An 82,978-nucleotide genomic window follows, 5' to 3' on the forward strand; every position below is an offset into this window, starting at 1 on the left:
ATGATCACCGGCCCTGTAGCCGCCCGGCTCGGCGAAAGGCGGGCACTCATGCTCGGAATGATTGCCGACGGCACAGGCTACATCCTGCTTGCCTTCGCGACACGGGGATGGATGGCGTTCCCGATCATGGTCCTGCTTGCTTCGGGTGGCATCGGAATGCCGGCGCTGCAAGCAATGTTGTCCAGGCAGGTGGATGAGGAACGTCAGGGGCAGCTGCAAGGCTCACTGGCGGCGCTCACCAGCCTGACCTCGATCGTCGGACCCCTCCTCTTCACGGCGATCTATGCGGCTTCTATAACAACGTGGAACGGGTGGGCATGGATTGCAGGCGCTGCCCTCTACTTGCTCTGCCTGCCGGCGCTGCGTCGCGGGCTTTGGAGCGGCGCAGGGCAACGAGCCGATCGCTGATCGTGGAAACGATAGGCCTATGCCATGCGGGTCAAGGCGACTTCCGGCAAGCTATACGCGCCCTAGGAGTGCGGTTGGAACGTTGGCCCAGCCAGATACTCCCGATCACGAGCAGGACGCCGATGATTTGAAGCGCACTCAGCGTCTGATCCAAGAACAACCATCCTAGCAACACGGCGGTCCCCGGGCTGAGAAAGCCCAGTAAGGAAACAACTGTAGGTTCGAGTCGCGAGATCCCCCGGAACCAAAGGAAGTAGGTTAAACCCGCTCCGATCAGGCCGAGCCACGCCAGGCCGAGAACATTGGTTCCTGTAGGCATCGGGATTGGCGGATCAAACACTAAAGCTACTGGAACGAGCAGAAGTCCTCCGGCCGCCAGTTGCCAGGCGGTAAAGGTGAGCAGAGGCACGGGAGGTTGCCACTTGCGGGTCAGCACGGTTCCGAACGCCATGGAAACCGCCCCCGCCAGGCCCGCTGCGACGCCGACAGGATCTAGCGCTGCGTTTGGTGTCAACACCAACAGCGCCACGCCCGCAGTTCCGCAAATAGCCCCCAGGACCGCCATCAATCGTATCGGGCTACCTAGCAGAGCGGCAGAGATGAACACGACCATCAGCGGCTGCACAGCGCCTACCGTCGCCGCGACCCCGCCCGGCAGGCGGTAGACCGAAATAAACAACAAGCTCCAGAATAGCGAAATATTAAGTGCGCCGAGGATGAAGATGCGCATCCACCAGATTCCCGTTGGAATCTGTCGGACGATCATCACGAGCAATAAACCCGCCGGCAACGCCCGCAGCATCGCGACCGTCATCGGTGAGAAGTTCGGCAGGTATTGGGTGGTGACAATGTAGGTGCTGCCCCAAATGGCAGGTGCTATCGCTGTGAACAATAAATCGGGCGTGCGTAATGACATGCGATTACAAGACCTCCGCTACGGCGATGGGTTTTTGAGAGTTGCAGGCGCCGCGATGACCGCACCCTGACTTGGACTGGCCCTGCCTCGCACCAATCCACCTGCGGCTATGGCCGCGATCATGCGAGGCCCGAAAATTACACGACCTGTACACGTCCGCCGAACCCGGAACGCAACAGAGCTTCGTGGGCATCCCGATCCGGGTCGTAGCAGCAGTCCTGGACCAAACGCACGTCGTAGTCCGCATCACTAGCCCAGGCGACGCTTGAAAGAACAACGCCGGTGGTGCTTATCCCGGCCATGACAAGCGTGCTTACGCCGCGCGTCCGAAGGTCGGCGTCGAGCGCCGTGCCATAAAAGACGCTGGCTCGCGGACATGCATAGAAAAGGTCGCCCCGTTCGATCGCAAGCCCTTCGACGGGCAGACCGGTGCGAAATCGTCCGCTCGGGAGATACGGTGAGATTTGGCGATTCGTCGCCGGCGGCGCATGTTCATACTCTTCGCCGAGCGAAAAGTTGGGGAACAGCACGGGCCGGCCGCGCAAGGCGTGCTGGCAGCCGTGCAGACCCTGCGTGAGATGAACGCCGACAACCTGCGCAAGGTGCCGGCCGATGCACCCACGGCCTTCATCAAGCCGCGCTGGAAGCCGCTGGTGATCACCCCGGAAGGCCTCGACCGGAAATTCTACGAAATCTGCGCCCTGTCCGAGCTGAAGAACGCCCTGCGCTCCGGCGACATCTGGGTCAAGGGCTCGCGGCAGTTCCGCGACTTCGACGACTACCTGCTGCCGGCCGAGAAGTTCGCCGCACTCAAGCGCGAGCAGGCCCTGCCCCTGGCGATCAACCCGAACAGCGACCAGTACCTGGAAGAGCGTTTGCAGCTGCTGGACGAGCAGTTGGCCACCGTCACCCGCCTGGCCAAGGACAACGAGCTGCCCGATGCCATCCTCACCGAGTCAGGGCTGAAAATCACCCCGCTGGATGCGGCGGTGCCGGATCGGGCGCAGGCGCTGATCGACCAAACCAGCCAGTTACTGCCGCGCATCAAGATCACCGAACTGCTGATGGACGTGGACGACTGGACGGGCTTCAGCCGCCACTTCACCCACTTGAAGGACGGGGCCGAGGCCAAAGACAGGACGTTGCTGCTGTCCGCAATCCTCGGTGATGCGATCAACCTCGGGCTGACCAAGATGGCCGAGTCGAGCCCCGGCCTGACCTACGCCAAGCTGTCCTGGCTGCAAGCCTGGCACATCCGCGACGAAACCTATTCGGCGGCCTTGGCCGAGCTGGTCAACCACCAGTATCGCCACGCCTTTGCCGCCCACTGGGGCGACGGCACGACCTCATCCTCCGATGGCCAGCGCTTCCGCGCGGGTGGCCGGGGCGAGAGCACCGGGCACGTCAACCCGAAGTACGGTAGCGAGCCGGGACGGCTGTTCTATACCCATATCTCCGACCAGTACGCGCCGTTCAGCACCCGCGTGGTGAATGTCGGCGTCCGCGATTCCACCTATGTGCTCGACGGCCTGCTGTACCACGAGTCCGACCTGCGGATCGAGGAGCACTACACCGACACGGCCGGCTTCACCGATCACGTCTTTGCCCTGATGCACCTGCTAGGCTTCCGCTTCGCGCCGCGCATCCGCGACCTCGGCGAAACCAAGCTGTACGTGCCGCAGGGCGTGCAAGCCTACCCGACGTTGCGCCCGCTGATCGGCGGCACCCTGAACATCAAGCACGTGCGTGCCCACTGGGACGACATCCTGCGCCTGGCCAGCTCGATCAAGCAGGGCACCGTCACCGCCTCGCTGATGCTGCGCAAGCTCGGCAGCTACCCGCGCCAGAACGGACTGGCCGTGGCCCTGCGCGAGCTGGGCCGGATCGAGCGCACGCTGTTCATCCTGGACTGGCTGCAAAGTGTTGAACTGCGCCGCCGCGTGCATGCCGGCCTGAACAAAGGTGAGGCGCGCAACTCGCTGGCCAGGGCGGTGTTCTTCAACCGCCTTGGGGAAATCAGGGATCGGAGCTTCGAGCAGCAGCGCTACCGGGCCAGCGGCCTCAACCTGGTGACGGCGGCTATCGTGCTGTGGAACACGGTGTACCTGGAACGCGCCACCCAGGGGTTGGTCGAGGCCGGCAAGCCGGTGGACGGCGAGCTGCTGCAATTCCTGTCGCCGCTGGGCTGGGAGCACATCAACCTAACCGGCGATTACGTCTGGCGGCAGAGCCGCAGACTGGAAGACGGGAAGTTTCGGCCCTTACGGATGCCCGGAAAACCTTAGCGTACGATTTTTTCCGAATTCTGCGGGCTCCCCGAATTACGGCTCGACCGGATGCTGTTTGCTGAATATCCGTGGGCAGAGCGGAGACTCTACTGGCTGAACGACGGTGGCTCACACCATTTTGGCGCTGCCCGTTATCAGGCATGCCGCCTGGGCATTGCGGTTCCGCTTACCGGCAGACTCTGTCGCTACGGTGTAAACGTGCCGATGATCTCCGCTATACGTCAGCAATGGCATCTGTTTGCTATTCCGGCAGATGAACTCTTCGGCAGCTTTTTCGACGCCATGAATGCCTTTGAATGCCCGTTTGGTAATTCCGGTTTGCCGCGTCACATGCATGATACGGATAAGTCAGGAGTTGCTCTCAAACTGGTCTGGCTTGAACGTGGCCATCCCAGAGCCAGTGCTGTAGCTGATGTACTTTCAGCTGCAGGCTTTCCAGATTTCGGTAAGCAGCTCCAGCAGCTGGCCAAAGAACCTTCACCACGTTGAATAAGCCTGATTTATTTTCACTGACTTATGTGATTAATGCTAATGTATGCGTACATTAGCATTAATGATGCATTTAATCCCCTGCGCCTTTCTGCCTGTTCTGATTTTTCCGGTAGTCCTGCTTCACTCTCCCGATATTCTTCAGGACTGTCTGCCAGTGGTCGTCTGCCTGCTGCCGGTAGCGTTCGGCAACGTCAGCAATAATGTCAGGATCACTGTCATGGCTGCGGTGCATGCGTCCCTTCTGGCCAAAGATATCAACAATAATATTCTGGCTGCCCTGCCTGTCGAAAAGATGAGCGCACAGGCGCTTTACAACCAGCGGAGTATAGTCCAGCCCGGCTTCATCAGCGATCCGGAAGAAGAAGTACAGCATCTCATACGTTTTGTAGCGCTTGACGGCCGCACTGAGTCTGGCGGCCCGTTGTGGTGCTTCCCAGGTGTCATCCCTGTAGTTACGCAGTTCTGCCTGGTAGTCGGATTCCAGGTCTTCCTCTGTATACCGGTGGTGCCGAAAAAAGTATTCCCTGGCCCGTTCGACGACTGATTCATCCTGCGGCATGTCTGTCTCCGGTTAATGCTAACGTATGCGTACATTAGCATTAACATCAGTACCCGGCAAGGGGAGTGGCGTGCATCGTACCTGTGGTGCATCCCGCCCTGGCTCCGGACATGCTACCGGCAATTCTACCGGCGGTGCGCTGTCCTGGTGTCCTTTTCGCTACCCTGTCACGTCTTTAATTTGTTTGTTAGTTAGTTTATTTGTTAGTTTGTTTGTGTATAATGTGAGCATACCCCTTTATGCGGAGACTGACAGATGCGTCCGGCGACATACGAACCAGAACAGATTATTGAAGCAGGGCTGGCCCTGCAGGCTGAAGGACGGAATATCACCGGGTTCGCACTGCGTAACCAGGTGGGTGGCGGCAATCCGACACGTCTCCGCCAGATATGGGACGAATACCAGGCATCACAGAGCACGGTCGTCACTGAACCCGTTGCCGAGCTGCCTGTGGAAGTGGCTGAAGAAGTGAAGGCCGTCTCCGCAGCGCTGTCCGAACGCATCACCCAGCTGGCGACCGAACTGAATGACAAGGCTGTCCGGGCTGCAGAACGCCGGGTTGCGGAAGTCACGCGTGCTGCCGGTGAACAGACCGCACAGGCAGAGCGGGAACTGGCCGACGCCGCGCAGACGGTCGACGACCTGGAAGAAAAACTGGATGAACTGCAGGACGGATATGACCGGCTGACGCGGGCGCTGGAATCAGAACGTTCACAGCGTCAGCAGCAGGATGTGGAGATGGCCCAGCTGAAAGAGCGTCTTGCGGCCGCTGAAGAGAATGCCCGACAGCGGGAGGAGCGGTATCAGGAGCAGAAGACAGTGCTGCAGGATGCGCTTAATGCGGAGCAGGCCCAGCACAAAAACACGCGGGAAGACCTGCAGAAACGACTGGAGCAAATTTCTGCCGAAGCGAATGCGCGTACAGAAGAACTGAAGTCTGAACGCGATAAAGTGAATACTCTCCTTACCCGCCTGGAATCGCAGGAAAACGCGCTGGCCTCAGAACGTCAGCAGCATCAGGCCACCCGCGATACGCTGCAGCAGCGCCTCGAGCAGGCCGTCGCTGATGCACAGGCGCGCGCCGGTGAGCTTGCGCTTGAACGTGACAGAGTCAGCAGCCTCACCGCAAGGCTGGAATCGCAGGAAAAGGCCTCCTCGGAGCAACTGGTCCGTATGGGCAGCGAAATAGCCAGTCTGACAGATCGCTGCACGCAGCTGGAAAACCAGCGTGATGATGCCCGTCTGGAGACGATGGGGGAGAAAGAAACGGTCGCGGCACTGCGTGGTGAGGCTGAAGCCCTGAAGCGTCAGAACCAGTCACTGATGGCGGCGCTTTCAGGCAATAAACAGACAGGTGGCCAGAATGCGTGATGATGACAATTCAGACGCCTGTGATGAAGCGCCCCGGGCGGAGGATAAATGCTACACCAAAGGGCGACTTCGGGATGAGTTCAGGATGAAGCCAGCCCCCGGTGTGGAACCGGTCAGAATGTACAAAAGTCCTTACGGCGGGAAATACGGCGTATGGCGGCTGGCTGACTGCGTCCCGATGCGGGCGAAACGCCCACAGACAGAAAAACAGCGGCAGGCCAGCGCACGTCTGGGCCTGCAGGCCCGGATGAAGAGTGAGCGTGGCAGGTTCGCCATGCTGGCACATACCTGGTTAACGCTGGACCCCGTCTTCCTCGATACCGAAACGACCGGACTTGATGCCGGCGCGCAGGCGCTGGAAATCGGTCTGGTGAATGCCCGCGGTGAGAGGATATTTGAGACCCGCCTGAAACCCACTGTCGGCATCGATCCGGCAGCAGCTGCAGTACACGGTATCAATGACGATGATCTGGTCAGTGCGCCATCGTGGCCCGATATTGCGCAGCAGCTGCAGCACCATATCGGCCGGCGCCCGCTGGTTATTTTCAATGCTGAGTTTGATACGCGCATTCTGAAGCAGACAGCGGCAGCGCATAACGACCCTGCCAGCTGGCTGGACTCTCTGACGGTGTACTGCGCCATGCGGCTCGCTGCGGGTTATTACGGACCCTCCAATCGTTACGGTACCATATCGCTTTCCGGTGCTGTCAGTCAGGCTGGCCTGAGCTGGATCGGGGAGGCTCATTCCGCTGTCACTGACGCGGTTATGACGGCACAGGTGGTAAACAATATTGCCGGATACTGGCATGAGCTCCAGTGTGAAATGAATGATGACGCAGAGAGTGAGCCAGCATAACGCTGCTCTCTGGCTGGCCAGACAGCTGCAGGTATTAATTCAGGAGTCTGGAATGGAAAATATGATGAAAAGTATGCGTGAGCATTTCCCCACGCGAACAGTGGTGATTGAACAGTCTCTGGATATGTTCGGCATCAAACGAAATGAGGACGGGACGTTACTCTTCCCCCGTCACTCCGATAAACGTTTTCCCGTTGCACGTATCCGTAAGCGACTGGCGGCTTATGGCTGGCGAGGCGAACGCCTGAATAAGGAGGTGGCGCGAATCGTCGCGGGCCCTGATATCCTCCCTGAGAGAAGTGAATACAGCATTATTTTCCCTTACGGATGGGAGAAGAAGCAGCTGACGCGTGAGATGCGGAGGATGTTTCCCCGTAAGACTGGCCGACGTGTGCTGATTATGCTCGATGAATTACATCAGTTTATTGACTCACGGGAGAAGCAGTGACGCTGACAGAAAAATCAGGCCATCTGGCATGGTGCGCCCTGGTGGCGCTTGCGCTGGCCAGGCAGGATGGTGGCGTTCTCTCGCCAGCACAGGAAAACCTCTTTCTCACCCGCTGGCTGGCGACCGCGCTGAAACAGCGGCGTTTCCCCCGGGAGATAAATCCGGACATCGAGTGGCTGCTGAAACAGGGGCGCCAGCTGGGCGTCAGCGCGAAGCTGGCCAGCAAGCTGGATTATCTCTGGCGTTCCTGCACCGGCGAACTGTCTGAGCAGAATGACCTGTTCCGGCTGACCTATGCCCTGGAAACAGCGAAAGATATGCACTGGAACTACCGTCTGCTGAGCGATCGGGAATGGTCCGGCCGGTATGCTGTGGCACTCAGTGCAGGCGTGAACGGTATTTATCTCTCACGGGGCAACCTCGATGTCGCTTTTGACGATAAAGGCCGGCAGATAAATCCGCTGACAGCGCGTCTGACGGGGAACGTGGCCGGTGTGGTAAAGCTGTTTAACCGCTGTGGGTGGCAGGCAGAGCCTGAAGGGGATGCCTCCCTGCCCCACCAGTATTCGCTGATGGCCGGACAGGGAGTGCCAGGAAAGGGGGATTAGTGGCGGATCTGCGCCAGGTCGTCTTCAGTCAGACCGGTCATTTTCATGACGGTATTGCGGTCAATGCCGTTCTGGAGCATGGTACGGGCTATTTTCAGAGTCGCTTCGCGCTCCCCTTCTGAACGGCCTTTTTCAATACCACGTTGTTCACCGAGCTGAATCCCCTTCTCGATGCCCTTCTGTTCTAGCTGCTGTGCGATGGTCATAAGTGCGTCTCCGTGTTGCGGCACACGCTGTGCCAGTTCGCGTACAAAGGCTTCGGCGTCGGATGTTTCGCCTGCCTGTACTATATAGTGTACCAGCGATATCACCTGCGATGAAGACAAGTATCCCGCCAGCAAGATGGGCGCCAGCCGGTCAACCAGTTCTGCCAGGTCCCGCCGGTGAATATGCTTTTGCAGTAAAGTCAGGGCGGCCATGCTGCGATGGCCAGCGATTTCATCATCCGGAATAACCGTAACGTCTACCAGCGGGAAAGCGCCGCTGTAGAGTTTGCCTGCCAGCCCGGGATCGTCAAATTCATCCAGCCAGCGGGTAGAGTACGGATACGGGCTGCGCTTACCCGTATAGAACAGCACCGGTATCACCAGTGGCAGTTTTTTATGCCCAGCCTCCAGATGGCGCTGCATGGCGGCTACCGCATAGCGTATGAGGCGGAAAGCCATATGTTTGTCCGGCGTTGACTGGTGTTCGACCAGAACATGAATATATCCGTCGCCGGCTGTAGTTTTCAGGCTGTAGAGGACGTCGCTGAAATACTGGCGGAGATCATCCTCAACAAACGAGCCTGATTCCAGTTTCAGCGTGCTGAGATCGCAGACTGCCCGCAGATCTGCGGGCAGGTGGATTTCCATGAAATCCCGGGCAATATCCGGTTGCGTCAGGAACTGCCTGAACGTGGCATCGTGAGGAGTGGGTGTGCTGTTTTTCTTCTTCATCTGCCCTGGCTCTGAAAAATGGCCCGGATATGTTATCACAGCCCGGAAAAAGCTAAGCGAGGTGTTACACGCAAACTGTAAAGCAAAATATATTGCCTGAGATCATAAATGTGTATTGCCCTATACAATAAAGGTGTTGCGTCGTCTGAGGGCGCGGAGGCATAATTCCGCCTGAGCAAAGCCTTACCCGTTCGGGTCTACTTCAGGTCTGAACACAAAAAAACCACCCTGGCAGGTGGTTTTTTTGTTTGTGGTCTTTAGTAAAACTGTACCGTCAGACTGATATGATTCAGGTAAACCATCCAGCTTTCCTGCCCGGTGATCAGATGGCTGATCATGGTCAGTATGAACAGGCACATACAGTTACGTCGGTCCATACCGTGTCTCCGTATGAGGGTGGCTCTCCGTCGCTATCATCACTTCACGCGGAAACGGTTTTGTTGAGCAAAGCCTTACCACCATATTTATCGCCCGGATTAAGTGATGAGTGCTCCTGGCAAAAGCACAGTTCCGGGGCCTGCCCCTATCTGTTGGGGCTGGAAGCATTTTAGGTGCTACATATAGTGATTTGCATCAAACATGTTTGCGATTTCTTTGATTCAGAACAAAGTAAAAAGAAGAGAGCACAGACGGAGGGTCGTGCAGCAAATGTAAATTCTGAAAAAAAATTCAATTAGAAAACAAGGACTTCATTTTTTTATTATTTTTTAAACAGTACTCTGCACCTTGTCTTAATCAGTCATCATGGATGGATGGCCGACGCGTCGTAGAACACAGTCTTTCTACCCTATGGTCTCCCTGTCCCACCAGTATTCGCTGATGACCGGACAGGGAGAACCAGGAAAAGATGGGGAGCGGGAGAACATATGTTTTGATAGTAGCCGCTGACATGCTAACCCCTTCGTCATCCCCTCGCTTCCGCTAAAGCTATTTACCTTCACCTCAACTTATAGAAAACACAGGCCTCATTTTGCAGCATCATAGGTACAGTTTCTTTTCCACCATTTGTCTGAAGCAATAACTGGCCAAGCAGCCCTGGCGTAGCTATGTTTGGTACCTGGTAGTTAAGATTCGTATAAATGGATAGTTCTGCAGTGGAGCAGATCCGCCGCGCATTTTCATACATACCCCACGCAGTCAAAGCGCGGTTAGTTACGGGACTGATCGCGGTTATGATCTTCTCGATTAGATTTATTTTTTCACGGATTGATTCAATTGCAGTCTGTTTATCTACAGTTTTGATTTTTATCCAGATGCAGTCATGATGAAAAAGTCTGTTGCGGTAGTCTCTGATTTCTTTTAGAAGGTTCAGCAGTTTACGACGGGCCTCAATGGGTTTGTTGTCAATTTCGCTTAGTCTTCTCAGAGCTTTCGGAAGGGAGTTAGGCCAGAGAAAATTATTTTTTTTTGAGTTATCGTCTGTATGAAGCGCTTCAAGAAAAACGTTCTCCCATGTGGAAAATGTTGTCGCTGCAATAATATCATCATGGGAAAAAACTGGTGGCGTCGTTGTTACTTGTGATGGATGGGTTAAGCCAAGGCGAGCGACTTCTTTGGCTTTCCAATTGGTAAGTAAGCTTCGTTCAGCATCTCTGATGCATTTGATGAACTTGCCGTGATTGTCTTTCGTCGTATCATACGAGATGGTATCCCACCACCGTTCACCAAATCTTGTACGAGCTGTTTTATCAACTGAATTCCTGAGAACAAGTTCAAGTTGCTGTACCAGTGGATAAAGTGCGGCAGCTGCATTCTGGATCCAGAGGCTAAATCCATACATTTCCAAATCGGTGTGTACGTTAAAGATAGCAGGAACGCTTGCAAGTCTTGCTGTTGAAAGTAGTGAAAGTACAGGTTTGTAATCATTAATTCTTTGAGGCATTTAATCTCCTGTCCAGGGAGTACCCTGTCTCGCCTTCTATGCGCATTGACGTACCAACTATATTACGCTATTGTAATCACATAACGTAAGCCAGTGTTGAATCATCCCCCATGTTTCATGGGTTCTAGTGAAGGCACATCAGGCAAAAGAATTGAAAGACCCCGGCTCTGCTGGGGTTTTTCGCATCTAAATAACACTAATTCTTGATTCCTCCGTGCAGCTTGCTTGGATACGTGCGAAGTATCATCTCTAAGCATCAGCTGGTTTACACACCCGAATAACGGTCATTCTGGATACTCCTGCCAGTCGAGCTGTCTCATTTATTGATTCCGTTTTGCAGGCGTAATGTTCGTATCAATTCATGTTTGGCTTTATTCGCCTGTCGACCGGCATACTTACCTTCTAATCTGGCTTTTTCAACCCCCTCTTTCTGTCGCCGGCGACGATCCTCATAGTCTTTGCGAGCGATAGCGGCCAGCATGTCTAGCATCATGCCATTCACAGCCCGGAGCATACTTCTCGTGAAGTCATCAGAAGCTGCATGAGTAAGAGCAATATGACTAGTAGGAAGGTCAAGGCTAATGACCGATAGTTCTTTTTCAAACATCCGCCGTTTAAGAGTGTCCCAATCGGCATCGCTGAGGCGAGAAAGTCGATCTACCTGCTCAATCAGAATCACATCACCTGATTCCATATCAGACAGCATCCGATTGAGTTCCGGACGGTCGAGTGATGCTCCTGATGCATTTTCAACATACCATCCAGCTATGCGTTGCCCATGATGAGCTGCAAACTCCTTCAGCCTGTTTTTAGCTCGAAGTGCATCCTGCTCAATTGTTGACGCACGAAGATACGCATAAATGTACATTTTATCGCCTGTGGTTACTTTTAAGTGGTATCAAAAATATAGGTAACATTTAAATGGTATCTTAGCAGGGTTTTAGATTCGAAGTCGCTAGTATCTTTTGGGGACACCTAAGTGTGACTGGCTGACGCGCCCGCCGGGCTTGTCCAACCCCTCGCCTGCTCAGAAGCAAGTTCTGAACAGACTCACGGTTTGCGCAGCGGGTCAACAAAATTAAATACGATCACCAGAAATATTTTCTGGACACTTTTTCCGATAGTGCCGAAATGTCCAAGTTAGAAAACATTTTTTGTACATTCTTGGTGCATGATTGAAGGTGATAGAGCGAGGCATGGATTGAACTGGACAGAATTACCTGAGTGTCCAATGTGGCGAGGGATTAATGAGAATAGGTAGTTGGTATATTGAGCTTGAGTCCAATCTCCTTTATGAGAACGTAGGTATTTTCCTTGCTGTTGCCAGCAAGTATTGAGGTGATTTCATTCAGGTTTTGCGCTGCCCCAAGGACTTCAGATTTTGATGGTACAAACTTTATAACCACATAGTCTCTTTTGAGGCTGCTAGGCAAGGCTGAATACTTCGCCATTAACTGAGACGCAGCGTCTTTCAAATCGTGGATGGTTTCATGATTGGCTCTAAAATTTGTTATCGTTGCTTGTTCACGTAATAAAAGCGCTGTAATCCTCCCTAATTGTTCCCGGAATGATATATAAGGCTCAATGAATCTTTTTGCGATGAGCTGACCAACAACAAAAACGGTTACACCGGTGAGAACGGTTACGGCAGCAGACGAACTCATAATTGTACCTAGAGACTTAATCATGGTGGTATATCCTATCTGGAGGGTAACTGCCTGTCTACTGGACAGAATGACCTGTATGTCCAAGTGCATGGGGATTTATACTAGCGACCATGATCACCACAGGAAGAACGGGGTAGAAAATGGCGACTGAGTGGGTAAATGTAGCTGATAACGCCGTTAAAATTGGGCTTGGATCGGCGCTAACAATATTAGGCGGGTATCTGACGCTCAAATTATCACAGCGGCACGAGTTAAGGAAAGAAGCCTTAATTCAGCGACGTAAAGATTTCGACGTTAAAACTGAGCGCTACGTAGATTTTTTATCCAGTTCACGAATGATGATGCAGAAATATATGCTCACCGATTTCAGGCCAGATGGAGATGATTACATGGAGCTTACAAGGCGCCACGAAACGTTATCCCTTACGTGCACGACTAATACTATGAGAGAGCTAGCTTTTGATGCTTACTATGCTGTTTCTCTTGCATGCTCGATGGGCACTGCTGAACGTGAAGAAAAAGCCCCAGTCCGGAAAAAGGCTAAAGAAGCCTTAGATCAGTTCCAGGGATTTGCCAGCGAAGAACTACGTCGTGAGAAAGCTGCAATTGAGGTAATGAACAAAAAGCGGTCATTCTGGTTCTTTGGACGGCGGTAACTGCTAAAACTGGACTGAATTATCGGAGTGTCCAGATGGCGAGGGTATTAAACCAGCGACGTAAAAAAGCCGCTGGTTCGGCTTTTACTAACGGACATAAAATGTGATTTCGCATGCGAAATCTATTGCGTATCATTATTGATATCTTATATTTTCTCTGTATACTGTTTGTGTTGTCATGAAAGCGCGACAACAAACGCAGTGGCAGATAGCTGCTTCTGCACCTGGCGAAACGCCTGACTCACAGGAGTGTGTATGAAATCCCGCAATGAATTCATTTCATTATTGAAATACTCTTTCAAGCCGTGCCGCCCCTTCTCAAACATTTCGCATGCGAAATCTTAAGGACTGTTACATGACACTGAAAATTGGACCTATCGGAAAACTGATCGTTGTATGTAGTCAGAAGGGCGGAATCGTTAAATCGCAGTCATCCAGTGAAATCGCACATGACCTTCGTGAAGCTGGTTTCCGTGTGCTTGAAATTGATATGGACTGGACAACTGGTCTGACGGAGAGGGCATTCCCTGACGGCTTACCTTATGAGATAGAACGCGAACCATTAAGTAACAGTTTTACACCCGGTGAAGCGAATACATATCAGCTTTTCTTTTCTGAAACAGAGATTCGACCGATTGAGCTTCCTGGCGGGCGCTTTTTTATCGGTGCTACCAGTGAACTTAATGAAATTAACTACCGAAACAGCGACTGCATGTTCGACTTCAGGGACCGTATTGAAGAACTGAAGAAACAGTTTGATTTTATTATTGCTGATTCAGCGCCATCTTATTCAAATGTCATGATCGCAGCGCATATGTCAGCTGATTACCTTCTGATCCCTACCCTGCTGGAGAAGCAGGCCCGTAATGCAGTTGGTAAACAGCTTACTTATATGCAGAAAATTAAGCGGAACTACAATCCTTCGCTGCAGTTCATGGGGACTTATGTGACGCAGACGCAGGTCAAAAATTATAAAAAGCCACTTAAAGAAGGATATCTGGGGCCTATTGATACACTGAACCTGAATCTCCTCATCGAGATCCTTCAGGGAAAAGGCTACTCTGAAGAATACATTCTCGCCTATATATCATTTGTACCTGCTGCTGCAAAAGAAGCGATCGAACTAGGTCTCTCCTTTGATGAATACGACCCCAAGTGTCTTCCTGCAATTCAATATAAAGAACTTACCCGGAAAATTATTCTGCTCGCAGGAGGTAAGTAATGGCCAAGAAACCGTTTATGAGACGACTCCAGGCGCAGCAGGAAATGAAAAAAAAAGCATCTGTTGTTTCTGATATTGAACAGGTCATTGCAAATAAACAACCAGATGAGCAGAGCCATGATATAGCTGCGCACCAGATTATGGCGGATATTGCCCGCCCGGATATCGAACCTGATGGTCAGATAATACGCGTCGATATAAATCTGGTTTATGCTGAAGAACAAGTGCGACCTGAAGAAGACTTCGAGGAAGACATCATCGATGGTATGTCTGATACCTTCGAAACTATAGGGATGCTTACCCCGCCTCGTTGTTATCCTCGTGACAGACGTGGCTACCAGATATGGTTAGGCGAAACGCGTGTTCGCACAGCCCGTAAGCGTGGTGATACCCACATTGATATTTATGTGGGTAAACCACCACGGGAAAGAAAAGAACGCATCATCGGTCAGCTTATTGAAAACCTGCAGCAGTCTGGTTTGAAACCATTAGCGACTGCAAAATCGTTCTATGAGCTCAAGCATGAGTTCAATATGACGGGTGAGCAAATCGCAAAAACAATGGGTAAGCCTACCTCATTTGTCAGTAAACACCTTCGTCTCATTGATGCACCAGAAAATGTTACCGCCCTTCTCCGGGATAAAGTCACATCCGATGTCGATCTGGCATACACACTGATACAGGTAAATGAAAAGTCTCCTGAAGAGGCCGAGAAGCTTATCGCGGCTGCGCGAGAGTCTGGTATTTCACGTTCGCAGGTTAAAGCTGTTCTTGATGCAGTTAAGAACAAAAGCAAAGGTGAGATTTCGCATGCGAAATCTAAGGCTCAGAACAAAAAACCAACCAAGCCTTTGGGCAGTAATTCAGATGTAAAAACCTGGCAGGTTGTTGTCGAGATAGACGGTCAGCAAGGGGTAATAATGACTGACCGTGCGCCAGACAAAGCTGGGTATGTGTGGGTGAAAATGGACATTGGTGAGATTTCAGTTGAGGCTTCTGAACTACGCGTCAAAGGGATGCGCTCTCAGTGATGAAATCAACCCCGTTCACCGAAATGGCCACGGCATTCCGTGGCCAAATTGTCCGCCACTGGGCGCTTCGTTATCCCGGAACGCAATCCGAAGCAGCTGCCGCATTAACAGAAGCGGCTATCAATCTGGGATACGTTACAAGAAGCAGGCCCGTACCCGGCGCGGCGTTACTTTCATGGGCCTCTAACCCGGCTGAAACTCCGTTGTGGGCTGCTCAGACGGCGTTAACATTGATGCTCAGCATCGGCTGGAAGCCCGAAAGTAACCAGGACTGGTGTGGTATGTCGGCGCTGATATTCAGAGCTAATCGTAAACTTCCACTTGAGCAGTTAGTCGCTTCCTTGCCTGATAGCATAGACAGGCAAACTGCTACCGGATGGTTCGTGGCAGCAATTGAAGAGGATGCCAGCTACCGTTACAACAGGAAATCCACATGACCTTTCAAGAGCTTGATGCTTGTATCGCAGGCTCTGGCAGACGTTCTATCGCTTCTGCATTAATCGCTTTTATTCTTGATGCGCTTGATGACGGACAGGATGGAGTTGATCTTGATACCTTCCAGAGCCACACGCGCTTCGTTCGTAATAATGTAACCACGGTAGCCAGTTACCTGCAGCTTCATGGAATTATCCATATACTGTATTACCGTGATGGTGCTGCAGAACGTCAGTATGAGTCCGTTAATAATTACGGGCGGTGGGCAAAGCAGCACTATCGTCCTTCTGAGGCTCTTATACAGCTGCATCGACGTGATTAAATCAAAAGATTTCGCATGCGAAATCTGTCTAACCTAAGGAATAAACAGAGTGCCGGGTTCAAAGAGAATTTGCAGGCAGTGTCTGAACGATGACCGTTATCTGAACAACATCATCGCAAGCGATCCTGATGCCTCAGAATCATGCGATTATTGTGACTCCGAAGAGATGACGATGTCGATGGAAACACTGGCTGAAAAGGTCGACTGGTTGATTGAAAATTATTATCGGGGCGGAGAATATAACCATTATCTGGAAGAGTATGAAGGTGAACCTCTCTTCTCTGTTCTGGAGCAAGAGGTTACAGACAATGATAATATCATCAATGACTTATCGGAACTGCTCGACGAGTTATGGTTTGACTGGAGCTCACATGAAAGAAAATATGGTGATGAGCCGCATTTTGTTGAAGCTGTAACCATCTCAGGAAACCTTTCCAGAAAATGGAATTCAATGGAAAGGAAACTTCGGGAGAGTAATCGATTTTTTAATATGGACGCGATGGCAACTTTCGAAGAGGTTTTTACTTACCTTCACGAAAATCATCCCTCAGCATTCATCGATTTTGAGCCTAACAAACCAATTTTCCGTGGTCGTATTTTTCAGTCAGAGGATGCACTTGAAATCGCATTACGTATGCCCGAGTCGAGTTTCGGTCCTCCTCCTCCTGAACTGACACCTTCCGGCAGAATGAATGCTAGAGGTATCTCAGTCTTCTATGGCGCTACGTCCAGAAAAAATGCCATATCCGAAGTGCGGCCACCTGTAGGTAGTTATGTTGCTGTTGCTGAGTTCACTTTGTTGCGGACAGTCAGATTACTCGACCTCTCCAGTCTGAAAGGGCTGGCTGTTAACGGATTTAGCCGCTTTGATCCGGAGTATCTACTTCGATATGAGCGCAGTAGTTTTATTCAGAATCTCTCCAGAAAACTTGTTATGCCGGTTGTTCCTGAGCTTGAAGAAACAAATTACTTGTTGACGCAAGCTATCGCTGATTATCTCTCAACATTTGAGCGTTGCGAACTCGATGGGATACTGTTTACTTCCGCGCAAAAGCCAAAGGAAAGTACAGACCCTTCTGTCATGAATATTATCCTGTTTCATAAATCGTCTGGGGTACTGAATGCGGACCGAAGGTTCCGGGAAGCTGAAGTAAATATGTATCAGCATGATGAGGATATTTCATACTTTGACCCAGAGATAAGGACGACTCCCGATGATTTCCGTCGTGAATTTAAGGTGCTATCACGTAAGAAAAATAGGGAAGATATACTTGAGCTAAAACTCGATGGCATAGAAGTTCATAAAATAGAGGGTGTTGATTACTCCACATCAGAAACAACAGTCACGCACTATTTAACGGAAGGCCGCACAAAAGAAGTGATTTCGCATGCGAAATCTGGCTATTCGGATGACGAATTCTGACGGGTAGATGTAACCCAGATTTCGCATGCGAAATCTTTCGGTGGCAGATCATCTTATCATTGCCACCGGAAGATCATTCCAGCGCGTTGTGTACGCAGGGGAAAGCATTTCTCGTTTCATCTGCCAGTCAGGCGCAATCCCACGTCCCGCAAACCACACTTTCCCCAGACCGGAATGGTTAATACCATCCAGGACTTGCATCAGCTGCTCGCTCCGTTCCCGCGGCTGTACTTCATCAAACAAATTCAGCTGCGATACCCCGGTTGGCGTGAAATCGTTCAGCATACAGCCTGCCTTTGCGTAACGGTGACCATCCAGCCAGACCCTGTCCAGAGCTCTGACGGCAGCGGCAATGATGTCCCGTGTGTCCTGCGTGGGGATGAGTAGTTTTTCACTGGCCAGATTACCGTAGTAGGGCTCATTTACGGCGAACGGCGATGTTTTCACAAACACGGCAATATGCCTGCAGAACTGACGCTCTCCGCGCAGCTTTTCAGCTGCACGCTCAGCGTACTGACAGACTGCCTGTCGCATGGCTTCATACGTCGTGACACGCTCCCCAAAGCTCCTGCTGCAGACTATCTGCTGTTTGGGGGGAGGTGCTTCCTCCAGGGAAATACAGCTTTCTCCATTGAGTTCCCGGACCGTTCTCTCCAGAACTACATTGAAGTTTTTCCTGATAAATACAGGGTTCGCGCGCGCCAGCTGCAGTGCAGTTGTTATCCCCATTGTGCTCAGCTTCTTTGAGATCCTGCGGCCAACCCCCCAGATTTCCTCCACCGGCTGCAGTGACAGCAGTTTTTCCGTACGGCGGATATTGTCTGGCGTTAACGCCAGCACGCCACCAAACTGTGGCCACTCTTTCGACGCCCATTGTGCGCTTTTAGCCAGCGTTTTGGTCGGTCCCATTCCGACGCCGATGGTTAGCCCTGTGCCGGAACGAACGTGCTCACGCAGCTGCCGGCCGAAACCCTCGAAATCGATGCAGCTGTCTATACCGCGAATGTCCAGAAACATCTCGTCGATGCTGTACTGCTCCACGCGCGGCGCCAGCTCTTCCAGGTGAACCATGACCCTGTTCGACATTGATGCGTAGAGGGCGTAATTACTGGAGAACGCGATAACCGGCTCCGGAAATTTCATCGACTTCAGCTGAAACCACGGTACCCCCATTTTGATACCCAGCCGCTTCGCTTCAGGACTTCTCGCAATGACGCAGCCATCGTTATTTGAGAGAACGACGACGGGTTTGTTTCGCAGGTCAGGGCGAAAAACCTTTTCGCAGCTGGCATAGAACGAATTCACGTCAGCAAGCGCGTACATCAGTCCATGCCCCGTGTTTTGTGTATGAAGGCTGTCACCACCCCAAAAATCTGCAGGTCTTCCGGATAGAGAGTGGGATAGGCCGGGTTCATCGGCAGCAGGGCGATACGGGGTGTCAGCTGCAGGCGTTTAACCGTGAATTCGCCATCAGTCTCCGCGATGACAATGTCACCCTGCACCGGCTTTTCGGCTTTGTCGACCACCATCAGGTCGCCGGAATGCAGGCCCATCTCTTTCATCGAATCCCCGATAGCCCTGACGAAGAACGTTGCAGCCGGACGCCGGATGCAATAGGCATTCAGGTCCAGTTCCTCCTCCGTGTAATCGGCGGCCGGCGACGGAAAACCCGCCGGGCAACGTTCGGTGAACAGCGGGGCAGTGGACGGCACCGGCTCCTGTTCGGGGGCGACAAAAAGTAACATGGCATACCTCTTAAAATACCTGTTTTTATATACAGTATTATTTAAGATATTTCCCGTCCTGCAAGAAGAATTTTACCTGCTCCTGCCAGGTCATTGTTCTGGCGGATAAAACAGGCTCAGGGTTATCCTCAGAAACGGTGCATAACCCTGTGAGTGGATACCGGGTATCTCACCGTCTGCTAAGCCTGTGGCTCTATCAGTTCCCGGCCCTGGTTCCGGGGATTGCCAACAGCCCGGCTGACGGGGTGCCATGTGAAATCTTCGGCGCAAAGACTGCCCTCACGGGCAATGTCTTCCGCCTCTTTACTGGTTGTGTTTTCGCTGAGCCATTTACGTGCGGCAGCCGGTGAGTACACGAGCGGTCGCCGATCGTGAATGTCCAGCAGTCCCTCATCCGCAGCGGCCGTGACGATCAGGAACCCTTCCAGGTCATTGCCGTTCTCAAAAGGTGGTTTCCCGATGGCAGCGAGCAGGAGTGGATTTCCGTCCTTACGGTAAATGAAAAACGGCTGTTTCACGCCGTTTTGCTGTTTCCACTCGAACCAGCCGTCAGCAAAAACAATGGCCCGTCCGTGCTCCCAGAGTGGCCTGAACATCCGGCTGCCGGCCGCAGTTTCACTCCGGGCGTTGATGAGAGCGGGCTTGTTCCACCACTCCGGGGCATAACCCCAGTGAACAGGATCAAGATGCAGCTGCGAGCGACGTTCACTCAGCAGCAATACCCGGGTTCCGGGCGCAACGTTGTAGCGGCCGACGGGCTCCGGATCATATGGAATGTCCCGTTCAGCTTCTTCTCCGAGAAAGGCCAGGTACTCCTCGCGGGAGTTGTATTGCGTAAACCGACCGCACATTGTGTTTCTCCGCTGTGGATCTGTAATCAGTGTTCACCTCAGTTCTGAACATAGGCCGTATTTGAGGTTCCTGCCATCGTGCGGCCGCCGTGCCGCTACTTTAGCCGGGCCGCTTCGAATGCAAGGGTTCGCTCTGCCGGTGTCCTCACCCGGTCGCAGTTAATTTCAAAGGCATTACCCGCTGTCTTCCCGTCGTTTTCCGTCTCAATTTTCGCCGTCAAACCGTCCAGCCAGCGTGGGCTTTTTCACTGCGCTGCGGCTTGCGGCACCGCCCATGCATTCTCCGCTTTTCGCCCGGCTGTCGTATCGGCACGGCGTAACTGGCGCCGCATTTGAGAAAGGAGAACTACCATGTCCCGATTTATCCAGGGTAATTGCGTCCATATCATGTCCGGCTTTCCGGATAATGCTGTCGATTTCATTCTGACCGACCCGCCATATCTCGTCGGTTTTCGTGACCGTCAGGGGCGTACCATCGCCGGCGATAAAACAGATGAATGGCTGCAACCCGCCTGCCATGAGATGTATCGCGTCCTCAAAAAAGACGCGCTGATGGTGAGCTTCTACGGCTGGAACCGCGTCGATCGCTTTATGGCCGCATGGAAAAATGCGGGATTCAGCGTTGTCGGCCACCTGGTATTTACCAAAACCTACACATCGAAGGCCGCATATGTGGGCTATCGCCACGAATGCGCCTACATCCTTGCAAAAGGCCGTCCGCCCCTGCCGCAAAACCCGTTGAATGACGTGATTGCGTGGAAATATTCAGGCAACCGGCACCACCCGACAGAAAAACCCGTAACCAGCCTGCAACCGCTGATTGAGTCCTTCACACATCCCGGCGCGATTGTGCTCGACCCCTTTGCCGGCAGTGGCTCCACCTGCGTGGCCGCCCTCCAGGCTGGCCGTCGCTACATCGGTATTGAACTGCTGGAACAGTATCACCGGGCCGGACAGCAACGTCTGGCCGCCGTCCGGCGTGCCATGCAGTACCCGGCCGCTAACGACGAGTTCCCGGAGGCCGCGTAATGAACTATGCAGGACACGAAAAACTCCGCGCAGAAGTGGCGGAAGTCGCCAACAGCATGTGTGACCTGCGGGCGACGCTGAACGGGATGGAGCACCGCTATCGCTTTGATTCCGATGTGCTGGCCGAACGCCTGACCCGTCAGACCCTTTTTCGCATCAATGCCCTGTTTATGGCGGCATACAACGAAATTCTTGAGCTGGATGCCTGCTTTAAGGACTAAGGAGAAAAACATGTACGGAACCTGTGAAACCCTCTGCCGGTTGTTGCGTGAGCAGTATCCCGCAGAAACCCCTTTGAACCTCATTGTCTGGTCCCCGGCGGATATCGAAGCGCTGGCCGACGGAATGGAATATGCCGTTTCGGAGCAGGACACAAGGGCGGTACTGGCGCGTATGGACGCCATTCCGGAGGAACAACGGCTTGAGTCGGGCGTGTCTGCCGGTGCGGTGATGGATCTGATTGAACAGGTGAAAGAGGCCGTTCCGGCGGTGATGGTGCCGGCGGATCTGCTTGAAACCCTGCTGACCACTGCCGAACAGGCGTTATGGCACAGGGAATGGACCGCCCGTGACAGCAATCATCCGGTCCCGGAAAGCGTTACCCGCCGCCTGGCTGATGCGGCGAAAGTTCGCGCCTTACTGAAAAACTGAAATCAACACGCCGCCCGGGCGGCGTGTACTGACCCCGTTCAGAGGAACCCATTATGCAGGAAATCACCACGTTAACCGCCCTTGTTATGCGCCGTGCGCGCGATTTGATTGCTGATTATGGATGGCCTGACCATACCGATGTTGATCAGCGTGATCCGGTCAATAAACCGGGATGGATAAGCATTTATGTCCGTCTGGATGCGGCAAATATTGTTCATCTGCTGCCTTTGCTTTGTACCGGTGACGTACCCGCAGAGCTGCAAAGTGCCATGACAAAAATAGCCGGGACGCCAGCGCAGATTATTTTATCCGGCAGCCGCTATGCCGACGCGCCGCAGCTTCCGGAGGACGGAACACAGATAGCGTTCCCCTGGGCCGGGGAATGGCTGACGGAGCCGGAGATTCAGGCTGTAACGGATTGCCTGTCCCGCGCCGTGCGGGATGTCTCCCGGCAGGTATGGGAGGATGCGCGCCGGATAAAGGCGGCGCTGACCACGCGCGGGGAAACGCTGTTTTATCGCCAGACCCGAAACTTCCGTCTGGTTGTGAAGGAAAATGATATGCCCTGCTGGCTGGACGATGATGACAATTTGCCGGTGGTGCTCGATGCCATCCTGAACAAAGGGGCACGCTACAGCAGCGTCGAGTTCTTTGTTATCAGCGACAAAGTTGATCAAATCCTGGCATGTGGCCAGATGTGCGATGTGCTGCGTATTCCTGGCGAGCCTCCGCGCCGGTGGATGGATTTAACCCTGTTACATGAGGTCATGGCAGAAGCGCGTGCAGAAATCAGTCTTGTCCGCAATGCCCTGTCAGCAATCCGGCCAGTGTAGCGAACAGCAGGGGGCGGCGGCCCCCTGAATCTACCACGAAGGATAAGGATGTCGCCGGCTCCGCTTTTACGGCTCTTCCTCCACGTTGTTCCGGCTTCGCGGTGAGTAACGTCCCGTGCGGCCTGCGGCAAACGCCGTGCCTCTACTATAGCCGGGCCGCGGCTGATGCAAGGGAAGCGTAAACGCCGTCACCTTCACCCGGTCGCAGTTTATTTCATACGTTATCCGCCGTCTTCCCGTCGTTTTCCGGCTCATTTTTCGCCGTCAAACCGTCCAGCCTGCTCCTGCTTTTTTACTGCGCTGCGGCTTCGGTGACGCCCTTGCATCCTCCGCTTTTCGCCCGGCTGTCGTGTCGGCACGGCGTAAGCCGTAACTCAGACGACATCGACTATGGAGGATTTTCTATGAGCACTACGACCACCACACCGGCTGTTTACGTGGGTACGTATCACAAATACAACTGCGGCAGCATTTTCGGCAAATGGTTTGATCTGACGGAGTTTGACGGCAGGGAGGATTTTTACGAGGCCTGTCAGGCACTGCATGCCGATGAATGGGATGCCGAGTTTATGTTCCAGGACTGGGAAGGCATTCCGTCGCAGTTCGTCTCTGAATGCTCCATTGACTGGGATTTTATCGCCGCTTACAAACGCGCCGAAGAAGAGGGCAGGGAAGCCGCTTTTATCGCCTGGGCGGAGTATACCGGCGAATGTGACTATGACGCGTTTGATGATGCGTACCGCGGCGAGGCGGAAAGCGAGGAAGACTATGCGCGGGAGATGGTGGAGGACAACGGCCTGTTAAATGAGGTGCCGGAGCCGTTGCGCAGCTATTTCGATTTTGAAGCCTGGGCGCGTGACCTGTTCAGCAGCGGCTATGTGTTCCATGACGGCTATGTCTTCAGCAACTGATTAATGTCCGGCGGGGAAACCCGCCGGTTAAGGAGAAAACGTATGAAACTTGCACCACAAAGCCGTGAGATCCTGCGACAGTACAAAGCCCTGATTAATGCCCGCCGACGTGATGCCGGTCAGCGGGAACTGACCACCGCGCAGGTGATGGATGAAATCTGCGAATACATGACCTGTCAGTGTGCCGTGTACATCGGCGGTCATTTCATCTTACAGGGTGGAAAAGGCAAGTAAGTATGATGGCAGGCGTCCGGGGCGGAGTGCGCCTGTCAGCCCGCGCGAAAACCCGGGCAGGCTGCGCCTGCCGGAGAGAAACTTCGAGGCGCCTCCGGCGCCGCGCACTCTCCTCTCCATTGTCAGTCGCTGAAGCCCTGGAATGCGCGTATTATCAGGGATATCTTCCTGTAAAGCAGACCGGTGATGCATATGTCAAAGTGGAATATCGCCTCATTCTCAAAAGAAGAGCAGGACAAAGTCTCCGTCGATAAAGCGGCCGCCGCTGTTGCCTGGCAGGAACGGATGAACAAGCCTGTTGTCCACGAACTCGTTGAGCGGGAACAGCCTGAACATCTGCGCGAATATTTCCGTGAACGGCTCCGGGTGCATCGGCTGAACAGTCAGCAGCTGCCGCGCGCAAATGCGCCCGAATATAATAAACCCGGAGATGAGCAGCAGAAGTGATTCTTATAGTCAGTGTGTCCAGGGAGGAAATTTTATGCGTATGTCTCTGATGTTTGCAGCCGTGACTCTTTTAACCGGTATTAATCTGTTGTTTATTCCGTTTCAGCCTGTACCGGCTCTGTGGGGGGGAATCCTGGCCGTTGCTTTTATCCTGATTAATGTCGCGGCGGATAAACTGCGTCTCTGGAGTGGCGTTGCATGGATTATCGTTGCCGGCATCATCATAACGTTGATGCTGAAGGGGAGGGAGCCGGGGGACGAATTAAGAGTGCTGATCACCGTTTTTGCTTTCCTGGCTTCGGCCTGGTACAGCGTTGTGCAGTACAGAAAAGAAAAGCATTTTCGCTCCTGATGTTCCCGGCTGGCATCAAGCTGGATGATCGTCAGCCATCATTTTAGCCGCATGTAATCCATTCTTATCCTCCCGTTTTCTGTTTTCTGCCCGTTCCCGTTTTCACTGCGGGCGTCCGGGCGGGCTGTCGTGAACGGAGCCGGTAAACCGTCTCCGCCCTTCGGGCTTCCATCCCATGACGCAACACCAGGGCTTGCAGCATCCTTATCAGGATGCGCCGCCTCTGTCGCGCCGTGGCCTGCGCTCCCTGCACCCCGGCAAACTGACGCCGGGCTGTAAGGGGCAACGCCGTTTCGCGCCCGCGCTTTCCGTCGTTGCGGCGGGTTCCTGCTCATTCCTTGCCTGGTTTTTTCACCCTTTTGAGTCCTTTCGCCGGGGCTGAGACAAGCACAGTCGCTGTCAGCTGTCCAGGGTAAATGACACGCGGTAAACCGCGCCCTGGACATCCGCCATCGCCCGCGCTGGTTTACGCCCTTGCGGCGAACGGCTCTCAAACGGGTGAAGGTAACAACCAGCGGGCGCGTTCAGCAGGTCCCCGCAAAACGTCAAAACCGCGGCCCCGGCAACTCAACGGGTGATGGTTTTTAAAAGCAAAACAACCGGAAGGAGATTCATCATGACAGTACGCGGCATCAACAAAGTCATCATCGTGGGTAATCTGGGCCAGGACCCGGAAGTCCGTTATATGCCCAATGGCGGCGCGGTCGCTAATCTCAGCCTCGCTACCTCTGAGTCCTGGCGCGATAAACAGACCGGAGAGATGCGCGAAAACACCGAATGGCATCGCGTGGTGTTGTTTGGCAAGCTCGCGGAAGTGGCCAGCGAGTATCTGCGCAAGGGCGCTCAGGTGTACGTCGAAGGGCAGTTACGTACCCGCAACTGGCAGGACGACAGCGGCGTAACGCGCTATGTCACTGAAATCGTTGTCGGACAGAACGGCACCATGCAGATGCTGGGCGGTCGTCGTGACGGCGGTCAGCCACAGAACACTGCTCCGCAGCAACCCGCACAACCGCAGAGTCCTGCCGCTCCGGCACAACCTGCTGGCTCCCCTGAAAAATCCCCGAAAAAAGGCGGCAGAAAAGGCCGTCAGAGCGCCGCACCGTCTCAGCAGGTGCCGCAGCCGTTACCGGACGATTATCCGCCGATGGATGATGATGCCCCGTTTTGACCAGCATGATGAACCCGCCCCGCAACCAGCGGGGCAGTAAAAGGAGAAAGACATGACCAGCAACGTTATACCGCCCCTTCAGTCACTGCCAGATGGCACATTCACCCGCGAACAGGCTAAAGCGGTCGTAGCGCAGTATCAGAATGTCGCGATTGAAGACGATCAGGGAACGCACTTTCGCCTGGTGGTTCGTCAGAACGGCGAAATGGTGTGGCGGGTATGGAATTTTGAGCCGGGTGGTGAGTACCTGATGAACCGTTATATCCGGGACTACGGCATCCGTAAACAGCAGTAAAAAGGTGCCCTGCCGGAGCAGCCACTCCGCAGGGCCGGACAATCATCAATATCCAGTGAGGTATCAACTATGTCAGTAACCGAGTCTAAAGCAAAAACCCCCGCGAAAACCAGCAAAAAAGCCGTTAAACCTGCCGAAGCCGCAGCCCTTAAGGCGGCGCTTGAGGCCGCTCAGATTGAAATGGTGCCGCTGTCGGCGCTCGTCAAATCTCCGCTGAACGTCCGTATTATTCCGTACCCGGTTGAGAGTGTCAGGGAAATGGCAGACTCCATTCTCGCGGTCGGCCTGATCCAGAATCTGGTGGTTCACTCGCTGCCTGATGGCCTGTCAGGCGTTGCAGCGGGCGGTCGTCGTCTTGCTGCCCTGCAACTGTTGCTCAGTGAACAGCGCATCGATGCCGGGTATCTCGTTGTCGTCAAGCGCGTCAGCGACGACCTGGCGGTGGTCGCCTCAATGGTGGAGAACAACCAGAGGGCGGCGATGCATCCGGCAGAACAAATCAGTGGGTTCCGCACGTTGTCTGAGCAGGGTAAGACCCCGGCGCAGATTGGTGACCAGCTGGGGTACAGCTCCCGTCACGTCCAGCGCATGCTGAAGCTGGCGAATCTCGCCCCGGAACTTCTCGCCCTGCTGGCTGAGAACAAGCTCGACGTGGAGCAGTGTCAGGCGCTGAGTCTGGAGAACGATCCGGTGCGTCAGGTGGAGATTTACGAGCGTGTGAAGGCGCAGCACAGCTATGCCCCCGCGCACATGCTTAAACGCGCTATCACTGATACCGAAATCGGTGTGAACCACTCCCGCTTCGTGTTTATCGGGCGTGAGATGTATGAGTCTGCAGGTGGCGTGGTGCGTGAGGATTTGTTCAGCGCCCAGGAGGGTGATGGTACGGCAGACGGTGTGCTGGTCGAACAACTGGTGCAGGAGAAGCTGGAGTCCGCCGCACTGGCAATCGAACTGCAGGAGGGGTGGTCATGGTCACTGGCCCGGGAGGGAGCGGTCAGAAACTACGGTGACGACCGCGAGCATTATCTGCTTTTACCAGAGCCGGAGGCACAGTACACCGCTGACGAGCAGCAGCGTCTCGATGAACTTTACGCCACTCAGGAGGCCACGGAAACGTTTGAAGATGAAGCCGCGATTCAGGTGCTGATTGACGAAATTGAAAATGCAGCATCGATCCGGGCGTGGACACCGGAGCAGAAATCAACCTGTGGCGTGGTGGTCAGCCTGTATGACGGTGAGCTTTGTGTCCAGCGAGGGGTGCAGAAGAAGCCTCAAAACGAGGCGAAAGAAGGGCAGGGAAAGAATGGCAGTAGCGGCTCCCTCCATGTGGTCAGCAGCAAGCCGGATGTGACGGAGGGTATCAGCGCCCCGCTGCTCAAAAAGATGTCTTCAGAAAGAACGCTGGCAGTACAGGCCGCTCTGGTACAGCAGCCCGAAAAAGCGGTGGCCCTGATGGTATGGCGGCTGTGCAGTTGTGTTTTCGATTACTGCAATACCACCCGTCATCCGTTCGTGATGCGTCTTGAGGTGCACCACAGTGGGCTGACCAGCGAAGCGCCGACCGGAAAGAGTGGTCAGGCATGGCTGAGTCTGATGCAGGAGAAAGCCCGTCTCGAAGCGCTGTTGCCGGATGGCTGGAAGAAGGATTTCAACACCTTCTTTACGCTCGACGGACAGACTTTGATGAGTCTGATGGTGTTCTGTACGGCCTGTTCGGTGGACGGGGTGCAGACCCGGACAATGGGGCATACCACACAGAGCGACCTCGATGGCGTGGAAACGGCGCTCGGGTTCCACCTTCGCGACTGGTGGCAGCCAACGGCAGAAAACTTCCTCGGTCTGCTCAGTAAGAACCAGATTGTGGCGGCGCTGGAAGATGCCGGACTGTCAGGCGCTGCGTCAGATGCCGGAAACATGAAGAAGGGAGATGCCGCCAGCCATGCTGAACAATGGCTCTCCGGTACGCGCTGGGTTCCTGCCTGGATGCGGTCACCTGATGCGCAACCTGACGTCGCTGAGGGTGAGGCGACAGACTCTGATGACAATACGGCACACGCAGCCTGATAACGGAAACGCCGCCCCTCGGGGCGGCGATAAGGAGACCATTATGCGAAACATTATTACTCCCGACGTACTGAAAACCATGATCCCCCAGGAATTCGAAGACTGGCGCGAAGCGGGTGAAGATTTGCGCCGCGAACTGACCCATGCGGTGATGCGCGATTTGACCTGCCCGGATAACTGGGACATGAACGGAGAGTACCGCAGCGAGTTCGGGGGATTTTTCCCTGTACAGGTTCGCTTCACGCCGTCACACGGCAACTTCCATATCGCTGTATGCAGCCCCGGCGACATCACCCCGTCATGGATGGTGGTGTTCATTCCTGCCAGCGGTCGCCCGTTTTCTGTTATCAGCACTCTGCCTGCATATTCGCCGGAGGTTGTTTCTCACACACTCAGTCTGACAGCGCGCCTCGATGCCGATGGCTACAGTCAGGCCAGCATTATCAGTGTCCTGGCGATGGAGGGCGCACAATGATCCCGGCGAATTTGTCACTGGTCCCCCTGAGTCATGAACGTCGTGCTGCAATGGAGGCCATCGCAGAGGTGGAGAAGAAATATGAGCGTGGCGTTCATATCGCTGAGTTTGCCTACGCCCATGCCTTCTTCCGCATCCTGAACGGCAGCAAACGTGTCACCGTTAAAGATATCGGCTGGTTTTCTCCGGGGCTGACAGCACAGGACCTGCGGGGGAAAAAGCAGGACTGGCTGGCGGCGATTGATCGGCTGATTGAGAGCCGTGGCGCATGTTGCTGGTTACCTCTGTCGCTGTCCGATGGCTGGCGACTGTTCCCTGAAACGAAGTTTCAGATGCAGGAGCGTACCCGCAGGCACAGTGAACTGGGGGCCGAAAAATACACCCGCCAGCGCCGGAAAGAGGCGTGCCAGCGCGAAACCGCGTATCAGGCGCTGGCGGGACAGGCGGAAATAGAGCTGGCTTTTCATACCCCGCAAACAGTCAGCAGCTGGAGCGCTCGCTGGTCGGGTACTGAACTGCGTCAGTATGACCTGGAGGATATGTTCTGGCGCTGGAGCGAGCGTTTCCCGTCACTTGAGCCAATGGAGCGCTGGATGATGGCGAACCAGCCTTTCTGGAGTGTGATGGTCGAATCTGATGCCCTCGCAAAAGAAAGCCCGGAATCTGTCCGGCAACTGGAGCGCTGGATGGTACCCAACAAGCTGATGCATCAGGAGGCAAGCTGATGAGAAACAATCCCTGCAAAACGGAGCTTAAGGTTGCCCGAAGCCAGCGTAACCGGCTGCGTACCATTGAGAAAAAACTGACTGATATGTCCAGTGAGTGGGACGGACTCAGCGGCTGGCTGGAGACAGAAAGCGACCGTCTGGCCAGAGAAGTCGGTCAGCATCTGCATGCACTGGAAGAACAACTTCAGGAATGGGCTGACGGGAGTGGCTACCGGGAGGATGACGAATGATTATTGACGAAAAAAGACTATTTTTCATGGCATTGCTTAAGGGAAGTGTTCGTCTGGTTGCCATATTAGCCTTGCTGATAGTGATAATCACGCCAATAGGTATGGTTTATGAATATTTTGATTTTTATCCACAAATTTTGAATGAATTTGAATATCATGATTATCCGGAAAACTATTTCATACGATGCTTCCTGACTGGATTCATGAGCCTGCCTTTATTAATGGGCATCTGTATTGCAACGTTTGTGTTATTTCATCTCCTCGGTTTTATAGTTTTACTGCTCGGAGGTTACTATGACTAAAAAAAATGAGGTGGTTGAACTACTGGAGCATGAGCTTCGCTGGTATTACCGGGCACCGGTAATGATTGCTGTTGCAGGCATCATTTTAGCCATTATTGCACTGATTAAAGGTGACCATTTTTACCTTATCACGGGCGGAATTATCTTCCTGGTTGGTCTGGGAGTGCAGTGGATTCTGGGATTCAACCATTTCATATGGATGCGGAAAAAATAATGAGATACTGGATACTGGTTGTTCTGCTAAACGGTTTGTTTGCGCTGGTCATGCACTTTGCTGCGCCGGAAATGTTCGGAAGTACTGAGTATTATGTCGGCGTAGGGATCTGTGCTCTGATAGCGATGGTTATCACCTGGCGTGATCCCCCTGGTATGCTGGACAACGTGCTCTTGTTTCTCCTTAAGTGGGGAATTGTGGCTTCTGGACTGGCGTTTTTTATCTGGGGTATCGGATACAAGCTGGAATTCTGGGGGGAGCATAACCCCGATGTAGTCTTCAGCAGCGCGTTCGACACCATCTTGCCGAATCTGGCGGTGCTGAGCGGTGTTCTGATTCTGGTCAGTGGCTGGGTGTACTGGAGGCGAAGGTAGCAAAGAATACGCCAGCGTGAGGGCAGGAAAGTAAAAAGAGCGGTTATGCCTGCGGTATAGCGGCTCTTTTTTATGCCCCTTATGCTTTGTAATACCCTGCTGTGGATTTTCTCTGAAGAACGGACGCTGCAAATTGTTGTGGCTGTTTTCTGTATCCTTTTCAAACTTACCAGCTGTCAGGCGACTTCCCTGACGGGAACCGGGGCTGTCGTAAACGGAGCCGGTAAACCGTCTCCGCCCTGACGGGCTTCCATCCCTCTGTCGCAACGTCAACACCGGCTCGCAGTGACCGTTCCGGTCACGCCGCTTTCACCATGCCGGCGATAAAGCTGCCGGCACTCAGGTGACGCCACGTCGTTCCGCCGTGTCGGGTGTGTTCATCCTCTTCTCATACCTCTGGTGAGCCATCTCGCGTCCGTTCCCGGGCGGAGGGCTGGTCGTAGCACCGTCGCGTTGTCATCCAAGGGGTGAAATGAACTCCGCCAAAAACTTTTTGCGAAGGGATGCAAAAACTTTTTGTCTCCGCCCCTTTCCTTCCTCCTTGCGACGTTGCTCCTTTGCCCTTTGCCGCCAGGGAACTCACCGAGAGATGGATTAACCACCAGACAAGAGGAAAAGCAGGATGAACACACAGAACGTCAACGTCAAAACCGCCACCAAAGAATCTTCCGAAAGATGGGTGAAAAATACGGCCCTGCGGACTGATGGCTTTGTACGCAATATCCACGCCCGTAATCGGTTCGATGTTATCCGCGCGGACGTGGTGCTGGCGCGTATTGAGAAAGAGGCGGGGCGGTGCTGCGGGATGCATTACGAACTGTATCAGGCGCGAGTGCTGGGCGATGCGCTGGATTATCTGGACGCCCTTCCACTGAAAGATCGCCCGGCATTGATGGGCGCGGCAGCAAAACGCGGCTACATCCTGACACTTGCAGAAGAAGAGCACGCGCTGGAAGCGAAAGATGCGCTGATGAGTGAACTGGCAGCAAACGAATAAATACGTGTGGCGGCGCGTTGCTGCCACTTCCCAATCAGAAGGAGAAACACATGCACTTACACCTCAAAGAATCCTCGGCCCTTCCGGGAATGCAGGCCACCGCTGAAGCCGAGCGGGTGTACTGGCTGAGCCGTGAGAAAGCAGCGGTGAGAGTCCCCACTGAAATCGACGTACACGCATTCCATGATGCGCTGGGGCTGATGTACCCGATGAACTGGCGAAGCAGCGAAAATGGTGAGTGTGAAACCTTCATGCTGGCAGAAATGATCTGCGGCAACGTGACCGAAATTTATGCACGGATCGGTATCCGTTATTACCGGATGCGTGACTACAGCAACCTTGACCACGCGGAAATTCTGGCCCGCGTTAAGGAGGTATCAGACAAGAGCCAGAAATGAAAAAAGCAGGCATAAGCCTGCTCATTCCACGCCGGATGACACACCCGCAAAAGTTTGCATCCGGCATTCGCAAAACCAACATGGAGATTAAACCATGCAATTTGACCCGCAAATCGTCGCACAGGCGAACGCGTTTGTAAATGCCCTGCGCAGTGGTAAACGCGCCCGTGTTCCGGCCTTAAAGCTGAAATACTGGCAGCAGTTTATGACCGTTGTCTACGCTGGCCTCGGCCTCGCGTGATGTGAAACCTGCCGCCCCCTGTGGGGGCGGCATTACCGGAGATACTTTCATGTCACAACTGAGCTTTGCCGATGTCTTCAATATGGCCAGAGAGAGCGCTGGCAGTAAAATTAATACCCAGGACACGCAGCCGGGTAGCGAATCATATCCCTCTGTTCAGCGGCTGATGAGTGCGCAGTACAGCCGCAGCCGCTTTATCAGCGTGTTTAGGTCCACAGGCCGCCAGCTGGGGCGCTGGGAAGTGTTCAGTGATTTTCTGTCACTCGCCGCCAGTGAACTGGATATGGTGCGGATAAGAACGCCGGAGAGCATGGCGCACTGTCGGAAAATCTGTGCGCGATATGAGGCTTCAGACATTGCGAACATGCAGGAGATGTTCTGCCTGATGGTGTGCGCACTGGAAGCTAAATTCCATGACTTCCTCGGCGCGATCTTCATGGAGCTTGAACTCGGCGATAACTTTCGCGGGCAGTATTTTACGCCGTATTCGGTACAGTGCCTGATGGCCCGGATGCTGATGCCGGGTGTCAGGGACACTATCCGCCGGGAAGGCATTGCCACCGTCAGCGATCCGGCCTGCGGGGCTGCCGGGATGCTGATTGCTTATGCGGAGTGTCTGCTTGATGCGGATATCAACCCTTCCATGCACATGTTCGGCAGCTGCATCGATATCGATCCTGTGGCGGCAGATATGGCTTTCATCCAGTTGTCACTGCTGGGGATTGCCGCCGAAGTCGTAACGGGGAATACGCTCACAATGCAGTTTAACCGGGTACGGTATACGCCAGTGTATTACCTCAACGACTTTGAAAAACGTCTGGCAGACCTGAACCGATACCGTGCGATGCGGGACTTTATGCGCGGAATAGCGGAGGCCGCGTAAATAACCAGAAGGGCAGGGGATAACCTGCCCGACTGCGGAAAAAAGGCCGCGCACCTGCGGTGCTGACTAATACCGGCTGCGCTACGCGCCGCCCGTATTAGTCCGTCGCGGGTTTCTCTCTTCAGTATTATTTATTTGTCACTGTTATATTTCATCCGGCATCCTGCTGTTTATCTTCATCAGTATTTATCTTTTGTAAAGAATAAAATATATAACGGTCCGGGCGTCGTCCCTGGCGGGACACGGCTGTCGTGAACAGAGCCAGCTTCGCTGTCTCTGCCCTGTCGGGCTTCCATCCTGACGCAATTCAAATTCACGCTTGCTGCATCCTGAAAGGATGCGCCGCTTTAACCGTGGCGGTAATAAATTTCCGCCACTTTAATGGCCGGAACGGTAATTCGTCTTGCGCCGATTTTCCGTTCCGGGTTGTGTGCATTCTCCCTGTGTATATCGCCCGATTTCATCAATTCGCGGAGGGCTGCTTTTAGCATCAGTCAGGAAGGAAATAAAGGGGTATATAAACGCTGCGCGCCCCTTTATTTCCTTCCTGCCAGCTGCTCATTGCCCTTCGCCGCTCAGTGATGAAGTCGAACGATGTAATAACCAATAAGGAGAAAACCAGAATGCACACAATTAACGTCAAAACCGCCACTCGTGAATCAGCCGAACAATTTAAAACAGATAAGTTTCAGCGCTATTGTGTAACAGATGGTGATGAACGACTTGATTTTATTCCTGCACTATTTTTTACACCGTCAGCTGACAACATGATCGCCAGCTGGTTACGCCAGCATTCAGATTACGATGGTGGTTTCTGGAGTTACTGGATTATTCCGCAGGGTGTCGGCGGTAATGTGGCTCCAAACAGGATTATCTTCACTACCACACAAACGGGATATATTGCCCCTGAAGGTGAACAACGCTATAACATGTGCATTCCTGGTAATTATTTTGAATCAGAGATCAGTGCCGATGCTGCCGGAATTATTGCGACACTAATGATAATGAACTGGTTATCATGGCAGGTAGCTGATATGGGGCCTGAATACGCCAGAGTCTGCAAACATCTTGTCGCTCGTCAGGATGCCCTGAAAGATTATGTCAGCCTTATTCAACATCCTGAGAGGGAATTAATATTTCGCGCGATTGATTGATAGTAAATGCGTCACTCTGGTGGCGCATTTTTCTTGATGCCAACATAAATTGCCTGAATTTCTTGCGCGTACTTCTGGCGTTTCCTTTCCTGTACCTCCGTTTCACGAAAGCCAGCGTTATAAGCGCCGACTGCCCGCCAGGAGTATCCCCAACGCTTAAATGCAATTGCGAGATAGTAGGCTCCAGTATAGATATTCATGCAGGGATCTCTGTAAAGATTACCAGGCGTGATACCATACTGAGCCAGATGTGAAAAATTCTGCGAGTGAATTTGCATCATTCCGACGGCGTAACTTTCATTGCTGACAACATTCATTGCATCAGGCCGCCATGATGACTCTCTGAAAGAGATTGCCCGTAATAAATCAGGTTCAATATGGTAATCCCTTCCCGCCATTTCAAAACAGTCCTGAGCAATGACTGAAGAGGTCAGCGCTAGTAATCCAACAAGCAGAACGTTCTTCATCTGCAAAATTCCATTGTTATCTTTGCCTGTGCCAGAGTGCCATTTTTTAATAAAAACGGCAATGCCCGTTAATACTGAATCCTGCCCGGCCCGCTAATTTTTATATACCTGCTCCTTAACATCAAAGTCCCACACACCTCGCAAGATTTCATCTTGCATGATAAGTCTTTAAAAACATGCGGTTGCAGTTATTTTTATGCCGTATTTTAGAAAAAAGGTTGTGATATAGAGTATATCTATACTCTTATGACACTCTAATAAGAGTGTTGGGTACACTCTTATTAGAGTATTTCAATAAATTCAGATTGTTAGGTGGAGTATACTCGCGAGTGTACTCTTGTTTAACAACCTTCCATACTCGCATCTATACTCTGCTTTTTTTAATGGTATACTCGCCTTATACTATGGATAAAAGTATTCAGGTAATATTTCTAATTAATCATGATTATTGGTTTCAGAAGGATCAACGATGCCACGTATACAAACTTTTGTCAGCAATCAGGTTCGTGAAGAAATTGAATCTCTGGTTACAGAAAGGAGGCAGGAAGGTGCAACGGAACATGATGCCACTGTATCGTCAGTTACTTCAATGCTCGTCGAACTCGGTCTCAGAGTATACCGGATTCAGAGAGAAAAAAAGGAGGGTGGCTTTAACCAGATGGAGTATAACAAGATCATGCTGGATAACATGGCCAGAGTCCGGGCAATGTGTTCAGAGATAATGAAGATGGGCGCGCTAAGTCATGAAGTTATAAGCAACGGTAACTTTGATAATGAAGTCATCAAAAGATCCATAGCAAAATTTGCAGAAGACCAGGTAAGTATTTTCTTTCCTGAAGAGGAAGACACGGACTAAGCCTACAGTTTATTTATCTGGCCTCCTGCCCATATCCTGGTACAGGAGGCTTTGCGGAGTACTGTATTTCTTAGTTTGTCAGGTTGAAATGTTGCACGCTGAAATAATTGTCTGAGTATTATCATTTATGGGGTTGAGTCCGAATGGATAGCAGTTTTGATCAGAGAAGCCCGGTGTATCTGAAAATATCTTTTCTCATGTTGCTAGTTTAGATAACTAGGTATCTTCAAGTAATGATCGTTTTCTGGTGATCATATTCAATTTTCAGCATGAAAAGAGCTATCAGACTATTAGCCTTTATCTGACGCAGCTTGCTGTCAGTTTTCTTTCGTGGGAAAGTTCTTATAACTTGCCAGGAAGTATCTCATCTTGCTTTCTATTCCTTCCAGAACAACTTACGCTATTTCTTTATCTGATTTTTCTTTGCATTCTAATTTTACGCTATTTTTTGTGAGCTTAATCATAAATTAATGCGTAACTTTGGTATTTATTGAGCGCTGATCTGTGATGTTGTATATTCGATTTAAGGTAAATCAATTATTCCCAGGGAGAAGAATGCGTTTATTTAATTGATTTGCTTTTGGCGCGATGGCAGGGGTTGGCCCCCCCTGTCACCGCTGGCCACCAATAACCCAAGCACTTTTAACAGGAGGTTACGATGGTTATCATCGATCCTATCCGTATGGAAATTTTACGCAAGATCTTTCCTGAAATTAATGATGTTAAAATTGAAGTATTTACTCTTTTCGCATTTGGAATGGCTATTAGAGAAATATCTGATTACAGAAATACTACTACACAGGCAGTCTATAAGACCCTGAAGGAATTATGTGAACAATATAGTTCCCCCTCCAATGAGGCCCTTAAGACTTTGTACATCACGCGACTTGCTCTGCACTCCTTTCTTGAACTCAGAATAGAGCTTCAGCCAGAGGAGTAATTCGCCTCTTTTCAGGAAAAACGTGATGTGATTTATATCACGTTTTTCCTGTTGATTTAGATCAAAATGCGGTTGTCAGACTTTTCGCTTTTTCGTCTTTTTTATATTTAGATCAATATGTTGAATGCCTTGAAAATAGTTTTATTTCCAATTGGACAGCCCCTATTTTTTCACGTCATCATATACATAGTTTTTATGACTTAGCGGAGCATTGGAAATGATTCAAGACACCCCTATGAAACCACGTCCAGCAGGGAAGTTTATCCGACTTTATCTGGATGGTGTCGTATATGAGGAGCTAAGAAAGAAAGCCAAAAAAAATGCCAAGCCAGTACAAAAGACAGCAATTCTTATTATTGAGGAGGCGTTAGGGTTGAAGGAGTAACTCCGGTACAGAATCATTTTTTGGTGGTTAATGGTTCTGTGCCGGATTGACTTAACCCGTCAATACCGCTCTGGGTTGTTTTGTAAATAATATAAATGGAGTTTTTTTATGAATTTATCCTTATCAAAAGGCGGCCTCCCCGCGTCTGTAAAAAACCGTGCATGGCAGTACTGCCAGATGGCATGGCGTGGTGTGACCAGTAAAAAAGCGCTGTCCCGTCTGGCTGCGCTGTCTCCGCTGCTGTTACTCGGTGTGGGACAGATGGCTAATGCAACTGACCTGCTGGCCGGGGGCAAGGATGATGTGAAAGCCACCTTCGGTGCCGACTCATTCGTCATGATGTGTATCATCATCGCCGAACTGATTGTCGGTGTGGCGATGTATATCCGCACCAAGAACCTGCTGATCCTGCTGGGCCTGGTTGTGGTTATCGTCTTCACTACCGTCGGTCTTACCTTCATCAACTGATATGGAGGGAAACGATTTAGACAAATACCGTTTCCCGAAAACCCTGTCAGAGCAGAACCGCATTATTGGACTGCCCCTTGATGAAGCTATCCCCGCAGCGGTTGTTTTGCTGTGGGGATTTTTCACCAAGAAATATTTATTCAGTCTGATTATTGCGGCAGTTATCTGGCAACTGATCAGGGCGGCGAAACGCGGAAAAAGCTCCCGCTGGTTATACAACTGGTGTTACTGGTATCTGCCTATTGAATTATTCCGGGTTGTCTACCGCGTTATTCCCGATTCCAGTTTCAGGAAATGGATAAAATAAATTACCGCAGGGCCATATTATGGAAATCAGCGCTCGTAATTCATCCACCAAAATTATTGCCGTTATTATTCTGTCGCTCACGACACTGGTCTTTATTCTGGGCTTTGCCGTGGCATGGCTGGCTGTGACCAACAGAGCACTCATCCACGAGCAACGTACAGTCGTCACACCGATGACCTACAACGCCCCTTTTGTGGTATCCGAAACAAAAGCCGATACCGAGTATTTCCGGATGATGACGCTGTCCTTCCTGGCCCTGCGTCTCAATGTCTCGCCTGAAACGGTCGATTCCAACCACGCTTTTCTGATGTCTTTTGTCGAACCAGAGGCCCGGGAGGAATTTAAAAAAGTACTCCAGGAAGAGGCAGCACAGATTAAAGCCAATGATGTGAATTCCACGTTCTACACCACAGAAATCAATGTCTATCCCGTTGACGGCCGAATCGATGTTCGTGGCGTGCTGAAAATGTGGATTGGTAACTCTAAGCCTTCCACGGAAATAAAAACCTACCGGCTTCGTCTGAAGTACACCGGAGGCTTTACCCGTATCGGCCGGTTCTATGAGGTGACCAATGAAAAATAACCTTCCGGCGTTATTGTTTGGTACAGCCATGATGGTCGTTGTGCCCCCAGCTGCGCAGGCACAGTCACCTGCCACGATCAGCCTCCCACAGGGCGGGCAGTTCCGGCTGAGTATCAGCAATACCGATCCCAACATGATTTTTATCCCGGGTGACAAAATCACCGCCATCACGGCGCCCGGGGGAATGCTGGCAGACAAGCGCCTGACAACGGCCGGAGGTGTGCTGTTCACCTCGGTGGCCACCCGTACTTTCACGATTTTTGTAGAAACTGCGCTGGGCCAGACCTTCTCTGTCGTGGCCACTCCCGTAAAAGGTGAAGGCCGCGTCTATCGACTGATGAGCGCAGAACCGCCCTCACGGCCTGAAACCCGTAAATGGGAAACCGCGCAGGCTTACGAAAAGCTGCTTATCAGCCTTAACCGTGCCGTGCTGACGGGCGACATACCTGATGGATACGGCGAAGTAAAACCTCTTTCTGACGGTATTCGTTTCCCCGGTGGTTTTTCTGTTACCCCCCTGAAAGCCTGGGCAGGCGACCAGCTGCGTGCCGATCGTTATGAACTGCGCAATGCCAATTCCTGGGGAGTGGCGCTGCGAGAGCAGGACTTCTGGAAGCCCGGCGTTCGTGCCGTGATGTTCGATAACAATGCACAGACTCTGATGGGCGGAGGAAGAATGACCGTCACCGTTATCCGTGAAAACGGGGAGGGTGAAGATGGCCAACGTTAATAAAGTCGTCCGCCGTCGTCAGGTTGCCCTGCTTATCGCTCTTGTTCTGGGGATTGGCGCTGGCGGTGCCGGGACCTGGATGGTCTCAGAGATGAACCTGAAGAAAGCGCCGCCCGCCAAAGTGCCAAAAGGAGAACCCGCGCCGGATATGACGGGAGTGGTCAATCAGTCCTTCGATAACAAAGTCCAGCGTTCCGCCATTGCGGAAGCACAGAGGCTTAACAAGGAAACGCAGACAGAGATTAAAAAGCTGCGTACTGAAATGGGGCTTGTCAGTCGTGACCTTAAAGGCAGTCAGGATCGCATTCGTGAACTGGAAGACCAGAATCAGTTGCTGCAGACACAGCTTGAGGCCGGGAAGAATTTTGACTCCCTCAGTGCCGAACCCCTGCCGGGTGCGCTGGCCTCTCAGGGGAAACCTGTACCCGCGGGTAATGTTCCTCCCCCGACCAGTTTCTGGCCAGCAGGTGGCGGACAGGCTCCGGTCGCACCGGTGATGACCCCCGTTCCGCGTCCGGGAATGATGGACAGTCAGGAATTCAGCCTGCCGGATACCGGGCCGAAAAAGCCCCGTTTCCCGTGGATTTCTTCCGGCAGTTTTGCTGAAGCGATCGTCGTGGAAGGGGCGGATGCCAATGCGTCCGTTACCGGCGATAAAAATACCGCCCCGATGCAGCTGCGTCTCACCGGCAAAGTTCAGATGCCTAACGATGAAGAGTTCGATCTGACCGGTTGCTTTGTGACCCTGGAGGCATGGGGGGATGTTTCCAGTGAACGAGCCATCGTTCGTAGTCGCTCAATCAGCTGCAAGCTGGGCGATGACGACATCGACCAGAAGATTGCCGGTCATGTGTCCTTTATGGGCAAGAACGGTATTAAGGGCGAAGTGGTTATGCGTAATGGCCAGATCCTGCTGTATGCCGGGGGGGCGGGCTTCCTGGACGGGATCGGGAAGGGTATTGAGAAAGCCTCTTCCACTACCGTGGGTGTCGGCGCAACCGCCAGCATGAGCGCCGGCGATATCGGCCAGGCAGGGCTCGGCGGTGGTGTCAGTTCTGCGGCCAAAACACTCTCCGATTACTACATCAAACGCGCCGAACAGTACCACCCTGTCATTCCAATCGGTGCGGGCAATGAAGTCACGCTTGTTTTCCAGGACGGCTTCCAGCTCGAAACACTGGAAGAAGCGCGTGCGAAAGCGGCTGCACGTAAGAAACAAAATCAACCTTCTGCCTCATCCACGCCTGCTGCCATGCCGGGTAACACGCCGGACATGCTGAAGCAGCTGCAGGACTTCAGGGTAGGGGACACCGTCGATCCGACGACTGGACAGGTCGTCACACAGTAAACGGGGCCGGGAAACCGGCCACAACAACACAATTCGGAATAGTCAGTGCCCTGGAAGACGAAAAAGGGATGGGCGGTAGCGTGTCCGGGCACATACACAGGAAAGAGTGATGGCAGACGTACTGGACCAGTTGCAGGAGCAGGAAGACCTGATTCACAGGCTGCACATTCAGGCGGTCAGACAACAGTTAAGTGTTAAAGGTGAAAGCCTTACCCGGTGTGAATGCTGTGGAAACCGTATTCAGGAACGGCGTCAAAAAGCGATACCTGGCGTGCGTACCTGCACTGAGTGTCAGCGGGTACTGGAAATTCGGGAAAAAAATTATCAGAGGTGAACTATGGGAAGCAGAAAAGTCAATGTGATGGTCGTGGGGGAAACCGGTAGAGGTAAAACCACGGCACTCAGTCAGGTCACTCGAATTTTCCTGGCAAAGTCAGACGTAAGCCAGCTCAAAGAACGGTATTCCGGTGATGACGAGGAGAGGCTGGCGGAGGCTATCCGTGAGAACTGCAACATCTGGTATCCACTGAAGCCAGGGGACGGGCATCATGATAAATAAAACTCTGACCCTCATTTTATATTGCCTTCGCTGGCTGGCATGGGCTGTTCATTATTTGGTTATCTGGCCTGCCGGAACGCTGGTACTGATTGTAGCTCTGGTGTTCTGTCTTGATAAAACTACGCCGGGAATGGTTGTGGTGGATTATCTGCAGGAGGCCGGGAATATCACCGATGGTCAGCGCTGGACGTGGCGAGAGTGTACGAAACAGATACCTGCTGGACTCCCTGCCTCATCTGAACTTCCAAAAAGTACCGACCGTTTTCAGCCGGACGCGTGCCCGGAGGTGGTCTCCGATGCCAGAGGTTATGCAGCATATGTTGACCGTACTTTGATGAGAACGCTGAATTGGCTGTGGGTTCTGATGGGGTTGACTTATGCCGGACTGGCCTGGCTTCTGGGCATCAGACCGTATTTTCCCCGCTATGTATTTGTCAAAGTCGCAGATGACAAGGGGTATATCCGCTGTGCTTCATCCCGCTCTTGTCCGGAGCGGGGGATGGGAGTTCCGGCAATTTTCCCGGTGAAAAAGAAATCCGAAAAACACCAGGGGTGCGATGTGTATGCATCTTCTCTGTCCTCCCAGACTGTCAACAAAAACGCTAAATGGCCCGAAAACGAAAGCGAGAAATGATGATGGATATTTCTTCATTACTTCTACGAGATTTTAGCGATCTGACCAGGCCGGAGTTAATTGCACGGTTGAGGCGCCTGAAGATCCTTCAGGCACGAGTGGAGTACACCCGTGACAACTTTTCTCCCCGGCAGCTAAAGGCATTCGCCCTGGCCATCCTCCTTCTGGTCATGGCTTATGCATTAACCGATTCCTTAATCTTCAGCGGCATAACCTGCCTGGTCACATTCATTGGGGTACTGCGTTATTCCCGGTTACCCATGACATGGCACACACAGCTAAAAGACGGTATCTCCCGGTTCGAGAGTCTTCGAAGTTCTCCGCTTCGTCAGATGGATGAAGCGGATGCCCATTATGACTGGCATTACGCCTCTTATTGTCTGGCTGCTGAAGTCCAGCTTATTTACTCCGCGCTTACGCAGCCAGCCAGACCCTTCAGCGCATAATTTTTCAGGAAATATCAATGAAAAAAATCACACTTTTGCTGGCAGGCAGCGCCCTGCTGTTATCCGGTTGTGCCGGTGTCAAAAGCAGTTTCGACTGTGATGCCACAACGTCTGATACCTGTATGACTATGACGAAGGCTAATCAACTGGCCCGGGACAAGGCGGCAAAACAGGCGGGAAAGCCGGCTGCGGGCGGACTGCCTTCCCTGGTTAATCTTCCGGCCACCTCTGCGGCGGCGGTTCCGTCTGCATCCCGTTCCGTCGTCAGTGTCCCTTCCGGCGCGCGGGTAACCAGCAACAGACCCGCTGTATCAGCTGGCACCGCAACAGGTATAAGCACGAACGCCGCAGCGTCAACACTGACACCCCGTCCGGTTGCCGTAACGCCAATAACACCTGTTTCACGCACAAATGTGTCCGCAGTCACTCCGGCACCCTCATGCCAGAGCGTGCGTTGTGACAATCCAGGCTCCGTGCACCCACAACGCAGCCAGGACCAGATAGCCACGGTCTGGATTGCGCCCTGGGTGGACAGCGATAACGCCTTCCATCAGCCCGGTCGTGTGTCCTTTGTGGTCAGTCCTGCCGATTGGGTTCTTCCGGCCCGGATAAATTAAGGAGTCTCGGGTGAAAAAATTTCTGAACGTACTGGAAAATCTGCAGAACGCCTTCCGGATGCCGGATGGCGCGTCGGAGATGACGCGCAACCTGGCCAGCCTGGACTTTCCGCAGCTTACCAGCGTCCTGCCATACCGTGATTATGACCGTGACAGTGGGCTGTTTGTGAACCGCAGTACGGTGGGTTTTCTGCTACGTGCAGAGCCCCTTATCGGCGCTAACGAACAAATTGTGTATGTGCTGGAAGATCTCATCAAAAGCAAGCTGCCGCGTAAGACGCCGATATCATTCCACCTGGTGTCCAGCAAGCTGATCGGTGATCAGCTTGACCGGGGCCTGTCTGAGTTCCGCTGGCAGGGGAAGCATGCTGACAAATTTAACCGTATCACCCGGGCATATTATCAGCGCGCTGCGCAGCAGCAGTTCAACAGCCCGACCGGCCTGCCGCTGACCCTGCGTGACTATCGTCTGTATATTTCTTACTGCGTGAAGGCGAAGAAGCGGACGGCGGCCGTGATGACGGAAGTCGCTCATACCCTGAAAGTGCTGCGTTCCTCTCTGGACGCGGCAAAAATTTACACGCAGGCGGCCGATGACCAGGAGCTGGCTACGCTGGTTCACGGGATGCTGAATGCCCGTCATGATCAGTTGTACCCGGATGAGGTTCGTGTTGGCAAATTTGATGAGCTGCATCAGCGCTGTGTTGACCAGCGTATCGGTATCGATGTGCGTCCGGATGATGTTCTTATTAGTCTTGCCGACCGTCAGGGCAGCGTAACCTCCACGCGGGCTATGAACTTCATGCTGGAGAACAACCCGGATATGTTCATGCTGTGGATGGGGGGAGATAACCTGTCCAACCTGCTCAGCCCGGACCTGACCATCGCCAGCCCGTTCGTCATCACGATGGTGATGGAGGCCGAAGACCAGGTGGCGACGCAGGGGGAAGCCACGCGCAAATATCTCGACCGGGATAAAAAAGCAAACTCTCCCTATGCCACCCTGTTTCCTGGTGTGGCAAAACAGGCTAAAGAATGGAAGGAAATCCGCGAGCATCTTAACAGCAACCAGACCTGTATTGTCCGCTATTACTATAACGTCACCACGTTCTGTCCGGATACGGATGAGGATGCGCTGGTCTGCGAACAGCAGGTCATTAATACCTTCAAGAAGAATGGCATAGATCTGTTTTCCCCGACCTATATGCAGTTCCGTAACTGGATAGCGATGATCCCCTTCATTCATGCGGAAGGGCTCTGGGAAGACATCAAAATGGGCGGGGCCACGTGCCGGGCCGAAAGTATCCAGGCCGTGAATCTGCTGCCGGTGGTAGCCGACAACCGGCTGTGTCAGGGAGGATTGTTGACGCCGTCCTACCGCAACCAGCTGGCGTTCCTCGATATCTACGGGGACGGGATGGGTAACACCAACTACAACATGGCGGTCACTGGCACCTCGGGGGCAGGCAAGACCGGTCTGGTACAGCCTATTCTGCGCAGCGTGCTGGACTCCGGCGGTATTGCCTGGGTGTTTGACATGGGGGACGGCTACAAGTCGTTCTGTGAGAACGTGGGCGGCACATACCTTGACGGTAAGTCACTCAAATTCAATCCATTTGCCAACATTTCCAATATCAATGAGTCAGGGGAACGTATCCGTGACCAGCTGGCTGTGCTGGCAAGCCCTAACGGTACGCTGGATGAAGTCCATCACAGTCTGCTGCTGCGCGGGGTACAGGAAGCCTGGGAAGCTCACAAGGAAAAAGCCCGAATTGACCACGTCGTCCAGAAGCTGACGGCCATCCGTGAGGATGATAAATACCAGAACTCGCCGGGTATCACCAACCGACTGGATGAAATTATCGAGCTGCTCGGTAAGTACTGCTCCTGGGGAATTTACGGCGAATACTTTAACAGCGACGAGCCGTCACTGACCGATGATGCCCGCTTTATCGTCCTGGAGCTGGGGGGCCTGCAGGACAAGCCTGATCTGCTGGTTGCGGTGATGTTTTCCCTCATCATCTACATCGAAGACAAAATGTACCGCACGCCGCGCAGCCTGAAGAAATGTTGCACCATCGACGAAGGCTGGAAGCTGCTCAACTTTAAAAATGAGAAGGTCGGTCAGTTCATTGAAACCGGCTACCGTACTGTACGCCGCCACCGTGGCGCGTTCATCACCATCAGCCAGAACATCAAAGACTTTGACGCCGATGATGCTTCCGGAGCTGCAAAAGCGGCCTGGGGTAACTCTGCCTTCAAGGTGATCCTCAAACAGGATGCCTCTGAGTTTAAGCAGTATAACCAGAACCGTCCCAACCAGTTCAGCGAACTGGAGCGCAGTGTTATCGGCAAGTTCGGTGATGCCAAAGACCAGTGGTTCTCCTCCTTTATGCTGCGCATCAACGATACCTGCAGTTTCCACCGTCTCTTTGTCGATCCGCTCAGTCGAGCGATGTTCAGTTCAAAGGGTGATGACTTCGAATTTATCCGCCAGTGCCGGGAACAGAACATGGATATCCATGACGCTGTATACCAGCTGGCACAACGTAACTTCCCTGATGAGATGCGCGAACTGGAAGCGCTTGCGGAGGCCGCATGAAAACGGAACAACAGGTTAACGACACTCAGTCAAAACCCACAACTGCCAGAAAGACCCTGACTCAACGCGAACGCCAGAGGCGTCGCTGTCTGCGTAGCCTGCTGCTGGTTGCCGCCACCATCCTGTGTATTAACGCTGCTGTCACGTCGTTGCTGATTAGCTGGCGTACGCCAGTGGTGGTGTCATTTGATATGAAAAAAACGCTGGATCAGTTCACTGAACAGGCCGGCGCTCAGTCACTGGATGAGCCTCAGACTAAGGCACTTACCGAACGATTTATGAACAGCCTCAATGCTGAGTTGCAGGAATGGCAGCGCCGCCATGATGCACTCATCCTGGTGACGCCCGCAGTGGTCAGCGGGGCGGGCGACATCACTGATGAGATTCAGACAGGGGTGGCACACCGAATGGCGGCGGGAGGCGGCAACTGATGAAAAAAGGGCTGCTGGCACTGTTGTTGATTTCCGGCGTAGCACAGGCAAAAAATCTGGGGACATGGGGGGAAATGTACCCCATTGCTGAGCAGGACATGCTCACTACCATCCAGACCCGCCTGAAGGCAATGGAGGCCAGCGGTGAGATGGCCCGGGAGCAGGAAGCATTCAAACAGCGTGTCATTGAAAACACTCTACGTCCCAGGCCTGTTGAAGGGCTGACGCTGGCGCAGGAGAACACCACGCACTATATCGATCCATCGCTGACGGTCAGTGAAGATCTGAAAGACCATCAGGGGCGGGTGTTCGCTCGTAAAGGGCAGGTGATTAACCCGCTGGATACCGTACCGTTCACCGACACGCTCTATTTTATTGATGCAGATAATCCGCAACAGCTGTCCTGGATGAAAGCGCAGAAACCCGGAACGTTGACTTACCGCGTCATTCTGGTCAACGGCGATATCCGTGAGGCGACCAAAGCCCTGGACACGCGTATTTATTTTGACCAGGACGGCACGCTAAGCAGGAAGTTTGAACTGAAATCTATCCCTGCGCGGGTGACTCTCTCGGAAGACCGACGTCGCCTTCGGGTAGATACTTTTGCGCTCCCTGGACCCGGAGAAGCCCATGAATAGGTTACTTATTCTGTTACTCATGGCTTTTGCCTTCAGCTGGTCGTCAGTGAGCAATGCTGCCACTACCAGCGCTTCCGTGGAGTGCGAGGGACGTTTTGTAAACCCGATCACCGATGTCTGCTGGGAGTGCATTTTCCCGGTCACCATTGGCAATGTGCCTGTGGCAAAGGGACGTCAGCCGGATACGCCGAATCCTGGCATGCCCATCCAGTTTTGTCCTATGGGGATTTTCTACCGTGTGGGACTGGCCATTGGCTACTGGGAGCCGATGGCGCTGACCGATGTTACCCGTTCCCCTTACTGCATGGTGAATCTGGGCGGGTTCAATATCAATGTGGGTAATGTCGGTACCGGGACAGGCGGGCAGGAGAACAGGGCCAACCCCGGCGCGTTCTACCATGTCCACTGGTACAAATATCCGCTGACGTACTGGCTCAACATAATCACATCAATGGGCTGTCTGCAGGGAGGAGACATGGACATTGGGTATCTGTCTGAACTTGATCCGATGTGGGACAGCAGCTCGCTCAGCATGATTATCCAGCCTGAAGCCATTCTGTTCGGCAACGTGATTGCGCAGGCAGCCTGTGCGGCTGATGCCGCCGCAAGTCTGGTGCATATGCCGCTGGACCCCCTGTTCTGGTGTGCTGGTAGCCAGGGAAGTATGTACCCCTTTAACGGCTGGGTATCGAATGAATTCAGCCCGATGCAGACCTCGCTGCTTCTCAGTGAACGTATGGCATTCAAGCTGCACCGACAGGGCATGATCATGAACTCCGTTGGGGCTGATACGGCGGTTTGCTTTGAATATCCATCTCCCATCATTCCGAAAAGTCGCTGGCGTTATCACCTGGTCAATAAATATCCCGATGCAGGGCAGTGTCATCCGCTGGGCCGCAGCGTGACCCGCTGGGAAACCGGCAAGAACATGCCCAATGACCGTCGAAATTTCGGGTATCTCTTCTGGCGTAAACGCAACTGCGTTTTCCTTTAAGGAGCACAGTATGTTTGTGAACAAAAAAAAGTATGAACTTGTCCTCGCCCGATATGAACTGGCCGCCTCTCGCGCCGACCAGGCTGAACAGGTACTCGCGCAACTTTACGATATGGCGCTGAAATATGGTGGGCTTTACAAGTGCATCCTCGAATGCCGTGAAGCGGCAATGGCCGTGAATCAGCCCGGTCGGGAAAGCACAAAGCTGATCACGGAGCGACTGGCCTTTATCGACAGAAGATTAAGCGATTTTCTTCCATTCCTGACGCAACAGATGCAGGACGGAGAAAGGCTGATGTGGAACGACATGCTGGAAAGCCGCTCTGCCGCAATGGCTTATGGCCTCGAACTCCAACAGCCAGAGGAGGAAACCCTGTGAGCAAAACATTGATTTTCCTTCTCGCTCTGTTGAGCTCAGGGCTGGCTCAGGCTACTGAACACACGGAAAACCGCCAGTTTATCAAGGAGCAGCTCAGACTGGACCGTCAGCGATTTCAGTCTCTGCAAACCCCGGATTTCCTGAAGCAGGACCGTCCGGTAGCGCCGCAGGATCAGTCGTTTCTCGACGCCCAGGCACAGCAATTCCGGCAATCCATGCAGCCCGGAGAGCGCCCCGTTGATGCTGCGCTGGTTTTTGTTTCATTCTCGATGCCGTCTGATGAACTGAAGCAACGAGTTCAGGATGCGGCAGCGCTGAATATTCCGGTGGTTATCCGGGGGATGGTGAACGGCGACATGCGGGCTACGGCGAATGCTGTCGCCGGTCTGGTGAAAGAGAGCAATACCGGTGGCGTGCAGATAGACCCAACCACCTTCCGTAAGTACAACATCACTGCCGTACCGGTACTGATCGTCGCCTGCGGTAATCAGGGCGATAAGGTAGACCGCCTACAGGGTGATCTCACGTTGCATCAGGCGCTGAAGCGCGTTGCTGAAGAGGGGGACTGCGCACAGACCGCGAAAAGCCTGCTGGGCGAGGGGGTGCAATGAAAAGGATACTCCCTTTATTTGTGTTTACGGCATCGGTCTTTATGGTGCAACCGCTCATCGCTAACGAGCAGTTTAATCAGGGCATGCAGCAGGGGAAATCGAACAAAGGGCAGGGGGCTGATGCCATTCAGGGATTTAAGCCAGCTGAAGTCATCCCGGGCTACACGACATCTCCCTCTGAAAGCGGATACTACGGTGGGGTGACCTCATCGGGTGTGGATATGACATCCCCGGGTTCTGCTGCGTTGAACAGTTCTGAGGCCGGTAAAACTATTACGGAATCCATTCTTAATACTCCCGCAAACAACAAACCGTCGCTGGATGCACCATTTATTTCCGAGGGGCTGGATATGCAAGCGAAAGCGGAAACCATTACCGGCGGCGGTTTTGACGGATGTGTGGATCAGCCTGCGAGTTTTACCGAAATCACCACACATCAGTGTCTGCGGGACACGAAAATTGAGCAGTACTGCACCCGCACCGCGACCATTGTCGGCGACTGGAAGGAAACCACAGAGGTTAAAACCTACACTCTTACCGCCTTTAATTTCAGCCGTTCCGGAAAGCAGATTGTGTTCAGTGTGCCTGCCCCTGAAGCCGGTATCATCCACAGTGCAAGCCTGAACGTGACCACCCAAAATTATCTCTGGAATTCCCGGGCCAGCTTTATGAATACCACATTCAATCTGACCTGGAATGACACCATTGCACTGGGAGGCGCGACAGGGATGGTGCTGACCAAAGGACAGACTCTCAGCGGCACAAGCTGCAGCGGGAACGGCAGTTGTACCGGTTCGCTGGATGACCTCATCTTTAACCAGTTCGTCGGGGGTAGCTCTCGTTTCACACTGACGCTGGTAATGCAGGTGAAAAGCCGGGAATGGGTGCCGCGGGTAGAGTGGTCGGAAAGCTGCCCGTTCAGCAAGTCTGAAGGCGCAATGACCGGTTCTCAGTGTGTGGAGCCGGGAGGCACCCGGACCGTCGTTGTTGAGGGAAAAACCTACAGCATTCATCAGGACTGCTGGAAATGGCAGGACACATACCTGACACAGACCGAGACAGAAGGAACCTGCGGGGAGTACATGAAGGACTCCGCCTGTACGGTGACGCGCAGCCAGTGTGCGGATACCGTGGATGGTTTCTGTGTGAGCCAGCAAGTGACGTACTCCTGTGAACGGAAAAAAACGGGTAGCGGGCAGATTTGCGGTGGTGAGTTCTTCTGTACGGACGGCAGCTGCGCGCAGGGCCAGACCGGAACCAGCAATATGTTTGGTCAGGCCGTCTCCGCGCTGGCCGCCGTCGCAGCAGCAGGCGAAGACGTGGCTGAACTGAACGGTGAGAACGTCAGGGCATTCACTGGCGAGGCCAAATCCTGCAAAAAGATGGCTGCGGGCTTCAATAACTGCTGCAAGGATTCCGGATGGGGCCAGGATGTGGGGCTGTCGAGCTGCAGCAGCGATGAAAAAGCACTGGGCAAGGCCAAAGAGAAAAAACTGACGGTCTATGTCGGGGAATACTGCAGTAAAAAAGTCCTCGGCGTGTGTCTCGAGAAAAAGCGCGGCTACTGCCAGTTTGATTCAAAACTGGCCCGTATTGTCCAGGAACAGGGGCGTCGTGACCAACTGGGCGTTGGCTTCGGTAGCGGAAAATCTCCGGACTGCCGTGGCATAACTGTGGATGAACTGCAGCGCCTCGATTTTGGGGTGATGAACTTCAGTGATTTTTACAGCGACCTCGATGCCGGCAGTGACATTCCGGAAGACCAGGCGTTACTGAAAAAAGCGCAGGACATCATCGCGGAAAAAATGAAGGAGAACGCGCCATGAGATGTATTGCCGGTGCGCTTGCCCTGATGATGGCAGCATCGTTGCATGCTGCTCCTGAGGATGTGCTGGCACCTGACTATGCCCGGGAAGAGGGATGGCAGTGGTACAACCCCAATGCTGAAGAGGCAGAGCCCGAACCAGCGTCGCCGCCGACACTACGGGAACGTCTGGCCAGCATGACGCCATCAGAGCAGAAAAAGGTGCTCCAGCAGGCTACCCGTGAAGCGCTGGACACCGCCATTCTGTATCCATCTGCGGAGAACTTTCGCCGCTTTATGACACTCCAGAACTTCTGGACTGACCGGGCAACGGACTTTACCCAGACGGCGAAACTGGCCCGGCTGAAGTATCCGGAGCTGGATTACAACGTGAAGCGCAGCCATTACAACGGCACGGTGGAAGCTCGCCTGACTGAAGAGAAGAAGGTCCAGAATGCGGTTATCAGCCAGGTGGCGCAGCGTTATGGCCTGTTCTTTTTCTACCGGGGCAATAATGCCGTCGACAACCTGATGGCCGGGGTGATACGTGCTTTCTGTGAAGATCGGGGGATCAGCCTGATGGCCGTCAGTGTGGACGGTAAACTCAGCGACCAGCTTCCGCAAAGTCGCCCTGACAGCGGACAGGCCGAAAAAATGCGTGTCACCCACTTCCCGGCCACGTTTCTGGTCGACCCGAAAACTCACCAGTGGCAACCCCTTGCGTGGGGGTTTATGAGCCACGACGACCTGGATCGCCAGATGGTCAGCGTCCTTACCCACTTTGCACCTGACTACTGATAACACCTGTCTTTGAGGTAACCCATGCTTATTACTGCATTGCGGACCGCCATCCTGATGGCGGCGATGCTGGCCGGCTGTCTGCAGGCCGGAACACTGGATGATATTCGTGCTCTTGAAGCCGGAAAAACGGGCCGCAGCGCCCCTGCTATGGACGCTCTCAGCCTGCCGGGGAACAGGGCGACACCGACAACAGACCGTGCCGCTCAGGATACGTCACCTGTCTGGTATACGCTGAGTGACGGGCGGAAAGTTAACCTGCAGGACTGGAAGGTGGTGCTGTTCATGCAGTCGACCTGCCAGTACTGCCGCCAGTTTGCTCCGGTTCTAAAAGCCTTTTCTCAGAAAACCGGTCTTGACGTTTTCCCTATTAGCCTTGACGGGAAGGGAGATGCCGAATTCCCCGATGTTCTGCCAGCAACGCCGGATGTGATGGTGGAATATTTCCAGAGTGGCCTGCCGGTGGCCACGCCAACCACCTTTCTGACCAACGTCAATACGATGGAAACCTGGCCGCTGCTGCAGGGTGCCGCAGGGGCTGGAGAATTCCGCGCCCGCCTCGATGAAGTACTCCGGATGGCGCTGGATCGTCAGGCCGGGAAAAGCATTCCACTCAACGCTCAGGGACAACAATAATGCGACTGAAACCGCTCTGCCTGGCCTTTGCGCTGGGCCTGTACAGCGCAGGAACGGCGCATGCCGCGCTGCAGGATGACATGAATTCATTCTTTAATGACATGAGTTATGCCAGCAACACCACCTCGGCAAAAGCCTGGCAGGGGCAGGCCGCACGTTATGTCTCCGGAGGCTCGTTCTACGCGCGCACCGGCAACAAGAACATTCAGCTGGTTTCCATAAGTCTGCCATCCATCAACGCCGGGTGCGGCGGGATTGACGTGTATCTGGGGGCGTTTTCCTTTATTAACTCCGACCAGATTATGGCGTTTGTGAAACAGACGATGGCGAACGCGGCAGGCTACTTCTTTGACCTTGCGCTGGAAACCACCGTACCGGAACTCAAGGCCGCGAAAGACTTTCTGCAGAAGATGGCCGCTGATATTAACCGGTTCAATATGTCCAGCTGTCAGGCGGCAAAGGCGATGGTCGACAGCGTGGCATCGCTGTGGGGCGAGAGCCAGCAGAACGTCTGCCAGTCTGTTGGCGGGCAAACCAGCGTGTTTTCGGACTGGGTGGCTTCCCGTCAGGGCTGTACCTCCGGAGGCAAATACGGTTCCGTCGCTGATAAAGCCACCGGCGCGGAAAAGGACCAGGTTCTGAAGGATATCAACCTGATGTGGGATGCGCTCGGCAATAGCTCGCTCAGCAGCAACGCAGAGCTGCGTCAGTTCGCCATGAGCATCAGTGGTTCGGTGATTTTCGGCAGCAACGGCGAATTGCGGATACTGTCTTCAATGGCATCGGACCGCAGCCTGCTGACAGCGATGATGAGCGGGGGGACGGCAAAGGTATACGTCTGCGATAACCAGAATAAATGCCTGTCCCCGACTCTGAATAACGTGACGATTTCCGCAGACAAATCGCTTATTAAGATGGTGCAGGACATGCTGACCAGCATCGAGAACAAGGCCATCACCGACACGCCGCTGACGGAAAAAGAGAAGCAGTTCATCAACAGTACCTCCATCCCCATTCTCTCCTGGATTGTGGACCAGTCGTCACTGAGTGTCTCTCAGTCCCTGTTTGCCCAGCTGACGGATTACATCGCGGTCGACATCTATCTGCAGTATCTGGAAGCCGTGATGAAGGTGGTTAACGGATCGCTTGCCACCAAAGATTATCCGGGCGCCAACATGAAAGAGCTGAAAAGCGGGCTGGCCGACGCGCGTCAGGCGCTTAACTCGCTGCGTATGGAAGTGCAGATCAAAGAAGATGCCCTTATCTCCGCGCAGCAGCAAATCCGCTTTATCCGCCAGCAGGTCTCCTCAAAGATGAGCGATCGTGTGCTTGGTAACTACCAGTTCAGCAGGGTGAATTGATATGGCCGTTGATACGATTTACACCGTTGCCGGCGGGGCGTGGTTTCAGGATACGCTCAATGGCGTGGCGGCATTTTTTAACAGCAGGGCCGGAGACTCACTGATTGCTATGGCCACCGCCGTATCGGTGATTGTCGGGGCGGCAACCTATATCCGGACACGCAATATTATGGACCTGGTCAAATGGGCCGGGTTTTATGTCCTGGTGATTGCCGTTCTGGTCGGGGACAAGCGGAACGTGCAGATTATTGACCTGTCTGAACCAGCGGCCATCTATCAGGTGGATAATGTCCCGACCGGCCTTGCAGCCCCGGCCAGCCTGATCACCCGTATTGGTGCAGGTATGGCACAGGTTTACGATTTTGTGTTTGCCCGGCCGGACGCGCTGACTTACAGCAAAACCGGGATGCTGTTCGGCGCGCAGCTGGCGGCGGGGAGCAGTGATTTCCGGTTCTCTGAGCCGGAAATTCAGCGCATGTTCTCTGATTACGTTCATAACTGCGTGGTGGGTGACATTATGCTGAACAATAAGTACAGCATTGGCGACCTGATGAATTCTACAGACCCATACGCGTTGATATTCAGTAAACCCAGTCCTCTGCGTGGTCTGTATGACAAAAACCGCAATTTTCTGACCTGCGAGCAGGCCACAACCAAAATAAACACTGATTCGAGTGATATCAGTGGACGGAATATGTTCCCGTTTCTCCAGCAGGTGCTTAACCGGATGCACGGTTTCACGAACCAGGTCTTTGGTCCGACAAACGGTGCCAGTACGGCACTGTTCACCGAAATGCTGGGCGACAGCTATAACTATTTTCACGGCAGTTCCATGACCTCCACCGAGATCATCCGCAAGAACGTGGTGATGAATGGCCTGCGCAGTGGTCTGGAGAGCTTTTCAGCGCAGAATGGCGATACTGCCGGGCTGGTGAACACCGCCACGCAGACATCGATGGCAAAAATGCGCCTGTCTCAGGCGACCAGTGCGTCCATCGCTGCCAACACGCTGCCGGTGATGCACAGCGTTCTGCTGGGCATGACAATGGCGCTGTTCCCGGTGCTGATTGTCCTGGCTGTGGTGAGCTCCTTGTCCTGGACCATTATTAAAGGCTATATCTACACCATTGCCTATCTGCAGATGTGGCCCATTCTGTTCTCCATACTGAACCATGCGATGAACTTCTACCTGCAGGGCAAACTCAACGGGACTGCGGTGACGCTGGCCACGTTTGACCAGGTGCAGAATACCTATTCAGATATCGGCACCACAGCCGGCTGGCTGGCGCTGTCCATCCCGTTTATCGCCTGGGGGATGGTGAAAGGCCTGGGACAGGTGGTGTCGCAGGCGGGGAACTATCTGGGACAGACCCTGCAGTCAGCATCCACACAATCGTCGTCTCAGGCTGTCGACGGTAACTGGTCCTATAACAATATGACGACCGGAAATGTGCAGGGTAATAAGTGGGACACTAACTACAGCCATCGTGAAGGGCATATGACCAGTCAGCTGGAGAGTGGTGCTACCAGAACGCTAACCTCTTCCGGGCAGAATGTTTTTGATACCACTGGAGCAATGTCGAAGTTGCCTGTCAGTCTCAATGGTGCCGAAGTCACAAGCAGCAGCCTGACTCAACAGGCCAGAGAATCTGAACAGCGGGCACAAACTGCACTCAGCGGATATCAGAGTGGCCGTTCCAGTAGCTGGAGTCAGTTGCAACAGTTTGCCAGCCAGCGTGGGAACAGCGATTCGTTAGTACAGGGTTCAGATCACAGTAGTGGCAGCAATTCTAGCTCAGGTATTAATAAAATGCTCACAGCTACAGAGGGGTATGCAAAAGCTAATAACGTTAGCACCCAGGAAGCGTATAACCAACTTATGGATAAAGCTTCAAGAGGAACTATAACAGCAGGAAGTAAAGCTAGTGTGGGAGGTAAATTATTTGGAACCGGAATTGAAGCCCATACAGGAGCAGAATTTAGTGGTAGTAGCGGATCGTCGCATGGTACCAATGAAACTAACTCACAAACAAATGATTTCAGAAATGATAGAGCCTCTCAGTTTGCTAATGACTTCAGAGAGGGCTTAGATATGGTAACCAGCAGTCGTGTAACTGCAGGGGGAACCCATACTGATGCTGCATCAGCAAATAAAGTAGAACAGTTGGCGGCAACGCTATCAGAGACCCAAAACAGCTACCAACAGTACTCTGACAGTATGACTCGCAGTCATGAATACAGCGAAATGGCGGCATATGTTCAGAGTAATAGTGCTCAGATCAACAGCAATTTTGACCAGCAATTTGCAAACTATGTGATGCAAAAATCTGGTAATGCTGAAGCAGTTTTGAGTGACACATCATCTCCGGAAGTTGCAGCAGAACGACAGAAACTGGCTCAATCATTTGTTCAGGATAAGATGCTACCTCAAATTCAGGCTGAATATCATGGGCATAAAGCTAATCTTGGTGGTGGAATGAGTCAGGCAGCATCAGTACCAGGAGAGGAAAGTGTAAATAATCACTGGAATGAAAACTCAGATGTTATTCGTGATCACGAAAATGCAGCCGGTATAAAAAATAATGTACAACAAACAGTTGAACAGAGATATTCTGATGCTAGAACTCAGTTAAATGATGACAGTCAAGAAATAGCGGGGCAGAAAGAAAAAATTCAGGACATGAGGAAGAATCTACAGTCAGAGCAGTCAACAGCTGCTGAAGAGCATAGGAAGGGATTTGAAAATGAAAAAGCTTCGCAGAAATCACTGGCCGGACTAAATAATGATGACTTAACGAAGATGGCTCAGGATGCACAAGATAAAGGAACAACCTATTATGGTAAGAAGTAAATATAACTTAAGTCTACTGATTTTACCTGTGAGCTTTGCTATAGTCTGGTGGCGAGCAACATACAGCTACATTTCATACGACTGGATATATATTCTTCCTTCCTTAGTTCTATTTTGTCTTATAGGGTATTTCCTGTTGTGGGCAGTAAGATTAAGGGGGTACCTATTAAGGTACGAGCCTTTGGAGGAGTACATAAAATATTTTGTAGGTTGCAAAATAAAGCTGTCGTTTTTAACTTTGTTGTTTTTTACTCTACTGGCAGAGTTATCCCCCTTGATTTACTATCCTATTTATTGTGTCTTTGGCATGTTTTTTTCTATCTTAGTATTTATGAAGTATAAAGGTAGAGATGCGATTGCAATAAAAGAACTGTTGTTAAATAGTGAAAGTAGTAAAAATGATGAAGTATGTTTTCAGCTACTTAGTGGAAATTACATAAAGAAATACGCACTTACTAATTCAGTTGTGGTTAACGGTAATGGATTGTATAAAGTGCAACCATTTAATTACTCAGAAGTAAAAGATGTGTATTCAATTGGCTGTAGCTTAAGCACGGCAAAAAATAGTGGTGTTCCTGATATGGTAGAGGCCAATAATATCGTTGATGATAGTTCTTTCTCTTTGATGGGGGTAAACCCGTCTACAGGTCTTTACATGACTGGAGGCAGCATGGACTCTGGAGGTAACCATTTTGGTAATCCAGAAAAAATAGATTGAAAAGGAGATAACGTGAAAACGAAAGTCTGGAGTCTGATTATATTATCTGCAGTTTTCATTGGCGGCTTCTCTAAATTTGCTGAAGCGAAGGACCAGTCCGATGGGATAACTATTCAAAACTATAATTTAATCAAAAAAGAAGCGCTAGATGGAGGGAAGGAACAGAACCTCATTCTTAACTCTTCGATGCAGGCAATGTGGGAAGGAATTGTATACACGAATGCATTAGCTAAAATGAAATCGGGTGACACTCTTATATGCGCTGGGGATGAAGTTAATAATGGTAAAGATTTATCAATGCTCGTTGATAAATATATTGAGCGGAATCCGGGTAAAGTTAAATCAAATGATAGATTTGCTCTTGTTGCGATTTTAGCATTAAATGAGTTCTATCCTTGCAGTAAATAAATGCATACATCATCCTCGGTTAAGTAGAGCGGTTGCTTGACCGCTCTTATTTCTCGCTATCTATTGTAAATATTATTTCCTGTCGTTATTAAATAATTTACGGAAAATATAATGAGTCTGAATCCTCGCGACTTAACGCAGGGCGGTCAGGTCGCATTCATGCGCCTGAAAATGTTCCTGCAAATAAATAACCTGATTTCTTATTACGTTATTATGGGGACGGTTTTATTTGGCATCGCCGTCCTGCTTATGCGAATGAGTATTCAGAATCTGACCAACGGCATTATTTACTGGTTTGTTCGGGTAATGTCGCCCTTTACTGAAAAAATGGTCAGTCAGCCTGTCTATACCATCCGTTATTACGAACATAACCTGCAGTACAGCGCCAGGCAGGTGTTGAGTGACAGTTACACCATGTACTGCGGCCAACTGCTGAAACAGGAACTGGTTATTGCAGGATGTGCCGCGCTGCTGATCGCCTTTCTGGCCACACTGGCCGTGTACTGGTATCTCGGGCGTGCTGGCCGTAAACAGAGTGAGGATGAAATTATCGGGGGCCGGGTACTCTGCGAATCGCCAAAAGAAGTTGCCCGGATGATGAAAAAACGCGGGGAAGCATCTGATATTCGTATTGATGACCTGCCGCTGAAGCTGGATTCTGAAATTCAGAATATGGCTATGCATGGCACGGTATCAACCGGTAAATCCACCCTGATGCGCAAGATTTTAAAACAGCTGCGTGACAGGGGCGATCTGGTCATTATCTACGACAAAGGCTGTACTTTCGTTGAGGATTTCTACGACGAATCCCGGGATAAAGTGCTTAATGCGCTGGATTCCCGTTGCCCGAACTGGGATTTGTGGGAGGAATGCCGCTCTATCGCCGAACTGGAGAATGCCAGTACGACCCTGATCCCGGCTAGTAGTGGTGAAGATCCTTTTTGGCAGGGCAGTGCGCGCACCATCTTCGCGGAAGGTGCTGAGCGCATGCGTAAGGACGAAGATCGCAGCTACAACAAATTCCTGCGTACACTTCTGGCCATAAAGTTGGACCAGCTGCGGGCTTTCCTGGCCGGTACGCCAGCCTCCACACTGGTTGACGGAAAAATAGAGAAGACAGCCATCTCTATCCGGAGCGTGCTGACAAACTACGTTAAAGCTCTACGCTACCTGCAGGGCATTGATCGTCCGGGGCGGGAGAAGTTTACCATCCGGGAATGGATGAAAGGCCAGACCGATAAATCGAAGAATGGCTGGCTTTTCATTACCTCCGATGAACAAAACCATGAGTCCCTCAAGCCGCTTATTTCACTGTGGCTCAGCATTGCCGCCACCAGTCTTCTCGCTATGGGGCCGAACCGGCAGCGGCGTGTCTGGTTCTTCTATGACGAACTGGCGTCGCTGCATAAATTGTCTTCATTACCGCGGATTATTTCAGAAGCCCGTAAATTTGGCGGTTGTTTTGTGCTGGGTTTTCAGAACATCGCCCAGATGGAAGAAATCTATGGTCCTAAAGCCGCTGCGGGACTGTTTGACCTGCTGAATACCAAATTCTTCTTTCGTTCCCCGAGTGCGGAAATTGCGCAGTTTGTAGAAAAAGATCTGGGGGAAACCCGGCGTAAAAAATTCAACGAACAGACCAGCTTCGGCCATGAGCAGGTCCGTGACGGGATTTCTTTCGGCAAGGAGGAAGAGCGTGTCACGGTGGTGACCTATTCAGACGTCCAGAAACTTAACGATCTGCAGTGTTATGTCACCCTGCCCGGTGACTATCCCGTTGTAAAACTCTCCATGAGCTATGAGGCAATGCCCAAAGTGGCAGATGCCCTGTTGCTGCGTGACGTACAGACGAGTCTTGATCAGACGCTTGAGGATGAAATTCGGCGCCGCAGTGAAGAAGAACGGCACAAGTTTGCCGGATTGTTCGAGAGAGAATCGTTGATTCAGGCTGTTCCGGGCGGTGCGTTTATACCGGAGGGGAATCTTTCGAATACCCCTCCCCCTTCTGCCGACCTGGTGGCTGCTGTCCTCGCGGAAGCGAACACGCCTCCTGCGACGTGGCCATTGCAGACAGAGGGGGGTTCCGGCGATGCAGATACCGAAAACACGGCTTCCACTGCAGTTACCGCTGAAGGTGGCTCAGCCTCCACCGGAGGGACTGAGCGTGATATCGAACAGGATTTACCTCAGGATATGCCGCCGGGCCTGAACAGCGACGGTGAGGTTGTGGATTTCGCAGCGTATGAGGCATGGGCTCAGACCTCACACCAGACTCGCGATATGACACGCAGGGAAGAGGTCAACATCAATCATGCGACAGATAAAACGCATGACTTTGATGACGACAGGGAGGTGTTCTGATGCTCTCAATTTCTTCTATAAAGGGTGATTCGGCCTATTACAGTCATGAAGACAACTACTATGCCAGCGGTTCGCTGGAGTCTCGCTGGCTGGGAGATGGTGCGGAGAAACTGGGCCTGAAGGGCGAAGTCGCCAACGCTGATATGGATGCGATACGTCAGGGCAAACTTCCTGACGGCACCGATCTCTCCAGGATGGTCAATGGGGTGAATAAACACCGCAGCGGCTACGACCTGACTTTTTCAGCCCCCAAAAGTGTATCGATGATGATCCTCATTGGTGGTGATACCCGCCTGCTTGATGCGTGGAACCGCAGTGTGGAAAACGGCATGAAAGAAGTAGAGAAGCTTATCAGCGCGCGCATCACAGACAGTGGAAAAACCGACACCGTTTTGACGGGAAACATGGTGGCCGCACTATACAATCATGATACCTCCCGTGCTTTAGATCCGCAGATCCATACGCATGCACTGGTGTTCAATACCACGTTTGCGGAAGACAAATGGCGGGCGCTGGCCAGCGATACACGTATGAAAACCGGATTCGGTGAAAATCTGTATGCGCTGCAGGTGGCGATCGGAAACCTCGTATTACAGCCATTCAGACAGGAGGCGGAAAAACTCGGTTATGAAACGGTTGCTGCCGGTAAAAATGGTCTCTGGGAGTTAAAGGATGTTCCTGTTGCGCCGTTTTCGACCCGCAGTCAGGCTATCAGCGAAGCGGCAGGGCCAGATGCGTCCAAAAAATCCCGCGACGTTGCTGCACTCGATACCCGCCAGGCTAAAGCCTGGGCGGACCCGGATCTGCTGAAAGCTGAATGGCGCCGGCGGCTGACCGATGAAAAATTCGATATCGATAACTACATCGGCCAGGCGCAGACACGGGCAGAACCACCTGGCCCTGTTGTTGGTGGCACAGAGGGTATTCGCTCAACAGGCCAGCCCGCCAGTGTGTCTACCGCTCAGATTTCTGAGTCAGACGTGCAGAAAGCCGTCAGTGACACGATTTCGGCATTGTCGGAGAAGAAGGTCCAGTTTACCTGGTCCGAAATGCTGGCCGGCACGGTCAGTCGTCTGCCGTCAGCGTCAGGTCTGTTTGAGCAGGCCCGTGCCGGCATTGATGCCGCGATTGAAGGGCAGCGACTTATCCCGCTTGACCGTGAAAAGGGTATTTTTACTTCCGATATCCACCTGCTGAACGAACTCAGTGTCCATCAGCTGGCGCGCACGGCCATTCAGGAGCAAACCGTGCTGGTCTTTCCTGAACGGGCAAAAGAGCGCGATATGCCGGCAGGTGATGCTGTCTCTGTGCTGACCCAGGATAAAAGCCCGGTGGCTATTCTCAGCGGTCGCGGAGGCGCGCAAACCTTGCGTGAGCGCACGGAAGACGTGGCCATGATGGCCCGCGCACAGGGCCGTGAGGTGATGATAATTGCAGCCGACGGTCGCAGTGGCCAGTTTCTGTCAGAAAGCCCGCATCTGGCAGGCCATGTAATGCTGCGCTCGCAGATGAATGCAGACACCGTATTGCCGGTGCAGGGCACAGTTATCGTTGACCGGGCGGAGAGACTGTCGCTGAAAGAAACCGTGCTGCTGCAGGAAAAGGCGCTCAGCGCCGGTGCGCAGCTGATTTTTATGGATACGGAAAACCGACAGGGAACGGGGAACGCGCTGTCTGTGCTGAAAGAGGCGGATATTCCACAGTACCGGTTTTACGGTACGCAACTGCCGGAGGTACGACTGGTCAGCGAGGCGGACAAGCGTACCCGTTATGGCCAGCTGGCGCAGGAGTACGTGCGCCTGTCTGCTGAAGGGCGGGATGTCGTGGCCCAGGTGACCGGTGCCCGGGAACAGCAGCATCTGACGGAGGTTATCCGGGATATGCGCCGTGATGCGGGTGAGCTGGGCCGGGAGCAGGTGACACTCCGGGTACTGGAGCCGGTGTGGCTGGACAGCAAAACCCGTCATCAGCGTGATAACTACCGGCCCGGGATGGTGATGGAGCAGTGGGACGCTGAGAAGAAAACAATGACCCGGCACACCATTGACCGGGTGGCTGAGGCCACTAACAGCCTGGTGCTGCAGGGGGAAGACGGTAGTCGTCTGACACTGAAGGTGACGCAACTGGACGGCAGCTGGAGCCTGTACCGCAGCCGGACACTGGCGGTTTCTGAAGGGGACCGCGTCAGGGCGCTGGGGCGAGAGCTGAAGGGAGCCATCAAAGCGAAAGAGCAGTTCACCGTGGCGGGGCTGGAAAATGGCGTGGTACGGCTGCGCAGCGGCGACCGGGAACTGCGTCTGCCCACTGAACGGGCCGTGAAGCTGGCCCATGACTATGTGGAAGGGACCGGAGCGGGTACCAGCGCGTCGCGCACGGTACTGGCCGCCGTCGGTCCGCGCGGGCTTAATAAACAGACCCTGAACGCGCTGGCGCAGAGCGGCAGCGACATCCGGATTTATACGCCGCTGGAAGGCCGGCAGGCAGCACGCAAAGTGGAGAGTGTGTCTGCCGTGCGACTGGCCAGTGACCAGGTCCGTCAGTCGACCGGCGAGGCAAATCTGGATACTGCTATACAGGCCAGTCGTGACCGCCTGATGTCGGATGCTGAGCAGGCGGTGAGTCTGGCCATCCCGCGCGCGCAGCAGGGACAGGTACACCTCAGTGAAATTGCCCTGCTGTCAGAAGCGGTAAAATCCGGCCAGCCGCTGACTGATGTCCGGACTGAAATCGCCCGGCAGGTGGACAGTGGGGATCTGATACAACTGGATTCAGTTTCCGGGGCGGGAAACAGGGTGCTGGTTCCGCGAGTGGCGTATGAGATGGAAAAGACCATCATCCGCCATATTGCTGAGGGTAAGGATGCGGTACAGCCCCTGATGGCGCTGACGCCTGCCTCAGTGCTGGCCGGTTTGACGGCAGGCCAGCGGGAGGCCACGCGGACAGTGCTGGAAAACACCGACCGCTTTATGGCCATTCAGGGGTATGCCGGTGTGGGGAAAACCACCCAGTTCCGGGCGGTGATGGGTGCCCTGAACACCCTGTCTGAATCCGTGCGCCCGCAGGTCATTGGCCTGGGACCCACGCACCGGGCCGTGCATGAGATGCGTGAGGCCGGGGTGGAGGCACGAACGCTCGCCAGTTTTTTGAGTGAAACCCGGCTGGCCATACAAGCCGGGGAAACACCGGACTTCCGCAATGTCCTGTTCCTGACCGATGAGAGCTCGATGGTGGGTAACCGTGATATGGCCGAGCTCTATCAGCTGGTTGCCGCAGGCGGCGGACGAATGGTCTCCAGCGGGGATACCGCGCAGCTGCAGGCCATCTCAACCGGTCTGCCGTTCCGCCTGGTGCAGCAGCGCAGTGCCATCGATACGGTGGTGATGCAGGAGATTGTCCGCCAGACCCCGGCGCTGCGCCCGGCGATTGAAAGCATCATCGCAGGTCAGGTTGATACATCACTGCGCCAGGTGGATGACGTCAGCCCGCAACAGGTACCACGTCAGGAAGGAGCCTGGGTGCCCGGGAATTCCGTCATGGAAATCCGTGCGCCGAAAAAGGACCAGGAGCAGGACACTCCTGTCGCCGGTGAACAGACACTGACACCAGAGCAATTGTCACTGGTCCGGACCGACATCATTGAAGCCATCCGGGATGACTGGATGGGGCGCACCCCGGAGGCGCAGCAGCAGACGCTGGTTGTGGCAGAACTCAACGCCGACCGTCATGCCATCAATGATGCCATACATGCCGCCCGGCATGAGAAAGGCGATACAGGTGCTGAAGAACGCACGTTCACCGTCCTGGAGCCGCTCCGGGTGCCTGACAACGCCCTGCGTGCGGCTGAAACCTTTGCTGAGTACACCGGCGCCGTGGCCATGATGAACGAGCGCTACTGGACTGTGGCGGAGGTGGATATGCAGGACGCCGTGGTCACGCTGCGTAATGCTGACGGGGAGTCGGTGCTGATCTCTCCTCAGCAGAACACTGCACAGGATATTTCCCTCTTCACACCCCGCGATCTGACGATCAGTCAGGGGGACAGGGTGCGCTTTACCCGCTCGGACACCGACCGCGGCTATGTGGCCAACAGCCTGTGGGAGGTGGCCGGGTTCACTGACGACGGGGCCATCCGCTTTCGCCAGGGAGATCAGGAGAAAATTGTCGACCCGCAGGCCATGACGGAGGACCGTCATATTGACCTCGCCTATGCCCTGACGGTGTATGGCGTGCAGGGGGCCAGTGAACGCTTTGCCATTGCCCTGACCGGTACCGAAGGTGGCAGGAAAAGAATGGCGTCTCTGGAGTCCACCTACGTGACACTGTCACGCGCAAAAGAGCATGTGCAGGTCTATACCGACGATCTGGCTGGCTGGAGTGGCGATGCCCGGCACTCAAATGCCGGACAGACCGCCCACGACCTGCTGCACCAGAAAAGTGACCATGAATCCGACACCGGCAACCGACTGCTGGCCACCGCCTCACGGCTGGATAAAACCGCGCTGGGACGCAGGGTTCTGGCGGAAAACGGCCTTGAGGGTGAAACAATGGCGCGCTTCATTGCTGCCGGCAGGAAATACCCGACACCTTATGTAGCCCTGCCGGCGTGGACCCGTCACGGAAAAGAAGCCGGGGCACTGCTGACCGAAATCCGGATTGAGGATGACGGGATGCGCGTGGTGCTCAGTGATGAGTCCCGGCTGCGTGGTGGGGAGGATGCGCAGTTTGCCGGCCTGCAGGCCAGCCGTAACGGACAGACACTCATTGCTGATGATGCACAGACGGCGCTGCGCCTGGCACAGGAGAACCCGGAGAGCGGGGTGGTGATACGCCTGCACGGCGAAGAACGGTTGCTCAATGCAGCCCGCCTGACCGGGGGACGGATCTCGGAGCCTGATGAGGTGGCACGGACAGTGCGCAGCGTGGCGGAGGCTGAATCAGCGGCGAAAGCGGAAGACCCCATTACGCTGCCTCCGGATGAGCAGCAGAAACTGGCAGAGGCACAGGAAAAAGCGGCCCGGGAGCTGGCGGAGCAGGCCCGGCAGGAACTGCTGCCGGCAGTGCCGGGTGAGGAGAGCACCAGGCCCGAACCCCTGTTGTCTGCTGATGAAGAACGTCGGCTGCGTGACGGTACAGCACGGGGAGAGCTTGAGCTGGAAGAGGCCATTAAGGAAGCGGTGGCTGACGGTCGGGGTATCCGCCAGCAGGTGCGCGAACAGATGCTGCGTACCGAGCGTGAGTGGGTGGTGAATGTACCGGAAAAAGACATTGAGCTGGAAAAGACGCTCGGTGGGGACTGATTCAGGGAGGATATGTGTATGTTTACCGGAATATTCATCATTGCCGTTCTGCTCGCCGGATTTGTGGTATTGCTCAGGCAGGCCGGTTCGGCCCGACATCCGCTTTTGCAGATGCTGCGTGAAAAAGGGATTCGGCCGGGCAGAACTGAACTGTTGCTGTGCCGCCGACCGTCGTTCGTCAGTGCCGGTCAGCTGATGACGGAGCGGGAGCAGCGTTTTCTGCGCCGGCTCGACAGGGTGACCGATACCCGCCAGTGGCGGCTGTGTCCGCAGGTTCGTGTGGCCGATATCGTCAGAGTGGCGCCCGATCGTAAGTCCGGGAGCCGTGAATGGTGGCAACTGTTCCGCCTGGTATCGCAGTGGCACTGCGATGTGGTTATCACGGACCGCACCGGAAGAATCATTGTGGCAGTAGAGCTGGACGACCGTTCCCATCAGGCGCCGAAACGTCAGCGACGTGACCTGCTGCTGGAAGAGGTGCTGAAACAGGCGGGTATCCCGCTGCTGCGTGGCGATGATGAGCAACAGCTGGCGGAGCGCGTCAGAGCACACCTTTGCGCACAACGACAGGAGGCTGCAACATGAATCCGGGTAAATCTGTTGCCCTGCATCCTTTCAGGCTGACCCTGAATTTCTCCGCGCTGCAGCGCGATGTCATCCGGATGGCCGCGTTTATGGCAATGGTGGGGGACCACATCGCCACTGCCTTCCTGCTGGAGATACCCTTACTGAACATGGTCGGGCGTTGTGCATTCCCCCTGTTTGCGCTGGTCAGTGGCTGCAACATGGCAGGCAAAACCCTGCGTCAGCACAGCCTCAACCGCCTGTGGCTGATGGCACTCCTGGCCCAGCCGGGTTACTGGCTGGCCTTCAGGGAAGCCGGACTCATGTGGTGGCAACTGAATATCCTGTTCGCTTTCGCTGTTGTCATGCAGGTGACCCGCTTCCTGCAGGCAACGACCGTGCTTAATGGCGTTGCAGCGTTCATGGCCCTGGTGGGATATCTACCGCTTAGCTCTGCCAGTTACGGTATACCCGGTCTACTGATGCTCGCCGGCGCGCTGCTTGTCTGGCAGGTCCGGGACACACTGCGGCCAGCCCTGTTTGCTGTCTGGCTGTTGCTGGTCGCCCTGCTTAATGCCCGACATGGTGATGTGATGACGCTTTCCGGTGTACTGCTGACGTTGACTGTGCTGTTTTGCGTGCACGGGCTGGTACCGGCTCCCGGACGACGCCTGCAGGCCGGACGGTGGTTTGCACCAGCCTATGCCCTCCATCTGCTGTGTATTGGTTTTCTGGTCAGTGTTCTCTGACCTGTTTTTACTGTTGCTTCAATCAAACAAAAGGAATTCACATGAAAAATAAGCAAATCGCTTTATCTGCGGTTATCTCCGGTTGCCTGTCATTAAGCGGGCCGACGTTTGCTTCGTCAAAAGGGCCTGTACTTATCCATTCAGAACTACCTGAACAGATTATGGCAGCGCCTACCGCGGTGCCTGAGCAGGTCACGACTAACGTGCTTCTGCGACAGATTCTGGCGGAGGTGATAAAGGCAAATAGCCTGAAGGAGGATAACCGCTGTAGCGATGGTGAGAAGAAGTATTCTCCGGGTTACATCATCAGCGTTGGCAATAAAACGCTGCGATGCGATATCAGCAAGGACTACCCGCAATGGATCGAGGGGAACAAAGCTTGAGGGCCGAAAAAACTTCCGCATGATCCTGTTTGTTCAACTAAACGGCCTGACGCCTCCGCAGGGCGTCGTTGTCCAACCCCGGCAATCGGGGAAAAGCAAGTTTCCCCCGATTCCGGCGTTTCTGAATACATCCAGCGAAGGAAATACCATGCAAATAATGTCTAAAAAACATATGTGCCGATGGTTTCTGCCCAGTCTGCTCGGTCTGGTTCTGTGCGTGCCAGTACCGAATACTTACGCAGCCACCGTTGAGGCAGGATTTTCTCCGGAAGGTACAGCTCTCCAGCTGGTTCTTAAGACAATTGAGACCGCGCAACAGGAAATCCGTCTGATGGGCTACTCCTTCACCTCCCCGGAGGTGGTCGGGGCGCTTGTCAGGGCAAAACACCGGGGGATCGATGTGGGCGTGGTTCTGGACTGGAAAGCTAATGCCGGGAACAACAACAAAGCCAGTAAAGCAGCCATGAACCTTCTGGTTGGTGCCGGCATCCCGGTTCGTACAGTCAGTGCTTACAAAATTCTCCACGACAAAGTGATCGTCGCTGATGGCCGCAACACCCAGGTCGGCTCATTTAACTTCAGCCGGGCTGCAGACCGCTCGAATTCGGAGAACGTGCTTGTCGTCTGGGATGACCCAGTCTTAGCACGCAGCTACCTGAATCACTGGACATCCCGCTGGGCGCAGGGAACGGACTGGAAACAGACGTACTGACATTTCAATAAACGATCCTGAAACGTAAACCGTGCGCCAACACAGGTTACGTTCATAAAGTAAGTCGCTGATTTCAGGAATCTGTAGTATTCTCTGCAAAGATCCAGATTTGATCCTTGAGGAGGCAGAGATGTCGCAGCCTGGAAATGCAGTTTCCTCATCGAAAGAAAAACGTGCGTACCGCAAAGGCCATCCGCTGAGTGCTTCTGAGCGACAACAAAGTTTTGTTGCGCGGAAACGTGAAACGCATAAAGAAATTAAGATCCTTGTGCCTAAAGAGCTCAAGAGCAAATTTCAGGAAATGTGTGCAGAAAGCGGTCTGAGTCAGGCAGAACTGTTTAGCCGTTTAATCGACAAAGCCAGTTAAACTGGCGTTATGGGCTGACATTCTTGCTTGAGTGGGCACGTAGTGCTAGATTACTGATCGTTTAAAGAATTTTGATGGCCGGCCACGCCGTAAGGTGGCAGGGAACTGGTTCTGATGAGGTGTCTACCCGGGACCAGAAAAGACAAAACCCCGATAATCTTTCAATGTTTGGCGACGAAGAAGATTACCGGGGCTTACCTAAACTGTATAGAAGCTGTTGCTCTATGCAGGGAGTATAGTTTTATGCTCAGAAAAGTTCAACACCTGTTTCTGCGCCATTTGCTCCTTCCGTGCAACATAAGTGCGGGCGGGTTTGAATAGCGGAACATTTTCCGATTCTACCTATTTCGACTGGTCGGAATACGACTTAGCGAATCTGCGTGAAGCACGCGATTCTGTTGTTGTTTCTCCGAAGCGTACACGCCGTCGTCGCGGAACACACTCGACGGCGTGTAAGTGTGCTGATCCTAAATATCTTCGACCTGCGAACTTTAGCGAGCTCCCGAAAGTACTTCGGGACGGGTATCATCGTGCCCAGAAACGCCGTTTCTCGCGGCATCCGTATTTCGTGCATATGCGCACAAATGCTGGCCGTGAGCGCGATTTCCGACAGGAACGCCAGCATCTCCTCGATGCACTGGCCGTTCTGCTGGTCAGCGGCTGCGACATTGCCACGTTTAACGTCGCCCTCAACAGTTCACAGATATGCAAGGCATTAAGTCCAAAAGATTCCCGGGGTGAGGTAATACCTGGTGAAGAGGTCACGCCTTCCCGCATTTGCCGCGCACTCGATCTGTTAGAAAATTACGGCCTTATCGAGCCGTACATGCGTCGCCTGGACCCGTACACAAAAACATACCTCCCGCGTCATGTCACGTTAACAGAGCAGTTTTTCAAGCTCCTCCAGGTCAATCTCGATCTGCTGTTCAAAGAGCGTGAAGAACGTCTGCGCGCGCTGGCTGAGGGGATTCTTGCCCCTGGCGAAGTGATGTCCGTAAAAGCGGCCAGACAGCGCTTCTTTGACGAGAAAGTGGCGCAGGCCCTGAAGGTTCGCCGCGAGCGAGCGATAGAACAGAAGCGCCTTTCCAGAATTGCGCGTTCTACCCAGCTCGATGACCGGCAGTTCCAGATTGCAGCCTGGCTGATCAACACGCGGCCGGAAGTCTCAGGCATGACTCCGGATGATTTCGAGTTGCTGGTCTATCATTACCTGCGTCAGATCAAGCTCAATTTTGACGCTGAGCCACCAGGCTAACTTAACGCTCACTCCACGTTTTTCCTCTACCGCCGCTGGCGGTTTTTGTGCTTCCCCGCGTTTAAAAACAGGCTAAAAAACAATCAATAAAGCCTGCCGTTACGACACGCATTACCGGCGAAAAAAACCCTGATGATGCAACCTGGTCATGTCCCTGTAGTTATGCACAAATATCCGCAAACATAGAGGACTTCTTACCGGCAATGACTGGAAGTATTACCCGCAAGTTTTTCTTAATCTTCTGGTAGCCCTGTGCTATTTCTTACCAACGAACGCTTACGCGCCTTTGCGCTTTTTAATCATTCAATTAAAAAACGGATCTTATTCAGTCCCGCTTTCCTGTGGAAAACGGGATAATGTCCGCCCTTGCAGCGGACTACGTCCGCGCCGGTTCGGAAACAGCAAATGTACCTCCCGCCACTACGCGGCGGGCATTAGTCATATAAAATAGTTACAACATACAAAATATTCACGCAAAGACGTGAATCGTGCACACCTGAACCATCACAGCCCCTCCCACCACTAAAAAGCGAGGCCGCCCCGGGCCGAAGGCCCGGAACAACATCGCTTTTAATGCTGGATGATGTAACTAAACATTTGAGTGGCTGCCAGTAACATCGCGGCAGGTTCTCAATACAGCCCCCGGGCACCGGCCTTGCCGGCGCCACGGCTCCGGAAATCACGCGCTGTACGTCGCAAGCGCCGTACAGCCCGCTCACCGGAGTTAAAAGGGCTTAATGAAACCACATCATAGCTATAAGCGGGTTATGGCTTAGCAGGGCGAAGGGATGGATTGGTGGAACCTATCAACAGCGTAACCGGCTGCGCCGGGCTACGGCGCCATTAACAACCGTGCTCTGGTCAACTTCTGAGGGCGCCTCTATGCGCCTTTGGCGCATTCCCGGAATGCCTGCGCGCTGCTCGGCATTCTTAACCCGAATATTGAAGCAGCATTTCCGGCTACGCCGGGTCCCGGCGCCACTCACCATCAGTATTCTGTTTACCACCTGCTGGCGCCTCCATGCCGCCTGGCGGCATTCGTGACCACAGCTTATGCTCAGCAGTAGAAATACTGACGTTAAGCCTCTGCCGTAGTATATTTTCGCGATTATCCTTAGCTACGCTAAGGCTGGCCGGACGTGATCAGGACTAATATGACCATCAGGGAAAGCATATGAGCGATGAACCGGGAAGAGGTAAATTTGTCGATCAGGCGGCAGAAGCCAGGCCTTCTGTCTGGCGCAGAACAGCTGGCTGGATACGTGAGGAGATCCAGCATTCTCTGGGAAGGCCAGCCCGCCTGGAGGGTGCTATTGCTTCCGGGCAGCTAATTCCCTGTCCGATCATCGCCCCTGTCGACACGTTCTGGACACGGTCGGTGGTCTACTGGCAGGACTGGATGTCTTTTTCTCTGTCATCATTTCATTCCCGTCCCTGGACGATCGACTACCGCAAACCGGGCTACCAGCGCCGGCTCGAAAGCCATTCACTTGCTGTTCCTGAGGTTCAGCAACTGATTAGAAAAGAAAATATCCCTCATTTTTCATGCGATATCACAGATATTCGGGGGATTTCAGCCTCGAAATCTATGGATCATGATATCCGGGACATCGATGAGTTTCCTGTACTGAGATGCCGTGAGCTGGCTGAACCTGTGACTGAAGAGCACCTGCGAAAAAATATGCGTCACTGGGAATTAGGGGGAACCGCAGAATTCGGAAAAAATCGTACGCTAAGCTAACGGTGTTCTCGTGACAGCTCTTTGACTAGGCTTTCTAAGGCCATTCTGATAGCCCTGACTTCCTGAAAAGCCATGGCTAAAATTTGTGCGGCTAAAAGGGATAACCGATGGTAAAGTAAGTTATCCCTGTCGAGATACTGAAAAGCGTTATCCTCGTTTTTCCCAAAACTGTTTTGCCAGTTCGCTCAGAGCGCTAGTTAACTGAGCGACAGATTTCGCACTTTGCAAATTATTCTGCCCGGTCTGTACATTGGTATCAGCAGCATCGCGTATATTGATAATACTGCGGTTTATGTCTTCACTTACTGCTCCCTGCTGCTCGACCGCAGTCGCTATTTGCGCGTTCATGTCGGTAATTTCGTTAACGCGTTGGCCAATTCCATCAAGAGCTGTAGCTGCTTCCTCTGCGTGAGCTACACTCGTGTGCGCTTGCCGACTACTTTGCTCCATGACTGTAACAGCGGATTGCGCTCGCTCTTGTAGAGCGCTGATCATGCTTTGAATATCCGTTGTCGATTGCTGTGTGCGAGCAGCAAGACTGCGAACCTCATCGGCGACAACAGCAAAACCACGCCCCTGCTCACCAGCACGCGCGGCCTCAATTGCTGCGTTGAGTGCCAACAAATTCGTTTGCTCGGCGATCCCTCGTATAACGTCAAGAACTTTTGATATCTCGTTACTTTGACCTTCAAGCTCATGAATAACCTGAGTGGCTTGCCTAATTTCACCTTCAAGGGCAGTGATTGACTGGCTTGTGTGGGCTACCAGACGCTGGCCAGATGCCGTCTCAGTGTCTGCTCTTCCGGCCGCATCTGCAGCATGCTGTGCATTGCTCGCAACCTCTTGAATGCTTGCCACCATTTGGTTTACTGCCGTTGCTATTTGATCTGTCTCTGCCTGCTGCTCAACTGTAAGTACATTGCTTGACTCAATATCCTTTAGTAGGCCTCGGGTGTGTTCGCTAAGCCGATTTGATGCATCACCTATGCGACCTACTATGGCGCCTGTTTCAGCTTGCATCATTCGTAAAGCAAACTCTATTTGGCCAAACTCATCGGTGCGCCCAGTGTAGAGGGATTGACTTAATGGGTTATTGGAAATATTCCTGGCTCTTTCAACCAGTCTTCCAAGAGGAGAGAGAATAGCCAAAACACTAACAGAGCTTAAGCTTCCTGACATTAAAGTGGCTAACAATAAGCTGCTTATTGATGTATCAGTAAGCATGCCGGCAGCCATTGCGCTTGATATAATACTACCCCATATGAGCAAGAGTATTTTCACGGAAAAGCTAGCAGCCAATTTCGGCCTCGCGGCCTTCCCGCTTCTCAATTGAGCATATAATTTTTCCGCAGCCAAAACCTGCTCAGGTTCAGGCTTGGTCCTTACAGACTGGTATTCAACAATCGAACCATTCTTAGCTATTGGCGTTACATAAGCACTTACCCAATAGTGGTCGCCATTTTTACAGCGATTTTTTACTAGCCCCATCCATGAGCGGCCAGATTTTAATGTACTCCACATATGCTCAAATGCAGCAGGCGGCATATCTGGGTGTCTTACGATGTTGTGAGGCTGGCCTAATAGGGGTCAGTTTGGATATCGAAAATTATTGTACGTTAGGCTCATTTTTTGACCATCAATGATGAGCCAATATCTGGCGAAATTTAACAGAACCGCCTATGCCCCAAATCCCGTATCGGTAGATATCATTTTTGTAGTAACTTTCCTTCCGACAGTATCACAGCCAAAAATAATATAAATATATGATTTATATCGTAAATAAAGGTAGTTATGTTTATTCTTAGTTATACTATAGTGGAGTATGCATTGACGATAATTATATACTCCACTATAGTATATAAAATCAAAAATGGTGAGGTAAATAATGCCCAGTACTCCTGAAGAGAAAAAAAAGGTCCTTACCCGTGTTCGCCGCATTCGGGGTCAGATTGATGCTCTGGAAAGAGCGCTGGAAAATGGTGCTGAATGCCGTTCCATTCTTCAGCAGATAGCTGCCGTTCGCGGAGCAGCTAACGGTCTTATGGCAGAGGTGCTCGAGAGCCACATACGGGAAACCTTTGACCAGAATGACAGCTACAGCCATGAAATCAGTAAATCCGTTGACGATACGATTGAACTGGTTCGCGCCTATCTTAAATAGCTAAGCCATCACATTGAGGATAATTTACATATGAAATCACGTGCTGCCGTTGCATTTGCACCAGGGAAGCCCCTGGAGATTGTTGAAATTGATGTTGCACCACCTAAAAAAGGCGAGGTGCTGATTAAAAATACCCACACCGGTGTCTGCCACACCGATGCCTTTACCCTCTCCGGGAACGATCCTGAGGGCGTTTTCCCGGTGGTTCTCGGCCACGAAGGGGCCGGTGTCGTCGTGGAGGTCGGTGAAGGCGTGACCAGCGTGAAGCCGGGAGACCATGTGATTCCGCTTTACACCGCCGAATGCGGGGAGTGTGAATTCTGTCAGTCCGGGAAAACGAACCTCTGTGTATCGGTTCGCGAAACTCAGGGAAAAGGACTGATGCCTGACGGAACCACCCGCTTTTCTTACAATGGCCAGCCTCTTTACCACTACATGGGATGCTCCACCTTCAGTGAGTATACGGTAGTGGCCGAGGTTTCTCTGGCAAAAATTAACCCGGAGGCAAACCATGAACACGTCTGCCTGCTGGGCTGTGGCGTGACTACCGGGATTGGCGCTGTTCACAACACAGCGAAAGTACAGCCTGGAGATTCTGTCGCTATTTTTGGTCTTGGCGCAATCGGTCTGGCTGCCGTTCAGGGGGCTCGCCAGGCAAAAGCAGGACGCATTATCGCTATCGACACCAACCCGGCCAAATTCGAACTTGCCCGTCAGTTCGGTGCAACCGACTGCATCAACCCGAACGACCATGACAAACCGATTAAAGATGTGCTGCTTGAAATCAACAAATGGGGCATTGACCACACTTTTGAATGTATCGGTAACGTCAACGTTATGCGTGCGGCGCTGGAAAGTGCTCACCGTGGCTGGGGCCAGTCCATTGTCATCGGCGTGGCCGGCGCCGGGCAGGAGATATCCACCCGTCCATTCCAGCTCGTTACCGGGCGCGTATGGAAAGGTTCTGCTTTCGGCGGAGTGAAAGGCCGTACGCAACTTCCGGCCATGGTAGAAGATGCCATGAAGGGTGAAATTGAACTGGAGCCATTTGTTACCCACACGATGACGCTGGATGAAATCAATGAGGCCTTCGATCTTATGCATGAAGGTAAATCAATCCGTACGGTAATCCGTTACTGATAGCGTCTTAACTGAGTCAAACCAACTGAAGGAAATGGATCATGGCAACACCTGTAATTTCTGGTAATGACGTTTTTTCCCACGTCTTCATCGGTGCATCCGATGTTGAAAAATCCGCTGATTTTTACGATGCTGTCCTCGGTACGCTTGGCATCAATAACCTCGGCCCGTTTGGCAATGGCTGGGTACTTTATGGTCGCGAAAAGCCAGCCTTTATTATTGCACATCCGGGCAACGGTGAAGCGCCATCGGCCAACGGCGTTACTGTCGGCTTTGCAGCTGCAAGTCCGGAAGAAGTTGATGCTTTCCACGCCGCGGGCCTTGCCGCCGGAGGGAAAGATGAAGGTCAGCCTGGCCCGCGCAGCCATCTCCCTGGAGCCTATGCAGCCTACCTGCGAGACCCTGCGGGTAACAAAATCACGGCTTATACGTTCATCTGACGTCCGGCTATAAAGAGACTTCCCCTGACTCCCTGTCAGGGGAAATAACCATGAGACAGAGGCTGATGGAACTCATCGAGCAGCATGCCAGCGCTGGCGGCTGGCAAAACGTATACCGCCATAATTCACAAACACTTAATTGTGGGATGAATTTCGGTGTTTATCTTCCCCCCAAAGCAGCAACAGAAAAACTGCCGGTCCTGTACTGGCTCTCGGGTCTGACCTGTACGGAGCAGAATTTCATCACCAAATCGGGTATGCAGCATTATGCCGCCAGGAACAACATCATCGTCGTTGTTCCTGATACCAGTCCCCGTGGAGAGCATGTCGCAGATGCTGACAGCTACGATCTGGGCCAGGGTGCCGGATTTTATCTGAACGCGACGGAACATCCGTGGAACACGCATTACAGGATGTATGACTATATTCTCCATGAGCTTCCGGATGTTGTCATGGAGCATTTACCTGTAACATCAAGGAAATCAATATCCGGTCACTCCATGGGGGGGCTGGGAGCGCTGGTTCTGTCGCTGCGAAATCCTGATGAATATGTGAGTGTATCGGCATTTTCACCAATAGTGTCACCTTCTCAGGTGCCATGGGGACAACAGGCATTCACCGCGTACCTGGGTGAAAATAAAAAAACGTGGGAGCACTACGATCCCGTCAGTCTCATTTTACAGGGTGCGAAATTACCAGAAATTTTTATTGACCAGGGATTAAGTGACGCCTTTTATGAAGATCAGTTACGCACTAAAAGTCTTGAAAGAGTGTGCAACGAGATGAACATCAACGCATCATTCCGATATCATACTGGTTACGACCACAGCTATTATTTCATTTCCAGCTTTATTGGTGAGCACATTGCTTACCATGCCAACAGGCTCAGGCTGTCAGCATGAGTTGATTTCCAGCCTCAGAAAATGTGCTTGGGGGGGTAAGCGGGAACCCCAGAAAATTCCGCCATTCCGCATTGTGGAATTTTTTGGGGGGGTGGTCCGCGGCATGACGACCCGCCAAAGGCTACCGCATCTATCTGAGGCGCTGTGGCGCGACGCTGAAACCCCGGGGAATTCCGCTACTCCAGTTCCAGGTCCGCAATAGTTCGTCCAGGTCGGGTGGCGTACGCCGGAAACGCCGATTTTTCCGCAACCGTTTCTGCGTTGTCGGCAAGGTGGTCTCAGAGAGCGCTCAAGAAGCGGTTTTTCTCGTATGTTTAGCTACGGTGGCCTAGGAGCCTGCGCGGCAGAAGCCAAATCGGCGGAAGATCGAGGACGATACGGGGATGGCTGCCAGTTACCTTCCTTACCGACCCGACCAATCCTATCTGCTGCCCCCTTCTCTGGGAGAGTGGCTACCTGAAGGGCATCTTGCCTACTTCATCAGCGAGACTGTCGATACGCTGGACTTGAGCGCATTCCACGCCCGGTATGCCGGCGGTGGTCCGGGCAATCAGCCGTTTCATCCGGCGATGATGGTCAAAGTGCTGATCTATGGTTACGCGAGCGGCGTCTTCTCTTCGCGCAAACTAGCCAGGAAGCTGTACGAGGATGTCGCGTTGCGTGTGCTGGCCGCTGGAAACTTCCCGGCCCACCGCACGCTGAGTGACTTCCGTGCCCTACACCTGACCGAGCTTGAGAATTTGTTCGTTCAGGTGGTGCAACTGGCGCGCGAATGTGGGCTGGTGAAGCTTGGCACGATCGCGGTCGACGGCACCAAGGTAAAAGCCAACGCCAGCCGCCACAAGGCGATGAGCTATAAGCGCATGAAGCCGGCCGAGGACGAATTGCATTGCGAGATCAAGGCGCTGCTTGATCGCGCCAAGGCTACCGACGACCAGGAGCGTAACGAGCCGGAGCTGGACATTCCTGCCGAGATTTCTCGCCGCGAGAAGCGCCTGGAGGCGATCCAGGCGGCAAAGGCGCGCCTGGAAGCGCGCCAGCGTGAAGCGGACCAGGCCCGGGGGCGCAGCGAAGACGATGGCCGCCGGCCTCGCCATCCGGATGGCTCGGACAAGGGCGGTGGCTCGTACAAACGCGAGTTTGGTGTGCCGGATGACCGTGATCAGGAAAGCTTCACCGATCCGGACAGCCGGATCATGAAACACGCCGGTGGTGGCTCCGAGCAGAGCTACAACGGGTACACAGCGGTCGATGCCGAGCACCAGATCATCGTGGCGGCGGAGTTGACCAACTGCGCCGCGGACAGTCAGGCGCTGCTGGGCATGCTGGCAGCAGTTCAGGCCAACACCGGAGAAATGCCGGCCCAGACGCTGGCGGATGCGGGATTCCGTAGTGAGGCTGTTCTGGCAAAGGTCGCCGATCACCACGGCGATGTCATCGTTGCCCTCGGCCGCGAGGGACGTGAAGATGCCAAGGTCAATGCCAAGACCCATCCGCATACGGCGGCGATTGCGGCGAAATTGAAAACGGAGCAAGGCGATGCAGCTTACCGCCGGCGCAAGTCGATCGTGGAGGCTCCGAATGGTTGGATCAAGGCGGTGATGGGATTGCGTCAGTTCAGCATGAGGGGCCTGGACAAGGTGCAAGCCGAGTGGAAGCTCGTCTGCATGGCGCTAAATCTGAGGCGAATGGCGTATCTGTGAGGGCGAAGGTTAAATGGGGCGGCTCAAATGCACCCCAGTCGTCATAACACGCCGCGCGCCGCAAGATTGGTATCCTTGGCGCCGACGCCTTGCCAATTGCAGAGAGCGCCGCCGCCATCGTCAGTGCTCTACAGAAAACCGGTCACACGGCTCTGCCGCGCAGACTCCTAGCCTAAATGTGACAGTGGTTGGTAATCCATGCCGCCCGCAAGGGCGGCGGTGGTGGGCCAATAGATGATTTTCAGAGCCTTACTGCCCGTTGACGCCCAATCCCTCGAGCGCGAGTCTAGCCGCAGCGGCGATGACGGCCTCGCTGTGCTTGTCATCCTTGTTAGGCGCCCGGGTGTAGACGGCCAACACAATAGGTGCGCGCCCAGTGGGCCAGACGACGGCATAGTCATTTGCCGTGCCATACCCTCCGCAGGTTCCGGTTTTGTCTCCGACTGCCCAGTCTGCCGGCACCGCCGCGCGGATGCGGTGGTTGCCGGTCGTGTTTCCCTTTAGCCAATCAACAAACTGCTGCCGCTGCGGCGCAGCCAGTGCAGAGCCCAGTGTCAGTTTTTGTAAGCTTTCCGTCACGGCGCGCGGCGATGAGGTATCGCGCGCATCGCCTGGGATGGCGGAGTTCAGCTCCAGCTCCCAGCGGTCCAGACGGAACGTGGTATCGCCGATAGAGCGCATGAAGGCCGTCAGCCCGGCCGGGCCGCCCAACTCCTTCAGCAACAAATTGGCGGCGGCGTTATCACTGTATTGCACGGCGGCCGCGGACAGCTCCGCCACCGTCATGCCTGTTGTCAGATATTTTTCCGAGATGGGTGACCACCGAACCAGCGCATTTTTGCCGTAACGGATGGGTGTGTCCAGCAAGCCGGCCTGCTGCTGGCTGCGAGCCAGCACAGCGGCAGCAAGAAAGCCCTTGAATGAGCTGCACAGTGGGAAGCGCTCCTCAGCGCGGTAACTTACAGTTGCGCCTGAGCCGGTATCCATCGCGTACACACCGATGGAGCCGCCAAAGTCCTGTTCGAGTTTAGCGAATGGTTCCGCGACGAGGTTGGTCAGCGCGGTGGCAGAAAAGCCAGCCAGCGGCCATGAGAGACAAGACAGCAGAACTAGACGGCGATACAGTGACATCAACGATATTCCTTGTTTGAAGGTGGAGCTAGGTGTAGCGGCCGGATGTAATCAGGCCGCTACAGCTGGGATTATCACCGAGCGGCAAGCCGCTCCCTCTCCAGAGGCTGTAACGGCTGTAACTGCCCCGGATGGGCACACATCGGGTTGGTAAGTCCCTGGCACCACAACGTCCAGCGCTATTGAAAAACGAATCAGGTCGGCGTTCATGGGTCGGCCACCTCGCCTGACCTCGGCATCCACGTTACGGACGGCCTCAGGAAGTCCTGGCCAAGCCCCGACTATTGGGGCGCGAAGATAGCACCGAGGGTACGCCGGTGTCAACACCAACTGAAAACTGACCCACTTTACCCCTGAATCACCAAAGTAATACTGACCCACCTGGATCATTCGGGTTTGGAATTTTTCCTGACCACTCCCGCCTTCCTCTTGTCCTTCAAGCGGTAGCTTTCGCCGCTCAGGGTCAGGATATGGGCATGGTGCAGCAGCCGATCCAGCATCGCGGCTGTCAGGGTGGTATCGCCGGCAAACGCGTCGGCCCACTGGCTGAACGGCAGGTTCGAGGTCAGGATCATCGCCCCTTTCTCATAGCGCTTCGCCACCACCTGAAAGAACAGGTTCGCTTCCTCGCGTCCGAAAGGCAGGTAGCCGATCTCATCGATCACCAGCAGCCGTGGACCGAGGATGGCGCGGTTGAAGTATTCCTTCAGCCGCCCTTGTCGCTGCGCCGTGCTCAGTTGCAGCATCAGGTCGGCTGCCGTGATGAAGCGTGTCTTGACCCCGGCTTGCGCGGCCTTGTAACCCAAGGCGATGGCGAGGTGGGTCTTGCCGATGCCAGAGGGTCCGATCAGCACCACGTTCTCGGCCCGTTCGACAAACGCCAGACTGCCCAGCTCCTGCACCAGTGCCTTGGGCACGCCGGGGTTGAAGCTGAAGTCATAGTCCTCCAGGGTCTTGATGCCCGGGAAGCAAGCCATCCGCGTCAGCAGTTCGCGGCTGCGCTGCTGGCGACACCCCGCTTCATGCCGCAACAGGTGTTCCAGGAAGTCGGTGAAGCTGAAGTCCTCGCGCACCGCCTGCTGCGCCAGGACGGGGTAATGCGTTGCCACCCGTTCGAGTTTGAGTTGCTGGCACAGGGCGTCGATCCGCTCATGCTGGAGGTTCATCGGCAGGCCTCCCCAATTGCGTCATAGACAGACAGTGGGTGCTGGAGAGATTCCAGTGGTACCGGGCGGAGACTGTTATCCAGCAGGGGGGCCTCGTCGCGCCGCACACGGGATGGCAAGGGTTGCAGGTGTTCCCGCTCCTGCCGCCAACGGTCGATGGGGCGCTCGTTCAGGGTGGCGTGGACCCGCACATTCGCCTCGTCTGCCAACCAGTCACGGACGCGTCGGTTGGCAGCAGCACAATCGAGCAGCAGCCCCGTGCCCTTCATCCGGGTCAGCAACGGGTTGTAGAAGCTCTCGCGGAAGTAGCGATTGAAGCGCTCGACCTTGCCTTTGGTCTGGGCCCGATACGGGCGACACAGCCGGATCCGGAACCCCAGGTCATCGGCCAGTTGAAGCAAGCCGGGGTGAAAACGGTGCTTGCCGTCACCGTAGGCATCGCGTTCCAGCACCACGGTCTTCATGTTGTCGAACAACACCTCGCGGGGCACACCGCCCAGATAGTCAAAAGCCAGCAACAGGGAGTCCCGCACGGACTCGAAGGATTCGTCCGGTACGAAGGTGACAAACGTCATGCGGCTGTATCCCAGCGTGGCGACGAAGGCCGACATGGGGGATCTGGCCCGGCGCAAGACCACGAAATCAGCCTGCAACTGCCGTCCGGGCTCGGTCTCGAAACGGACGGCCGGACCTGCTTCGCGGCGGGCGGGCTTGAGCGTGGCGAGGAAGGCGCGCAATAACGAGAGACCGCCGCCATACCCTTGAGCGCGGATTTCCCGATTCAGGACGGTGGCAGGCAGCCAGATGGGGTGGGCCTGCTCGACCCGTTGCCGCAGATAAGATTCAAATGGCCCCAGTTTGGTGGGGCGTGGTTCACGGGGCTGGTATCGCGCTACCGACGGATCGCGGAGGTAGCGGCGCACGGTATTGCGCGAGACCCCCAACGTGCGGGCGATGTGCCGGATGGAGTGGCCCTGTCGGGCAAGAACTCTGATTTCCACGGTTTGCTCCTGGGTCAACATCGACGGCCTCGAAAAGGCCGCCAAACTAGCCCAGGTGGATCAGTTTTACTTCGCTGGGGTGGGTCAGTTTTACACTGCTGCTAACACGGAACCGCTGAAAATTCCGTCACTCCAGTTCCAGGCCTGCGACGATCGCATCGAGATCGATCGTCTTGCCGCTGCTTTGAAAGGTGTAGTGCCCGTTGAGCAGGATGTGCCGCCATGCCGCAGGCGAAATTTTTGTGATGAGTGCCAGCGCCTTGCTGTTGCCGGCCGCCTCGTACTTGGTCACCAGCCGCGACAAGATTGCCGAGTTGTAGAAAATGATCGTGTTGGCGATCAGCCGTGCGCACTGGTTGCTGATCTCGATTTCAATGTCGGTGCGACCGGTCAGTTCCTTCTTACCGCCGACCTGGGCAATGGCCGAGCGTAGCTGATGGTAGGACTCGAGGCGATTTTGCGAGCGGTGCACGTTGCGTTCCAGTTGCGGATCGCGCAGGTAGCGAAGCGTGTAGATGCTGCGGATGAGCTTGTCGAACTCGAAGATCGCGCGCCGCGTCGGGTTCGTCGTGGTGTAGGTGCACAGCTTGCGGATCAGCGTGCCCTGCGTCATTTCCTTCAGCCCGAGTGTGGCGACGATCCGGTCGATGTTCGGCTTCTCGCGATGGATGAGATCGCAGTCGATTTTCCCGACTGGCCGAATCAGGCACGCCTGATACTGTGCTGGATCGTCAGCGCAGTAGAGTTCTTTCAATTGCGCGTTGAGGTCGGTGAAGCGCGGCTCGAACCGCCGGCCAAACCAATGCAGGATGGCGAAGTTGGCCTTGTTGACGCTGTGCATGTCGCCGGTGATCGCGGTCGGCATGATGTCCGACGTGTTGCGATACCAGATGTCGAACACGTGGTGGGCCTCGTAGTCGTGCGCGCCGATCAGGTAGCCGTTGAGCGGGATGTGGTTGCACAGCAGCGTGTAGGCGACCACGCCCTTGCCGCGCCCGAAGTACTTGCGCGAATAGCGCGCCTTCACGGTCGGCCGTTCGACGCTGAATTTCTGCCCGTCGACGGCACCGTACAGCGTTTCGAGGTCGAACGAGTAGTATGGGAAGATCGGTAGCGTGGCGATGGCGTTGCTGATGCAGTCGTTGGCCGCGTGCAGCGTTGCCTGGCGCAGGTACTGCTGGTAGCCGCTATCCAGCACGTGGTACGGGATGTCGCTGGTGCGCGCCATGACGTGGTTGCCGTGGTTCATCGCTTGCGCGATGATGACCGCCATCAGGCTGTCAGCGTCGGCGACCTTCTTCGCGTAGCGCGGCTGCATGGGCGTGAACGCCGACAGAAACTTGCACTCGTCGTTGACGAAGCGAAACACGTCGGCCACGTCGCAGAACGGAAGCTTCTCGTAGAATGCCTTTTCGCGCGCTTTCTCATTCTCGCTCTTGGGCTTGCGCCAGGTCAGTTTCTGCGTGTCCTTGTTGTATTCGAGGTGCGTCAGCTTGCCCTGTTTCAGCTCGCGGTTGAACGCCAGCCACTGCGTGCGCAGTTCGGCAGTCAGCGCATCGAGTTGGGCATGGACGGGTTGCTGCAGGAAGGGGATCTCCATTTTTGCGAGCACATCGATCTTCCTGTCCATCTCAACCAGTTCATCTGAGAAGTGCCGGTGTTGCAGGCTGTCGTCGAGGTAGAGTTCACCCGATTGGAGACGCTTCCTGATCTGGCGGTACAGCCAGAACTCGTAGCGGTCAGCGTGCAGGCCGGTTGGTTTACCGTCGGCGTCGAAGGTCAGCAGGTACGGCCGCAAGCGTTTCGGAAGTGTCGCCGCGGGCCACTCGTCGAGTGGCCGTTGCGACAGCCGCTGCTGCTTGGCAAAAACACCTTTGGCCCAGGCCAGCGCGGCAAGCCATGGACTGTCTGGATTGGAGCCGGAGAGGTCGAGCGCAACGTACAGTGGACGAAGATGGCGGCGCATGCGGTCGGCCAGCCCGTCCACCGCCTGCCACTGCAAGGCCAGCTTGCTCGCCGGCTTCACGCTCATACGCTGCGCCGTGGTTTGCAGCGTATCGCGAGGCATGATCTTGTAGGCGCGCTGCCGCACCTCGCCGAAGGGCGTGGGATCGGCCACGCTATCATCAACGTAGAGTGACAGCAGGCGGCCTACCCGCGGCGTTTCCTGCTGACGGCGCACCTGCTCGTCGGCAAAGGATTGTTTGGCACCAGCGCTGCTTTCGTCCTCCAACTGCTTCATGTGGTACGCCATCGCATCGACCAGGTTGTCGGAGAGCTGCCGGTAGCGTACCCAGGCATAGCACAGCAGGTAGAGTTGGGTCTGATCGGCCTTCAGATTGCGCAGGTCGTGGACGGTGTAGAAGTTTGCCAGGCTCGCGTAGTACAGCAGGTTCTGCTGCGAGACGTCGAGTTTAGGCAGCAGTGTCTTGGCGATTGCGTGCAGCGGCTCCAGCGTGGCGCGCTTTTCGCGCTCGCGGACCATCTGGCGCCAGCCGAAATTCTTGGCGTCCTGCTTGAGCGCCGCCAGTTGCGACAGGGTGTCATCACGGACCAGAAGCTGGCTCAGCGCGGCCTTGGCAGATTCGTCCAACGCTTGCTCCAGCAGATTGCCCAGGCGCCGGCGCTCGGCGGATAGCGTTTCGCTGACCAACTCTTGCAAGGTCGTATAGCCGGGCCGGATAATCTTGTGCTCATTGAGCCAGACGATCAGCTCGGCGGCGACGAACCCCGGCGTTACGTCACGCCGCACGGTCCGTGCGGCCTGCTGCTCGAGCTGCGGCAGGAAGGCGGCCGACCACGGCCAGTAGCCGAATAGTTTGGCGATCTGCTCGCGCTGGGTGTAGCGTTCATGCTTGGTGATCGCCTTGGGTTCGAACACCTCGCCGTGGAAATAGCGGCTCAGCACGAAAGCGCAATCGTCCTCGACTTCGTCCCAGTCGAAACTGAAGAAGGCATGCTTGGCCTTGAAGTAGCCGATCTGCAAGAGGCAATAGACCTTGGCATGAAGACTGGGCCGGCTGTTGGCAAGCGCCAACTCGGTTTCTGTCACAGCCAGATATTCCAGCTGCTGCGCATCATCGAACTCCGGCAGGCCATACAAGGCCTCCTGTTCGGCGTCGGATAGGACGCTGAGTAGCTTGTTCTTCTTGCTCATGGCCCGTTCTTGCTATCTTGAGGTTTCGTAGAAACATGGGGCATTTTCGATTCTACTGAAATAATCGTTATTA

89 protein-coding genes and 4 pseudogenes are annotated in these 82,978 nt (G+C 53.8%); 76 read left to right on the forward strand and 17 right to left on the reverse strand.

All coding sequences use genetic code 11. The features are described from left to right. A partial coding sequence (locus ACVXHP_RS22000) for an MFS transporter (RefSeq protein ID WP_274488534.1) occupies positions 1-408 on the forward strand: 408 nt, incomplete at its 5' end. A gap of 31 nt (positions 409-439) precedes the next feature. Here ACVXHP_RS22000 and ACVXHP_RS22005 read toward each other — a convergent pair. Together ACVXHP_RS22005 and ACVXHP_RS22010 are read right to left on the reverse strand one after the other, a co-directional pair. Then, positions 440-1,324, reverse strand: a complete 885-nt coding sequence (locus ACVXHP_RS22005; RefSeq protein ID WP_000058717.1) for a DMT family transporter — start codon at positions 1,322-1,324, stop codon at positions 440-442. Positions 1,325-1,461: 137 nt separating this feature from the next. Continuing rightward, positions 1,462-1,854, reverse strand: a complete 393-nt coding sequence (locus tag ACVXHP_RS22010; protein ID WP_001351729.1) for a cysteine hydrolase family protein — start codon at positions 1,852-1,854, stop codon at positions 1,462-1,464. A 3-nt stretch (positions 1,855-1,857) separates the two neighbouring features. On the opposite strand from ACVXHP_RS22010, the pseudogene ACVXHP_RS22015 reads away from it, so the two are divergent. Then, positions 1,858-3,609 (forward strand): annotated as a pseudogene (locus tag ACVXHP_RS22015) (Tn3-like element TnAs1 family transposase); the annotation flags it as partial. A gap of 51 nt (positions 3,610-3,660) precedes the next feature. After that, positions 3,661-4,101 (forward strand): DUF6685 family protein, encoded by a 441-nt coding sequence (locus ACVXHP_RS22020; RefSeq protein WP_227629625.1) that lies wholly within the window; start codon positions 3,661-3,663, stop codon positions 4,099-4,101. A gap of 73 nt (positions 4,102-4,174) precedes the next feature. Here the strand turns inward: ACVXHP_RS22020 and ACVXHP_RS22025 are convergent, their stop codons facing one another. Then, positions 4,175-4,663 carry a hypothetical protein gene (locus tag ACVXHP_RS22025; RefSeq protein ID WP_063615379.1) on the reverse strand — a complete coding sequence of 163 codons (489 nt, stop codon included), beginning with the start codon at positions 4,661-4,663 and terminating at the stop codon, positions 4,175-4,177. Between the two features lie 255 nt (positions 4,664-4,918). On the opposite strand from ACVXHP_RS22025, the gene ACVXHP_RS22030 reads away from it, so the two are divergent. Genes ACVXHP_RS22030 through ACVXHP_RS22045 form a run of 4 tightly spaced genes read left to right on the forward strand, consistent with a single transcriptional unit; the run spans position 4,919 to position 7,946 of the window. Then, positions 4,919-6,034, forward strand: a complete 1,116-nt coding sequence (locus ACVXHP_RS22030; protein WP_063615380.1) for a DNA-binding protein — start codon at positions 4,919-4,921, stop codon at positions 6,032-6,034. Continuing rightward, a complete protein-coding gene (locus ACVXHP_RS22035; protein ID WP_063615381.1) occupies positions 6,027-6,890 on the forward strand; it encodes a 3'-5' exonuclease in 864 nt (287 codons plus the stop codon). Before ACVXHP_RS22030 ends, ACVXHP_RS22035 begins: the two co-directional genes overlap by 8 nt. 52 nt (positions 6,891-6,942) lie before the next feature. Further along, entirely contained in the window at positions 6,943-7,338 is a 396-nt protein-coding gene (locus ACVXHP_RS22040; RefSeq protein ID WP_063615382.1) for a hypothetical protein, read from the forward strand. After that, positions 7,335-7,946 (forward strand): DUF2913 family protein, encoded by a 612-nt coding sequence (locus ACVXHP_RS22045; protein WP_063615383.1) that lies wholly within the window; start codon positions 7,335-7,337, stop codon positions 7,944-7,946. Before ACVXHP_RS22040 ends, ACVXHP_RS22045 begins: the two co-directional genes overlap by 4 nt. Here ACVXHP_RS22045 and ACVXHP_RS22050 read toward each other — a convergent pair. The 4 genes and pseudogenes from ACVXHP_RS22050 to ACVXHP_RS22065 all read right to left on the reverse strand — a co-directional run bounded on the left by ACVXHP_RS22050 (position 7,943) and on the right by ACVXHP_RS22065 (position 12,454). Further along, the gene (locus ACVXHP_RS22050; protein WP_063615384.1) at positions 7,943-8,884 is read right to left on the reverse strand and encodes an Rpn family recombination-promoting nuclease/putative transposase; all 942 of its coding nucleotides are present in this window, start codon (positions 8,882-8,884) and stop codon (positions 7,943-7,945) included. The genes ACVXHP_RS22045 and ACVXHP_RS22050 overlap by 4 nt on opposite strands. A gap of 937 nt (positions 8,885-9,821) precedes the next feature. Further along, positions 9,822-10,766, reverse strand: coding sequence for an Abi family protein (locus tag ACVXHP_RS22055; protein WP_063615385.1), 945 nt, complete (start codon positions 10,764-10,766; stop codon positions 9,822-9,824). Between the two features lie 249 nt (positions 10,767-11,015). Next, positions 11,016-11,634 (reverse strand): annotated as a pseudogene (locus tag ACVXHP_RS22060) (recombinase family protein). A gap of 376 nt (positions 11,635-12,010) precedes the next feature. Beyond that, positions 12,011-12,454, reverse strand: a complete 444-nt coding sequence (locus ACVXHP_RS22065) for a hypothetical protein (RefSeq protein WP_063615409.1) — start codon at positions 12,452-12,454, stop codon at positions 12,011-12,013. Positions 12,455-12,573: 119 nt separating this feature from the next. Between ACVXHP_RS22065 and ACVXHP_RS22070 the strand changes: the two genes are divergently transcribed. The 6 genes from ACVXHP_RS22070 (at position 12,574) to ACVXHP_RS22095 (ending at position 17,522) form a co-directional block, all read left to right on the forward strand. Next, entirely contained in the window at positions 12,574-13,089 is a 516-nt protein-coding gene (locus tag ACVXHP_RS22070) for a hypothetical protein (RefSeq protein WP_063615387.1), read from the forward strand. A 355-nt stretch (positions 13,090-13,444) separates the two neighbouring features. Further along, on the forward strand, positions 13,445-14,311 hold the full coding sequence (locus ACVXHP_RS22075; RefSeq protein ID WP_063615388.1) for a ParA family protein: 867 nt from the start codon (positions 13,445-13,447) through the stop codon (positions 14,309-14,311). Then, positions 14,311-15,342, forward strand: coding sequence for a ParB/RepB/Spo0J family partition protein (locus tag ACVXHP_RS22080; RefSeq protein WP_048242298.1), 1,032 nt, complete (start codon positions 14,311-14,313; stop codon positions 15,340-15,342). The genes ACVXHP_RS22075 and ACVXHP_RS22080 overlap by 1 nt, the downstream gene beginning before the upstream one ends. Next, positions 15,342-15,779, forward strand: coding sequence for a hypothetical protein (locus tag ACVXHP_RS22085; RefSeq protein WP_023197091.1), 438 nt, complete (start codon positions 15,342-15,344; stop codon positions 15,777-15,779). Before ACVXHP_RS22080 ends, ACVXHP_RS22085 begins: the two co-directional genes overlap by 1 nt. After that, a complete protein-coding gene (locus tag ACVXHP_RS22090; RefSeq protein WP_000143877.1) occupies positions 15,776-16,099 on the forward strand; it encodes a hypothetical protein in 324 nt (107 codons plus the stop codon). The genes ACVXHP_RS22085 and ACVXHP_RS22090 overlap by 4 nt, the downstream gene beginning before the upstream one ends. A 49-nt stretch (positions 16,100-16,148) precedes the next feature. Continuing rightward, complete coding sequence (locus ACVXHP_RS22095; protein WP_063615389.1) at positions 16,149-17,522, forward strand: RES family NAD+ phosphorylase; 1,374 nt, start codon at positions 16,149-16,151, stop codon at positions 17,520-17,522. 48 nt (positions 17,523-17,570) lie between these two features. Here ACVXHP_RS22095 and ACVXHP_RS22100 read toward each other — a convergent pair whose 3' ends face one another. The 3 genes from ACVXHP_RS22100 to ACVXHP_RS22110 form a co-directional block, all read right to left on the reverse strand. Next, positions 17,571-18,845, reverse strand: a complete 1,275-nt coding sequence (locus ACVXHP_RS22100; protein ID WP_063615390.1) for a Y-family DNA polymerase — start codon at positions 18,843-18,845, stop codon at positions 17,571-17,573. Further along, a complete protein-coding gene (gene umuD / locus ACVXHP_RS22105; protein ID WP_063615391.1) occupies positions 18,845-19,267 on the reverse strand; it encodes a translesion error-prone DNA polymerase V autoproteolytic subunit in 423 nt (140 codons plus the stop codon). Before umuD ends, ACVXHP_RS22100 begins: the two co-directional genes overlap by 1 nt. 179 nt (positions 19,268-19,446) lie before the next feature. Continuing rightward, positions 19,447-20,118: an SOS response-associated peptidase family protein gene (locus tag ACVXHP_RS22110; protein ID WP_063615392.1), complete on the reverse strand. Its 672-nt coding sequence runs from the start codon at positions 20,116-20,118 to the stop codon at positions 19,447-19,449. A gap of 351 nt (positions 20,119-20,469) precedes the next feature. On the opposite strand from ACVXHP_RS22110, the gene ACVXHP_RS22115 reads away from it, so the two are divergent. The 8 genes from ACVXHP_RS22115 (at position 20,470) to ACVXHP_RS22150 (ending at position 24,575) form a co-directional block, all read left to right on the forward strand. Further along, positions 20,470-21,147, forward strand: coding sequence for a DNA methylase (locus ACVXHP_RS22115; RefSeq protein ID WP_002211749.1), 678 nt, complete (start codon positions 20,470-20,472; stop codon positions 21,145-21,147). After that, the gene (locus ACVXHP_RS22120; protein WP_023972437.1) at positions 21,147-21,368 is read left to right on the forward strand and encodes a hypothetical protein; all 222 of its coding nucleotides are present in this window, start codon (positions 21,147-21,149) and stop codon (positions 21,366-21,368) included. The genes ACVXHP_RS22115 and ACVXHP_RS22120 overlap by 1 nt, the downstream gene beginning before the upstream one ends. Positions 21,369-21,378: 10 nt before the next feature. Continuing rightward, positions 21,379-21,798, forward strand: coding sequence for a DUF1380 family protein (locus ACVXHP_RS22125; RefSeq protein WP_063615393.1), 420 nt, complete (start codon positions 21,379-21,381; stop codon positions 21,796-21,798). Positions 21,799-21,851: 53 nt separating this feature from the next. Then, complete coding sequence (locus ACVXHP_RS22130) at positions 21,852-22,631, forward strand: hypothetical protein (protein ID WP_063615394.1); 780 nt, start codon at positions 21,852-21,854, stop codon at positions 22,629-22,631. 404 nt (positions 22,632-23,035) lie between these two features. Beyond that, the gene (locus ACVXHP_RS22135; protein ID WP_044789508.1) at positions 23,036-23,542 is read left to right on the forward strand and encodes an antirestriction protein ArdA; all 507 of its coding nucleotides are present in this window, start codon (positions 23,036-23,038) and stop codon (positions 23,540-23,542) included. A gap of 42 nt (positions 23,543-23,584) precedes the next feature. Continuing rightward, on the forward strand, positions 23,585-23,776 hold the full coding sequence (locus tag ACVXHP_RS22140; protein WP_063615395.1) for a hypothetical protein: 192 nt from the start codon (positions 23,585-23,587) through the stop codon (positions 23,774-23,776). A 192-nt stretch (positions 23,777-23,968) separates the two neighbouring features. Further along, positions 23,969-24,223 (forward strand): DNA polymerase III subunit theta, encoded by a 255-nt coding sequence (locus ACVXHP_RS22145; RefSeq protein WP_074173830.1) that lies wholly within the window; start codon positions 23,969-23,971, stop codon positions 24,221-24,223. 34 nt (positions 24,224-24,257) lie between these two features. Then, positions 24,258-24,575 carry a hypothetical protein gene (locus ACVXHP_RS22150; RefSeq protein ID WP_063615397.1) on the forward strand — a complete coding sequence of 106 codons (318 nt, stop codon included), beginning with the start codon at positions 24,258-24,260 and terminating at the stop codon, positions 24,573-24,575. 117 nt (positions 24,576-24,692) lie between these two features. Here ACVXHP_RS22150 and ACVXHP_RS22155 read toward each other — a convergent pair. Beyond that, positions 24,693-24,910, reverse strand: a pseudogene (locus ACVXHP_RS22155) (hypothetical protein); the annotation flags it as partial. Positions 24,911-25,191: 281 nt separating this feature from the next. Here ACVXHP_RS22155 and ACVXHP_RS22160 point away from each other — a divergent pair. The 14 genes from ACVXHP_RS22160 to ACVXHP_RS22225 all read left to right on the forward strand — a co-directional run bounded on the left by ACVXHP_RS22160 (position 25,192) and on the right by ACVXHP_RS22225 (position 34,104). Next, positions 25,192-25,746: a single-stranded DNA-binding protein gene (locus tag ACVXHP_RS22160; protein WP_020842505.1), complete on the forward strand. Its 555-nt coding sequence runs from the start codon at positions 25,192-25,194 to the stop codon at positions 25,744-25,746. 52 nt (positions 25,747-25,798) lie between these two features. After that, positions 25,799-26,041, forward strand: a complete 243-nt coding sequence (locus ACVXHP_RS22165) for a DUF905 domain-containing protein (protein ID WP_032430848.1) — start codon at positions 25,799-25,801, stop codon at positions 26,039-26,041. A gap of 69 nt (positions 26,042-26,110) precedes the next feature. Then, positions 26,111-28,108 carry a ParB/RepB/Spo0J family partition protein gene (locus ACVXHP_RS22170; RefSeq protein WP_063615399.1) on the forward strand — a complete coding sequence of 666 codons (1,998 nt, stop codon included), beginning with the start codon at positions 26,111-26,113 and terminating at the stop codon, positions 28,106-28,108. A 40-nt stretch (positions 28,109-28,148) separates the two neighbouring features. After that, positions 28,149-28,583 (forward strand): conjugation system SOS inhibitor PsiB, encoded by a 435-nt coding sequence (gene psiB, locus ACVXHP_RS22175; RefSeq protein ID WP_116431448.1) that lies wholly within the window; start codon positions 28,149-28,151, stop codon positions 28,581-28,583. Beyond that, complete coding sequence (locus ACVXHP_RS22180) at positions 28,580-29,308, forward strand: plasmid SOS inhibition protein A (RefSeq protein WP_063615401.1); 729 nt, start codon at positions 28,580-28,582, stop codon at positions 29,306-29,308. Before psiB ends, ACVXHP_RS22180 begins: the two co-directional genes overlap by 4 nt. Next, on the forward strand, positions 29,308-29,541 hold the full coding sequence (locus ACVXHP_RS22185) for a hypothetical protein (RefSeq protein WP_063615402.1): 234 nt from the start codon (positions 29,308-29,310) through the stop codon (positions 29,539-29,541). The genes ACVXHP_RS22180 and ACVXHP_RS22185 overlap by 1 nt, the downstream gene beginning before the upstream one ends. After that, entirely contained in the window at positions 29,538-29,843 is a 306-nt protein-coding gene (locus ACVXHP_RS22190) for a hypothetical protein (RefSeq protein ID WP_063615403.1), read from the forward strand. Before ACVXHP_RS22185 ends, ACVXHP_RS22190 begins: the two co-directional genes overlap by 4 nt. Further along, positions 29,836-30,057: a hypothetical protein gene (locus tag ACVXHP_RS22195; RefSeq protein WP_063615404.1), complete on the forward strand. Its 222-nt coding sequence runs from the start codon at positions 29,836-29,838 to the stop codon at positions 30,055-30,057. The genes ACVXHP_RS22190 and ACVXHP_RS22195 overlap by 8 nt, the downstream gene beginning before the upstream one ends. Continuing rightward, a complete protein-coding gene (locus tag ACVXHP_RS22200) occupies positions 30,057-30,431 on the forward strand; it encodes a hypothetical protein (protein ID WP_063615405.1) in 375 nt (124 codons plus the stop codon). Before ACVXHP_RS22195 ends, ACVXHP_RS22200 begins: the two co-directional genes overlap by 1 nt. A 622-nt stretch (positions 30,432-31,053) precedes the next feature. Then, positions 31,054-31,428, forward strand: a complete 375-nt coding sequence (locus ACVXHP_RS22205; protein ID WP_063615406.1) for a hypothetical protein — start codon at positions 31,054-31,056, stop codon at positions 31,426-31,428. Between the two features lie 50 nt (positions 31,429-31,478). Beyond that, entirely contained in the window at positions 31,479-31,826 is a 348-nt protein-coding gene (locus tag ACVXHP_RS22210) for a hypothetical protein (RefSeq protein ID WP_063615407.1), read from the forward strand. Positions 31,827-31,920: 94 nt separating this feature from the next. Then, positions 31,921-32,067: a hypothetical protein gene (locus ACVXHP_RS22215; protein WP_001159047.1), complete on the forward strand. Its 147-nt coding sequence runs from the start codon at positions 31,921-31,923 to the stop codon at positions 32,065-32,067. Between the two features lie 49 nt (positions 32,068-32,116). Then, positions 32,117-32,950: an N-6 DNA methylase gene (locus tag ACVXHP_RS22220; RefSeq protein WP_116431447.1), complete on the forward strand. Its 834-nt coding sequence runs from the start codon at positions 32,117-32,119 to the stop codon at positions 32,948-32,950. Between the two features lie 623 nt (positions 32,951-33,573). Next, a complete protein-coding gene (locus tag ACVXHP_RS22225) occupies positions 33,574-34,104 on the forward strand; it encodes an antirestriction protein (RefSeq protein WP_008455368.1) in 531 nt (176 codons plus the stop codon). An 11-nt stretch (positions 34,105-34,115) separates the two neighbouring features. Here ACVXHP_RS22225 and ACVXHP_RS22230 read toward each other — a convergent pair whose 3' ends face one another. Beyond that, a complete protein-coding gene (locus tag ACVXHP_RS22230) occupies positions 34,116-34,571 on the reverse strand; it encodes a transglycosylase SLT domain-containing protein (RefSeq protein WP_063615418.1) in 456 nt (151 codons plus the stop codon). A gap of 469 nt (positions 34,572-35,040) precedes the next feature. Between ACVXHP_RS22230 and traM the strand changes: the two genes are divergently transcribed. From traM to ACVXHP_RS22410, 36 genes are all read left to right on the forward strand, one after another. Further along, entirely contained in the window at positions 35,041-35,427 is a 387-nt protein-coding gene (gene traM / locus ACVXHP_RS22235; RefSeq protein WP_063615419.1) for a conjugal transfer relaxosome DNA-binding protein TraM, read from the forward strand. Positions 35,428-36,085: 658 nt separating this feature from the next. Beyond that, positions 36,086-36,367 (forward strand): hypothetical protein, encoded by a 282-nt coding sequence (locus ACVXHP_RS22240; RefSeq protein WP_020842489.1) that lies wholly within the window; start codon positions 36,086-36,088, stop codon positions 36,365-36,367. Positions 36,368-36,584: 217 nt separating this feature from the next. Next, positions 36,585-36,752 carry a hypothetical protein gene (locus ACVXHP_RS22245; protein WP_154820138.1) on the forward strand — a complete coding sequence of 56 codons (168 nt, stop codon included), beginning with the start codon at positions 36,585-36,587 and terminating at the stop codon, positions 36,750-36,752. A 108-nt stretch (positions 36,753-36,860) separates the two neighbouring features. Beyond that, positions 36,861-37,220, forward strand: a complete 360-nt coding sequence (gene traA, locus ACVXHP_RS22250; protein ID WP_001054221.1) for a type IV conjugative transfer system pilin TraA — start codon at positions 36,861-36,863, stop codon at positions 37,218-37,220. 1 nt (position 37,221) lies between these two features. After that, positions 37,222-37,527, forward strand: coding sequence for a type IV conjugative transfer system protein TraL (traL, locus tag ACVXHP_RS22255; RefSeq protein ID WP_063615420.1), 306 nt, complete (start codon positions 37,222-37,224; stop codon positions 37,525-37,527). 19 nt (positions 37,528-37,546) lie between these two features. After that, a complete protein-coding gene (traE, locus tag ACVXHP_RS22260) occupies positions 37,547-38,110 on the forward strand; it encodes a type IV conjugative transfer system protein TraE (RefSeq protein ID WP_015062648.1) in 564 nt (187 codons plus the stop codon). Then, the gene (gene traK, locus ACVXHP_RS22265) at positions 38,100-38,840 is read left to right on the forward strand and encodes a type-F conjugative transfer system secretin TraK (RefSeq protein ID WP_063615421.1); all 741 of its coding nucleotides are present in this window, start codon (positions 38,100-38,102) and stop codon (positions 38,838-38,840) included. Before traE ends, traK begins: the two co-directional genes overlap by 11 nt. Continuing rightward, entirely contained in the window at positions 38,827-40,188 is a 1,362-nt protein-coding gene (traB, locus tag ACVXHP_RS22270) for an F-type conjugal transfer pilus assembly protein TraB (protein ID WP_063615422.1), read from the forward strand. The genes traK and traB overlap by 14 nt, the downstream gene beginning before the upstream one ends. Before the next feature lie 109 nt (positions 40,189-40,297). Beyond that, positions 40,298-40,522: a TraR/DksA C4-type zinc finger protein gene (locus ACVXHP_RS22275; RefSeq protein ID WP_008455352.1), complete on the forward strand. Its 225-nt coding sequence runs from the start codon at positions 40,298-40,300 to the stop codon at positions 40,520-40,522. Between the two features lie 3 nt (positions 40,523-40,525). Then, positions 40,526-40,747 (forward strand): hypothetical protein, encoded by a 222-nt coding sequence (locus ACVXHP_RS22280; protein WP_063615423.1) that lies wholly within the window; start codon positions 40,526-40,528, stop codon positions 40,745-40,747. Beyond that, on the forward strand, positions 40,737-41,381 hold the full coding sequence (locus ACVXHP_RS22285) for a conjugal transfer protein TraP (RefSeq protein WP_063615424.1): 645 nt from the start codon (positions 40,737-40,739) through the stop codon (positions 41,379-41,381). The genes ACVXHP_RS22280 and ACVXHP_RS22285 overlap by 11 nt, the downstream gene beginning before the upstream one ends. Continuing rightward, positions 41,378-41,827: a hypothetical protein gene (locus tag ACVXHP_RS22290; protein ID WP_227629626.1), complete on the forward strand. Its 450-nt coding sequence runs from the start codon at positions 41,378-41,380 to the stop codon at positions 41,825-41,827. Before ACVXHP_RS22285 ends, ACVXHP_RS22290 begins: the two co-directional genes overlap by 4 nt. A gap of 17 nt (positions 41,828-41,844) precedes the next feature. After that, the gene (gene traV, locus ACVXHP_RS22295; RefSeq protein ID WP_074173833.1) at positions 41,845-42,444 is read left to right on the forward strand and encodes a type IV conjugative transfer system lipoprotein TraV; all 600 of its coding nucleotides are present in this window, start codon (positions 41,845-41,847) and stop codon (positions 42,442-42,444) included. Positions 42,445-42,454: 10 nt separating this feature from the next. Further along, positions 42,455-45,046, forward strand: a complete 2,592-nt coding sequence (gene traC, locus ACVXHP_RS22300; RefSeq protein ID WP_074173834.1) for a type IV secretion system protein TraC — start codon at positions 42,455-42,457, stop codon at positions 45,044-45,046. Further along, positions 45,043-45,477: a type-F conjugative transfer system protein TrbI gene (gene trbI / locus ACVXHP_RS22305; RefSeq protein ID WP_001525791.1), complete on the forward strand. Its 435-nt coding sequence runs from the start codon at positions 45,043-45,045 to the stop codon at positions 45,475-45,477. Before traC ends, trbI begins: the two co-directional genes overlap by 4 nt. Continuing rightward, a complete protein-coding gene (gene traW, locus ACVXHP_RS22310; RefSeq protein WP_020842475.1) occupies positions 45,477-46,115 on the forward strand; it encodes a type-F conjugative transfer system protein TraW in 639 nt (212 codons plus the stop codon). Before trbI ends, traW begins: the two co-directional genes overlap by 1 nt. 19 nt (positions 46,116-46,134) lie before the next feature. After that, on the forward strand, positions 46,135-47,109 hold the full coding sequence (gene traU / locus ACVXHP_RS22315; protein ID WP_049823147.1) for a conjugal transfer pilus assembly protein TraU: 975 nt from the start codon (positions 46,135-46,137) through the stop codon (positions 47,107-47,109). Positions 47,110-47,119: 10 nt separating this feature from the next. Further along, positions 47,120-47,488, forward strand: a complete 369-nt coding sequence (locus tag ACVXHP_RS22320; RefSeq protein WP_063615427.1) for a hypothetical protein — start codon at positions 47,120-47,122, stop codon at positions 47,486-47,488. Continuing rightward, complete coding sequence (gene trbC, locus ACVXHP_RS22325; RefSeq protein WP_063615428.1) at positions 47,485-48,099, forward strand: type-F conjugative transfer system pilin assembly protein TrbC; 615 nt, start codon at positions 47,485-47,487, stop codon at positions 48,097-48,099. Before ACVXHP_RS22320 ends, trbC begins: the two co-directional genes overlap by 4 nt. Further along, the gene (traN, locus tag ACVXHP_RS22330) at positions 48,096-49,925 is read left to right on the forward strand and encodes a type-F conjugative transfer system mating-pair stabilization protein TraN (RefSeq protein WP_063615429.1); all 1,830 of its coding nucleotides are present in this window, start codon (positions 48,096-48,098) and stop codon (positions 49,923-49,925) included. Before trbC ends, traN begins: the two co-directional genes overlap by 4 nt. Further along, the gene (traF, locus tag ACVXHP_RS22335; protein WP_045912014.1) at positions 49,922-50,701 is read left to right on the forward strand and encodes a type-F conjugative transfer system pilin assembly protein TraF; all 780 of its coding nucleotides are present in this window, start codon (positions 49,922-49,924) and stop codon (positions 50,699-50,701) included. The genes traN and traF overlap by 4 nt, the downstream gene beginning before the upstream one ends. Positions 50,702-50,725: 24 nt before the next feature. Further along, on the forward strand, positions 50,726-51,337 hold the full coding sequence (gene trbB / locus ACVXHP_RS22340) for a type-F conjugative transfer system pilin assembly thiol-disulfide isomerase TrbB (RefSeq protein WP_063615430.1): 612 nt from the start codon (positions 50,726-50,728) through the stop codon (positions 51,335-51,337). After that, positions 51,337-52,698, forward strand: coding sequence for a conjugal transfer pilus assembly protein TraH (gene traH, locus ACVXHP_RS22345; RefSeq protein WP_008455329.1), 1,362 nt, complete (start codon positions 51,337-51,339; stop codon positions 52,696-52,698). Before trbB ends, traH begins: the two co-directional genes overlap by 1 nt. A gap of 1 nt (position 52,699) precedes the next feature. Next, complete coding sequence (gene traG / locus ACVXHP_RS22350) at positions 52,700-55,549, forward strand: conjugal transfer mating-pair stabilization protein TraG (RefSeq protein ID WP_063615431.1); 2,850 nt, start codon at positions 52,700-52,702, stop codon at positions 55,547-55,549. A gap of 181 nt (positions 55,550-55,730) precedes the next feature. Further along, positions 55,731-56,267, forward strand: a complete 537-nt coding sequence (locus ACVXHP_RS22355) for a hypothetical protein (RefSeq protein WP_129753978.1) — start codon at positions 55,731-55,733, stop codon at positions 56,265-56,267. Between the two features lie 12 nt (positions 56,268-56,279). After that, complete coding sequence (locus ACVXHP_RS22360; RefSeq protein ID WP_063615433.1) at positions 56,280-56,675, forward strand: hypothetical protein; 396 nt, start codon at positions 56,280-56,282, stop codon at positions 56,673-56,675. Between the two features lie 111 nt (positions 56,676-56,786). After that, entirely contained in the window at positions 56,787-59,036 is a 2,250-nt protein-coding gene (gene traD / locus ACVXHP_RS22365) for a type IV conjugative transfer system coupling protein TraD (protein WP_063615434.1), read from the forward strand. Beyond that, positions 59,036-64,333, forward strand: a complete 5,298-nt coding sequence (traI, locus tag ACVXHP_RS22370; RefSeq protein WP_063615435.1) for a conjugative transfer relaxase/helicase TraI — start codon at positions 59,036-59,038, stop codon at positions 64,331-64,333. Before traD ends, traI begins: the two co-directional genes overlap by 1 nt. An 18-nt stretch (positions 64,334-64,351) precedes the next feature. Then, on the forward strand, positions 64,352-64,918 hold the full coding sequence (locus tag ACVXHP_RS22375) for a DUF2726 domain-containing protein (RefSeq protein WP_063615436.1): 567 nt from the start codon (positions 64,352-64,354) through the stop codon (positions 64,916-64,918). Then, positions 64,915-65,646, forward strand: a complete 732-nt coding sequence (gene traX, locus ACVXHP_RS22380; protein WP_063615437.1) for a type-F conjugative transfer system pilin acetylase TraX — start codon at positions 64,915-64,917, stop codon at positions 65,644-65,646. Before ACVXHP_RS22375 ends, traX begins: the two co-directional genes overlap by 4 nt. A 41-nt stretch (positions 65,647-65,687) precedes the next feature. Then, positions 65,688-66,029: a hypothetical protein gene (locus tag ACVXHP_RS22385; RefSeq protein WP_063615438.1), complete on the forward strand. Its 342-nt coding sequence runs from the start codon at positions 65,688-65,690 to the stop codon at positions 66,027-66,029. 148 nt (positions 66,030-66,177) lie between these two features. Beyond that, positions 66,178-66,741, forward strand: coding sequence for a phospholipase D family nuclease (locus tag ACVXHP_RS22390; RefSeq protein ID WP_063615439.1), 564 nt, complete (start codon positions 66,178-66,180; stop codon positions 66,739-66,741). A gap of 130 nt (positions 66,742-66,871) precedes the next feature. Next, entirely contained in the window at positions 66,872-67,108 is a 237-nt protein-coding gene (repA, locus tag ACVXHP_RS22395; RefSeq protein WP_000081846.1) for a replication regulatory protein RepA, read from the forward strand. Between the two features lie 243 nt (positions 67,109-67,351). Next, a complete protein-coding gene (gene tap, locus ACVXHP_RS22400) occupies positions 67,352-67,429 on the forward strand; it encodes a RepA leader peptide Tap (protein WP_071530466.1) in 78 nt (25 codons plus the stop codon). Further along, positions 67,410-68,363, forward strand: a complete 954-nt coding sequence (gene repA, locus ACVXHP_RS22405; RefSeq protein ID WP_265349392.1) for a plasmid replication initiator RepA — start codon at positions 67,410-67,412, stop codon at positions 68,361-68,363. The genes tap and repA (ACVXHP_RS22405) overlap by 20 nt, the downstream gene beginning before the upstream one ends. A gap of 1,174 nt (positions 68,364-69,537) precedes the next feature. Beyond that, positions 69,538-70,104 carry a DUF6685 family protein gene (locus ACVXHP_RS22410; protein ID WP_227629624.1) on the forward strand — a complete coding sequence of 189 codons (567 nt, stop codon included), beginning with the start codon at positions 69,538-69,540 and terminating at the stop codon, positions 70,102-70,104. 147 nt (positions 70,105-70,251) lie between these two features. Here ACVXHP_RS22410 and ACVXHP_RS22415 read toward each other — a convergent pair. Next, positions 70,252-71,688 (reverse strand): annotated as a pseudogene (locus ACVXHP_RS22415) (methyl-accepting chemotaxis protein); the annotation flags it as partial. A gap of 301 nt (positions 71,689-71,989) precedes the next feature. Between ACVXHP_RS22415 and frmR the strand changes: the two are divergent. From frmR to ACVXHP_RS22440, 5 genes are all read left to right on the forward strand, one after another. Next, complete coding sequence (gene frmR / locus ACVXHP_RS22420) at positions 71,990-72,265, forward strand: formaldehyde-responsive transcriptional repressor FrmR (protein ID WP_001141270.1); 276 nt, start codon at positions 71,990-71,992, stop codon at positions 72,263-72,265. 30 nt (positions 72,266-72,295) lie between these two features. Further along, positions 72,296-73,405: an S-(hydroxymethyl)glutathione dehydrogenase gene (gene frmA / locus ACVXHP_RS22425; protein ID WP_000842086.1), complete on the forward strand. Its 1,110-nt coding sequence runs from the start codon at positions 72,296-72,298 to the stop codon at positions 73,403-73,405. 41 nt (positions 73,406-73,446) lie between these two features. Continuing rightward, positions 73,447-73,845, forward strand: a complete 399-nt coding sequence (locus ACVXHP_RS22430) for a VOC family protein (RefSeq protein WP_000235177.1) — start codon at positions 73,447-73,449, stop codon at positions 73,843-73,845. A 65-nt stretch (positions 73,846-73,910) separates the two neighbouring features. Continuing rightward, the gene (fghA, locus tag ACVXHP_RS22435) at positions 73,911-74,747 is read left to right on the forward strand and encodes an S-formylglutathione hydrolase (protein ID WP_071686688.1); all 837 of its coding nucleotides are present in this window, start codon (positions 73,911-73,913) and stop codon (positions 74,745-74,747) included. Between the two features lie 383 nt (positions 74,748-75,130). Further along, positions 75,131-76,450 (forward strand): IS1182-like element ISKpn6 family transposase, encoded by a 1,320-nt coding sequence (locus tag ACVXHP_RS22440; protein WP_004152397.1) that lies wholly within the window; start codon positions 75,131-75,133, stop codon positions 76,448-76,450. 249 nt (positions 76,451-76,699) lie between these two features. Here ACVXHP_RS22440 and ACVXHP_RS22445 read toward each other — a convergent pair whose 3' ends face one another. From ACVXHP_RS22445 to tnpA, 4 genes are all read right to left on the reverse strand, one after another. Next, a complete protein-coding gene (locus tag ACVXHP_RS22445) occupies positions 76,700-77,581 on the reverse strand; it encodes a carbapenem-hydrolyzing class A beta-lactamase KPC-4 (protein ID WP_015062847.1) in 882 nt (293 codons plus the stop codon). 386 nt (positions 77,582-77,967) lie between these two features. Further along, a complete protein-coding gene (gene istB, locus ACVXHP_RS22450; RefSeq protein WP_004152394.1) occupies positions 77,968-78,747 on the reverse strand; it encodes an IS21-like element ISKpn7 family helper ATPase IstB in 780 nt (259 codons plus the stop codon). After that, complete coding sequence (istA, locus tag ACVXHP_RS22455; protein ID WP_004199214.1) at positions 78,744-79,769, reverse strand: IS21 family transposase; 1,026 nt, start codon at positions 79,767-79,769, stop codon at positions 78,744-78,746. The genes istB and istA overlap by 4 nt, the downstream gene beginning before the upstream one ends. Positions 79,770-79,875: 106 nt before the next feature. Then, entirely contained in the window at positions 79,876-82,905 is a 3,030-nt protein-coding gene (gene tnpA, locus ACVXHP_RS22460; RefSeq protein ID WP_004152392.1) for a Tn3-like element Tn4401 family transposase, read from the reverse strand. Positions 82,906-82,978 lie beyond the last annotated feature (73 nt).

It is taken from the genome of Citrobacter freundii complex sp. 2025EL-00176, from assembly GCF_053309355.1.

Excerpts from the sequence above, each read along its gene's own strand:
- ACVXHP_RS22005 (WP_000058717.1), bottom strand. The coding sequence starts at position 1,324 with ATGTCATTACGCACGCCCGATTTATTGTTCACAGCGATAGCACCTGCC.
- ACVXHP_RS22020 (WP_227629625.1), top strand. The coding sequence starts at position 3,661 with ATGCTGTTTGCTGAATATCCGTGGGCAGAGCGGAGACTCTACTGGCTG.
- ACVXHP_RS22025 (WP_063615379.1), bottom strand. The coding sequence starts at position 4,663 with ATGCCGCAGGATGAATCAGTCGTCGAACGGGCCAGGGAATACTTTTTT.
- ACVXHP_RS22030 (WP_063615380.1), top strand. The coding sequence starts at position 4,919 with ATGCGTCCGGCGACATACGAACCAGAACAGATTATTGAAGCAGGGCTG.
- ACVXHP_RS22035 (WP_063615381.1), top strand. The coding sequence starts at position 6,027 with ATGCGTGATGATGACAATTCAGACGCCTGTGATGAAGCGCCCCGGGCG.
- ACVXHP_RS22040 (WP_063615382.1), top strand. The coding sequence starts at position 6,943 with ATGGAAAATATGATGAAAAGTATGCGTGAGCATTTCCCCACGCGAACA.
- ACVXHP_RS22050 (WP_063615384.1), bottom strand. The coding sequence starts at position 8,884 with ATGAAGAAGAAAAACAGCACACCCACTCCTCACGATGCCACGTTCAGG.
- ACVXHP_RS22055 (WP_063615385.1), bottom strand. The coding sequence starts at position 10,766 with ATGCCTCAAAGAATTAATGATTACAAACCTGTACTTTCACTACTTTCA.
- ACVXHP_RS22065 (WP_063615409.1), bottom strand. The coding sequence starts at position 12,454 with ATGATTAAGTCTCTAGGTACAATTATGAGTTCGTCTGCTGCCGTAACC.
- ACVXHP_RS22070 (WP_063615387.1), top strand. The coding sequence starts at position 12,574 with ATGGCGACTGAGTGGGTAAATGTAGCTGATAACGCCGTTAAAATTGGG.
- ACVXHP_RS22075 (WP_063615388.1), top strand. The coding sequence starts at position 13,445 with ATGACACTGAAAATTGGACCTATCGGAAAACTGATCGTTGTATGTAGT.
- ACVXHP_RS22080 (WP_048242298.1), top strand. The coding sequence starts at position 14,311 with ATGGCCAAGAAACCGTTTATGAGACGACTCCAGGCGCAGCAGGAAATG.
- ACVXHP_RS22085 (WP_023197091.1), top strand. The coding sequence starts at position 15,342 with ATGAAATCAACCCCGTTCACCGAAATGGCCACGGCATTCCGTGGCCAA.
- ACVXHP_RS22090 (WP_000143877.1), top strand. The coding sequence starts at position 15,776 with ATGACCTTTCAAGAGCTTGATGCTTGTATCGCAGGCTCTGGCAGACGT.
- ACVXHP_RS22100 (WP_063615390.1), bottom strand. The coding sequence starts at position 18,845 with ATGTACGCGCTTGCTGACGTGAATTCGTTCTATGCCAGCTGCGAAAAG.
- umuD (WP_063615391.1), bottom strand. The coding sequence starts at position 19,267 with ATGTTACTTTTTGTCGCCCCCGAACAGGAGCCGGTGCCGTCCACTGCC.
- ACVXHP_RS22110 (WP_063615392.1), bottom strand. The coding sequence starts at position 20,118 with ATGTGCGGTCGGTTTACGCAATACAACTCCCGCGAGGAGTACCTGGCC.
- ACVXHP_RS22115 (WP_002211749.1), top strand. The coding sequence starts at position 20,470 with ATGTCCCGATTTATCCAGGGTAATTGCGTCCATATCATGTCCGGCTTT.
- ACVXHP_RS22120 (WP_023972437.1), top strand. The coding sequence starts at position 21,147 with ATGAACTATGCAGGACACGAAAAACTCCGCGCAGAAGTGGCGGAAGTC.
- ACVXHP_RS22125 (WP_063615393.1), top strand. The coding sequence starts at position 21,379 with ATGTACGGAACCTGTGAAACCCTCTGCCGGTTGTTGCGTGAGCAGTAT.
- ACVXHP_RS22130 (WP_063615394.1), top strand. The coding sequence starts at position 21,852 with ATGCAGGAAATCACCACGTTAACCGCCCTTGTTATGCGCCGTGCGCGC.
- ACVXHP_RS22135 (WP_044789508.1), top strand. The coding sequence starts at position 23,036 with ATGAGCACTACGACCACCACACCGGCTGTTTACGTGGGTACGTATCAC.
- ACVXHP_RS22140 (WP_063615395.1), top strand. The coding sequence starts at position 23,585 with ATGAAACTTGCACCACAAAGCCGTGAGATCCTGCGACAGTACAAAGCC.
- ACVXHP_RS22145 (WP_074173830.1), top strand. The coding sequence starts at position 23,969 with ATGTCAAAGTGGAATATCGCCTCATTCTCAAAAGAAGAGCAGGACAAA.
- ACVXHP_RS22150 (WP_063615397.1), top strand. The coding sequence starts at position 24,258 with ATGCGTATGTCTCTGATGTTTGCAGCCGTGACTCTTTTAACCGGTATT.
- ACVXHP_RS22160 (WP_020842505.1), top strand. The coding sequence starts at position 25,192 with ATGACAGTACGCGGCATCAACAAAGTCATCATCGTGGGTAATCTGGGC.
- ACVXHP_RS22165 (WP_032430848.1), top strand. The coding sequence starts at position 25,799 with ATGACCAGCAACGTTATACCGCCCCTTCAGTCACTGCCAGATGGCACA.
- ACVXHP_RS22170 (WP_063615399.1), top strand. The coding sequence starts at position 26,111 with ATGTCAGTAACCGAGTCTAAAGCAAAAACCCCCGCGAAAACCAGCAAA.
- ACVXHP_RS22180 (WP_063615401.1), top strand. The coding sequence starts at position 28,580 with ATGATCCCGGCGAATTTGTCACTGGTCCCCCTGAGTCATGAACGTCGT.
- ACVXHP_RS22185 (WP_063615402.1), top strand. The coding sequence starts at position 29,308 with ATGAGAAACAATCCCTGCAAAACGGAGCTTAAGGTTGCCCGAAGCCAG.
- ACVXHP_RS22190 (WP_063615403.1), top strand. The coding sequence starts at position 29,538 with ATGATTATTGACGAAAAAAGACTATTTTTCATGGCATTGCTTAAGGGA.
- ACVXHP_RS22195 (WP_063615404.1), top strand. The coding sequence starts at position 29,836 with ATGACTAAAAAAAATGAGGTGGTTGAACTACTGGAGCATGAGCTTCGC.
- ACVXHP_RS22200 (WP_063615405.1), top strand. The coding sequence starts at position 30,057 with ATGAGATACTGGATACTGGTTGTTCTGCTAAACGGTTTGTTTGCGCTG.
- ACVXHP_RS22205 (WP_063615406.1), top strand. The coding sequence starts at position 31,054 with ATGAACACACAGAACGTCAACGTCAAAACCGCCACCAAAGAATCTTCC.
- ACVXHP_RS22210 (WP_063615407.1), top strand. The coding sequence starts at position 31,479 with ATGCACTTACACCTCAAAGAATCCTCGGCCCTTCCGGGAATGCAGGCC.
- ACVXHP_RS22215 (WP_001159047.1), top strand. The coding sequence starts at position 31,921 with ATGCAATTTGACCCGCAAATCGTCGCACAGGCGAACGCGTTTGTAAAT.
- ACVXHP_RS22220 (WP_116431447.1), top strand. The coding sequence starts at position 32,117 with ATGTCACAACTGAGCTTTGCCGATGTCTTCAATATGGCCAGAGAGAGC.
- ACVXHP_RS22225 (WP_008455368.1), top strand. The coding sequence starts at position 33,574 with ATGCACACAATTAACGTCAAAACCGCCACTCGTGAATCAGCCGAACAA.
- ACVXHP_RS22230 (WP_063615418.1), bottom strand. The coding sequence starts at position 34,571 with ATGAAGAACGTTCTGCTTGTTGGATTACTAGCGCTGACCTCTTCAGTC.
- traM (WP_063615419.1), top strand. The coding sequence starts at position 35,041 with ATGCCACGTATACAAACTTTTGTCAGCAATCAGGTTCGTGAAGAAATT.
- ACVXHP_RS22240 (WP_020842489.1), top strand. The coding sequence starts at position 36,086 with ATGGTTATCATCGATCCTATCCGTATGGAAATTTTACGCAAGATCTTT.
- ACVXHP_RS22245 (WP_154820138.1), top strand. The coding sequence starts at position 36,585 with ATGATTCAAGACACCCCTATGAAACCACGTCCAGCAGGGAAGTTTATC.
- traA (WP_001054221.1), top strand. The coding sequence starts at position 36,861 with ATGAATTTATCCTTATCAAAAGGCGGCCTCCCCGCGTCTGTAAAAAAC.
- traL (WP_063615420.1), top strand. The coding sequence starts at position 37,222 with ATGGAGGGAAACGATTTAGACAAATACCGTTTCCCGAAAACCCTGTCA.
- traE (WP_015062648.1), top strand. The coding sequence starts at position 37,547 with ATGGAAATCAGCGCTCGTAATTCATCCACCAAAATTATTGCCGTTATT.
- traK (WP_063615421.1), top strand. The coding sequence starts at position 38,100 with ATGAAAAATAACCTTCCGGCGTTATTGTTTGGTACAGCCATGATGGTC.
- traB (WP_063615422.1), top strand. The coding sequence starts at position 38,827 with ATGGCCAACGTTAATAAAGTCGTCCGCCGTCGTCAGGTTGCCCTGCTT.
- ACVXHP_RS22275 (WP_008455352.1), top strand. The coding sequence starts at position 40,298 with ATGGCAGACGTACTGGACCAGTTGCAGGAGCAGGAAGACCTGATTCAC.
- ACVXHP_RS22280 (WP_063615423.1), top strand. The coding sequence starts at position 40,526 with ATGGGAAGCAGAAAAGTCAATGTGATGGTCGTGGGGGAAACCGGTAGA.
- ACVXHP_RS22285 (WP_063615424.1), top strand. The coding sequence starts at position 40,737 with ATGATAAATAAAACTCTGACCCTCATTTTATATTGCCTTCGCTGGCTG.
- ACVXHP_RS22290 (WP_227629626.1), top strand. The coding sequence starts at position 41,378 with ATGATGATGGATATTTCTTCATTACTTCTACGAGATTTTAGCGATCTG.
- traV (WP_074173833.1), top strand. The coding sequence starts at position 41,845 with ATGAAAAAAATCACACTTTTGCTGGCAGGCAGCGCCCTGCTGTTATCC.
- trbI (WP_001525791.1), top strand. The coding sequence starts at position 45,043 with ATGAAAACGGAACAACAGGTTAACGACACTCAGTCAAAACCCACAACT.
- traW (WP_020842475.1), top strand. The coding sequence starts at position 45,477 with ATGAAAAAAGGGCTGCTGGCACTGTTGTTGATTTCCGGCGTAGCACAG.
- traU (WP_049823147.1), top strand. The coding sequence starts at position 46,135 with ATGGCTTTTGCCTTCAGCTGGTCGTCAGTGAGCAATGCTGCCACTACC.
- ACVXHP_RS22320 (WP_063615427.1), top strand. The coding sequence starts at position 47,120 with ATGTTTGTGAACAAAAAAAAGTATGAACTTGTCCTCGCCCGATATGAA.
- traN (WP_063615429.1), top strand. The coding sequence starts at position 48,096 with ATGAAAAGGATACTCCCTTTATTTGTGTTTACGGCATCGGTCTTTATG.
- traF (WP_045912014.1), top strand. The coding sequence starts at position 49,922 with ATGAGATGTATTGCCGGTGCGCTTGCCCTGATGATGGCAGCATCGTTG.
- trbB (WP_063615430.1), top strand. The coding sequence starts at position 50,726 with ATGCTTATTACTGCATTGCGGACCGCCATCCTGATGGCGGCGATGCTG.
- traH (WP_008455329.1), top strand. The coding sequence starts at position 51,337 with ATGCGACTGAAACCGCTCTGCCTGGCCTTTGCGCTGGGCCTGTACAGC.
- traG (WP_063615431.1), top strand. The coding sequence starts at position 52,700 with ATGGCCGTTGATACGATTTACACCGTTGCCGGCGGGGCGTGGTTTCAG.
- traD (WP_063615434.1), top strand. The coding sequence starts at position 56,787 with ATGAGTCTGAATCCTCGCGACTTAACGCAGGGCGGTCAGGTCGCATTC.
- traI (WP_063615435.1), top strand. The coding sequence starts at position 59,036 with ATGCTCTCAATTTCTTCTATAAAGGGTGATTCGGCCTATTACAGTCAT.
- ACVXHP_RS22375 (WP_063615436.1), top strand. The coding sequence starts at position 64,352 with ATGTTTACCGGAATATTCATCATTGCCGTTCTGCTCGCCGGATTTGTG.
- traX (WP_063615437.1), top strand. The coding sequence starts at position 64,915 with ATGAATCCGGGTAAATCTGTTGCCCTGCATCCTTTCAGGCTGACCCTG.
- ACVXHP_RS22385 (WP_063615438.1), top strand. The coding sequence starts at position 65,688 with ATGAAAAATAAGCAAATCGCTTTATCTGCGGTTATCTCCGGTTGCCTG.
- ACVXHP_RS22390 (WP_063615439.1), top strand. The coding sequence starts at position 66,178 with ATGCAAATAATGTCTAAAAAACATATGTGCCGATGGTTTCTGCCCAGT.
- repA (WP_000081846.1), top strand. The coding sequence starts at position 66,872 with ATGTCGCAGCCTGGAAATGCAGTTTCCTCATCGAAAGAAAAACGTGCG.
- tap (WP_071530466.1), top strand. The coding sequence starts at position 67,352 with ATGCTCAGAAAAGTTCAACACCTGTTTCTGCGCCATTTGCTCCTTCCG.
- ACVXHP_RS22410 (WP_227629624.1), top strand. The coding sequence starts at position 69,538 with ATGAGCGATGAACCGGGAAGAGGTAAATTTGTCGATCAGGCGGCAGAA.
- frmR (WP_001141270.1), top strand. The coding sequence starts at position 71,990 with ATGCCCAGTACTCCTGAAGAGAAAAAAAAGGTCCTTACCCGTGTTCGC.
- frmA (WP_000842086.1), top strand. The coding sequence starts at position 72,296 with ATGAAATCACGTGCTGCCGTTGCATTTGCACCAGGGAAGCCCCTGGAG.
- ACVXHP_RS22430 (WP_000235177.1), top strand. The coding sequence starts at position 73,447 with ATGGCAACACCTGTAATTTCTGGTAATGACGTTTTTTCCCACGTCTTC.
- fghA (WP_071686688.1), top strand. The coding sequence starts at position 73,911 with ATGGAACTCATCGAGCAGCATGCCAGCGCTGGCGGCTGGCAAAACGTA.
- ACVXHP_RS22440 (WP_004152397.1), top strand. The coding sequence starts at position 75,131 with ATGGCTGCCAGTTACCTTCCTTACCGACCCGACCAATCCTATCTGCTG.
- ACVXHP_RS22445 (WP_015062847.1), bottom strand. The coding sequence starts at position 77,581 with ATGTCACTGTATCGCCGTCTAGTTCTGCTGTCTTGTCTCTCATGGCCG.
- istB (WP_004152394.1), bottom strand. The coding sequence starts at position 78,747 with ATGAACCTCCAGCATGAGCGGATCGACGCCCTGTGCCAGCAACTCAAA.
- istA (WP_004199214.1), bottom strand. The coding sequence starts at position 79,769 with ATGTTGACCCAGGAGCAAACCGTGGAAATCAGAGTTCTTGCCCGACAG.
- tnpA (WP_004152392.1), bottom strand. The coding sequence starts at position 82,905 with ATGAGCAAGAAGAACAAGCTACTCAGCGTCCTATCCGACGCCGAACAG.